The 111,836-nt window shown below is 71.3% G+C and carries 108 protein-coding genes, 2 pseudogenes and 1 riboswitch (1 of these 111 cut by a window edge); of the genes and pseudogenes, 56 read left to right on the forward strand and 54 right to left on the reverse strand.

Annotated elements, in window-relative coordinates; all coding sequences use genetic code 11:
• Positions 1-46: the 5' end (the start) of a SigE family RNA polymerase sigma factor gene (locus tag ACZ39I_RS05860; protein ID WP_467243101.1), read on the reverse strand. The gene continues 521 nt to the left of window position 1, outside the view; only the first 46 of its 567 coding nucleotides appear in the window; it begins with the start codon at positions 44-46; its stop codon lies beyond the left edge, outside the window.
• A 234-nt stretch (positions 47-280) separates the two neighbouring features.
• Here ACZ39I_RS05860 and ACZ39I_RS05865 point away from each other — a divergent pair, with 234 nt between their 5' ends.
• Complete coding sequence (locus ACZ39I_RS05865) at positions 281-1,684, forward strand: NCS2 family permease (RefSeq protein ID WP_467243104.1); 1,404 nt, start codon at positions 281-283, stop codon at positions 1,682-1,684.
• A gap of 13 nt (positions 1,685-1,697) precedes the next feature.
• Here the strand turns inward: ACZ39I_RS05865 and ACZ39I_RS05870 are convergent, their stop codons facing one another.
• From ACZ39I_RS05870 to ACZ39I_RS05880, 3 genes are all read right to left on the reverse strand, one after another.
• Entirely contained in the window at positions 1,698-3,149 is a 1,452-nt protein-coding gene (locus ACZ39I_RS05870) for a peptidoglycan D,D-transpeptidase FtsI family protein (RefSeq protein ID WP_467243106.1), read from the reverse strand.
• Positions 3,150-3,230: 81 nt separating this feature from the next.
• On the reverse strand, positions 3,231-3,701 hold the full coding sequence (locus tag ACZ39I_RS05875; protein ID WP_467243107.1) for a GNAT family N-acetyltransferase: 471 nt from the start codon (positions 3,699-3,701) through the stop codon (positions 3,231-3,233).
• A 3-nt stretch (positions 3,702-3,704) separates the two neighbouring features.
• Positions 3,705-4,478 (reverse strand): IclR family transcriptional regulator, encoded by a 774-nt coding sequence (locus ACZ39I_RS05880; RefSeq protein WP_007381154.1) that lies wholly within the window; start codon positions 4,476-4,478, stop codon positions 3,705-3,707.
• Between the two features lie 130 nt (positions 4,479-4,608).
• Between ACZ39I_RS05880 and ACZ39I_RS05885 the strand changes: the two genes are divergently transcribed.
• From ACZ39I_RS05885 to ACZ39I_RS05910, 6 genes are all read left to right on the forward strand, one after another.
• Positions 4,609-6,138 carry an aldehyde dehydrogenase (NADP(+)) gene (locus tag ACZ39I_RS05885; RefSeq protein ID WP_467243110.1) on the forward strand — a complete coding sequence of 510 codons (1,530 nt, stop codon included), beginning with the start codon at positions 4,609-4,611 and terminating at the stop codon, positions 6,136-6,138.
• A 45-nt stretch (positions 6,139-6,183) separates the two neighbouring features.
• The gene (locus ACZ39I_RS05890; RefSeq protein ID WP_467243113.1) at positions 6,184-6,792 is read left to right on the forward strand and encodes a DUF1349 domain-containing protein; all 609 of its coding nucleotides are present in this window, start codon (positions 6,184-6,186) and stop codon (positions 6,790-6,792) included.
• Positions 6,793-6,894: 102 nt separating this feature from the next.
• Positions 6,895-7,620 carry a DsbA family oxidoreductase gene (locus ACZ39I_RS05895; protein ID WP_467243115.1) on the forward strand — a complete coding sequence of 242 codons (726 nt, stop codon included), beginning with the start codon at positions 6,895-6,897 and terminating at the stop codon, positions 7,618-7,620.
• 97 nt (positions 7,621-7,717) lie between these two features.
• Positions 7,718-8,770 carry an aminotransferase class V-fold PLP-dependent enzyme gene (locus ACZ39I_RS05900; RefSeq protein WP_467243118.1) on the forward strand — a complete coding sequence of 351 codons (1,053 nt, stop codon included), beginning with the start codon at positions 7,718-7,720 and terminating at the stop codon, positions 8,768-8,770.
• Positions 8,771-8,828: 58 nt separating this feature from the next.
• Complete coding sequence (locus tag ACZ39I_RS05905; RefSeq protein ID WP_467243119.1) at positions 8,829-9,437, forward strand: RNA polymerase sigma factor; 609 nt, start codon at positions 8,829-8,831, stop codon at positions 9,435-9,437.
• A gap of 34 nt (positions 9,438-9,471) precedes the next feature.
• Positions 9,472-10,470: a maleylpyruvate isomerase family mycothiol-dependent enzyme gene (locus ACZ39I_RS05910; protein WP_467243120.1), complete on the forward strand. Its 999-nt coding sequence runs from the start codon at positions 9,472-9,474 to the stop codon at positions 10,468-10,470.
• Between the two features lie 27 nt (positions 10,471-10,497).
• Here the strand turns inward: ACZ39I_RS05910 and thpD are convergent, their stop codons facing one another.
• The 5 genes from thpD to ACZ39I_RS05935 form a co-directional block, all read right to left on the reverse strand.
• Entirely contained in the window at positions 10,498-11,391 is an 894-nt protein-coding gene (thpD, locus tag ACZ39I_RS05915) for an ectoine hydroxylase (protein WP_467243123.1), read from the reverse strand.
• A gap of 4 nt (positions 11,392-11,395) precedes the next feature.
• Positions 11,396-11,800, reverse strand: coding sequence for an ectoine synthase (locus ACZ39I_RS05920; protein ID WP_007381148.1), 405 nt, complete (start codon positions 11,798-11,800; stop codon positions 11,396-11,398).
• A gap of 44 nt (positions 11,801-11,844) precedes the next feature.
• Positions 11,845-13,116 carry a diaminobutyrate--2-oxoglutarate transaminase gene (gene ectB, locus ACZ39I_RS05925; protein WP_467243125.1) on the reverse strand — a complete coding sequence of 424 codons (1,272 nt, stop codon included), beginning with the start codon at positions 13,114-13,116 and terminating at the stop codon, positions 11,845-11,847.
• A 57-nt stretch (positions 13,117-13,173) separates the two neighbouring features.
• Positions 13,174-13,683, reverse strand: a complete 510-nt coding sequence (gene ectA / locus ACZ39I_RS05930; RefSeq protein ID WP_467243126.1) for a diaminobutyrate acetyltransferase — start codon at positions 13,681-13,683, stop codon at positions 13,174-13,176.
• Between the two features lie 331 nt (positions 13,684-14,014).
• Positions 14,015-15,115: a pyridoxal-phosphate-dependent aminotransferase family protein gene (locus ACZ39I_RS05935; RefSeq protein WP_467243327.1), complete on the reverse strand. Its 1,101-nt coding sequence runs from the start codon at positions 15,113-15,115 to the stop codon at positions 14,015-14,017.
• Positions 15,116-15,290: 175 nt separating this feature from the next.
• On the opposite strand from ACZ39I_RS05935, the gene ACZ39I_RS05940 reads away from it, so the two are divergent.
• The 10 genes from ACZ39I_RS05940 (at position 15,291) to ACZ39I_RS05985 (ending at position 26,368) form a co-directional block, all read left to right on the forward strand.
• Positions 15,291-16,142 carry a transporter substrate-binding domain-containing protein gene (locus ACZ39I_RS05940; RefSeq protein WP_352390473.1) on the forward strand — a complete coding sequence of 284 codons (852 nt, stop codon included), beginning with the start codon at positions 15,291-15,293 and terminating at the stop codon, positions 16,140-16,142.
• Positions 16,139-16,972 (forward strand): amino acid ABC transporter permease, encoded by an 834-nt coding sequence (locus tag ACZ39I_RS05945; protein ID WP_467243128.1) that lies wholly within the window; start codon positions 16,139-16,141, stop codon positions 16,970-16,972. The genes ACZ39I_RS05940 and ACZ39I_RS05945 overlap by 4 nt, the downstream gene beginning before the upstream one ends.
• Positions 16,969-17,763 (forward strand): amino acid ABC transporter ATP-binding protein, encoded by a 795-nt coding sequence (locus ACZ39I_RS05950; protein WP_467243130.1) that lies wholly within the window; start codon positions 16,969-16,971, stop codon positions 17,761-17,763. The genes ACZ39I_RS05945 and ACZ39I_RS05950 overlap by 4 nt, the downstream gene beginning before the upstream one ends.
• 54 nt (positions 17,764-17,817) lie before the next feature.
• Positions 17,818-18,504, forward strand: coding sequence for a PIG-L deacetylase family protein (locus ACZ39I_RS05955; RefSeq protein ID WP_467243133.1), 687 nt, complete (start codon positions 17,818-17,820; stop codon positions 18,502-18,504).
• 128 nt (positions 18,505-18,632) lie between these two features.
• Positions 18,633-19,724 carry an amidohydrolase family protein gene (locus ACZ39I_RS05960; RefSeq protein ID WP_467243135.1) on the forward strand — a complete coding sequence of 364 codons (1,092 nt, stop codon included), beginning with the start codon at positions 18,633-18,635 and terminating at the stop codon, positions 19,722-19,724.
• A 203-nt stretch (positions 19,725-19,927) separates the two neighbouring features.
• Positions 19,928-20,794: an ABC transporter permease gene (locus ACZ39I_RS05965; RefSeq protein WP_467243137.1), complete on the forward strand. Its 867-nt coding sequence runs from the start codon at positions 19,928-19,930 to the stop codon at positions 20,792-20,794.
• Positions 20,791-21,678, forward strand: a complete 888-nt coding sequence (locus tag ACZ39I_RS05970) for a carbohydrate ABC transporter permease (protein WP_393604598.1) — start codon at positions 20,791-20,793, stop codon at positions 21,676-21,678. The genes ACZ39I_RS05965 and ACZ39I_RS05970 overlap by 4 nt, the downstream gene beginning before the upstream one ends.
• A 31-nt stretch (positions 21,679-21,709) precedes the next feature.
• Positions 21,710-23,347 carry an extracellular solute-binding protein gene (locus ACZ39I_RS05975; protein WP_467243138.1) on the forward strand — a complete coding sequence of 546 codons (1,638 nt, stop codon included), beginning with the start codon at positions 21,710-21,712 and terminating at the stop codon, positions 23,345-23,347.
• Between the two features lie 43 nt (positions 23,348-23,390).
• Positions 23,391-24,446, forward strand: a complete 1,056-nt coding sequence (locus tag ACZ39I_RS05980) for a LacI family DNA-binding transcriptional regulator (RefSeq protein WP_467243142.1) — start codon at positions 23,391-23,393, stop codon at positions 24,444-24,446.
• Between the two features lie 14 nt (positions 24,447-24,460).
• The gene (locus tag ACZ39I_RS05985; protein ID WP_467243145.1) at positions 24,461-26,368 is read left to right on the forward strand and encodes a DUF2264 domain-containing protein; all 1,908 of its coding nucleotides are present in this window, start codon (positions 24,461-24,463) and stop codon (positions 26,366-26,368) included.
• Here ACZ39I_RS05985 and cobC read toward each other — a convergent pair.
• Genes cobC through cobM form a run of 6 tightly spaced genes read right to left on the reverse strand, consistent with a single transcriptional unit; the run spans position 26,316 to position 32,618 of the window.
• Complete coding sequence (gene cobC / locus ACZ39I_RS05990) at positions 26,316-27,386, reverse strand: Rv2231c family pyridoxal phosphate-dependent protein CobC (protein WP_467243147.1); 1,071 nt, start codon at positions 27,384-27,386, stop codon at positions 26,316-26,318. The genes ACZ39I_RS05985 and cobC overlap by 53 nt on opposite strands.
• Positions 27,376-28,305, reverse strand: a complete 930-nt coding sequence (locus ACZ39I_RS05995; protein ID WP_467243150.1) for a sirohydrochlorin chelatase — start codon at positions 28,303-28,305, stop codon at positions 27,376-27,378. Before ACZ39I_RS05995 ends, cobC begins: the two co-directional genes overlap by 11 nt.
• Entirely contained in the window at positions 28,302-28,892 is a 591-nt protein-coding gene (locus tag ACZ39I_RS06000; RefSeq protein WP_467243154.1) for a precorrin-8X methylmutase, read from the reverse strand. The genes ACZ39I_RS05995 and ACZ39I_RS06000 overlap by 4 nt, the downstream gene beginning before the upstream one ends.
• Positions 28,889-30,574, reverse strand: a complete 1,686-nt coding sequence (gene cobJ, locus ACZ39I_RS06005; RefSeq protein ID WP_467243156.1) for a precorrin-3B C(17)-methyltransferase — start codon at positions 30,572-30,574, stop codon at positions 28,889-28,891. The genes ACZ39I_RS06000 and cobJ overlap by 4 nt, the downstream gene beginning before the upstream one ends.
• Positions 30,571-31,800 carry a precorrin-6y C5,15-methyltransferase (decarboxylating) subunit CbiE gene (gene cbiE, locus ACZ39I_RS06010; protein WP_467243159.1) on the reverse strand — a complete coding sequence of 410 codons (1,230 nt, stop codon included), beginning with the start codon at positions 31,798-31,800 and terminating at the stop codon, positions 30,571-30,573. The genes cobJ and cbiE overlap by 4 nt, the downstream gene beginning before the upstream one ends.
• Entirely contained in the window at positions 31,797-32,618 is an 822-nt protein-coding gene (cobM, locus tag ACZ39I_RS06015) for a precorrin-4 C(11)-methyltransferase (protein ID WP_467243160.1), read from the reverse strand. The genes cbiE and cobM overlap by 4 nt, the downstream gene beginning before the upstream one ends.
• 95 nt (positions 32,619-32,713) lie before the next feature.
• Between cobM and ACZ39I_RS06020 the strand changes: the two genes are divergently transcribed.
• On the forward strand, positions 32,714-33,442 hold the full coding sequence (locus ACZ39I_RS06020; protein ID WP_467243163.1) for a ZIP family metal transporter: 729 nt from the start codon (positions 32,714-32,716) through the stop codon (positions 33,440-33,442).
• 44 nt (positions 33,443-33,486) lie between these two features.
• Here ACZ39I_RS06020 and cobI read toward each other — a convergent pair whose 3' ends face one another.
• The 10 genes and pseudogenes from cobI to ACZ39I_RS06070 all read right to left on the reverse strand — a co-directional run.
• Positions 33,487-34,233, reverse strand: a complete 747-nt coding sequence (gene cobI / locus ACZ39I_RS06025; RefSeq protein ID WP_352390458.1) for a precorrin-2 C(20)-methyltransferase — start codon at positions 34,231-34,233, stop codon at positions 33,487-33,489.
• A complete protein-coding gene (locus ACZ39I_RS06030; protein WP_467243164.1) occupies positions 34,218-35,684 on the reverse strand; it encodes a cobyrinate a,c-diamide synthase in 1,467 nt (488 codons plus the stop codon). Before ACZ39I_RS06030 ends, cobI begins: the two co-directional genes overlap by 16 nt.
• Complete coding sequence (cobO, locus tag ACZ39I_RS06035) at positions 35,681-36,280, reverse strand: cob(I)yrinic acid a,c-diamide adenosyltransferase (protein WP_451474137.1); 600 nt, start codon at positions 36,278-36,280, stop codon at positions 35,681-35,683. The genes ACZ39I_RS06030 and cobO overlap by 4 nt, the downstream gene beginning before the upstream one ends.
• A complete protein-coding gene (locus ACZ39I_RS06040) occupies positions 36,280-38,310 on the reverse strand; it encodes a putative cobaltochelatase (RefSeq protein WP_467243167.1) in 2,031 nt (676 codons plus the stop codon). Before ACZ39I_RS06040 ends, cobO begins: the two co-directional genes overlap by 1 nt.
• Complete coding sequence (gene cobN / locus ACZ39I_RS06045; RefSeq protein ID WP_467243170.1) at positions 38,307-41,963, reverse strand: cobaltochelatase subunit CobN; 3,657 nt, start codon at positions 41,961-41,963, stop codon at positions 38,307-38,309. Before cobN ends, ACZ39I_RS06040 begins: the two co-directional genes overlap by 4 nt.
• The gene (locus tag ACZ39I_RS06050) at positions 41,960-43,495 is read right to left on the reverse strand and encodes a cobyric acid synthase (RefSeq protein WP_467243173.1); all 1,536 of its coding nucleotides are present in this window, start codon (positions 43,493-43,495) and stop codon (positions 41,960-41,962) included. Before ACZ39I_RS06050 ends, cobN begins: the two co-directional genes overlap by 4 nt.
• Entirely contained in the window at positions 43,492-44,433 is a 942-nt protein-coding gene (locus ACZ39I_RS06055) for a cobalamin biosynthesis protein (RefSeq protein ID WP_467243175.1), read from the reverse strand. Before ACZ39I_RS06055 ends, ACZ39I_RS06050 begins: the two co-directional genes overlap by 4 nt.
• 101 nt (positions 44,434-44,534) lie before the next feature.
• Positions 44,535-44,674: riboswitch (cobalamin riboswitch) on the reverse strand.
• A 140-nt stretch (positions 44,675-44,814) separates the two neighbouring features.
• On the reverse strand, positions 44,815-45,036 hold the full coding sequence (locus tag ACZ39I_RS06060) for a hypothetical protein (RefSeq protein WP_352390451.1): 222 nt from the start codon (positions 45,034-45,036) through the stop codon (positions 44,815-44,817).
• A gap of 25 nt (positions 45,037-45,061) precedes the next feature.
• Positions 45,062-46,312: an inorganic phosphate transporter gene (locus ACZ39I_RS06065; RefSeq protein WP_467243178.1), complete on the reverse strand. Its 1,251-nt coding sequence runs from the start codon at positions 46,310-46,312 to the stop codon at positions 45,062-45,064.
• 215 nt (positions 46,313-46,527) lie between these two features.
• Positions 46,528-46,675, reverse strand: a pseudogene (locus tag ACZ39I_RS06070) (hydrolase); the annotation flags it as partial.
• 153 nt (positions 46,676-46,828) lie between these two features.
• Between ACZ39I_RS06070 and ACZ39I_RS06075 the strand changes: the two are divergent.
• From ACZ39I_RS06075 to ACZ39I_RS06085, 3 genes are all read left to right on the forward strand, one after another.
• Entirely contained in the window at positions 46,829-47,494 is a 666-nt protein-coding gene (locus ACZ39I_RS06075) for a class II aldolase/adducin family protein (protein WP_467243181.1), read from the forward strand.
• A gap of 240 nt (positions 47,495-47,734) precedes the next feature.
• Positions 47,735-48,880 carry an alpha/beta hydrolase gene (locus ACZ39I_RS06080; protein ID WP_467243182.1) on the forward strand — a complete coding sequence of 382 codons (1,146 nt, stop codon included), beginning with the start codon at positions 47,735-47,737 and terminating at the stop codon, positions 48,878-48,880.
• A 157-nt stretch (positions 48,881-49,037) separates the two neighbouring features.
• On the forward strand, positions 49,038-50,444 hold the full coding sequence (locus ACZ39I_RS06085) for a hypothetical protein (RefSeq protein ID WP_467243183.1): 1,407 nt from the start codon (positions 49,038-49,040) through the stop codon (positions 50,442-50,444).
• A gap of 1 nt (position 50,445) precedes the next feature.
• Here ACZ39I_RS06085 and ACZ39I_RS06090 read toward each other — a convergent pair whose 3' ends face one another.
• Positions 50,446-50,859, reverse strand: coding sequence for a VOC family protein (locus ACZ39I_RS06090; protein WP_403658239.1), 414 nt, complete (start codon positions 50,857-50,859; stop codon positions 50,446-50,448).
• Between the two features lie 103 nt (positions 50,860-50,962).
• Positions 50,963-51,853 carry a KPN_02809 family neutral zinc metallopeptidase gene (gene ypfJ, locus ACZ39I_RS06095; RefSeq protein WP_451477298.1) on the reverse strand — a complete coding sequence of 297 codons (891 nt, stop codon included), beginning with the start codon at positions 51,851-51,853 and terminating at the stop codon, positions 50,963-50,965.
• 217 nt (positions 51,854-52,070) lie between these two features.
• Here ypfJ and ACZ39I_RS06100 point away from each other — a divergent pair, with 217 nt between their 5' ends.
• The 3 genes from ACZ39I_RS06100 to ACZ39I_RS06110 all read left to right on the forward strand — a co-directional run bounded on the left by ACZ39I_RS06100 (position 52,071) and on the right by ACZ39I_RS06110 (position 55,196).
• A complete protein-coding gene (locus tag ACZ39I_RS06100) occupies positions 52,071-53,669 on the forward strand; it encodes an ABC-F family ATP-binding cassette domain-containing protein (protein ID WP_424881079.1) in 1,599 nt (532 codons plus the stop codon).
• 362 nt (positions 53,670-54,031) lie between these two features.
• The gene (locus tag ACZ39I_RS06105) at positions 54,032-54,253 is read left to right on the forward strand and encodes a helix-turn-helix domain-containing protein (RefSeq protein WP_280887789.1); all 222 of its coding nucleotides are present in this window, start codon (positions 54,032-54,034) and stop codon (positions 54,251-54,253) included.
• A gap of 130 nt (positions 54,254-54,383) precedes the next feature.
• Positions 54,384-55,196 (forward strand): enoyl-CoA hydratase/isomerase family protein, encoded by an 813-nt coding sequence (locus tag ACZ39I_RS06110; protein ID WP_467243186.1) that lies wholly within the window; start codon positions 54,384-54,386, stop codon positions 55,194-55,196.
• A gap of 19 nt (positions 55,197-55,215) precedes the next feature.
• Here the strand turns inward: ACZ39I_RS06110 and ACZ39I_RS06115 are convergent, their stop codons facing one another.
• Entirely contained in the window at positions 55,216-55,929 is a 714-nt protein-coding gene (locus ACZ39I_RS06115) for a nucleopolyhedrovirus P10 family protein (RefSeq protein ID WP_467243188.1), read from the reverse strand.
• Between the two features lie 86 nt (positions 55,930-56,015).
• On the opposite strand from ACZ39I_RS06115, the gene ACZ39I_RS06120 reads away from it, so the two are divergent.
• From ACZ39I_RS06120 to amaP, 5 genes are read left to right on the forward strand one after another with little or no spacing between them, the layout of a single operon-like run.
• Complete coding sequence (locus ACZ39I_RS06120; RefSeq protein WP_467243191.1) at positions 56,016-56,480, forward strand: Asp23/Gls24 family envelope stress response protein; 465 nt, start codon at positions 56,016-56,018, stop codon at positions 56,478-56,480.
• Between the two features lie 37 nt (positions 56,481-56,517).
• Complete coding sequence (locus ACZ39I_RS06125) at positions 56,518-56,712, forward strand: hypothetical protein (RefSeq protein WP_451477294.1); 195 nt, start codon at positions 56,518-56,520, stop codon at positions 56,710-56,712.
• Positions 56,709-57,101 carry an Asp23/Gls24 family envelope stress response protein gene (locus ACZ39I_RS06130; RefSeq protein ID WP_467243194.1) on the forward strand — a complete coding sequence of 131 codons (393 nt, stop codon included), beginning with the start codon at positions 56,709-56,711 and terminating at the stop codon, positions 57,099-57,101. The genes ACZ39I_RS06125 and ACZ39I_RS06130 overlap by 4 nt, the downstream gene beginning before the upstream one ends.
• On the forward strand, positions 57,098-57,772 hold the full coding sequence (locus ACZ39I_RS06135; protein WP_467243196.1) for a DUF6286 domain-containing protein: 675 nt from the start codon (positions 57,098-57,100) through the stop codon (positions 57,770-57,772). The genes ACZ39I_RS06130 and ACZ39I_RS06135 overlap by 4 nt, the downstream gene beginning before the upstream one ends.
• A 5-nt stretch (positions 57,773-57,777) precedes the next feature.
• Positions 57,778-58,356: an alkaline shock response membrane anchor protein AmaP gene (amaP, locus tag ACZ39I_RS06140; RefSeq protein WP_467243198.1), complete on the forward strand. Its 579-nt coding sequence runs from the start codon at positions 57,778-57,780 to the stop codon at positions 58,354-58,356.
• 34 nt (positions 58,357-58,390) lie between these two features.
• Here amaP and ACZ39I_RS06145 read toward each other — a convergent pair whose 3' ends face one another.
• From ACZ39I_RS06145 to ACZ39I_RS06165, 5 genes are read right to left on the reverse strand one after another with little or no spacing between them, the layout of a single operon-like run.
• On the reverse strand, positions 58,391-59,146 hold the full coding sequence (locus ACZ39I_RS06145; protein ID WP_403658261.1) for an SDR family oxidoreductase: 756 nt from the start codon (positions 59,144-59,146) through the stop codon (positions 58,391-58,393).
• A gap of 5 nt (positions 59,147-59,151) precedes the next feature.
• Positions 59,152-60,963 (reverse strand): glycoside hydrolase family 15 protein, encoded by a 1,812-nt coding sequence (locus tag ACZ39I_RS06150; RefSeq protein WP_467243202.1) that lies wholly within the window; start codon positions 60,961-60,963, stop codon positions 59,152-59,154.
• 33 nt (positions 60,964-60,996) lie between these two features.
• Complete coding sequence (locus tag ACZ39I_RS06155; RefSeq protein WP_467243204.1) at positions 60,997-61,272, reverse strand: hypothetical protein; 276 nt, start codon at positions 61,270-61,272, stop codon at positions 60,997-60,999.
• Complete coding sequence (locus ACZ39I_RS06160; RefSeq protein WP_403658267.1) at positions 61,272-61,841, reverse strand: sigma-70 family RNA polymerase sigma factor; 570 nt, start codon at positions 61,839-61,841, stop codon at positions 61,272-61,274. The genes ACZ39I_RS06155 and ACZ39I_RS06160 overlap by 1 nt, the downstream gene beginning before the upstream one ends.
• A complete protein-coding gene (locus ACZ39I_RS06165; RefSeq protein WP_467243208.1) occupies positions 61,838-63,370 on the reverse strand; it encodes a sodium:solute symporter family protein in 1,533 nt (510 codons plus the stop codon). Before ACZ39I_RS06165 ends, ACZ39I_RS06160 begins: the two co-directional genes overlap by 4 nt.
• 166 nt (positions 63,371-63,536) lie before the next feature.
• Between ACZ39I_RS06165 and ACZ39I_RS06170 the strand changes: the two genes are divergently transcribed.
• From ACZ39I_RS06170 to ACZ39I_RS06185, 4 genes are all read left to right on the forward strand, one after another.
• Positions 63,537-63,752, forward strand: coding sequence for a DUF3311 domain-containing protein (locus tag ACZ39I_RS06170; RefSeq protein WP_403658273.1), 216 nt, complete (start codon positions 63,537-63,539; stop codon positions 63,750-63,752).
• 61 nt (positions 63,753-63,813) lie between these two features.
• Positions 63,814-65,964, forward strand: coding sequence for a carbon starvation CstA family protein (locus ACZ39I_RS06175; RefSeq protein WP_467243210.1), 2,151 nt, complete (start codon positions 63,814-63,816; stop codon positions 65,962-65,964).
• Complete coding sequence (locus ACZ39I_RS06180) at positions 65,961-66,161, forward strand: YbdD/YjiX family protein (protein ID WP_352390431.1); 201 nt, start codon at positions 65,961-65,963, stop codon at positions 66,159-66,161. The genes ACZ39I_RS06175 and ACZ39I_RS06180 overlap by 4 nt, the downstream gene beginning before the upstream one ends.
• Before the next feature lie 63 nt (positions 66,162-66,224).
• Positions 66,225-67,196, forward strand: coding sequence for a hypothetical protein (locus tag ACZ39I_RS06185; protein ID WP_467243211.1), 972 nt, complete (start codon positions 66,225-66,227; stop codon positions 67,194-67,196).
• A 79-nt stretch (positions 67,197-67,275) separates the two neighbouring features.
• Here ACZ39I_RS06185 and ACZ39I_RS06190 read toward each other — a convergent pair whose 3' ends face one another.
• Positions 67,276-68,073 carry an SURF1 family cytochrome oxidase biogenesis protein gene (locus ACZ39I_RS06190; protein ID WP_467243212.1) on the reverse strand — a complete coding sequence of 266 codons (798 nt, stop codon included), beginning with the start codon at positions 68,071-68,073 and terminating at the stop codon, positions 67,276-67,278.
• Between the two features lie 127 nt (positions 68,074-68,200).
• Between ACZ39I_RS06190 and ACZ39I_RS06195 the strand changes: the two genes are divergently transcribed.
• Positions 68,201-68,449 (forward strand): hypothetical protein, encoded by a 249-nt coding sequence (locus tag ACZ39I_RS06195; protein WP_352390428.1) that lies wholly within the window; start codon positions 68,201-68,203, stop codon positions 68,447-68,449.
• A 562-nt stretch (positions 68,450-69,011) separates the two neighbouring features.
• Positions 69,012-69,227, forward strand: a complete 216-nt coding sequence (locus tag ACZ39I_RS06200; RefSeq protein WP_352390427.1) for a hypothetical protein — start codon at positions 69,012-69,014, stop codon at positions 69,225-69,227.
• A gap of 63 nt (positions 69,228-69,290) precedes the next feature.
• On the opposite strand, the gene ACZ39I_RS06205 is transcribed toward ACZ39I_RS06200, so the two are convergent.
• Positions 69,291-70,274, reverse strand: coding sequence for a DEDDh family exonuclease (locus ACZ39I_RS06205; RefSeq protein ID WP_467243217.1), 984 nt, complete (start codon positions 70,272-70,274; stop codon positions 69,291-69,293).
• A gap of 88 nt (positions 70,275-70,362) precedes the next feature.
• On the opposite strand from ACZ39I_RS06205, the gene ACZ39I_RS06210 reads away from it, so the two are divergent.
• From ACZ39I_RS06210 to ACZ39I_RS06220, 3 genes are all read left to right on the forward strand, one after another.
• On the forward strand, positions 70,363-71,091 hold the full coding sequence (locus tag ACZ39I_RS06210; RefSeq protein ID WP_467243220.1) for a VIT1/CCC1 transporter family protein: 729 nt from the start codon (positions 70,363-70,365) through the stop codon (positions 71,089-71,091).
• A 138-nt stretch (positions 71,092-71,229) separates the two neighbouring features.
• Positions 71,230-72,144, forward strand: a complete 915-nt coding sequence (locus tag ACZ39I_RS06215; protein WP_467243223.1) for a sterol desaturase family protein — start codon at positions 71,230-71,232, stop codon at positions 72,142-72,144.
• Between the two features lie 195 nt (positions 72,145-72,339).
• Complete coding sequence (locus tag ACZ39I_RS06220; RefSeq protein ID WP_467243328.1) at positions 72,340-72,993, forward strand: lysoplasmalogenase; 654 nt, start codon at positions 72,340-72,342, stop codon at positions 72,991-72,993.
• A 52-nt stretch (positions 72,994-73,045) separates the two neighbouring features.
• Here ACZ39I_RS06220 and ACZ39I_RS06225 read toward each other — a convergent pair whose 3' ends face one another.
• The 4 genes from ACZ39I_RS06225 to ACZ39I_RS06240 all read right to left on the reverse strand — a co-directional run bounded on the left by ACZ39I_RS06225 (position 73,046) and on the right by ACZ39I_RS06240 (position 78,738).
• Positions 73,046-74,053: a CopD family protein gene (locus ACZ39I_RS06225; RefSeq protein ID WP_467243225.1), complete on the reverse strand. Its 1,008-nt coding sequence runs from the start codon at positions 74,051-74,053 to the stop codon at positions 73,046-73,048.
• A gap of 111 nt (positions 74,054-74,164) precedes the next feature.
• Positions 74,165-75,496 carry a CoA transferase gene (locus ACZ39I_RS06230; protein WP_467243227.1) on the reverse strand — a complete coding sequence of 444 codons (1,332 nt, stop codon included), beginning with the start codon at positions 75,494-75,496 and terminating at the stop codon, positions 74,165-74,167.
• Positions 75,497-75,557: 61 nt separating this feature from the next.
• On the reverse strand, positions 75,558-77,108 hold the full coding sequence (locus ACZ39I_RS06235) for a S8 family peptidase (protein WP_467243230.1): 1,551 nt from the start codon (positions 77,106-77,108) through the stop codon (positions 75,558-75,560).
• 91 nt (positions 77,109-77,199) lie between these two features.
• Complete coding sequence (locus tag ACZ39I_RS06240; RefSeq protein WP_467243233.1) at positions 77,200-78,738, reverse strand: S8 family peptidase; 1,539 nt, start codon at positions 78,736-78,738, stop codon at positions 77,200-77,202.
• 253 nt (positions 78,739-78,991) lie between these two features.
• Between ACZ39I_RS06240 and ACZ39I_RS06245 the strand changes: the two genes are divergently transcribed.
• From ACZ39I_RS06245 to moaA, 3 genes are all read left to right on the forward strand, one after another.
• Positions 78,992-79,348: a DUF485 domain-containing protein gene (locus tag ACZ39I_RS06245; RefSeq protein ID WP_467243234.1), complete on the forward strand. Its 357-nt coding sequence runs from the start codon at positions 78,992-78,994 to the stop codon at positions 79,346-79,348.
• Complete coding sequence (locus tag ACZ39I_RS06250) at positions 79,345-80,964, forward strand: solute symporter family protein (protein ID WP_467243237.1); 1,620 nt, start codon at positions 79,345-79,347, stop codon at positions 80,962-80,964. Before ACZ39I_RS06245 ends, ACZ39I_RS06250 begins: the two co-directional genes overlap by 4 nt.
• A 157-nt stretch (positions 80,965-81,121) precedes the next feature.
• Positions 81,122-82,111: a GTP 3',8-cyclase MoaA gene (moaA, locus tag ACZ39I_RS06255; RefSeq protein WP_467243241.1), complete on the forward strand. Its 990-nt coding sequence runs from the start codon at positions 81,122-81,124 to the stop codon at positions 82,109-82,111.
• Here the strand turns inward: moaA and ACZ39I_RS06260 are convergent.
• On the reverse strand, positions 82,108-82,326 hold the full coding sequence (locus ACZ39I_RS06260) for a hypothetical protein (RefSeq protein WP_123759849.1): 219 nt from the start codon (positions 82,324-82,326) through the stop codon (positions 82,108-82,110). The two genes, moaA and ACZ39I_RS06260, sit on opposite strands and share 4 nt — an antisense overlap.
• 202 nt (positions 82,327-82,528) lie before the next feature.
• Positions 82,529-82,927 (reverse strand): DUF3099 domain-containing protein, encoded by a 399-nt coding sequence (locus tag ACZ39I_RS06265; protein WP_467243243.1) that lies wholly within the window; start codon positions 82,925-82,927, stop codon positions 82,529-82,531.
• A 246-nt stretch (positions 82,928-83,173) separates the two neighbouring features.
• On the opposite strand from ACZ39I_RS06265, the gene ACZ39I_RS06270 reads away from it, so the two are divergent.
• Positions 83,174-83,455, forward strand: a complete 282-nt coding sequence (locus ACZ39I_RS06270; RefSeq protein ID WP_467243245.1) for a GlsB/YeaQ/YmgE family stress response membrane protein — start codon at positions 83,174-83,176, stop codon at positions 83,453-83,455.
• A 64-nt stretch (positions 83,456-83,519) separates the two neighbouring features.
• Here the strand turns inward: ACZ39I_RS06270 and tyrS are convergent, their stop codons facing one another.
• The 3 genes from tyrS to ACZ39I_RS06285 are packed head-to-tail and all read right to left on the reverse strand — an operon-like array spanning position 83,520 to position 87,760.
• On the reverse strand, positions 83,520-84,788 hold the full coding sequence (tyrS, locus tag ACZ39I_RS06275) for a tyrosine--tRNA ligase (protein WP_467243247.1): 1,269 nt from the start codon (positions 84,786-84,788) through the stop codon (positions 83,520-83,522).
• Between the two features lie 57 nt (positions 84,789-84,845).
• A complete protein-coding gene (locus ACZ39I_RS06280; protein ID WP_467243249.1) occupies positions 84,846-86,240 on the reverse strand; it encodes a metallopeptidase TldD-related protein in 1,395 nt (464 codons plus the stop codon).
• A complete protein-coding gene (locus ACZ39I_RS06285) occupies positions 86,237-87,760 on the reverse strand; it encodes a TldD/PmbA family protein (protein ID WP_467243250.1) in 1,524 nt (507 codons plus the stop codon). Before ACZ39I_RS06285 ends, ACZ39I_RS06280 begins: the two co-directional genes overlap by 4 nt.
• Positions 87,761-88,010: 250 nt before the next feature.
• Here ACZ39I_RS06285 and fabG point away from each other — a divergent pair, with 250 nt between their 5' ends.
• The 3 genes from fabG (at position 88,011) to ACZ39I_RS06300 (ending at position 90,001) form a co-directional block, all read left to right on the forward strand.
• The gene (gene fabG / locus ACZ39I_RS06290; RefSeq protein ID WP_467243251.1) at positions 88,011-88,715 is read left to right on the forward strand and encodes a 3-oxoacyl-[acyl-carrier-protein] reductase; all 705 of its coding nucleotides are present in this window, start codon (positions 88,011-88,013) and stop codon (positions 88,713-88,715) included.
• 5 nt (positions 88,716-88,720) lie between these two features.
• Positions 88,721-89,488, forward strand: a complete 768-nt coding sequence (gene fabI / locus ACZ39I_RS06295; protein ID WP_352390410.1) for an enoyl-ACP reductase FabI — start codon at positions 88,721-88,723, stop codon at positions 89,486-89,488.
• A 159-nt stretch (positions 89,489-89,647) separates the two neighbouring features.
• On the forward strand, positions 89,648-90,001 hold the full coding sequence (locus tag ACZ39I_RS06300) for a hypothetical protein (protein WP_352390409.1): 354 nt from the start codon (positions 89,648-89,650) through the stop codon (positions 89,999-90,001).
• Here the strand turns inward: ACZ39I_RS06300 and ACZ39I_RS06305 are convergent.
• Positions 89,976-90,671, reverse strand: coding sequence for a FadR/GntR family transcriptional regulator (locus ACZ39I_RS06305; RefSeq protein ID WP_467243254.1), 696 nt, complete (start codon positions 90,669-90,671; stop codon positions 89,976-89,978). The genes ACZ39I_RS06300 and ACZ39I_RS06305 overlap by 26 nt on opposite strands.
• An 82-nt stretch (positions 90,672-90,753) precedes the next feature.
• Between ACZ39I_RS06305 and ACZ39I_RS06310 the strand changes: the two genes are divergently transcribed.
• The 4 genes from ACZ39I_RS06310 (at position 90,754) to ACZ39I_RS06325 (ending at position 93,214) form a co-directional block, all read left to right on the forward strand.
• On the forward strand, positions 90,754-92,103 hold the full coding sequence (locus ACZ39I_RS06310) for a CynX/NimT family MFS transporter (RefSeq protein ID WP_467243258.1): 1,350 nt from the start codon (positions 90,754-90,756) through the stop codon (positions 92,101-92,103).
• Between the two features lie 48 nt (positions 92,104-92,151).
• A complete protein-coding gene (locus ACZ39I_RS06315) occupies positions 92,152-92,268 on the forward strand; it encodes an SGM_5486 family transporter-associated protein (protein WP_352390406.1) in 117 nt (38 codons plus the stop codon).
• A 155-nt stretch (positions 92,269-92,423) separates the two neighbouring features.
• Positions 92,424-92,630 (forward strand): hypothetical protein, encoded by a 207-nt coding sequence (locus ACZ39I_RS06320; RefSeq protein ID WP_352390405.1) that lies wholly within the window; start codon positions 92,424-92,426, stop codon positions 92,628-92,630.
• Positions 92,631-92,695: 65 nt separating this feature from the next.
• The gene (locus ACZ39I_RS06325; protein ID WP_467243261.1) at positions 92,696-93,214 is read left to right on the forward strand and encodes a SixA phosphatase family protein; all 519 of its coding nucleotides are present in this window, start codon (positions 92,696-92,698) and stop codon (positions 93,212-93,214) included.
• A 94-nt stretch (positions 93,215-93,308) separates the two neighbouring features.
• Here the strand turns inward: ACZ39I_RS06325 and serB are convergent, their stop codons facing one another.
• Together serB and ACZ39I_RS06335 are read right to left on the reverse strand one after the other, a co-directional pair.
• Complete coding sequence (gene serB / locus ACZ39I_RS06330; protein ID WP_467243263.1) at positions 93,309-94,523, reverse strand: phosphoserine phosphatase SerB; 1,215 nt, start codon at positions 94,521-94,523, stop codon at positions 93,309-93,311.
• Positions 94,524-94,649: 126 nt separating this feature from the next.
• Positions 94,650-96,989 (reverse strand): streptophobe family protein, encoded by a 2,340-nt coding sequence (locus tag ACZ39I_RS06335; RefSeq protein WP_467243265.1) that lies wholly within the window; start codon positions 96,987-96,989, stop codon positions 94,650-94,652.
• Between the two features lie 239 nt (positions 96,990-97,228).
• On the opposite strand from ACZ39I_RS06335, the gene ACZ39I_RS06340 reads away from it, so the two are divergent.
• Positions 97,229-99,874, forward strand: a complete 2,646-nt coding sequence (locus tag ACZ39I_RS06340) for an ABC transporter ATP-binding protein/permease (RefSeq protein WP_467243266.1) — start codon at positions 97,229-97,231, stop codon at positions 99,872-99,874.
• A 75-nt stretch (positions 99,875-99,949) separates the two neighbouring features.
• Here the strand turns inward: ACZ39I_RS06340 and ACZ39I_RS06345 are convergent, their stop codons facing one another.
• From ACZ39I_RS06345 to ACZ39I_RS06355, 3 genes are all read right to left on the reverse strand, one after another.
• Positions 99,950-100,705, reverse strand: coding sequence for a transglycosylase SLT domain-containing protein (locus tag ACZ39I_RS06345; protein WP_467243268.1), 756 nt, complete (start codon positions 100,703-100,705; stop codon positions 99,950-99,952).
• A 298-nt stretch (positions 100,706-101,003) separates the two neighbouring features.
• Complete coding sequence (locus tag ACZ39I_RS06350) at positions 101,004-102,080, reverse strand: S-adenosylmethionine:tRNA ribosyltransferase-isomerase (protein ID WP_467243270.1); 1,077 nt, start codon at positions 102,078-102,080, stop codon at positions 101,004-101,006.
• A gap of 361 nt (positions 102,081-102,441) precedes the next feature.
• A complete protein-coding gene (locus tag ACZ39I_RS06355) occupies positions 102,442-103,137 on the reverse strand; it encodes an SDR family NAD(P)-dependent oxidoreductase (protein ID WP_467243272.1) in 696 nt (231 codons plus the stop codon).
• A 186-nt stretch (positions 103,138-103,323) separates the two neighbouring features.
• Here ACZ39I_RS06355 and ACZ39I_RS06360 point away from each other — a divergent pair, with 186 nt between their 5' ends.
• The 3 genes from ACZ39I_RS06360 (at position 103,324) to chpE (ending at position 105,537) form a co-directional block, all read left to right on the forward strand.
• Entirely contained in the window at positions 103,324-104,502 is a 1,179-nt protein-coding gene (locus ACZ39I_RS06360; RefSeq protein ID WP_467243274.1) for a GAF domain-containing sensor histidine kinase, read from the forward strand.
• On the forward strand, positions 104,495-105,136 hold the full coding sequence (locus ACZ39I_RS06365; protein WP_467243276.1) for a response regulator: 642 nt from the start codon (positions 104,495-104,497) through the stop codon (positions 105,134-105,136). Before ACZ39I_RS06360 ends, ACZ39I_RS06365 begins: the two co-directional genes overlap by 8 nt.
• A gap of 155 nt (positions 105,137-105,291) precedes the next feature.
• Entirely contained in the window at positions 105,292-105,537 is a 246-nt protein-coding gene (chpE, locus tag ACZ39I_RS06370; RefSeq protein WP_403658381.1) for a chaplin ChpE, read from the forward strand.
• Positions 105,538-106,210: 673 nt separating this feature from the next.
• Here chpE and ACZ39I_RS06375 read toward each other — a convergent pair.
• On the reverse strand, positions 106,211-106,999 hold the full coding sequence (locus ACZ39I_RS06375; protein ID WP_467243277.1) for a hypothetical protein: 789 nt from the start codon (positions 106,997-106,999) through the stop codon (positions 106,211-106,213).
• Between the two features lie 140 nt (positions 107,000-107,139).
• On the opposite strand from ACZ39I_RS06375, the pseudogene ACZ39I_RS06380 reads away from it, so the two are divergent.
• The 3 genes and pseudogenes from ACZ39I_RS06380 to ACZ39I_RS06390 form a co-directional block, all read left to right on the forward strand.
• A pseudogene (locus tag ACZ39I_RS06380) lies at positions 107,140-107,670 on the forward strand (ABC transporter ATP-binding protein); the annotation flags it as partial.
• 361 nt (positions 107,671-108,031) lie between these two features.
• Positions 108,032-108,463 carry an NfeD family protein gene (locus tag ACZ39I_RS06385; protein WP_467243278.1) on the forward strand — a complete coding sequence of 144 codons (432 nt, stop codon included), beginning with the start codon at positions 108,032-108,034 and terminating at the stop codon, positions 108,461-108,463.
• A gap of 130 nt (positions 108,464-108,593) precedes the next feature.
• Positions 108,594-109,532, forward strand: a complete 939-nt coding sequence (locus ACZ39I_RS06390; RefSeq protein WP_057618170.1) for an SPFH domain-containing protein — start codon at positions 108,594-108,596, stop codon at positions 109,530-109,532.
• A 158-nt stretch (positions 109,533-109,690) separates the two neighbouring features.
• On the opposite strand, the gene ACZ39I_RS06395 is transcribed toward ACZ39I_RS06390, so the two are convergent.
• The 3 genes from ACZ39I_RS06395 to ACZ39I_RS06405 all read right to left on the reverse strand — a co-directional run bounded on the left by ACZ39I_RS06395 (position 109,691) and on the right by ACZ39I_RS06405 (position 111,718).
• The gene (locus tag ACZ39I_RS06395) at positions 109,691-110,200 is read right to left on the reverse strand and encodes an HNH endonuclease (RefSeq protein WP_467243279.1); all 510 of its coding nucleotides are present in this window, start codon (positions 110,198-110,200) and stop codon (positions 109,691-109,693) included.
• A 152-nt stretch (positions 110,201-110,352) separates the two neighbouring features.
• Entirely contained in the window at positions 110,353-110,892 is a 540-nt protein-coding gene (locus tag ACZ39I_RS06400) for a YbhB/YbcL family Raf kinase inhibitor-like protein (protein WP_451477739.1), read from the reverse strand.
• 43 nt (positions 110,893-110,935) lie between these two features.
• On the reverse strand, positions 110,936-111,718 hold the full coding sequence (locus tag ACZ39I_RS06405) for a sporulation protein (RefSeq protein WP_451477740.1): 783 nt from the start codon (positions 111,716-111,718) through the stop codon (positions 110,936-110,938).
• Between the last annotated feature and the right edge of the window lie 118 nt (positions 111,719-111,836).

Raw genomic sequence — 111,836 nt, forward strand, 5'->3', positions numbered from 1 at the left:
AGGCGTGGAACTCCACGGAGGCGGCGTCGTCGACGACTGTGCCCACGGGTTCCCTCTCCTTTGTGTGTCATGTAAATGACATGTGATCATCCGGGGGTCGCCGGACGGAGATTCGGAAGCCTAGCAGCGATCGAGTACGTGTTCTCGTACGGGTCTTCGAACAAGGTATGACCAGGCGACCCCCGATTCGTAACACGGGGAAAACCTGAAGCGCGTTCAACGCAGGAACAATCCAGCCAGCATCCGCACACCGATCATTCAGGCACCAGGAGCATCGAGCATGTCCGTCGACCGGTACTTCAGGATCTCCGAACGGGGATCCACCCTCGCCCGTGAGACACGCGGCGGCTTCGCCACGTTCTTCACGATGGCCTACATCCTTGTCCTGAATCCGATCATCCTCGGCAGTGCGAAGGACAAGTTCGGGCACCAGTTGGATGCGGTCCAGCTGACCACCGCGACGGCTCTGGTGGCGGCGGTGATGACGATCGTCATGGGCGTCGGCGGAAACCTGCCGCTCGCGCTCGCCGCCGGGCTCGGGCTGAACGCGGTCGTCGCCTTCCAGATAGCCCCGCTGATGAGCTGGGACGACGCGATGGGCCTGGTCGTCCTGGAGGGGCTGCTGATCTGTGTGCTGGTGGTGACCGGTCTGCGGGAGGCCGTCATGCACGCCATCCCGCAACCGCTCAAGCAGGCGATCAGTGTCGGGATCGGGCTGTTCATCGCGTTCATCGGCTTCGTGGACGCCGGGTTCGTCAGCCGTATCCCCGACGCCGCCAACACCACCGTGCCGGTGCAGCTCGGCGGCACCGGCGCGCTCACCGGATGGCCGATCCTCGTCTTCTGTCTCGGGGTGCTGCTGACGATCGGGCTGCTCGCGCGCAAGGTCAAGGGTGCGATCCTGATCAGCATCGTGACCATGACCGTCCTCGCGATGATCATCAACTCGATCGCCGACATCAAGACCTGGGGGCTGACCACGCCGGAGTGGCCCGACAAGGTCGTCGACACCCCCGACTTCGGACTGATCGGCCACTTCAGCCTGTTCGGTTCCTTCAGCGCGCCCGGCGTCGGGATCGTCACCGTCGTTCTGCTGATCTTCACGCTGATCCTGTCCGACTTCTTCGACACGATGGGCACGGTCGTCGGGATCACCGCGGAGGCCGGGCTGCTGGACGAGGAGGGCAAGGTCCCGGGCCTCGGCCGGGTCCTGCTGATCGACGGAGCGGCGGCGGTGGCCGGTGGTGCGGCCTCCGCGTCCTCCGCCACGTCCTACATCGAGTCGGCGGCGGGCGTCGGTGAGGGCTCGCGCACCGGGTTCTCGAACCTGGTCACCGGCGGGCTCTTCGGCCTGGCCCTGTTCCTGACCCCGCTGCTGACCATCGTCCCGCTCCAGGCCGCCGCGCCCGCCCTGGTCGCCGTGGGCTTCCTGATGATGACCCAGGTCAAGCACATCGACTGGGACCGCTACGACATCGCGATCCCGGCGTTCCTGACCATCGCCGTGATGCCGTTCACCTACTCGATCACGAACGGGATCGGGGCCGGCTTCCTGGCCTACGTCGTGATCAAGACGGTGCTGGGGAAGGCCAAGGAGATCCACTGGCTGTTGTGGGTGGCCTCGGCACTGTTCCTCGTGTACTTCGCGATCGACCCGATCGAGCAGATCCTCGGCGCCAAGTAACCACCGGGAAGGCTCAGTTCTTCAGGGCCGCCTCCATCATGGCCTTGGCCACGGGGGCGGCCAGGCCGTTGCCGCTCACCTCCGAGCGGGCCGCGTTCGACTGCTCCACGACCACCGCCACGGCGACCTCCTTCCCGTCGGCCTTCCCGTAGGACGTGAACCAGGCGTACGGCGTCTTGCTGTTGTTCTCGCCGTGCTGGGCCGTGCCCGTCTTGCCGCCCACCGTGACGCCGTCGATCCGGGCGTTGGTGCCGGTGCCGTCCTGGATCACGGACTGCATCGCCGACTGGAGTTGTTCCGCCGTGTCCGAGCTGACGACCTGGGTCGTGGCCGCCTCGTCGTCGTAGTTCTTCAGGACGTCACCGCCGTGGTCGGTGATCGTCGACACCATGTGCGGTGAGACCAGCTTGCCGCCGTTGGCTATGGCCGCGGAGACCATGGCCATCTGGAGCGGGGTGGCCGTGACGTCGTACTGGCCGATACCGGTCAGGGCCGTCGAGGACTTGTCCATGCCGGACGGGTAGACGCTCTCGTAGGCCCGCACCGGGACGTCCTGCTCGGCGTCGTTGAAGCCGAACTTCTCGGCCATCGCCCGCACCTTGTCCTGGCCGAGATCGACGGCCATCTTCGCGAAGACGGTGTTGCAGGAGTACTCCAGCGCGACCCGGATCGAGGCGTTCTCGCAGGGCGCCGAGGCGTTCTCGTTGCCCAGCGGGGTCACCGTGCCCGGCAGGGTGTACGGGTCCGGGCTCACGGTCTTCTCGTCCACCGAGGAGTACAGGCCGTCCTCCAGCGCGGCCGCGGCCACCACCAGCTTGAACGTCGAACCGGGCGGCAGCGGCTGGCGCAGCGCGCGATTGGTGAGCGGCTTGTCGGAGTCCGTGGTGAGCCGCTTCCAGGCGCTGCCCGCGGTGTTGGCGTCGGTCAGCGAGGACGGGTCGTACGACGGCGTCGACACGACCGCCAGGATCCTGCCGGTCGTCGGGTCCATCGCGACGGCCGCGCCCTTCGTGTCGCCGAGCGCGTCGTACGCCGCCTTCTGCACGGCCGGGTCGATCGTCGTGATCACATCACCGGGCTCGGCCCGCTCGTTGGTGATCGTGTCCATGACGGTCTTCAGCCGGCTGTCCGTGCCCTTGAGGAGGTCGGCGTAGATGCCTTCCAGCTGGGTCGGGGCGTAGGCCTGCGAGGCGTACCCCGTCACCGCCGCGTACAGCTTGCCGTTCGTGTACGTCCGCTTGTACGCGAGGTCGCTGTCCGTCGTCCGCTCGGAACCCGTCACGGCCTTTCCGGCCACGATGATGTTCCCGAGCGGCGAGGAGTACGTCTCGATCGCGTTCCGCCGGTTGTCGTTGTCGTCCGCGAGTGCCTGGCCCTCGTAGAACTGCACCCAGGTCGCTCGGATCAGCAGAGCGAACACCAGGAGCAGCGCGAAGACCGATGCGCGCCTGATCGTCTTGTTCATCCCACTCGGAAGACGATCAGCGGCGGACGAATCGTTCCCGAACATCCGCTTTTCTCATCGGACGTTCATCCACGGTGGTGCTCACGCGTCCAGCGTGAGCACCAACTCGTCGATCTCCGCACCGCGCGCCTGGGCGTACCCGGACGCCTGGGCGGCCACCCGGAACCCGCACTTGTGGAGCACCCGCAGTGAGGCGGCGTTGTCGGCGGCCGCGCGGGCGTACAGGGGACGTTCGGGGACCTGGGCGAGCAGTTCACCCAGGGCCGCCGTGGCGATACCGCGCCCCCAGTAGGCGCGGTCGATCCAGTACGTCACCTCGCGCTCGCCCGGCTCGCCGTACACCGCCGCGCTGCCCACCACGTCACCGTCCGCCAGGATCGTGCGCTGCACGTCGTCCGAGGCGCGGATCCGTTTCCAGTGGGCGTCGAAGGTGTCCCGGTCGGCCGGGTCCTTCGGGGTGAAGGCCGCCATGTGCAGGGCCTCGGGGTCGTTCAGCTGCCGGAAGAAGACCGGCAGATCGCTGTCATGGACTTCGCGGAGAACGATCTGCATGCCTCAGAGCCTACGGGTGGCCAGGGTCAGCCGGTCCCGGGCGTCGAACAGTGCGTCCTTCACCATCTGTTCGTGCGCCGGGGTCAGTCGCGCCACCGGCACCGAGCAGCTGATCGCGTCACGCGCGGGCGTGCGGTACGGGATGGCGACGCCGAAGCAGCGCAGCCCCAGCGTGTTCTCCTCGCGGTCCACGGAGAAGCCCTGCTCCCGGATCTGGTGCAGCTCCTCGATGAGCTTCTCGCGGTCGGTGATGGTGTGCTCGGTGAGCGCCGGCAGGGTCTCCGGCAGCATCTTGCGGACCTGCTCGTCGGAGTACGTGCTCAGCAGCGCCTTGCCGAGGGAGGTGGAGTGCGCCGGGAGCCGGCGGCCCACTCTCGTGAAGGGCCGCAGGTAGTGCTGCGACTGCCGGGTGGCCAGGTAGACGACGTTCGTGCCGTCCAGACGGGCCAGGTGGATGGTCTCGGTGGTGTCGTCGGAGAGCCGGTCCAGGGTCGGCCGGGCCGCCGCGACCACCTCGTCACCGTCGATGTACGAGGTGCCGACGAGCAGCGCCCGCACCCCGATGCCGTACCGCGTGCCCGTCGCGTCGGTCTCCACCCAGCCCAGCTCGACCAGCGTGCGCAGCAGCATGTAGAGACTCGACTTGGGGTACCCGACGGCCTCCTGGACCGCCGCGAGGGAGTGCATGCCGGGACGTCCGGCGAAGTATTCGAGCAGTTCAACCGTCCGTACCGCGGACTTGACCTGTGACCCGCCGCCCGTCTCGCCAGCCGACATCGCCCTTGACCCCTTCGTTCAACGGGAACCCAGCTATATAGTCTCCAACAGCATATTCACCATCAGGGACAGCGTTCAGCATATCGAACGGTCCTGGTGGATGACCCAGATACACGTGGAGGGACCCGCGGTGGCAGCAGCACCAGTCTGGAGTGTCGACCCCCGAACCGGGAAGCAGCGCGAGCAGGTTGCGGTGGAGGCCACAGCCCAGGAGGTGGACGCCGCCGTCCGCGCCGCTTACGACGCGCGCGCGTCCCTCGCCGACCGCACCGTCCGCGCGGCCTTCCTGCGCACCGCCGCCGACAAGCTGGAGGGCTCCAAGGAGCACCTCGTCGAGGCCGCGGACGCCGAGACCGCGCTCGGCCCGGTCCGGCTGACCGGCGAGCTCGCCCGCACCTGCTACCAGCTGCGGACCTTCGCGGACATCGTCGAGGAGGGTGCCTTCCTCGACGTGGTGATCAACCACCCCGACGACACCGCGACCCCGCCGATCCCGGACCTGCGCCGCTACAAGGTGCCGCTGGGCGTCGTCGCCGTCTACTCGGCCTCCAACTTCCCCTTCGCCTTCTCGGTCGCCGGCGGCGACACCGCGAGCGCGCTGGCGGCCGGCAACCCGGTCGTCGTCAAGGCCCACCCCGACCACCCGGGCCTGTCCGAGCTGGTCGCGTCCGTGCTGCGCCGGGCCGCCGACGAGCACGGCATCCCCGCGGGCGTGCTCGGTCTCGTGCACGGCTTCGAGGCCGGCATCGAGCTGGTCAAGCACCCGCTGGTCGCCGCCGCGGGCTTCACCGGTTCCGTGAAGGGCGGCCGCGCCCTGTTCGACGCGGCGGCCGCGCGTCCGGTGCCGATCCCGTTCCACGGCGAGCTGGGCTCCCTGAACCCCGTCGTGATCACCGAGGAGGCCGCGGCCGAGCGGGCCGAGGCCATCGGTGCCGGGCTCGCGGGCTCCATGACCCTCGGCGTCGGACAGTTCTGCGTGAAGCCGGGCCTGGTCCTCGTGCCGTCCAGTGCGGCGGGCGACGGCCTGGTGAAGTCCCTGACCGACGCGGTCAGCGACACGGACGCGGGCGTTCTGCTCGACCACCGCATGCGGGACAACTTCGTCGCCGGCGTCGCCGAGCGCGCGGAGCTGCCCGAGGTCGAGACGCCGGTGACGCCCGGCTCGGGCGGCGAGCACACGGTGAGCCCGGGCTTCTTCACGGTGGCGGCGGAGAAGCTGACCATCGAAGGCGCGTACGACCTGCTCCTGGAGGAGTGCTTCGGCCCGGTGACCGTGGTGGTCCGCTACGACGACGACGAGCAGGCGCGCGCCGTGCTGTCCCGGCTGCCCGGCAACCTCACCGCGACGGTCCACCTGTCCGCCGAGGAGGCGGCCGGCCGGGGACGCGGCGCGGAGATCCTCGCGGAGCTGACCCCGCTGGCCGGGCGGGTGCTGGTGAACGGCTGGCCGACCGGTGTCGCGGTGGCCCCGGCCCAGCACCACGGCGGCCCCTACCCGGCGACGACGTCCACGTCGACGTCGGTGGGCGGCACGGCGATCGAGCGCTGGCTGCGGCCGGTGGCGTACCAGAACGCTCCGGAGGCCCTGCTGCCGCCGGAGCTGAGGGACGACAACCCGCTGGGTGTGCCCCGGCGCTTCAACAACGCTCTGGAGCGCTAGGCACCCGAGGACCACCCGCGGAGAGGGAACTGGAAAACTCTGAGGATGGACGTCGACCTTCCCCAACTCCCCTTCTCTCTCCGCACCTACGGCCCCGACGGGCACTGGAAGTACGAGGACGGCTTTCTCTCCGGCTGGGCCGGCCCCCGGCAGGACCGGTTTGTGCCGCCCACCGGGGAGTCCCTCGACCCCGCCGCCGACGCGCCGCGTCTGCTCGGTGCCCCCGAGGGGGACTTCCAGCTGATAGCCCGCGTCACCGTGGGCTTCAACGGATCCTTCGACGCGGGCGTCCTGTACGTCCATGTCGGCGAGCGGGCCTGGGCCAAACTGTGCCTGGAGAACTCGCCGGACGTGCCCACCGTCTGCACGGTCGTCACCCGGGGCCACTCCGACGACTGCAACTCCTTCACCGTGGACGGCAGTTCGGTCTGGCTGCGGGTCAGCCGCACCGGCCGCGCCTTCGCCTTCCACGCCTCCCGCGACGGCAGCCACTGGACCTTCGTCCGCCTGTTCACCCTCGGAGACGAGAAGGAGACCGACGCGGCCCTGGTCGGCTTCATGGCCCAGTCACCGATGGGGGAGGGCTGCGTGGTGACGTACGACCACATCGAGTACCGCCCCGAATGGCCGGCGGACCTGCGGGACGGCAGCTGAGCGCCGACGGGGGCCGGTGGGGAATGAGACCCGCTGCTTGAATGTTCACCAACTGAGCGGGGGGAGTCTCCGCTGCCGTCCGACCTGGAGAGAGCCGTAGACATGCGCGTCGAGATCTGGAGCGACATCGCCTGCCCCTGGTGCTACGTGGGCAAGGCCCGCTTCGAGAAGGCGCTGGAGGCCTTCCCGCACCGTGACGGGGTCGAGGTGGTGCACCGGTCGTTCGAGCTGGATCCGGGGCGGGACAAGAGCGACGTCGAGCCCGTCCTCGCCATGCTCAGCAAGAAGTACGGCATGAGCGAGGCCCAGGCGCAGGCCGGCGAGGAGAACCTCGGTGCCCAGGCAGCCGCAGAGGGGCTCGCCTACCGGACCCGTGACCGCGACCACGGCAACACCTTCGACCTGCACCGCCTCCTGCACCTGGCCAAGGAGCACGGCAGGCAGGACGAGCTCGTCCAGATCTTCTACCGGGCCAACTTCGCCGAGGAGAGGTCCCTGTTCACCGAGGGCGACGAGCGGCTCGTCGAGCTCGCCGTCGAGGCCGGGCTCGACGCCGACGAGGTCCGCAAGGTTCTCGCCGACCCCACCGCCTACGCCGACGAGGTCCGCGCCGACGAGCGCGAGGCCGCCGAGCTCGGCGCGAACGGCGTCCCCTTCTTCGTCCTGGACCGCACGTACGGCGTCTCCGGCGCCCAGCCCGCCGAGGTCTTCACCCAGGCCCTCACCCAGGCCTGGGGCAACCGCTCCCCGCTGCAGCTGATCGACCAGGGCGACGCCGGCGCGGAGGCCTGCGGCCCCGACGGGTGCGCCGTACCCCAGCACGGCTGACAACGCGCAGGTCGGCGCGGACGTATAAGCGTTCCTTGGCGAAACCCCGTAGAAAATCGCAATGGACCGAGAGGTCTTCCGGCCCCACAGTGGAGCCATGGAGACCTTCGAGAGCCTCGTCCGCGCCGAGTTCACCCCGAAGAACACCTTCCTCAACACCGCGAGCAGCGGCCTGCTCCCCGCCCGCACCGTGACCGCCCTCCAGCAGGCCGCGCTGATCCGCGCCGAGGGCAGGCCGCTGGATCCGCTGTTCGAGGACGTGGAGCAGTCCCGCGCCGCGTTCGCCAGGCTCGCCGGCGTCCCGGTCACCCGGATCGCGGCGGGACCGTCCGTGTCCACCCACTCGGGCCTGGTCGCCGCCTCGCTGCCGCCGGGCGCCGAGGTCCTCACCGCCGAGGACGACTTCACCTCCGTCGTGAACCCCTTCCACACCCGCGGCGACCTCAAGGTCCGCGCCGTGCCGCTGGAACGGCTCGCCGACTCCGTCCGTCCCGGCACCGCCCTCGTCGCCGTCAGCGCCGCCCAGTCCGCCGACGGCCGGATCGCCGACCTGCCCGCCCTGCGAGAGGCGGCCGGGGCCCACGGAGCCCGCACCTACGTCGACTTCTCGCAGGCCGCGGGCTGGCTCCCGGTGGACGCGCGGTCGTACGACTACACCGTCTCCACCACCTTCAAGTGGCTGCTCGGCCCGCACGGCGCGGCCTTCCTCGCCGTCCCGGAGGACTTCGGCGATCTGAGGCCGGTGCTGGCCGGCTGGGTCGCGGGGGAGATCCCGTGGGACAGCTGCTACGGCCCCGTCGCCGAACTGGCCCACTCCGCCCGGCGGTTCGACGTCAGCCCCGCCCTGTTCACCTACACGGGCACCCGCCGCTCCCTCGAACTCCTGGAGGAACTCGGCGTGGACGCCGTGCGCGCCCACGACCTCGCCCTCGCCGACCGCTTCCGCGCAGGACTCGCCACCCTCGGCCACGCACCCCTGCCGGCCCCCGGCTCGCCGATCGTGTCCGTGCCCGGACTCGGCGTGCAGCAGCCAGAGTTGAGCGCGGCGGGCATCGAGGTGTCCAACCGCGCCGGCAACCTACGCGCCTCCTTCCATCTGTACAACACGACCGCGGACGTCGACCGGCTCCTGGACGCCCTGTCTCCCTGAACCGCTGGCGCCGCGCCGCGCGGGACGCTAGGAAGGGGCACCAAGGGGTGGTGGTGCCGTGGAGTCCACGGACGGGACGACGTCCGTACAGCGACCCGCAGACGCGGAGCTGCACCGGCGGCTGGTGTACGGCGACGAGTCCGCGCTGGCCGAGGCGTACCGGGCGTACGGCGGGCTGGTGCGGGCGGTCGCGTTGCGCGTGACCCGCAGCCCGGCCGCGGCCGAGGACGTCGCGCAGGAGGTCTTCGCGCAGCTGTGGAGCAGGCCGTACGCCTTCGACGCGCGCCGGGGCAGCCTGCGCACCTGGCTGTCGCTGCTGGCCCACCGGCGGGCCGTCGACTGGGTGCGCGCCGAGGCCCGGCACCGCAAGGACGCCCGCGCCGACGACCTCGCCCTGCACGGCATCCCGGACGCCTCTCCCGGCCCCGCCGAGGCGGTCGTCGACCGGGAGCGCGCCCTCCTGCTGCACAGCGCCCTCGCTGAACTCCCGCAGCCACAGCGGGAGGTGGTGCACCTCGCCTACTTCGCGGGCCGCACCTACCGGCAGGCCGCCGTCGAGCTCGGCATCCCCGAGGGCACCGCGAAGACCCGGCTGCGCACCGCGCTGCGCGCCCTCGCGGAGACCTTGGCCGACCCACCCGACCCGGTGTGGGAAGAGGGCGCATGATGGCGGCAGGGGAACACAGGGAAGGGGGCGAGCGGTGACCGACCACGACGACGTACGCGACCTGCTGGCCGCCTGGGCCTTCGGAGCCCTGGACCCGGCCGAGGCGCGCCTGGTCCCACCGCACCTGGCCGAGTGCGAGAGCTGCGCCGCCGAGGCGGAACGGCTGCGCGCGACCGTACGACTGCTGGACGGCCCGCCGCTCGACGAGCCGCCGTCCCCCCTCGACACCCTTCTCACCGGCGCCCTCCGCGCCCGCCCCGCGCCACCCCGCGTGGCCCGGCACGCCGCCCCCTACGCGGCAGCCGTTGCCGGGCTCGAGGCACTGCTGCCCGAGATGGCGGGACGCTGGTCCACCCCCGTCGTGCACGACTGGGACGTGCACGCCACCGTCGCCCATCTGCTCGCCGCCGACGAACACCTGGCCCTGCGGCTCGGCATCGACGCCCGGGTGCCGGGAGCGCGCATCGACGAGGACGCGGACTGGGCGGACGCCTGGGAGAGGCGTACCGCCGAGGTGATCGCCCACGAGTACGGCCGTACGCCCGAGGAGACCGTCGCCGACTGGTCCGCGCAGGCGGCCGCGCTGCTCGGCAGCCCGCACGCCCGAGACCTCGAACTCGCCGCAGGCACAACCCTGTTGATGGGCCTCAGGCTGCCCGTCACCGAGCACTTCCTGGCCCGGGCCTTCGAGGCGTGGATCCACACCGACGACATCGGCCGCGCCCTGGGGCTGGCCGTACCGCCGCCGCCCGAGGAGCACCTGGGGCGGCTGGTCGGGCTGGCCGTCCGCATCCTGGGCGGGATCCTCGGGGCCGGTGCGCCGCCCGTGCTGTTCGCGGTCCGGGGCGGCGAGCAGTGGGTCCTGGGCTCGCAGAGCGATCCCGTGGCCGCCGAACTCACCCTGGATGCCGTGGACTTCTGCCTGCTCGTCGGCGGCCGGTACGCGCCGGACACTGTCCCCCGGGAAACGACGGGCGACGCGGCCGCCGTACGGAACGTACTGGAGCGGGCCGCGTCGCTGTCGTGGCTGTGAGGGTCGCCCCCTGGGGTCACCGCAGGGTCACTTCACCGGAGTGAAGTCCCTCGCGCCGATGAACTCCGGCCGCCGGATGGGCGCCGCGAACGGCTCCACGGCCTGGTTCTCCACGCTGTTGAACACGATGAACACGTTGCTGCGCGGGAACGGCGTGATGTTGTCGCCGGAGCCGTGCATGCAGTTGCAGTCGAACCAGGTCGCGGAACCGGCCTTGCCGGTGAACAGCTTGATGCCGTACTCCGAGGCCATCGCCGTCAGCGCCTCGTCCGACGGCGTGCCCGCGTCCTGCATCTGCAGCGACTGCTTGTAGTTGTCCTTCGGGGTGGCACCCGCGCACCCGAGGAAGGTGCGGTGCGACCCCGGCATGATCATGAGGCCGCCGTTGGTGTCGTAGTTCTCGGTCAGCGCGATCGAGACGGACACCGTGCGCATGTTGGGCAGGCCGTCCTCGGCGTGCCAGGTCTCGAAGTCGGAGTGCCAGTAGAAGCCGCTGGCCCCGAAACCGGGCTTGACGTTGATCCGCGACTGGTGGACGTAGACGTCCGAGCCGAGGATCTGCCGGGCCCGGCCGACGACCCGCTCGTCGCGCACCAGGTTCGCGAACACCTCGCTGATCTTGTGCACCTCGAAGACCGAGCGGATCTCCTTGGACTTCGGCTCGATGATCGAGCGTTCGTCCGCGCGGATGTCCGGGTCGGTGACGAGGCGCTCCAACTCGCGTCGGTAAAGCGGCACTTCGTCCGGGCCGATGAGCTGGTCGACGGCGAGGAAGCCGTCGCGCTCGAACGTCTCCAGCTCGGCCGTGGCGATCGGTCCCGGCGCGCCGGGCGCCGACCAGACGACCGGGTCCTTGCGGGGGAGCGACACCTCGGTGGCGCCGCGGCTGGGGTAGAGATCGGTGACGGTGGCGGTGGTCATGCGGTCACACCTCCTCGGGCTCGGTGAGCAGCGGGTAGACGCCGTTCTCGTCGTGGTCCTCCCGGCCGGTCACGGGCGGGTTGAACACACAGATGCAGCGGAAGTCCTCCTTGACCCGCAGCGTGTGCCGCTCGTGGCCGTCCAGGAGGTACATGGTCCCCGGCGTGATGGAGTGCGTCTGCCCGCTCTCGTGGTCGGTCAGCTCGGCCTCGCCCTCGACGCAGACGACGGCCTCGATGTGGTTCGCGTACCACATCGACGTCTCCGTACCCGCGTACAGGATCGTCTCGTGCAGCGAGAAGCCGACCCGCTCCTTGGCGAGCACGATGCGTTTGCTCTCCCAGGTGCCGGACGCGGCCTTCACATGGCGGTCGGTGCCTTCGATGTCCTTGAACGAACGGACGATCACGGTGCTGCGATGCCTCCTACGTAGACGGTGGTTCAGACAGTGGTTCAGGCGGTTTCGCGTACGGCGCGGGCGAGGATGCTGAGCCCCTCGTCCAGTTCCTCGGGGGTGATCGTGAGCGCCGGGAGCAGCTTCACGACCTCGCTCTCGGGGCCCGACGTCTCGATGAGCAGCCCGAGTTCGAAGGCCCGGTGCGCCACCCGGCCCGCGCGGGCCTTGTCGTGGAACTCCAGGCCCCACACCAGGCCGCGACCGCGGTACTCCTTGATGTCGGCCAGGTTCTCCTCGGTGATGGAGATGAGGCCCTGCTCGACCTGCTCGCCGCGCTGGCGGGTCTGCTTCTCCATCGCGGAACCGTCCGCCCAGTACTGCTCCAGGGTGGCGGTGGCCGTGACGAAGGCGGGGTTGTTGCCGCGGAAGGTGCCGTTGTGCTCGCCCGGCTCCCAGATGTCCAGCTCCGGCTTGAACAGGCACAGGGACATCGGAAGGCCGTAGCCGCTGATGGACTTGGACACGGTGACGATGTCCGGGGTGATGCCCGCCTCCTCGAAGGAGAAGAAGGCACCGGTCCGTCCGCAGCCCATCTGGATGTCGTCGACGATGAGCAGCATGTCCTGCCGCTCGCACAGCGCGGCCAGGGCCTGGAGCCACTCCTTGCGGGCGACGTTGATGCCGCCCTCGCCCTGCACGGTCTCCACGATCACGGCGGCCGGCTTGTTGAGTCCGGAGCCCTGGTCCTCCAGCAGCCGCTCGAACCACAGGAAGTCCTCGACCGTGCCGTCGAAGTAGTTGTCGAACGGCATGGGGGTGCCGTGCACGAGCGGGATGCCGGCGCCGGCCCGCTTGAAGGCGTTGCCGGTGACGGCCAGCGACCCCAGGGACATCCCGTGGAAGGCGTTGGTGAAGGACACGATGGCCTCGCGCCCCTTCACCTTCCGCGCCAGCTTCAGCGCGGCCTCCACGGCGTTGGTGCCCGTCGGGCCCGGGAACATGACCTTGTACGGCAGGTCGCGCGGCCGCAGCACCAGGTCCTGGAAGGTCTGCAGGAAGGCGCGCTTGGCGGTGGTCGACATGTCGAGCCCGTGCGTGACGCCGTCGCGCTCCAGGTAGTCGATCAACGCGCGTTTCAGCACGGGGTTGTTGTGGCCGTAGTTCAGTGAACCGGCGCCGGCGAAGAAGTCGAGGTACGCGTGGCCGTCCTCGTCGTACATGCGGCTGCCCTGCGCGCGGTCGAAGACGGTGGGCCAGCCGCGGCAGTAGCTGCGCACCTCGGACTCGACGGTCTCGAAGACGCTGAGGTCGGGCTGGGTGATGGTCACGACGAATCGCTCCTCGGGTGCGTGGGGGTGCGTGGGGGGTCGGGCGGAGGGGGTGGCTTAAGCGGGGGAGAGGGGCCCGATGCGGTAGAGGACCTCGGGGTCGTGCGGCCCGTCGGGGAACAGGCCCGCGTCGAACAGCACCTCACGCTCCAGGCGGGCGCCATGGCGTTCGGCGAACGCCGTGAACAGCCGCTCGGAGGCGGTGTTGCCCGGCGTGATGGTGGTCTCGACGGTGGTCAGCGGGCGCTCGGCGGAGAGCCGCGCGGTGAGGGCGTCGAGCAGGGCGGCGGCGAGTCCGCGGCCGCGGTACGCCGAGTCCACCGCCACCTGCCAGACGAGCAGGGTGCCGGGGCGGTCCGGGCGGACGTACCCGGTGACGAAGCCGATCGGCTCCCCGCGGTCGTTGCGTGCCACCGCCGACGTGGCGGCGAAGTCACGGCACCACAGCAGATAGCTGTACGACGAGTTCAGGTCGAGGACCTCTGAGTCGCGGGCGATCCGCCACAGCGCGGCTCCGTCCGCGACCGTCGGCCGGTCGATTTGCAGGTCTGCTTGTGCGGCAGTCATGCGAATTGAATTTACCGAGGGAAATTTAAAATTGCATCGCCGGGCGGGGTTACGTGCGGGTGCTTCATGTGTTATCACGCGCGCACGCGCCGACGCGCAAAAAGTGACCGTTATGCACCAGTATGCCCAGCAAATAAGGGGCAAATTGATCAAGGTGTGTAACGCGTCACAAGCATGTAACCACCACGAGATCTCCCCGAATTCAGCCTCTTCGCGTTCGCAGAATCTTTGCGTTTAGGTCGAGAGAAAGCGGGCAGAAGAAAACGGGAAGCTAATCTCTGATAAACCTCGGAATTACCTCGGAGATTATGCGCCGTTAACCTTCCAGGTCCTAGCGCCACGCCTCTTCCGATGCCCGCAGCGCGCCCTCCACGTCCACCGCGAGGCCCCTCTCGTGCAGTGCCGCGCCCAGTGCCGCCAGGCTCGCCCGTACGGCTCCCTGTGTCGCGTCCGGGCCGTAGTGGTTGACCCGGATCATCTCCTTGGCCAGCGCGCCCCCGCCCGCGGCCAGGGGCAGCGCGGGGTCGGAGGCCAGGGCGCGGGCGACGAGCTCCGATGCCACCAGGCCGGAGGGGGAGCGCAGCGTCGTGGCGACGGGAGCGGCCTCCCGGTCCTCGTGCACATAGGGCTCCAGACCGCCGCCCAGCGCCCGCGCCCCCGCCCGGGTCGCCGCCGCGGCCGCCCGGTGCCGGGCCATCACCGCGTCCAGCCCGTCCGCCTCGATCCGCTCGACGCACGCCTCCAGCGCCAGCATCTCCAGCTGCGCCGGAGCATGCAGCAAGGCCTTGCGGCCGCCGTCGATCCAGCGCTCCTTCCAGTCGAGGAGGGAGAGGTACGACCGCCGCGGCGCCGCCGGATTCGCCGCCATCCGGACCCACGCCCGCTCGCTCACCGACACCGCAGACACCCCGGCAGGACCGCCCATCGCCTTCTGCGCCCCGATCACGCACAGGTCCACACCCCACGCGTCCGGCAGCACCGGCTCGGCCCCCACGGAGGCCACCGCGTCCAGATAGAAGAGGGCACCCTGCCGCCGTACGACGTCCCCGATCTCCGCGACCGGGTTCGTGTTGCCGGTCGCCGCCTCCGCGTGCGCCAGCGACACGAAGTCGATCGCCGGGTGCTCCTCGAAGGCCGCGGAGATCTGCTCCGCGGTCACCGCCGTGTGGAACGGCACCGTGAGGTCGATCACCGTCGCGCCGCAGTCCCGCAGCCAGTCCCCGAAGGTCTGCCCGTACGGACCGGTGATGACGTTCAGCGCGGTCGTACCCGGACCGGCGGCGGAGCGGATCGCCCCCTCCAGCGGCAGCAGCGCCTCGCCCTGCATGATCACGACGTCCTGCTCGGTGCGCAGCAGCCGCGCCACACGGTCCTCGATCGAGGCGAACTGCGCCGCGCCGAGCGGGGCCAGGTCCAGGAAGGGGTGCGTCACGACGGTGCTCTCTTCGCTCACTGGGGTAGACGTGAACGAGCGTAACCGTTCCCCACCACCCCCCACCGACCGGCGACTTCCCAGGCTGAACGGCCTCGCGACCATCGGTTTGGTTTGAGAGACTCAAACCTTTCCTTATAATCGGAACCCACAGTTCCCCCACAGGAGGCCTTCCGTGAACACCCTCTCCGGGCGCCGGACCCGCGTCCTGGCCGCCACCACCGCGACGGCCGGGCTCCTGCTCGTCGCTGCCTGTACCTCCAGCGACGACGGCGGCAGCGGTTCGAAGACCGCCGCGGGCGGGGTCGAACTGGTCAAGGGCGGACAGCTCACCACCTGCACCCACCTGCCGTACCCGCCCTTCCAGTCGGAGATCGACGGCAAGGTCCAGGGCTTCGACGTCTCCCTCATCGACCTGGTCGCCAAGGACCTCGGCGTGAAGCAGGAGATCCTCGACACCCCCTTCGAGAACTTCAAGACCGGTGCCTTCCTCAACTCCGGCTCGTGCGACTTGGCCGCGGCCGGCATGACCATCACCGAGGAACGCAAGAAGAACGTCGACTTCTCGGACCCCTACTTCGACGCCACCCAGGCCCTCCTGGTCACCAAGGGCAGCGGGATCTCCTCGCTCGCCGCCGCCAAGGCGAAAAAGGTGCAGCTCGGCGCCCAGGCGCAGACCACCGGCGAGGACTACGTCAAGGGCCAGGGCTTCGACCCGGTCTCCTTCGAGTCCTCCGACGCCGTCCTCAACGGCCTGCGCTCCGGCCAGGTCAAGGCCGTCGTCATCGACTACCCGGTCGTCCAGGGCTGGCTGAAGAACAAGGCCAACGCCGACGCCTTCCAGGTCGCCGACAACATCAACACCGGTGAGCAGTACGGCTTCACGGTCAAGAAGGGCAACACCAAGCTGCTGGCCGCCGTCAACAAGGCGCTCTCGGACGCCAAGGCCGACGGCACGTACAAGAAGCTCTACGAGAAGTGGATCGGCCCGTACGACGAGTCGGTCGCGTCTCCCTCCGCCTCATGACCGCGGCGGACGCGCAACTCCAGCCTCGCAAAAAGGGCCTGACCCGGCGTCAGAAGCGCAGTCTGTCGCGCGGCATCCAGTACGCCGTCTTCGTGGCCGCCGTGATCGCCTTCGCGGTCTCGGCGGACTGGGGGCGGCTGAAGAACCAGTTCGCGCAGGCGGACATCGCCGACCAGATGTTCCCCGACGTCATCACGCTGGCGCTGAAGAACACCGTGCTCTACACGCTGTCCGGCTTCGTCGTCGGACTCGTCCTCGGCATGGTCATCGCGCTGATGCGGCTGTCGTCGGTGGGCCCCTACCGCTGGTTCGCCGGTGTCTACATCGAGATCTTCCGCGGACTGCCCGCACTGCTGATCTTCATCTTCATCGGCGTGGCCGTACCGCTCGCGTTTCCCGGTACGGAGATCATCGGCGGCACCTACGGCAAGGTCGCCCTCGCGCTCGGCCTGGTGGCGGCGGCCTACATGGCGGAGACGATCCGCGCGGGCATCCAGGCGGTGCCCAAGGGGCAGCTGGAGGCGGCCCGTTCACTGGGCTTCTCCCCGGCCCGCGCGATGGTCTCGATCGTCATCCCGCAGGCGTTCCGGATCATCCTCCCGCCGCTGACCAACGAACTCGTCCTGCTCTTCAAGGACTCCTCCCTGGTGCTGTTCCTCGGTGTCACCCTGGAGGAGCGCGAACTGTCCAAGTACGGCCGTGACCTGGCCAGTACGACCGCCAACTCCACGCCGATCCTCGTCGCGGGGCTGTGCTACCTGCTGGTGACGATCCCGCTCGGGTTCGTGGTCCGCCGTATGGAGGCCAAGGCCCAGGAGGCCGTGAAATGAGCCGACCGGAGATCCAGGTCAAGGGCCTGCACAAGTCCTTCGGCGACAACGAGGTGCTCAAGGGTATCGACCTCGAGATCGGCCAGGGCGAGGTCGTCTGTGTGATCGGCCCCTCGGGCTCGGGCAAGTCCACGCTGCTGCGGTGCGTGAACCTCCTGGAGGAGCCGACGAAGGGCCAGGTCTTCGTCGGCGGCACCGAACTCACCGACCCCGACGTGGACATCGACGCCGTACGCCGCCGTATCGGCATGGTCTTCCAGCAGTTCAACCTGTTCCCGCACCTCACGGTGACCGAGAACCTCACGCTGCCGCAGCGCAGGGTCCTCAGGCGGGGCAAGGCGCAGGCGGCGAAGGTGGCCGCCGAGAACCTGGAGCGCGTGGGCCTGGCGGAGAAGGCGGACGCCTACCCGGCCTCCCTGTCCGGCGGACAGCAGCAGCGCGTCGCGATCGCCCGGTCCCTGTCCATGGGCCCCGAGGTGATGCTCTTCGACGAGCCGACCTCGGCCCTCGACCCGGAGCTGGTGGGCGACGTGCTCGCGGTCATGCGGATGCTGGCCCGGGAGGGCATGACGATGATGGTCGTCACCCACGAGATGACCTTCGCCCGCGAGGTCGCCGACCGGGTGGTCTTCATGGACGACGGAGTGATCGTCGAGGACGGCACCCCGGACCGGGTCATCGGCGCCCCGAGCCATGAGCGCACCCGCCACTTCCTCTCCCGGCTCCTGGACCCGGCGATGGCCGACGTGGAGGAGAACGACACCGGAAAGAGCATCCGAACGGACACCTGAGAGGGACGTGTGTTCCCCTGTCGCAGGGAGTCCGACAAGCGTCATCATTCGGGCATGACGACTCCTGACGACACGGGCGGCTTCGGAGCGGGCGGCACCCTGCTCCCGCTGCCGGAGGACTGGGAGCGCTGCCTCGCCGTGGCGGCGCACCCGGACGACATCGAGTACGGGACGGCGTCCGCGGTGGCCCGCTGGACGACACAGGGCAAGCGGGTCACGTATCTGCTGGTCACCCGCGGCGAGGCGGGCATCGACGGACTGCACCCGGATCGGGCGGGCCCGCTGCGCGAGGCCGAGGAACGGGCGGGCGCGCGGGAAGTGGGCGTGGACACGGTGGAGTTCCTCGACCACCGCGACGGGATGATCGAGGAGGGGCCTGCCCTGCGCCGCGACATCGTGCGGGCGATCCGGCGGCACCGGCCCGAGGTCGTGGTGACGGGGGCGTACACCGTGCGGATGGTCGCCGGGGTGGTCAACCAGGCCGACCACCGAGTGGTCGGCCTGGCCGCGCTCGACGCGGCCCGCGACGCCGGCAACCGCTGGATCTTCCCCGAACTCGCCGACGAGGGCCTCGAACCCTGGGGCGGCGTCCGCTTCGTGGCCGTAGCCGGCACCGAGCGCCCCACCCACGGCGTGGACGTCACCGGCGAATCCCTGGAGCGGGGCATCGCCTCCCTGACCGCGCACGCCGAGTACACCAAGGGCCTCGGTGCGGGAGCCTTCGCACCGCGCCCTTCCTGACCTGGGCGGCCCGACTGGGCGGCCCCGCCCTCGGTGTCGAGGCGGCGGTCCTCTTCGACGTCCACCGGCTCGCCTTCGAGGGACCACCGCCCTGGGAGCGGTGACCTCGGGCTGGCTAGGGTGCGGTCATGAGCGATCGCACGGTGCTGCACGTGAAGGGGCGGATCCTGGCCGGCCCCGAGGACGTCCGGGACGAGCTGTGGGTGGTCGACGGGCGGATCTCCTACGACCGCCCCGTCGCCGCCCGTGACATCCGCACGGTGTCGGGCTGGGCGCTGCCCGGCCTGGTGGACGCGCACTGCCATGTGGGTCTCGGCGCGCACGGCCCGGTCGACCAGGACGTGGCCGAGAAGCAGGCACTGGCCGACCGGGAGGCCGGCACCCTGCTGATCCGCGACGCCGGATCGCCCTCCGACACCCGCTGGGTGGACGACCGCGAGGACCTGCCGAAGATCATCAGGGCCGGCCGGCACATCGCCCGCACCCGCCGCTACATCAGGAACTTCGCCTGGGAGATCGAGCCCGAGGACCTCGTCGCGTACGTCGCCCAGGAAGCCCGGCGCGGCGACGGCTGGGTGAAGCTCGTGGGGGACTGGATCGACCGCGAGGTGGGCGACCTGGCTCCCAGTTGGCCGCGCGAAGCGGCCGAGGCGGCCATCGCGGAGGCGCACCGCCTCGGCGCCCGCGTCACCGCGCACTGCTTCGCCGAGAACTCGCTGAAGGACCTGGTCGAGGCGGGCATCGACTGCGTCGAACACGCCACCGGGCTCACGGACGACCTGATCCCCCTCTTCGCCGAACGCGGCGTCGCGATCGTCCCGACCCTGGTCAACATCGCGACCTTCCCGAAGCTCGCGGACGGCGGCGAGTCCAGGTTCCCCCGCTGGTCGGCCCACATGCGACGGCTCCACGAACGCCGCTACGACACCGTCCGCAGCGCCTACGACGCCGGCATCCCGGTCTACGTCGGCACGGACGCGGGCGGCACCCTCCCGCACGGCCTGGTCGCGGCGGAGGTCGCGGAACTGGTGACGGCCGGGATCCCCCCGCTGGACGCCCTGTCGGCGACCACATGGGGTGCTCGGAGATGGCTGGGACGCCCAGGACTGGAGGAGGGCGCCGCCGCGGACCTGGTGGTCTACGAACAGGACCCGCGCACGGACGTACGCGTCCTGGCGGCACCGCGGCAGATCGTACTGAATGGCCGGGCGGTGGAGTAGGCCCCGGCCGACATCAGCTGACTGAGAGCGTTTTCACTCGCGTTCACGCTTCGGCGCCCCACGCTGACCTGCGCCAACTCCCCACCTTTGTCAGAACTGTTGACCCGTGCATGAAAGCGCTTTAACTTCCTCTTCGATCTGCCCCACCAGGAAGAGGGAGAGCCTTGGCAGTCGTTCGACGAAAACGCTTTCAGAGCAGGGCCATGCTCCTGCTGATGCTGCCCGGCCTCGCCTACTTCCTGCTCTTCCACTACGGGGCACTGGTCGGCAACGTCATCGCGTTCAAGGAGTACGTGCCCTTCGACGGGCTGTGGGGCAGCCCCTGGACCGGACTCGGCAACTTCCAGCGGATGTTCGAGGACACCGCGTTCTGGGACGCGGTGCTCAACACCGTCTGGATCGCCGTCCTCCAGCTCGTGTTCTACTTCCCGGTCCCGCTCGGCCTCGCCCTGCTGCTGCACAGCCTCACCTGGACCAGCGTCCGCCGGTTCGTGCAGTCCGTCGCCTATCTCCCGCACTTCATCTCGTGGGTGATCGTCGTCGCCCTCTTCCAGCAACTGCTCGGCGACACCGGACTGCTCAACTCCGGCCTGGACGGCATGGGGCTGCACAGCGTCGACATCATCGGCAACCCCGACGCCTTCAAACCGCTCGTCGTCGCCCAGGTCATCTGGAAGGACGCCGGCTGGGGCACGATCATCTTCCTCGCCGCCCTCGCCCAGGTCGACGAGCAGCAGTACGAGGCCGCCGCGATCGACGGGGCGGGCCCCTGGCGGCGCTTCTGGCACGTCACCCTGCCCGCCGTACGCCCGGTGATCGTGCTGCTGCTGATCATGCGGCTCGGCGACATCCTCTCGGTCGGCTTCGAGCAGATGCTGCTCCAGCGCGACGCGGTCGGCCCCGAGGCCTCCGAGATCATCGACACCTTCGTCTACTACCAGGGCATCGTCGGCGGCGACTACGGATTCGCCGCCGCGGCAGGGCTGTTCAAGGGCGTGGTCGGCGCGCTGCTCGTCTACGCCGCCAACAAGGTCGCGCACCGCCTCGGCGAACAGGGGGTCTACAAGTGAGTGCCCAGGCCCGTCCGGGATGGATGGAGAAACCGAAGCCGGTGACGCAGGCCGCGAAGGCGCTCGCCCTCGCCGTGGTCGTCCTGCTGGTCTGTGTCCCGTTCCTCGTCATCGTGTCGACCTCGCTCGCCTCCACCGAGGAGGTCGTCGACAACGGGGGCTGGGTGCTGTGGCCCACCCACCCCTCGCTCAAGGCCTACCGCGACATCCTCGACGGCGGCATCGTCACCCACGCCCTCGGTGTCAGCGTCGGCGTCACCGTCGTGGGAACCTCGCTGAGCCTCCTGTGCACGGTCACCCTCGCCTACGCCCTGTCCCGCCCCGGTGTCCTCGGCGGCAGGCCCGTCCTGCTCCTCGTCCTGTTCACGTTCCTCTTCCCGCCCGGCATGATCCCGAGCTTCCTGCTGGTCAAGGAGCTCGGCCTGCTGGACAGTTACGCCTCGCTGGTCCTGCCCGTGCTGGTCAACGTCTTCAACCTGGTCGTCCTGCGCGGCTTCTTCCAGGGCATCCCCGACGAGCTCTACGAGGCCGCGCGTCTCGACGGGGCGGGGGACTGGCGGGTGCTCGTCTCCGTCGTACTGCCGCTGTCCAAGGCCGCGTTGGCCGTCGTGGGACTCTTCTACGCGGTGGCCTACTGGAACTCCTGGTTCTACGCCTCCCTCTACCTGGAGAGCGACCACTGGCCCCTCCAACAGGTGCTGCGCACCTACGTGGTGGCCGGTTCCGGGCTCACCGACGCCACCACCGGCGAGGGCACCGTCACCGCCCCGCAGACCGTGCAGATGGCGGTCCTCGTGATCGCCACCGTGCCGATCCTGCTGATCTATCCCTTCCTCCAGAAGTACTTCACCAAGGGCGTGCTCACCGGCGCCATCAAGAGCTGACCGACCCAAGCCGACACGAGGTGATTCACCCATGCCCAGCATGTCCCGACGCACCCTTCTGCTGTCCGCGGCGGCGGCCTCCGTCTCCGGTGCGCTGACCGCCTGCTCCACCGGCTCCGGCGACAGCGACGTCTCCAACGCGGGCAAGAAGCTGGCCCCCTGGCCCGCGTACAAGGCCGCGAGCGGCCCCAAGCCGGATCTCGCCCCCACCGAGGCGGGCGTCCAGGCCGGATACACCGCCTACCCCGCCGACCTCGTCAAGTCCGTCTCCCGCACCCCCGGCGACGGCTCGACCGTCAGGGTCATGTCGGTGTCCTTCGGCACCCCGCCCAAGCCGGCCTCGGCGAACCGGTTCTGGGCGGCCGTCGAGAAGGCACTCGGGGTGAAGATCGAGTACACGATCGTCTCCCAGGCCGACTACCAGAAGAAGATGGCCACCGTCATGGCGGGCGACCCCGACACCCTGCCCGACATCATCAACCTCTTCTCCGGCTTCGTCCTGCCCCGCGAGGCGGAGTTCGTGCAGCGCCGGGCCGAGGACCTCACGCCGTACCTCTCCGGCGAGGCGATCAGCGAATACCCGAACCTCGCCGGGATCCCCACCCACGCCTGGCAGGACATGGGACGCATCGGCGGCCGCATCTACGGCATCCCGCTGGAACGCCCGCTGCCCGGCTCCACCCTCTGGCTCAACCAGGGCCTTTTCGCCGACGCCGGCATGAAGGAGGGCTGGACCTCCGAGGACTTCGCCGCCGTCGCCCGGCGGGCCACCAGCGGCCGCACCTACGCGCTCGGGGCCGCCAACGGCTCCCTGTTCGGCAACGCCGTGCACGCAGCCGCCCACCACGCGCCCAACGAGTGGGCCGTCACCAAGGACGGCACCTTCCAGCACTGTGCGACCGACGAACGCTACAAGGCGGCCATCGCCTACCAGGCCCGGCTCCGCAAGGGCGGCTCCTACTACCCGGACTCGACGTCCGTGTCCCAGATCGACCTGACCACGCTCTACTACAACGGCACCGTCGGCTCCATGCAGGACGGCTTCGGCGCCTACCTCCCCAAGTACCGTGAGTCGCAGGGAAAGTTGACCCCGGCCGCGGCTCTCCCGTACAACGTGGACGGCGAGCCCGGCGGGATCGTCGCCGCCCGCCGCTCCTTCGGCTACACCGTCCTGAAGAAGGCGAAGAAGGAGCGCGTCGAACTCCTCCTGCGTATCCTCGACTACCTCGCCGCTCCCTTCGGCAGCCAGGAGTGGGAGCTCGTCCACTACGGCGTCGAGGGCACCCACTTCACCCGCGGCAAGGACGGCTCGCCCGAGCCCACCGAGCTCGGCGAGGTCGAGAACAACACCAACCTGCCGCTGAAGTACCTCGCCGAAGGCCCGCAGGTGCTGTTCGTGCCGGGCATGCCGGACGCCGTACGGGCCCTGCACTCCTGGCAGCGAAAGGTAGTGCCGCACGCCATCCGCAACGCCTCCAACGGCCTGCAGTCCCGCACCAAGAACGCCCAGGGCACCACGCTCAAGGCGCTGCTCGACGACGCCGTCACCGGGATCGTCGCCGGACGGCTGCCGCTGTCGGAGTGGGAAGCGGTGGTCAAGAAGTGGCGGGCTCAGGGCGGCGACAGAATGGCCGGGGAGTTCGCGAAGGACTACGCGGCCAACACATGAGGCGCCGCCGGTGGAACAGGAGACGCGGGGGATGGAGAACGACATGACGGACACGGGGTCCAGGCGACGGGTCACCATCCGCGACGTCGCCGAGCGCGCGGGGGTCTCGATGGCGACGGCCTCGCGCGCGCTCAGCGGCAACCATCCGGTGCCGGCCGCGACCCGGGCCCGTGTCCTGCGTGCCGCCCGCGATCTCGACTACGTCGCCAACGCGCACGCCCGGGCGCTGGTCGGCGGGGGCCGCAAGATGGCCGCCGTCGTCGTCCGGCAGGTCACCAGCCCCTTCTACGCCCAGGTCGCCGAGGGAGTGGAGGCCGAGGCCGCCGACCGCGGGTGGCTGTGCGTGGTCGGGGCGACCGGCGGGGATCCGCAGCGGGAGATGGAGTTCGTGCAGCTGATGCGGGAGGAGGGGGCCCGGCTGGTGATCCTCGTCGGCGGGGTCGTCGAGGACGACGCGTACCGCTCCCGCGTGGCCCACTACGCGCAGGCCCTCGACTCCACCGGGGCCCGGCTGGTGCTGTGCGGCCGCCCCGCCCCGGATCCCGAGATCCCGGCGCTGGTCGTGGAGTTCGACAACGAGGCCGGGGCCCGGGCGATCACCGGGCATCTGCTGTCCGCCGGGCACCGGCGGATCGTCTTCCTCGGCGGGCTGCCCGGGAACACCGCCCTGGACGCGCGCGTCGCCGGGTACCGGGCCGCGCTCGCCGAGCACGGGCTGCCCCCGGCGGCCGCACGGGTCGTCGACTGCGGCCTCGGACGGGCGGCGGGGCTCCGGGCGATGGCCGAACTGCTCAAGGAGACCAGGGAGTTCACGGCGGTGGTCGCCGGTGACGACATGGTCGCGGCGGGAGCACTGCGAGCCATCGCCGACGCCGGGCTCGGCGTGCCCGCGGACATCTCCGTCGTCGGCTACAACGACATCCCGCTCGCCGAGGACTTCAACCCCCCGCTGACGACGGTCCGTACGCCCGCCGAGGAGCTCGGCCGCGCCGCCGTACGCATCGCCCTGCGCGACCCCGAACACGCCGCCGGAAGCCACCATCTGCTGGGCACGCACATCGTCGTACGCAAAAGCGTCGCCCCACCACCGACCGACTAAGGACTCACCCCCGTATGACCGCGCCGCATCTGTCGCTCCCCGACGACCCGACGCACCACCCCGACCTCCCGCCCACCGACCCCCTCCTCTCCCCCCTCACCGGCTGGACCCGCGCCCACTGGGAAGCCGTCGCCGACCGGCTGCTCGACGGACTGCTGCCCTACGCCACCCCCGGCTTCGCCCAGTACCGGCTCCCCGGACCGCCCAGCCACTCCGGGGCCTGGTCCGACGGCCTGGAGGGATTCGCGCGGTCCTTCCTGCTCGCCGCCTTCCGGATCGCCGGGTCGGCGGGGCGGGTCGGCCCCGCGCTCGTCGAGCGGTACGCCGAAGGGCTTGCCGCCGGTACCGACCCGCACCACCCCGAGCACTGGCCGCCGATCACCGACCGCGCCCAGCCGATGGTGGAGGCGGCCTCGATCGCCTTTGCGCTGCACGAGTCCCGGCCCTGGCTGTGGGACCGGCTCGACGACGACGTGCGGGACCGGGTCGTCGCGTGGCTCGGCCGGTTCGTCGGCGCCACGGCCAACGACTCCAACTGGCGGCTCTTCCAGGTGATCACGGAGGAGTTCCTGGCCTCCGTCGGGGCCCCGCACATCCGGGCGGAGATCGACGCGGGCCTCGCCCGGCTGGACGACTGGTACCGGGGCGGCGGCTGGTACACCGACGGGGACGGGAAGAAGTTCGACTACTACAACGCCTGGGCGCTGCACCTGTACCCGGTGCTGTGGGCCCGGATCGCGGGGCCGCGCGCCGACCCGGGGACGGTGGCCCGCCACCGCGACCGGCTGCGCGAATTCCTCGGCGTCCACCAGCACTTCTTCGGCTCCGACGGCGCCCCCGTCCACCAGGGCCGCTCCCTCACCTACCGGTACGCCGCCGCCGCCCCGCTGTGGGCGGGTGCCCTCGCCGAAGCCACTCCACTGCCGCCCGGCCTCACCCGCCGCCTGGCCTCCGGCGCCCTGAAGCACTTCACCGAGCGGGGCGTCCCCGATGAGCGCGGCCTGCTCACCCTCGGCTGGTACCGGCCGTTCGGGGGAGTGCTCCAGCGCTACTCGGGCCCCGCCTCCCCGTACTGGGCGAGCAAGGCGTTCCTCGGCCTGCTGCTGCCCGCCGACCACCCGGTGTGGACGGCTCCCGAGGAGCCCGGCCCCGTCGACACCGCCGACACGGTCCTCGCGCTCCCCGCCCCCGGCTGGCTGCTCCACTCGACCGCTTCCGACGGGATCGTCCGCCTCGTCAACCACGGCACCGACCGCCTCCCGCCCCCACCCGCGACCGACGACGACAGCCCGCACTACGCCAAGCTCGCCTACTCCACCGCCACCGCGCCCGAGACCCCCCTCGGCCCCGACAACCACCTCGCCCTGCTCGCCCCCGACGGCACGCCGTCCCCCCGCGGCCGTATCCACCCGCTCCACTGCGAGGGCCGCACGGCCGCCTCCTGGCACCGCGCACTCGGGCACCGCGTCGAGACGGTGAGCGTGGTGCACGGGCCGTGGGAGGTGCGCGTGCACCGCATCGATCCGGCATCCGACACCCCGGTGCGGGAAGGGGGCTGGGCGCTCGCCGACGACTCCGGGCCGCCGGTCGCCGAGCGCGGGCCGGGCTGGGCGCGGGTCCGCCGGGCGGCGGGCGGACTGACGAGCGCCGTCGTCGGCCTGTACGGCTGGGGCGAGGGTGCCGGGACGGTCGCGGCGGCCGAAGACACCAACGCGTACGGGCGGTACTCCGCGACCCCCGTTCTCGAAGGCACCGGCCCGCTCCTGGTCACCCTCGTGGCCCTCGGCGCCGACGTGCCCCTCACGGGCGCGGACGCCACGCCCACCCCCGACGGCACCGTCGAGATCCGTTTCCCCGACGGCACCCGCCTCAGTGCCGGGCCAGCGTCACCGCCTGATCCAGCGCCTGCAGAAAGGAGTTGACCGTCGCCCGGTTCCGCACCGCGAGCCGCAGCCACTCCTCGCCGAGCCCCGGGAACGTGTCCCCGCGCCGCACCGCGAACCCCAGGTCGCGCAGATGCCGTCGTACGTCAGCGGCCTCCGGCAGGCGTACGAGGACGAAGGGGCCCTCGGCCGGCTCGACCACCCTCAGGCCGTCCGGGGCGAACTCCCGCAGCCCGGCGACCAGATGGGCCCGGTCGGTGGCGACGCGATGGGCCGCGTGGGCGGCCTCCGCCAGGGCCCGCGGCTCCATGCACGCCACGGCCGCCGCGAGGGCCGGGGTGGAGACCGGCCACAGGGGCTGGGCGCGCTCCAGTTCGGCGATCGTCTCCGGGGCGGCGAGGACGTAACCGATCCGGAGCCCGGCCAGGCCCCACGTCTTCGTCAGGCTGCGCAGGACGACGAGTCCGGGCACGTCCGTCCGCCCGGCCAGGGCCTCGCGCTCGCCCGGCACCGCGTCCAGGAACGCCTCGTCCACCACCAAGGTCCGCCCGGGACGGGCCAGTTCGGCGATCGTGGCGGCCGGATGCAGCACCGAGGTGGGGTTGGTCGGGTTGCCCACGACCACCAGATCGGCGTCCTCGGGGACGGCCGCCGGATCGAGCCGGAAACCGTCCTCCTCCCGCAGCAGCACCCGGTCGACCGGGTGCCCGGCGTCCCGCAGCGCCGCCTCGGGCTCGGTGAACTGCGGGTGCACCACCACGGCATGACGGGCCGTCAGGGCGCGGGCGAGCAGCACGAACGCCTCGGCGGCCCCCGCCGTCAGCAGCACCCGCTCCACCGGCACCTCGTGCCGTGCGGCCACCGCCGCCCGCGCCGCCCGCCCGTCGGGATACGCGGCGAGCCCGGCCAGCGACCCCGCGATCCGCTCCCGCAGCCATGCCGGGGGAGTGTCCGCGCGGACGTTCACTGCGAGGTCGGTGAGCCGGGCCCCGTCGTCCCGTACCTCGGCGTCGCCGTGGTGTCGCAGGTCGTGGCCGCCGGCCCGGTCAGTGCGCATGGGTGTGGGCGTCGTGGTGGTGGCCGTGGTGGTGATGGTGGCCGTCGTCGTCCGGGTGGAAGTGCGGCTGCTGCGGCAGGCCCACCTTGTCCTCGAAGCCCGGCAGCGCGATGCGGTACACGCACGAGTCGCAGTTCATCCGCAGATCGCCCTTGACGGCCTCCTCGTACCGCTCCATCACCAGGTCCAGCAGCTCCGGCTCCGGACCGATGACGTCCGCGGAGCGCACCTCGACCTCCGGGTGCGCGGCCGCCCAGCCCTCGGTCTGCTGCCTCACCCGGTCCGGCAGGATCCCGGTGAACAGGAAGTAGGGCAGTACGACGATCCTGCGCGACCCCAGCGCCACACACCGGTCCAGGCCGCTCGGCACGTCCGGCGCCGCCAGCGACACGAACGCCGTCTCCACGCCCGCGTATCCGCGCCCCTCCCACAGCAGCCGGGCCGCCTTGTACACCTCGGCGTTGGCGTCGGGGTCGGTGGAGCCCCGGCCGACGAGCAGCACGGTCACGTCCGCCCGGTCCAGCGGGGCACGCCCCCCGGTGGCGCCCAGCGCCTCGTCGAGACGCCGCTCCAGGACGTTCAGCAGCGCCGGGTGCGGGCCCAGCGGGCGCCCGTAGGTGTACGAGATCCCCGGGTGCCGTTCCTTCTCACGGGACAGCGCGGCCGGGATGTCGCCCTTGGCGTGTCCGGCGGACACCAGCATCAGCGGCACGGCGGCGAACCGGCGGACACCGCGCTGAACCAGCTCGGCCACCGCGTCGGTGAGCGGCGGCGGGGACAGCTCGATGAAGCCGCCCGCGACGGGCAGGTCGGGGTGGCGGGCCCCCAGCTCCCGGACGAAGTCGCGGAACGCCTCGGCTCCGGCATCGTCCCGGGTGCCATGACCGGCGATGAGCAGGGCGGGCGGCGGGGTGGTCACGAGGTCTCCTCAGAGGGGTGAGTGGGGTGGTACAGCAGGGCGTTGAGCGCGGCGGAGGCCACCGCGGAACCGCCCTTCTCGGACACGTTGCTCACGGCGGGCAGCCCGCTCTCGCGCAACGCGGCCTTGGACTCGACCGCGCCGACGAAGCCGACGGGCAGTCCGATGACCAGCGCCGGGGCCGCGTCCAGGGTCAGCAACTCCTCCAGCGCGGTGGGGGCGTTGCCGATCACCCAGATCGCCCCCGGGCCGACCTGCTCGTGGGCGAGCCGGATCGCGTGGGCCGAACGGGTCAGTCCCGGACCCGACTTGGCGTCCCGCAGCCGGCAGACGGTCTCCCGCCGGGTGATCCCGGCCGCGACCATCTCCACGTCCGTGACGACAGGTGCGCCGGAGTGCAGCGCGATGTGCGCCTTCTCCAAGTCGCCTTCGTCCATGACGAGATCGGTGGCGTACTCCAGATCGGCGGCGGAGTGGATGACCCTCTCCACCACCGCCCGGGTCAGCGGCGGGAAGTGCGAGGTGTCCAGGCGGGCGCGCAGCCGCCGGTAGGACTCCACCTCGATCGGGTGGACGACACGGTTCACTCGGCGCCCTCCTGCCAGCGGTAGCCGCGCGGCGTCACCATGCGCCCCGCGATGTCACGGGTCGCCGTGTTGCCCACGGTCACGACCGTCATCATGTCGACCGTCGCCGGGTCGAGCGCGGCCAGGGTCGTCAGCCGAGCGGACTCGTCCGGCCGGGACGCGTTGCGTACGACCCCGACCGGCGTGGCCGGCTCGCGGTGCTCGGCGAGGATCGCGAGCGCCTTGGGCAGCTGCCAGTCCCGGCCCCGGGAACGGGGGTTGTAGAAGGTGACCACGATGTCCGCCTCGGCCGCCGCGCGCACCCGCCGCTCGATGACCTCCCACGGGGTATGCAGGTCGGACAGGCTGATGGACACGTGGTCGTGTCCCAGCGGGGCACCGAGGATCGCTGCCGCCGCGAGCGCCGCGGTGACCCCGGGGACGCCGATCACGTCGATGTCGTCGGAGGCCTCGGCGAGCGCGGGGGAGGCCATGGCGTACACGCCGGCGTCCCCGCTGCCGATGAGCGCGACCGCCTGACCCTTGGCAGCCTCGGCCACGGCGGTCCGGGCTCGCTCCTCCTCGGCCCCGAGCCCCGACTCCAGGATCCGGGTACCGGGCCGCAGCAGGTCACGGATCTGGTCGACGTACTGGTCGAGCCCGACCAGCACCGAAGCGCGCTGGAGCTCCGCCTTCGCGCGGGGCGTGAGCAGGTCCCGGGCGCCAGGACCCAGTCCGACGACCGCGAGCCGGCCGCGCGCGGGACGCCGTACGACAGCGCAGGTCGCCATGGCGGGCTGCGCGGCCGATTTCCGCTTGGGGACGAGGAGTTCGCCGCCGTGGACGAGCGCGGCGGCCTCGGCGACGGAGGGGGTGCCCACGGCGGCCAGGGGCGCGTCCGAGGGGTTGGGCACCTCGACGGCGGCCAACTCCTCGGCGGAGTGGGTGACCAGGGGCACGCCGAGCCGCTCGGCCGCCGCCACGATCCCGGGCTCCTGCGCCTTGGCGTCCACGGTGGCGAGGTGGGCGATCGACTTCGGGGACAGCCCGGCCTCGCGCAACGAGCCCTCGATCAGCTCCAGCACCTCCTCGACGGGCGCGCCCTTGGAAGCGCCGACGCCGACGACGAGTGTGGGGGGACGCAGGACGGCCTCCTGCTCGGGCAGCGGCTCGACCAGCCGGTCCGTGACCCGGATGCCGTACGCCCCCTGCCCGGCGACCGGGAGCGGAGGCAGCGGCCAGCGCGACTCGTTGTGCAGGGCGACGGGCTCCCCGTCCAGGAGCGCCCGCGACACGGCGGCCACCGCGCCCTCCACCGGCAGCCCGAGCGTGTCGAGCCCCGGCACCCCCACCGCGTCGGTCGCCGTCGTCACCACGGGCTCGGCACCCAGCAACTCCCCGACCTCCCGGGCGAGTTCATTGGCACCGCCGCCGTGCCCGCCGACCAGGGACACGGCGAACCGCCCGCTCTCGTCGACACACACCACGCCCGGGTCGGACGCCTTGCCGCCGAGCAGCGGCGCGATCAGGCGGACCACCGCGCCCGTGGCCAGGAAACACACGAGCTGCTCGCACTCCGCGAACGCCCGCCGCACGGCGTCCCCCACGGGTCCGTCGTACACGCGCGTGCGGTCCGGCCATGCCGCGGCCAGCCGGTCGCGTGCCGCCGCCCCCGCCGCAGTGGCGGAAATAAGGCCGATCACAGAGCAACTCCCTCTCGGTACACGGGGTTTCTGACGCCCCACAGCAGGAAAACCGGATTGGTCGCGGCGAGCCGGGTCACGTCCCCGGGCAGCGGCGCGAGCCGGGACGACTGGAGCAGTACGCCGTCGCAGTCGAACCCGGCACCGGTGAGGGCCGCGCGTACGGCCGGCACCCGGTCCAGCGCGGCCATGGCGACGACGACGCTCCGCCGGGCCCGCCGCGCACACGCGCCGACGATGTCGGGCAGCTCCCGCCCCCCACCGCCGACGAACACGGCGTCGGGGTCGTCGAGTTCGGCCAGCGCGTCCGGCGCGGACCCGTGCACGACCCGTACGTCGACCCCGTGCGCGGCCGCGTTGGCGCGGATCCGCTCGACACCGTCGGGGGCCTTCTCGACCGCGACGACGGCGGCACCGAGTCGCGCGCACTCCACGGCCACGGACCCGGAGCCCGCGCCGACGTCCCACACCAGCTCCCCGAGCCGCGGCCCGAGCCGGGCCAGCGCCAGCGCCCGCACCTCGAACTTGGTGATCATCGAGTCGCGGTGAGCGAACTCGGTCTCTTCCAGGGCCCATTGGGCGGGCGCGGCGGTGGGTCCGGCGACCGTGCGCACGGTACCGAGCGCCCGGGACTCGTCGAGACACAGCACGACACTCACCGCCGTACCCCAGTCCCGGGCGGCGGCCTCGGCGGGGGTGACCCGCTCCACGCGCTCGTCCTCGGTACCGAGGGCGGAGGCGACGACGAGGACCCGTGTCCCGGCCGTGAGCGCGGCTCCCAGCTCGGCGGGACCGGCCCCCGGCCCCGTCAGCACCGCCACCTTGGGCCGCGCACGACACACGTTGACGGCCGTACGCAGAGCCCGCCCATGCGCGCTCACCACCACCGCGTCCTCCCACGGCAGACCCACCCGCGCGAACGCGGTGGCGACGGAGGAGACCCCGGGCCGCACATCCAGCGCACCGGGCCCGAACCGCTCGGCCAGCACCCGCACGATCCCGAAGAACCCGGGGTCGCCGGAGGCCAGCACGACCACCCGCCGTTCCTTCTCCAGGTACTCCGCCATGGTGTCGAGGGCGGGAGCCAGCGGCCCGAGCACGATCCGTTCCGCCGCCTCCGGCAGCCGTACGGCATCCAAATGCCGCCGCCCGCCCACGACCAGCTCGGCACCGGCCAGGCACTCCTGGGGCGGTGCCCCCGTCCCCGTGCCCACCACCGTGATCATGTGCCGGCACCCCGCGACGCGCGCAGGGCCCGCCGGGCCTCCGGCTCGGCCTTGCGGTACCCGTGGAAGTGACCGGGGTGGTAGAGGTGCGACCGCGTGCCCTCGGAGTCGAGCGCCGGGCCGACCAGGAACAGAGTGTGCTTCCACAGCTTGTGTTCCTTGACGGTCTCCTCCAGCGTCTCGATCGTGCAGCGCACGATCAGCTCCTCCGGCCAGGTCGCCTGGTAGGCGACCACGACCGGCGTGGCGGTCGGATAGCCGCCCTCCAGCAGCTCCCGCACCAACTGCCCACTGCGCGCGGCGGACAGGAAGATCGCCATGGTGGTGCCGTGCTTGGCGAACTCCCGCACCTCCTCGCCGGGCGGCATCGGCGTCTTGCCGCCGCCGAGCCGGGTCAGCACGACGGACTGCGCGACCTCGGGGATGGTCAGCTCGCGCTGCGCGAGCGCGGCGACCGCCGAGAAGGCGGAGACTCCGGGCACGACCTCGGTGGCGATGCCGATCCGCGCGCACCGGTCGAGCTGCTCCTGCGTACCACCCCACAGGGCCGGGTCGCCGGAGTGGATCCGGGCCACCTTGAGGCCCTCCTCGCGCGCCCGCTCGTACACCGCGACCACGTCCTCCAGCGACATGGTCGCCGAGTCGAGGATCTCCGCGTCCTGGCGCGCGTGATCGAGGACCTCCGCCTGCACCAGGCTCGCGGCCCAGATCACGACGTCGGCCTCGGCGATGGCGCGCGCGGCCCGGAACGTCAGCAGATCGGCGGCGCCGGGGCCGGCACCGACGAAGGTCACCTTGCCGGTGGGGGCATCGGCCATGGAAATCGGTCCTCTCATCACAAAAGGTCTTGGGGATGCGGTCGGCGCGGTGGCCGGATGTGCGCGAACGGGGGTTGATCGGATACGAAGGCCCTATGGCGGTCTTCGTCGCGCTCGGCGCGTTCCTGATGACGCTGGCCGGCGGTTGGACGGCACAGCGGGTGACCGACCGCCGTCATCTGGTCCTCGGCCTGGCCGGCGGACTGATGCTCGGCGTGGTCGGCCTGGATCTGCTGCCGGAGGCGCTGCACGCGGCCGGCGACGAGGTCTTCGGCGTCCCCGCGGCCCTGCTCCTGTTCGTGGCCGGCTTCCTCCTGGCCCATCTGGTGGAACGCCTGCTGGCCGCCCGCCAGGCCGCACACGGCGGTGCGGAGAGGGACGGCCGGGCGCCCGAGGTGGGCCTGACGGCCGCGGCCGCGATGGTCGGCCACAGCGCCATGGACGGCGTGGCGATCGGCGCGGCCTTCCAGGTGGGCGGCGGCATGGGCACGGCGGTCGCGCTCGCCGTCGTGGCCCACGACTTCGCGGACGGCTTCAACACGTACACGATCACGAGCCTCTACGGGAACGACCGCCGCAGGGCACTGGCCATGCTCGTCGCGGACGCGATGGCCCCGGTGGCGGGCGCCGCCTCGACGTCGTTCGTGACCATCCCGGAGGGCCTGCTCGGCGGCTATCTCGGCCTCTTCGGCGGCGCGCTCCTCTACCTCGCTGCGGCCGAGATCCTCCCCGAGGCCCACCACGAACACCCCGCCCGCTCGACCCTGCTGTGCACGGTCGCGGGCGTGGGATTCATCTGGCTGGTGGTGGGCCTGGCGGGCTGATCCGGCGGCTCTGGAGGGGCTTGCGGAGAGGTCTGCGGAGGGCGTCACAACTTGCCGCCCCGGGTGCCGTCCCGCCGCGCGGGCGCGATGAGGGTGGAGAGATACGGCAGGGGAGCCCCGTCGAGCTCGGCGGCGGGCCGAATGGACTCGGCGTCCAGCCCCAGCGCCGATCCCCATACGGCGTCCTCGATCCGCCCGGTTTCCCTGAGCACCTCGGCCACCTCGGCGGCCTGCCGCCCGAACTTGTAGGCGACGACGGTCCCGGGCCCGTTGAGCGCGTCCTTGAGCACGGCGGAACCGGCGGTGACGGGCACGAGCGTGAGCGGCTCGGTGCCCTCGGTCAGTACGGCCCCCGACCGCGCCGCGAGATCCTGCATGGCGGTGATCCCGGGCACGGTCTCGACGACGACGCCGGGCAGGAGCTCGCCGATGGTGTGGGCGAGGTAGGTGAAGGTGGAGTAGACGTTGGGGTCGCCGATGGTCGCGAAGGCGACGGAGCCGTTGGCACGCAACAACTGCGCGACCCGCTCACCGGCGGCGTCCCACGCGGCCTCGCGGCGGCCGTGATCCGTGCGCTCGTTGAGGGCGAAGACGACCCGTACGACCTTCTCCTGCGGCACGTAGTGCAGCACGGTCGCCTCGGCCCGCCCCCGCTCACCCGTGTCCATGACCGGCACGACGACCACGTCGGCGGCGCGCAGGGCGTTCACGCCCTTGACGGTCACCAGCTCGGGATCCCCGGGCCCGACCCCGACCCCGATCAACCTGCTGCTGCTCATGACGTCCGGCACCTCTCCACGAACCGACGGGCGACACCGGGCTGCGAGGCCCAGTGCGTGTGCAGATAACTCGCGTGCACACCACGCTGTACAAACCCTTCGAGCCGCCGCCGGGGCACCCGCACACCCCACGCGGCCGCGTCCCCGGCCCCCGGCTCCACCACGGTCCGGTGGAACTCGTGCCCCCGCATCCGCGTCCCGGCGACGGCGAGCGAACTGTCGCTCACGGCGACGGCGTCGCGATACCCGAGGGTGAGCTTCTGCTCCATCCGCGCCGAGGCGTCGAGCACCCCGCACATCGGCTGCCCGTCGAGCTCACGGCACAGATACAGCAGCCCGGCACACTCGGCGGCGACGGGAGCGCCGGTCTCTACGAGGGCGGCGACGGCTTTCCGCAGCGGTTCGTTGGCGGACAGCTCGGCGGCGTAGACCTCGGGAAAACCGCCCCCGATGACCAGGCCGACGGTCCCGTCGGGCAGCTGCTCGTCCCGCAGCGGGTCGAAGGTGACGACCTCGGCTCCTGCGGCGGCGAGCAGTTCGGAGTGCTCGGCGTAGGAGAAGGTGAAGGCAGGACCACCGGCGACTGCGACTACCAGCCCGTCCGGCGTTTGAGGACGAGGCCCCTCAAGGGCCGACGGGGGTCTGGGGGCGGAGCCCCCAGGCGGGGTCGAAGGGGTGGCAGCCCCTGGGGACGGGAAGGGTAGGGGCGGCGGGGGCGAGGAACTCAACACCTCAGCCGCATCCCAAGCCGCACACGACAACGCCCCCGCACCCCGCGCCAGCGAAACCAGCCCATCGAGATCACACCCGGCACGGACCTGTTCCGCCATCGCCGCAACGGCGTCCACCGCCTCCCCCCGCCGCTCCGCAACCGGCACCAACCCCAGATGCCGAGAAGGCGTATCCACCTGAGCCACCCGCCGCAGCACCCCGAACACCGGCACCCCGGCCGACTCCAGCGCCTCCCGCAGCAACGCCTCATGACGGTCGGAGGCGACCTTGTTGAGGATCACGCCCCCCACCCGCACCTCGGGATCCCACGACGCGAACCCGTGCACCAGCGCGGCGACGGACCGGGACTGCGACGAGGCGTCGACGACCAGCACCACCGGCGCCCGCAACAGCTTCGCCACATGCGCCGTGGACGCCAGCTCCCCTTCCCCCGCGGCCCCGTCGAACATCCCCATCACCCCCTCCACGACGGCGATGTCACACCCGCGCGCCCCGTGCAGGAACAGCGGAGCCACCAGCTCAGCACCGCACAGATACGCGTCGAGATTCCGCCCCACCCGCCCGCTCGCGAGCGCGTGATACCCGGGATCGATGTAGTCCGGCCCCACCTTGTGCGGAGACACGGCGAGCCCCCGCGCGGCGAACGCGGCCATCAACCCCGTGGCGACGGTGGTCTTCCCGCTGCCGGACGACGGCGCGGCGATGACCAGCCGAGGGACGGAAGACGTCACCACTCGATGCCCCTCTGCCCCTTCTGCCCGGTGTCCATGGGGTGCTTCACCTTGGACATGTCGGTCACGAGATCGGCGAAGTCGACGAGCTTCTCGGGCGCGTTCCGTCCGGTGATGACCACGTGCTGGGTCCCGGGCCGATTCCCGAGCACGTCGAGCACCTCGTCCGTGTCCACCCATCCCCAGTGCATCGGGTAGGCGAACTCGTCGAGCACATACAGCTTGTACGTCTCGGCGGCGAGGTCCCGCTTGACCTGCTCCCAGCCCTCCCGGGCCTTCTCCTCGTTGTCCATCTGGGCATCGCGCTGCACCCAGGACCAGCCCTCACCCATCTTGTGCCAGTCGACGGTCCCGCCCTCGCCGGACGCCCCCAGCACCCGCAGCGCGTTCTCCTCGCCGACCTTCCACTTCGCCGACTTGACGAACTGGAACACCCCGATGGGCCACCCCTGGTTCCAGGCCCGCAGGGCGAGCCCGAAGGCGGCGGTCGACTTGCCCTTGCCCACCCCCGTGTGCACGACCACCAACGGCCGATTACGACGCTGACGAGTCGTCAGCCCGTCGTCCGGCACCACACTCGGCTGTCCCTGCGGCATTACGCGGCCCTCCTCTGTACGTCCTTCACCAGTCCGGCGATCGAGTCGGCCCGCAACTCGTCCAACGTCACCGCGGTACCGCCCAGTTCACCGGCGAGCTGCCCGGCCAGCCCCAGCCGCACGGGCCCGGACTCACAGTCCACGACGACCGAGGCCACGCCCTCCGCCGCGAACAGCCGGGCCGCCCGCCCCGCCAGGGCGACCGGCTCGGGCCCTCCGGTGGCCCGCCCGTCCGTCACCACGACGACCAGCGCCCGCCGCGCGGGATCCCGCAGCCGCTCCACCCGCAGCACCTCATGGGCCCGCAGCAGCCCGGCCGCGAGCGGGGTACGCCCACCGGTCGGCAGCGTCTCCAGCCGGGCCGCCGCCGCGTCCACGGACGACGTCGGCGGCAACGCGACCTCCGCCGCCGAACCCCGGAACGTCACCAGGCCCACCTTGTCCCGCCGCTGATACGCGTCGAGGAGGAGCGACAGCACCGCCCCCTTCACCGCGCTCATCCGCTGCCGGGCCGCCATCGACCCCGAGGCGTCGACGACGAACAGCACGAGATTGCCCTCGCGCCCCTCACGCGTCGCCTGCCGCAGATCGTCCCGCCGGACCACGAGCCCGCGCCCCGACCGCCCCCGCGCCCGCTGATGGGGCGCGGCCGCCTGCACGGTGGCCGCCAGGTGCAGCTTGGTCAAAGCCCCTTGGGGCCGCCGCGCACCGGTGGTGCGCCCGTGCTCGGTCCGCGCCCGCGACCGCCGCCCGGCAGCGCCGTCGCCGAGCCCGGGCACGCTGAGCATCTTGGTGCGGAACGGCTCGGCAGCCCGTGCGGCGGCCTGTTCCCCGGAACCGGCCCCGGACGCCTGCGGCTCGCCGGCGTCCCCTGCCTCCGGCTGCGCGCCGGAATCCCCGTCGGCCTGCGGCCCGTCGGACGACGGCGGCTGGCCACCACCCCCACCCGGCCCATCCGGGTCCGGCTCGTCATCCTCCCCGGAGTCCCCGGAGTCCCCGGAGTCCCCCGAGTCCCCGGACCCGCTGAACTCCTCCAGCGTCTCGTCGAGCTTGTCCTCGTCGAGACCCGGCGCGTCAAAGGGGTTACGGCGCCTGCGGTGCGGCAGCGCGAGCAGCGCGGCCTGCCGCACGTCCTCGGCGAGCACCTCGGTCCGCCCGGCCCACGCGGCCAGCGCGGTCGCCGTCCTCGCCATCACGATGTCGGCCCGCATGCCGTCCACCTCGAACGCGGCACAGGTCGCCGCGATCTGCCGGAGCGCCCCGTCGCCCAGCCGCACCGACGGCAACAACTCCCGTGCGGCGACGATCCGTTGCCGTACGGAGGACTCCTCGTCCGCCCAACGGGCCGCGAACCCGGCCGGGTCGTCGTCGTAGGCGAGCCGCCGCCGTACGACCTCCACCCGCTGGTCCGGCTCCCGCGAGGCCGCGACCTCGACGGTCAGCCCGAACCGGTCGAGCAACTGCGGCCGCAGCTCGCCCTCTTCGGGGTTCATGGTGCCGACCAGCAGGAACTTCGAGGCGTGGCGCACGGAGACGCCCTCGCGCTCGACGTACGACGCCCCCATCGCGGCCGCGTCGAGGAGCAGGTCGACCAGGTGGTCGTGGAGGAGGTTGACCTCGTCGACGTAGAGGATCCCGCGGTGCGCGTCGGCGAGCAGGCCCGGCTCGAAGGCCTTCACGCCCTCCGCGAGCGCCCGCTCGATGTCCAGGGCGCCGACGAGCCGGTCCTCGGAGGCACCGACGGGCAGTTCGACCATGCGGGAGGGGCGCATGCCGCCGTTGCCCACCTCGTGCGGGCCGTCCGGGCAGGACGGGTCCGGCGCGGCGGGGTCACAGGAGAAACGGCAGCCGGGGACGACCGCGACCTCCGGCAGCAGCACCGAGAGCGCGCGCACCGCCGTCGACTTCGCGGTGCCCTTCTCGCCGCGCACCAGCACACCGCCGACCGCCGGTGAGACGGCGTTCAGCAGCAGCGCGAGCCGCAGGTCCTCCTGGCCGACGACGGCCGTGAACGGAAACGGGGTACTCACTTCTCGTCACCCTCCAAGTCGCCCTCGAGCTCCAGGTACGTGGCCCGCAGCCGCTCCAGCGTCTCCGCGTCCGGCTCGGCCCACAGCCCGCGGTCGGCGGCCTCCAGGAGCCGTTCCGTGATGCCCCGCAGCGCCCAGGGGTTGGACTTCTTCATGAAGTCCCGGTTCTCCGCGTCGAAGACGTACTCCGCGCTGAGCTTCTCGTACATCCAGTCGTCGACCACGCCCGCCGTGGCGTCGTAGCCGAAGAGGTAGTCGACGGTCGCCGCCATCTCGAAGGCGCCCTTGTAGCCGTGCCGTCGCATCGCCGCCATCCAGCGCGGGTTGACCACCCGGGCCCGGAAGACCCGGTGGGTCTCCTCACCCAGCGTCCGCGTCTTCACCTGGTCGGGCGTGGCGGAATCGCCCACGTACGCCTCGGGGTTGGTGCCCGTCAGGTGGCGCACCATCGCGACCATGCCGCCGTGGTACTGGAAGTAGTCGTCCGCGTCGACCAGGTCGTGCTCGCGGGTGTCGACGTTCTTCGCGGCGACGTTGATCCGCTTGAACGCCGTCTCCATGTCCCCGCGCGCCGCCCGCCCGTCGAGCCCGCGCCCGTAGGCGTAGCCGCCCCACACCGCGTACACCTCGGCGAGGTCGGCGTCCGAGCGCCAGTTGCGGGCGTCGATCAGCGGCAGCAGACCGGCACCGTACGCCCCCGGCTTGGACCCGAAGATCCGGGCGGTCGCGCGCCGCCGGTCACCGTGCTCGACGGTGTCCTCGTCGGCGTGCGCCTTCACGAAGTTCCGGTCGGCCGGCTCGTCCAGCTCCGCCACCGTGCGGACGGCGTCGTCGATCAGCCCGACGACGTGCGGGAAGGCGTCCCGGAAGAACCCGGAGATCCGGACGGTCACGTCGATGCGGGGCCGCCCGAGCTCCGCCAGGCCGATCACCTCGAAGCCGGTGACCCGCCGCGAGGCGTCGTCCCACACCGGACGGCAGCCGAGGAGCGACAGGATCTCGGCGATGTCGTCGCCCTGCGTGCGCATGGCCGACGTGCCCCAGACGGTCAGCCCCACCGACTTCGGGTACTCACCGGTGTCGGCCAGGTACCGCTGCACCAGCGAGTCGGCGAGCGCCTGTCCGACCTCCCAACTCAGCCTGGACGGGATGGCCTTGGGGTCGACGGAGTAGAAGTTCCGGCCGGTCGGCAGGACGTTGACGAGACCACGGGTCGGGGAGCCGGAAGGCCCCGCCGGGACGTAACCGCCGTCCAGGGCCTTGAGGATGTGCCCGATCTCGTCGGTCGTACGGGCCAGTCTGGGCACGACCTCCGTGCAGGCGAACTCCAACACCGCGACGGCCTCCGGGAGTTCGGTGCCGAGGACGTCACGGACAAGACCGGGCACGGCCGCCGCGTCCCAGGAGACTGCCTCCATGCCCTCCGCGACCCGCCGGCACAGCTGCTCCAGCAGGTCGATCGCGTCGGCGGCCGTCCGCGCGGGACCCTCGACGAGGTCGGACAGCTCCACCGGAACCTTCAGCGGCGCCCCCGGCTCGGCGAGCAACTCCTTCTCCACCAGCCCGAAATGAGCCGCGAAGGAGGCGCGCAGCCCTGGCAGGGCGTTCGCCTGGCCGCCCCACACCTGCGAGGCGCGCAGCACGGCCAGCACGAGGTTGACGCGGGCCTCGTCGACCGGACCGCCCCCGAGGATGTGCAGCCCGTCCCGGATCTGCACGTCCTTGATCTCGCACAGATAGCCGTCGATGTGCATGACGAACTCGTCGAACGCCGTGTCGTCCGGCTGCTCGTCGACATGCAGGTCGTGGTGGAGCTCGGCCGCCTTGACCAGCGTCCAGATCTGCGCGCGGACGGCCGGCGCCTTGGTCGGGTCGAGGTCGGAGACGAGCGCGTACTCGTCGAGCAGTTGCTCCAGCTTGGCGAGGTCGCCGTAGGTGTCGGCCCGCGCCATCGGCGGCACCAGGTGGTCGACGACGGTGGCGTGGCCGCGCCGCTTGGCCTGGGTGCCCTCGCCGGGGTCGTTGACGATGAAGGGGTAGATCAGCGGCAGCTCACCGAGCACCGCGTCCGGAGCACAACCCCCGCTCAGGCCGAGGCCCTTGCCCGGCAGCCACTCCATCGTGCCGTGCTTGCCCATGTGGACGACCGCGTCGGCGCCGAAGGAGTGGTCCAGCCACCGGTACGCGGCCATGTAGTGGTGCGACGGCGGCATGTCCGGGTCGTGGTAGATCGCGATCGGGTTCTCCCCGAAGCCGCGCGGCGGCTGGATCATCACGACGACGTTCCCGAACTGCAGGGAGGCCAGCACGATGTCGTCCCCGTCGACGTAGAGGGAGCCGGGCGGCTCGCCCCACGCGTCCAGCATGGCCTGACGCAGCTGCGGGTCCAGCCGGCCGAACCAGGCCCGGTAGTCGGCGAGCGGCACCCGCGCGGGCGCGGAGGCCAACTGGTCCTCGGTGAGCCACTCGACATCGTGACCGCCGGCCTCGATGAGCCGGTGGATGAGCTCGTCGCCGTTGTCGGGGTACCCCTCGACGACGTACCCGGCATCCCGCAGCGCGTCCAGCACCCGCACCGCCGAGGCGGGCGTGTCCAGGCCCACCGCGTTGCCGACCCGGGAGTGCTTGGTCGGATACGCGGTGAAGACCAGCACGAGCTTCTTCTCGGCGTTCGGCTTGTGCCGCAACTCCGCGTGCCGTACGGCGATCCCGGCGACCCGCGCCGCCCGCTCCGGGTCGGCCACGTACACCGGGACGTCGTCGGGGCCCTGCTCCTTGAAGGAGAACGGCACGGTGATCAGCCGTCCGTCGAACTCCGGGATCGCGACCTGCATGGCCGCGTCCATGGGGGACAGGGCCGCGTCGGACTCGTCCCAGACCGCCCTGGACGTTGTCAGGCAGAGCCCTTGCAGCACGGGCACGTCGAGGTCGGCCAGCGCCCCGATGTCCCAGGCCTCCTCGTCACCGCCGGCCGAGGCCTGCGAGGCGTGGGTACCGCCGGCGGCGAGGACGGTGGCGACGAGTGCGTCGGCCCGGGCGAGGATCTCGTAGAGCGCGGGGTCCGCCCCGCGCAGTGAACCGCAGTACACGGGAAGGGCGTTGGCGCCCTTCGCCTCGATTGCCTCGCACAGGGTGTCCACGAAGCCGGTGTTGCCGCTCAGCTCGTGGGCCCGGTAGAAGAGCACGCCGACGGTGGGGCGGCCTTCCACGAGAGCGGGGTCACCGTGGACGCCGTACTCCGGCATCTTCTGCGGCTCGACGAACCCCTCGCCGGTCAGCAGCACGGTGTCGGACAGGAACCGGGCGAGTTCCTCCAGGTTGGCGGGCCCGCCCTCGACGAGGTACTTGAGCGCCTCGGCCACCACACCGGCCGGTACGGACGACTCGGCCATCAACTCGGCGTCGGGAACGGCCTCTCCGCCCAGCAGCACGGTCGGGATGCCCGAAGTCTTCAGCGCGGCGAGCCCGTCCTCCCAGGCCCGCTTGCCGCCGAGCAGCCGTACGACGGCGATGTCCGCGCCCTCGATCAGCGCCGGCAGCTCCTGCGCGACATCGACCCGGGTCGGGTTCCCGATCCGGTACGAGGCGCCGGAAGCGGCCCGGGCCGCCAACAGGTCCGTGTCGGCGGTGGACAACAACAACACTGTGCTCATGCGGGCGCTCCCGGTGGAATGAAAGGCAGTCCTTGCGGCGCGCCGGACTCGATGAGCCGCCACAGCGCGTCCGTGTCCGCGTGCTGTTCGATCAGGTCGCCGAGCCGGTCGAGTTGCTCCTCGCGCAGCGCGGCGAACGACGTGTCGTGGGCCGGCACGAACCGGCGGCCCGCGGCGGCCGCCACCTCCCGCAGGAAGGCCCGCCGGAAACCGTCCGACTCCAGAGAGCCGTGCCAGTGGGTCCCCCAGGTCTGGCCGACCCGGCAGCCGTCCAGACTGTGTCCTTTGTCATCAGAGATGAACGCTTGGCCCCCGTGGATGTCGGCGACCCCGTGATGGATCTCGTACCCCGCGACGGGCTCGCCGAGGGCTTCGCCCTCCGGCCGGGTCAGGGTCTTCTCCCGCGCGAACCGCACCCTGACGGGCAGGGCCCCGAGCCCCTCGACGTGCCCCTGGCGGCTCTCGACCTCGTCCTCGATGTGCTCGCCGAGGATCTGGAAGCCGCCGCAGATGCCGAGGACGGGCCGCTGCTCGGCGACCCTGCGCCCGATGGCCTCCGCGAGCCCCCGCTCCCGCAGCCACTGAAGTGCCCGTACCGTCCCACGGGTTCCCGGAATCACGACGAGGTCGGCGTCGGCCAGTTCCTCGGGCCGGTCCACGAACCGCACCACGACACCGGGTTCGGCGGCCAGGGCGTCGACGTCCGTGAAGTTGGACATCAGCGGGATCGCGCACACGGCGACCCGCAGCACATCCTCCCCGAGGGGAGGAGCCGTGTTCGACTCCCGGACCGTCCCCCGCAGGGACACCCGCAGCCCGTCCTCCTCGTCGATCCCGAGGCCGTGCCGGAAGGGCAGCACGCCGTAGGTGTGCCGCCCGGTGAGTCCGTGGAGCATGTCGAGCCCGGGTTCCAGGAGGCTGACATCCCCCCGGAACTTGTTCACCAGGAACCCGGCGACGAGCTTCTGGTCCTCTTCCGAGAGCAGCGCGACGGTCCCGAAGAAGGAGGCGAAGACGCCCCCGCGGTCGATGTCGCCCACGACCAGCACGGGCAGCCCGGCGTTGCGGGCGATCCCCATGTTGACGATGTCGGTCCGCCGCAGGTTGATCTCGGCCGGGCTCCCCGCCCCCTCACAGATCACCGCGTCATACGTGCCCCGCAACTCGGCGAGACAGTCGAGCACGGTCCCGAGGAGCTGCTGCTGCCGCCCCCCGTGATAGCCCCGGGCGCTCAGTTCACCGACCGGCTTGCCGAGCAGCACGACCTGACTGCTCTGCTCGCCACCGGGCTTGAGCAGCACGGGATTCATCAGCGCGGTCGGCTCGATGCGGCAGGCCTGCGCCTGCATGGCCTGGGCCCGCCCGATCTCCGCGCCCTCCCTCGTCACGAACGAGTTGAGGGACATGTTCTGCGCCTTGAACGGCGCGACCTTCACCCCCTGCCGCACCAGCCACCGGCAGATCCCCGCGGTGACGACACTCTTGCCGGCGTCCGAGGTGGTACCGGCGACGAGAAGCCCTCCGCCACTCATGCGCTGCGCCCCTTCACGAAGGCCCGCGCGGCGACACCGACGCCGAGCGCGAGCAGCCCGACGCGCCGCGACAGCCGCGCGGCACGCTCGATGTCGTACATGGCGACGGCGCGCCCCTCCTGATGCAGCACCGGCCGGTGCTCGACCCGCCCCGCGTACGAGAGGGTCCCCCCGAGCCGGACACCCAGTGCCCCCGCGAACGAGGCTTCGACGGGCCCGGCGTTGGGGCTCGGATGCCTGTGCGCATCCTCCCGCCAGGCCCGCACGGCACCCCGGGGATCGTCTCCGGCCGCGGCGGCGAGTACGGCGGTGAGCCGCGCCCCCGGCCACCCGGCGAGGTCGTCGAGCCGGGCGGAAGCCCACCCGAAACGCCGGTACCGGGGCGACTTGTGCCCCACCATGGCGTCCAGCGTGTTCACGGCCCGGAATGCGAGCAGCCCCGGCACCCCGCCGACGGCACCCCACACCAGCGCCCCCACGACGGCGTCGGACGTGTTCTCGGCCACGGACTCCACGACCGCCCGGGCGATCCCGTCGGCATCGAGGGCCTGCGGATCCCGCCCGCACAGATGGGGCAGCCGCTCCCGGGCCGCCTCGACGTCCCCCGCCTCAAGCGCCCGCCCGATGACCCGGGCCTCCCGTACGAGGGAAGTCCCGCCCACGACGGCCCAGGTGGCGGCGCCGGTGAGCACGACGGAGGCAGCACGGGAGGGACGTACGACATGCTCCGCGACAGCGCCGAGCGCCACCGCACCGCCCACGCACACGGCGGTGTGCAGCGCGCCCCACCCCCGGTGGTCCCGCCACAGCACCCGCTCCACGGCTCCGGCGGCCCGCCCGAACGCGGCGACCGGATGCCCACGACGGGGGTCACCGAGCAGAAGGTCACCGATCAGACCGGCGGCGGCGCCGTACGCGAAAACGCGATCGGCACGCATCGGGTCAGCCGATCACAAGGTCGTTCACGTACCGGGTACCGCTGGTGGATCGGCAGGCGAGCATCGCGTCATGTCCTCACTCAGGGTGTCCACGCCCTGGTTCGACGAGTCCGGCGGCGAGAGTTCCTGGCTCCCGGGGTTGTCTACCCCGGTGACAGTGGCGGGACCGCGCCGGATTCGCACCGGCTTCCTCTTCTGCCGCCGTAAATGGCTCCGGCAGTCCACCACGGGCCTTCGAGACCCGTCAACTTGTTGTTGACCTGCGGCGGGAGAGTGTGCAGAACCCCACATCGCCGGTCATGAAAGACGGCCGGGCGGGCGCGGAACTGGAAGTTCCGCGCCCGCCCGGCCGTCGAGTGACGGGGTTCCGTCAGGCCATGATCAGGCCACGATCAGAGAGATCCCGTACGCCACCGCCGCCGCGCACGCCGCGAAGCAGGCGTAGGCGCCGGTGACCGCGAGCGTGGCCGAGCCGCCCTGGGCCGTGGCCCGCTCCTGGCGGGACAGGCCCATGATGCCGAGGGTGAACAGGGCCACGAGGCCCACGGTGACGACGAGGCTGACGCCGAAGACGGAGCCGAGTGCTTCCCAGTCGATCTTCATGGTGAGGCTTCCTTAGGAGGGGGGCTCAGACGGCGGCCGGCGGGGCGGCCGGTTCCGTCGCGGCGGCCGGGGCGGGGGCCGGAGCCGGGATCGTGGCGGTGAGGCCCTCGGTCACGGTGCCCGTGGGCGGCGGGGTCACGGCGGCGATCGCCGTGGTCACCACGCCGGCCGGCTCGTCGGTGTGGTTGACGTTGGACGCGTCCACGACCTCGCGCCGGGAGATCTTCCAGATCGCCGCGCTGGAGGCGACGAGGAAGACCGCCACGAGCGCCGTACCCCAGTCGCCGAGGTTCGTGACCGACTCGGCCAGGGCGCCCACCAGGGCCGCCGCCGGGAGCGTCAGGCCCCAGGCCACGAACATCCGCGTGGCCGTCGACCAGCGGACGACCCCGCCCTTGCGGCCGAGGCCCGCGCCCATCACCGAACCGGAGACGGAGTGCGTGGTGGAGAGGGAGAAGCCGAGGTGGGAGGAGGCCAGGATGACGGTGGCCGCGCTGGTCTGGGCGGCGAAGCCCTGCTGCGGCTGGAGGTCGGTCAGGCCCTTGCCCATGGTGCGGATGATGCGCCAGCCGCCGAGGTAGGTGCCGAGCGCGATGGCGAGACCCGCGGAGAGGATGACCCAGGTGGGCGGGTCGGAGTCGGGGGCGACGACGCCGCCGGCGACCAGGGCGAGGGTGATGATGCCCATCGTCTTCTGCGCGTCGTTGGTGCCGTGGGCCAGCGAGACCAGGCCGGCCGAGGCGATCTGTCCGGTGCGGTAGCCCTTCGCGGCGGCCTTGCCGTCGGCCTTCTTGCCCAGCGTGTAGGAGAGCCGGGTGGCCAGCATGGCGGCGACACCCGCGACGATCGGGGCGGCGACGGCGGGGATGAGGACCTTGGTGACGAGCGCGTCGCCGTGCACCGCGCCCATGCCCGCCGAGGCGATGGTGGCGCCGATCAGACCGCCCATCAGGGCGTGCGAGGAACTGGAGGGCAGACCCACCAGCCAGGTCAGCAGGTTCCAGAGGATCGCGCCGACCAGGGCGGCGAAGATGACCTCGGGACGGATGCCGGTCTCGTCGACGAGACCCTTGGAGATCGTGTTGGCGACCTCCACCGAGAGAAAGGCGCCCACAAGGTTCAGCACGGCGGACATGGCCACCGCGACCTTGGGCTTGAGCGCACCGGTCGAGATGGTGGTGGCCATCGCGTTGGCGGTGTCGTGAAAACCGTTCGTGAAATCGAACGCGAGTGCGGTGACGACCACAATCGCGAGGATCAGCGAGAAGTTTTCCATTTACCCAGGCAATCGTTCGAGGTCATTGGCAGATTGAAGGTAGGTAACCTGGATGAACGGAAGGTGAACTGGGGCGGGCGGCACGGTGACCGGAATCTTCTGCTATCCCCGCGTCGAACCCCGCGGCCCCCGCGCGACCCGTACGCCCCATGGCTACGCCCCGACGGCGAACCTCTTGAGCTGTCGTGCCGACCCGTTGAAGAGATTTTGGTCACCGTGTAGCTCACCGGCCGGCGCCCGGTGAGCCGCTTCACCTCGTCACTGAACGACCTGATCGGTCATGCCGTGGCACTTCTGCTTCTTGCCGTACGGGTTGTATGCGATGTCCAGTGCCGGCGGCAGGGTCCGGCCGTCCGCGGACCAGGCTGTCCGGCAGTGCGAAGTGGTACGCCCCGAGCAGGATGCCGACTCGGTCGCCTTGACGTAGACGAACCTGGCGCCCTTGGCTCTGGCCTGCTGCCAGGTGTGCACGCCCGGAAACGCGCCCCCTGGCGCCCCGCCTGGCAGGATCACGGCATGGCTGAGGAACGGCAGAAATCATCGGGCGAGGCGGACGCGTGGGGCGAGTTGGTCGACACGGCCCGCCGGACGGTCGCCGAAGGACTGGTCGTCGGCACCTCCGGCAACGTCTCGGTGCGCGTCGGGAACACGGTCCTGGTCACCCCGTCCGGCGTCCCCTACGACCGTCTCACCCCGGACGACGTGACCGGCGTCGACCTGGAGGGCCGTCAGGTCCTGGGCACCCTGGTCCCCACGAGCGAACTCCCCATGCACCTGGCGGTCTACCGCAACACCGACGCCCGCGCGATCGTCCACACCCACGCGGTGCACGCCACGGCCGTCTCCACGCTCGTGCCCGAACTCCCCCCGATCCACTACATGACCGGCGCCCTCGGCGGCCCCGTCCGGGTCGCCCCCTACGCCACCTACGGAACCGACGAGTTGGCCGAGAACATGCTCCACGCCCTCGCCGACCGCTCCGCCTGCCTCCTCCAGAACCACGGCACGATCACCTACGGCTCCACCCTCACCCAGGCCTACGACCGCACGGCCCAGCTGGAATGGATGTGCCACCTGTGGCTCACGGCCCGATCGGTACCGGGCCTGACCCCGAACCTCCTGACGGAGCGACAGGTCGAGGAGGCGGGGGAGCGGTTGCGGGGGTACGGGCAGCGTGGTTAGGGGGTGCCGGGTCGGGTTGTCGGGCGGCTGCGGGCCGGTGGGGGCTGGTCGCGCAGTTCCCCGCGCCGCTAAGGGGTTGCAGTCACCTGCGCCAGGACGCCCACCCGGGGCCGCCGCAGGCGTTCAGGGGCGCGGGGAACTGCGCAGAACGCCCGCCCCCACCGAACCCGCACCCGCAACCGAACCCGCACAGGCACCCGCCCACTGGCCCCACCCCGCCTCCCCCGCGACACTGAAGACGTGCGCACTGTCAAAGCGACGGCCGCTGCCGTCACCGCAGCCCTGGCCGCCGGCGCCGCCGGAATCGTCGTCGGGAGGATCGCCAGCGACGCCGGACTGAAGGCGCCCGCGGGCCGCCCGCTGCCCGGCGAACCCCGGCTCACCGTCCACTCCACCGCAGCGGGCCGCATCGCCCTCACACGGGACCTCGCCGCCCTCCGCCCCGGCACCTACGGCCTCGCCGGCGACGACTCCCACGCCGTCGTGGGCCCCGTCCTCGCCACGGAACCGCACTCCGCCGACACCGTCGTCCGCCGCCTGGAACGCGTCACCCACGGCACCCTGAAACCCGGCGACAAGGTCTGGCTCACCCCGACCACGCACGTCGGCGACCCGAAGTCCGCCCTCGGCCTCGACCACACCGACATCGACATCCCGGGCGAACTCGGCTCCCTGCCCGCCTGGTTCGTGCCCGGCGCGAGGGACACCTGGGTCATCGCGGTGCACGGCCTCGGTGCGACCCGCGAACACGCCCTGAACATCATGGAGTTCCTGCACCGCCACCGCTTCCCGGTCCTCACCCCCGCCCACCGCGGCGACACCGGCGCCCCCCGCCCGCCGGACGGCCTGAACCACTTCGGCGAGACCGAGTGGCGCGACCTGGACGCGGCGATGCGCTACGCCGTCGCCAACGGCGCCCGCCAACTCGTGCTCCACGGCTGGTCCACCGGCGCCACCATGGCCCTGCGCGCCGCCGCCCGCTCGGGCCTGCGCGACCACGTCAAGGGGCTCGTCCTGGACTCCCCGGTCCTCAGCTGGGAGCGGACCCTGCGCGCCCTCGCAACGGCCCGTCACACCCCCGGTGTCCTCCTGCCCCTCGCGGTGCGCGCGGCACAGGGCCGCACCGGCCTGTACGCGAACCAGGAGAACAGGGCCGAGCACCGGACCGAAGACAGCGGCCCCGACCGGCCCCCGCCGCCCACCCTGATATTCCACGGCCCTGACGACACGCTCGCCCCCTGGGACCTCTCCCGCCGTCTCGCCGCCACCCACCCCGACCGGATCACCCTCCACACGGTCCGCCAGGCCCCCCACGCGGCGATGTGGAACGCCGACCCGAGCGCCTACGAAGAGACACTGCGCCGTTTCCTCACCCCCCTGATGTGACCTTCGGGCGCCCCCGCCCCACAGGTTCCGTTTAAGCCCGTACCACTGGCCTGATCTCGGTGTATGCCCCTCCGCGTGGCGCCGGCACCGGCCCTCCCCGGCGCCCGCGGTGACATTCCGTTTGGGTTTTCGGACCGTCAACCGGAAGACTGCACCCGTGACGTCCCGTATCCCGCGCGACTCCAGGCTCCGACTCGTCCGCCCGCGACCCCTGGCCGCCGCCCCCACAGCAGTGAACCAACGGCGCCCACGGCGCCCCGCGCCGCGGCCCCCGGAGGGCACACCGGCCCCGGCGGTACTGGCCAGAATGGCGCGCTCCGGTCTTGCCGACGCGGCCCGCGTGGCGCACTGGGCCGACGGCGCCCTGGGCCCCGGCAGGGACGGCGCGGGCTCCGACGGCAACGGCACCCTCTCCGACGAATCCGCCGCTCGCGCGGCCGCGGCCCTGGGTCTGACCGTCGCTCAGGTCCGCGCCGACTGGGACACCGCCCGCCTCGCCGGCCTCGTCGAGGTGCACGGGGACAGCGCCCGCCCTGGCTGGCGGCTGCGCGCCTGGGACCGCGACGACAGTGCCGTACTGCGCGGCTGGGTCGCCCTCTTCGACGCCTGGTCGCTCGCCTTCCCGGAACCCGGCGACCGCGAGCCCGCCGCCGTCGCCGAGGTCGTCTCGGCCATGCCCCAGGTGCTGTCCTTCCTGCAGCTGTCCGCCGGCCCCGTGCCCGTCGAACAGCTCCTGGACCTCCTGGAGCAGCGCGTCACCGAACTGCGCACCGAGCGCTGCGAGATCCCCTACGGCCCGCAGCCGGAGCCCGTGGAGGAGCCCGAGGCGGCGAACACTCAGGACGCCCCCCTCGCCCCCCTTCTCGACTGGGCCCTGCGCGCCCTCGCCTCCGTCGGCGCCCTGACCTACGGCGACGGCCAGGCCACCCTCACCCCGCTCGGCAACTGGGCGGTGTGGGTCAAGCTGGAGCAGATCTGCGTCGCCGCGCAGAGCCCGGCGGGCAACATCGAGGTCGCCGCCGAGGAGATGCTGCGCGGCTGCGCCCAGCTGCGGCCCAACGCGGCCCGCGCCGAGTACCGCGCCTGGCTCGCCGCCCGCCCCGTCGGCAGCGCCGTCACCGAGCTGCTCGACGCCGCCCGCGGCGACGACGCCCTGCTGCGCGGCCTCGCCTTCGAGGCCCTGCGGGTGGTCGGCGCCCCCGCCGAGCCCGACGTGCGCTCCGTGGCCGACGAGCCCACCCTGCGGCCGTACGCCCTGCTGTGGCTGGCCGAGCACGACGGGATCGACCCGGAGGACGCCCACGAGGTCCTCACCCGGCAGGAGGCCACCTGGCTGTGGGTCGACACCGCGGCCGCCGTCGCCGACCACGGCGAGGCCCCGATGCTGGTGCGGCACCTGGAATCCGCCCTCCAGCCGACCGTCCCTCAACTGCTCGACGAGGTACGGGCGGTGGGCCACCCGCGCACCGTGCAGGTCCTGGTCGCCCTCGCCGCCGCGCACCCCGACCCGTCCCTCGCCAAGGCCGTACGCCGCGCCGCCTTCCAGGTGCACACCGGAGGGTGAGTCAGGCGCGTATCTCCGGTGCGTACGTCCCGAAGCTCCACACATTGCCCTCGGCGTCCCGGGCCATGTAGTCCCGGGAGCCGTAGTCCTGGTCCGTCGGGGGCATCAGGATCTCCGCGCCGTGCTCCACGGCGCGGCGGTGGTGCGCGTCGACGTCGTCCACGACGATGTACACCCCCACCGGGCCCGCGTCCTTCATCAGCTTGTCGTAGGCGCTGCCGGTGCCCTTCGAACCGAGCATCACCGCGCCGTTGCCCTGCACCAGCTCCGCGTGGGTCACCAGGCCGTCCTCGCCCTCGTACACCGCCAGCTCGGTGAAGCCGAAGGCCTCCGTCAGCTGCTCGATCGCCGCCTTCGCGTCCGCGTACAGCAGTGCCGGGTAGATGCTCGGACGCCCACCGCTCGTGCCTGCCATGCCGATCACTCCCTTGTGACGAGACTGGCCAGAAGCCGCGAATCCCCTGTGCCGTCCAGTCTCGCAGCGGCCACTGACAACGGCCTCCCAGCAGGCAGAAGCCTCAGCGGAAGGTGTCGCAGCGTGCCATGTCGCCGGACTCGTAGCCCTGCCGGAACCAGCTCTGCCGCTGCTGCGCCGAGCCGTGGGTCCACGACTCCGGTGTCACCCGCCCCTGGAACCGCTCCTGGATCCGGTCGTCGCCCACGGCCGCCGCCGCGTCCAGACCGTCGGCGATGTCCGCGTCCGTGAGACGCGTGATGAGCGGCCGCCCCGTCGACTCGTCCTTCGTCGTGGTCGCGTGACGGGCCCACACCCCGGCGTAGCAGTCCGCCTGGAGCTCCACCCGCACCCCGTTGCTGTCCGCGCCGGTCTGACCGTCCTGCGACCGGCTCAGCGTGCCCATCAGGTCCTGCACGTGATGTCCGTACTCGTGCGCCACCACGTACGCCTGCGCGAACGGCCCGCCACTGGCCCCGAACTTCGACCGCAGCTCGTCGAAGAACCCCAGATCGAGATAGACCTTCCGGTCGCCCGGGCAGTAGAACGGCCCGACCGCCGACGTCGCCGACCCGCACGCGGTGCCGACCTGCTCACCGAAGAAGTACGTGGGGGAGCGGGTGTACGTGGCGCCGCGCCGCTCGAACTCCTGGTCCCAGTAGTCCTGCACGCTGTTGACCACCGCCACGATCCGGCAGTCGTCGCGCGTGTTCGCGTCCTGCCCGGTCCGGCAGCTCCGCTCGACCTCGGAGAGGCCGGAGGCCGTGGCCGCGGGCTGCCCCCCGCTGTCGGTGAGCCCGAGCTGGTCGGGACCGACGCCGAGGAAGAGCCCGAGGAGCAGGACGACCAGCCCGCCGATGCCACCACCGATCGTCGCCCTGCCGCCCGGGATGCGGCTGCCGCGCACGTCCTGCACCTCGGAGGTGTCCAAACTGGCGTCGTCGTCGAACTGCATGCGGACACCGCCCTCTGCGCTCACCGGCCCCCCGCGGGGCATCCTCGACGGGACCGACCGGATACCCGGAGCGAGACCAACCGAACACCCGAACCCAGAAAAAGTGCTTGCACGCCCCCGTTAGACTTGGCCCATGGCCATTCTCCTCGCGCATTAGACGGCGGGAACGTCCTCAGCCGCCCACCCGTCAATCCCGAATCCGCCCTGGAGTCTGTCCGTGATCTCCGCCTCCGGTATCGAGCTGCGCGCCGGCGCCCGAGTCCTCATCGAGTCCGCCACCTTCCGAGTCGCCAAGGGCGACCGCATCGGCCTGGTCGGCCGCAACGGCGCGGGGAAGACCACCCTCACCAAGTGCCTGGCCGGCGAGGGCATCCCCGCCGCCGGCCAGATCACCCGCTCCGGCGAGGTCGGCTACCTCCCGCAGGACCCCCGCACCGGTGACCTCGACGTACTCGCCCGCGACCGCATCCTCTCCGCGCGCGGCCTCGACATCCTGCTGAAGAAGATGCGCGACAACGAACAGCGCATCGCCAACGGCCAGGGCGCCACCCGCGAGAAGGCGCTCCGGCAGTACGAGCGCCAGGAGACGGAGTTCCTCACCAAGGGCGGGTACTCCGCCGAGGCCGAGGCCGCCACCATCGCCGCCGCGCTGAACCTCCCCGACCGGGTCCTCGGCCAGCCGCTGCACACCCTCTCCGGTGGTCAGCGCCGCCGTATCGAACTGGCCCGGATCCTGTTCTCCGACGCCGACACCCTGCTCCTCGACGAGCCGACCAACCACCTCGACGCCGACTCGATCATCTGGCTGCGCGACTACCTCAAGACCTACCGCGGCGGCTTCATCGTGATCTCCCACGACGTCGACCTCGTCGAGACGGTCGTCAACAAGGTGTTCTACCTGGACGCCAACCGCGCCCAGATCGACGTCTACAACATGGGCTGGAAGCTCTACCAGCAGCAGCGCGAGGCCGACGAGAAGCGCCGCAAGCGCGAGCGGCAGAACGCCGAGAAGAAGGCCGCCGCCCTGCACTCGCAGGCCGACAAGATGCGCGCCAAGGCCACCAAGACGGTCGCCGCGCAGAACATGGCCAAGCGCGCCGACCGGCTGCTCGCCGGCCTCGACGCGGTGCGCCAGCAGGACAAGGTCGCCAAGCTGCGCTTCCCCGAGCCCGCGCCCTGCGGCAAGACCCCGCTGATGGCGGAGGGCCTGTCGAAGTCGTACGGCTCGCTGGAGATCTTCACCGACGTCGACCTGGCCATCGACAAGGGCTCACGCGTGGTCATCCTGGGCCTCAACGGCGCGGGCAAGACCACCCTGCTGCGCCTGCTCGCCGGGACCGAGCAGCCGGACACCGGCGCGGTCGTGCCGGGCCACGGCCTCAAGCTCGGCTACTACGCCCAGGAGCACGAGACCCTCGACCCGGAGCGCACGGTCCTGGAGAACATGCGCTCGGCGGCCCCGGACCTCGACCTGGTCGAGGTGCGCAAGACGCTCGGCTCGTTCCTGTTCTCCGGCGACGACGTCGACAAGCCGGCCGGCGTCCTGTCCGGCGGCGAGAAGACCCGGCTCGCGCTCGCCACCCTGGTCGTCTCCTCGGCGAACGTCCTGCTCCTCGACGAGCCCACCAACAACCTCGACCCGGCCAGCCGCGAGGAGATCCTCGGCGCGCTGCGCACCTACAAGGGTGCTGTCGTCCTGGTCACCCACGACGAGGGCGCCGTCGAGGCGCTCCAGCCGGAGCGGATCATCCTGCTGCCGGACGGCGTCGAGGACCTGTGGGGCGCCGACTACGCGGATCTGGTCGCCCTCGCCTGAGTGAGCGCCGCTTGATCGAAAGCGTGATCCACGACGTGATCAACGGCGTATGGATCATTCGGCCCACCGGTGATCCACCATCTGTGTGAGATCTCCTCGTACCGAGGTGTGTCCTACATCGATTTCACGGCCGAGTCCTTTATCGACAAGGGCTCGGCCGTCGCACGTCTCTGACCTGGCACTTCACGAAGGAACCCGTTCGGCGGTACGAACGCGCCCGGGTGGAATCACAGATTCCGCATGTGGGGACCCGCTCCTGTCGTCAAAACCATGTCTTACGGACCTTGCCGAATGGGTGGCCATGAACGCTCGGAGGGGTGATCATGAGAGGACCAGAGCGCACTTCCCATGAGGAGGACCGGGTGGCCGAGACTCTGAAGAAGGGCAGCCGGGTAACCGGCGTCGCGCGCGACAAGCTCGCGGCAGACCTGAAGAAGAAGTACGACTCCGGTGCGAGCATTCGGGCACTGGCCGAGGAAACCGGCCGCTCGTATGGCTTCGTACACCGGATGCTCAGCGAATCGGGCGTCACGCTCCGTGGGCGTGGCGGGGCGACGCGGGGCAAGAAGGCCGCGTCGTCCTGAGCCGGGCGGCCCATCGGCTTCGATGGTGGCCACCCGGTCGGTCGGTTGACCGACCGGGTGGTTACTGTGCAGTCACTTAGCTGTGCCGTCCTGCGGCACGGAGGATGACCGCACTCATCGGAGGCGCCCCATGGCGACGTCCAGCCAGGACAGCCAGGAACTCGTTCCCCTGCTCGACAAGGACGGCGTACGGCTCACCGTCGAGGACACCCTCGCCACGGTGACGCTGACCAACCCCGCCAAGCGCAACGCGCAGAGCCCTGCTCTGTGGCGGGCGCTCGCCGAGGCCGGCCGGCTGCTGCCGGGCTCCGTCCGGGTCGTGGTGCTGCGTGGCGAAGGCAAGTCCTTCTCCGCGGGGCTCGACCGGCAGATGTTCACGCCCGAGGGGATCGAGGGCGAGCCGTCGTTCATCGACCTCGCCCGCAGTGGTGACGCCGAACTCGACGCCGCCATCGCCGAGTTCCAGGAGGGCTTCACCTGGTGGCGGCGCAGTGACGTCGTGTCCATCGCCGCCGTGCAGGGGCATGCCATCGGGGCGGGCTTCCAGCTGGCCCTCGCCTGTGACCTGCGCGTCGTCGCCGACGACGTGCAGTTCGCCATGCGCGAGACCAGCCTCGGCCTGGTCCCCGACCTCACCGGCACCCACCCCCTGGTGGGCCTCGTCGGATACGCCCGGGCGCTGGAGATCTGCGCCACCGGGCGCTTCGTGACGGCCGAGGAGGCCGTGAGCACCGGCCTCGCCAACCTCGCCGTACCCGTCGACCAGCTCGAGGGCGCCGTGAAGGACCTGGCGGCCGCACTTCTGTCCGCCCCCCGCGACGCGGTCATCGAGACCAAGGCGCTGCTGCGCGGCGCCCAGGACCGCACCTACGACGAGCAGCGCGGCGCCGAGCGCGCGGCCCAGACCCGACGCCTGCGTGACCTCGCCGGAGTCGGCGAGTAGATCCGGTCGTCGAGTAGATCTAGACGAGGGCCGTCACCAGGACGGCCACCGTCGGAGCGTCCGACAGCGCCGCTCCCACGGCGGCGCGGACCTCCCGGGCCACGTCCAGGGCCCGGCGGTCCGCGCCCACCGCCAGTTCGACGCGGACGTGGCGGCGTGGCAGCGAGCCGCCCCCGGTCTCCCGGTCCTCGATGTGCACGGGCCGCCCCAGCAGACCGGTCAGCCCGACCACACCGGGCACCGCCAGCGCGGCGACCCCGGCCAGGGTCTCGTCGCCCGGCCCCGTCTCGGCGGGACGCGGCGGCTCGGGCGCCCGTACGGGGGAGCGTTCCGCGCCCTCGTCCAGCAGGGCCGTCACCCGCAGGTCCACCTCGCCGATCTCCAGCCCCAGCAGCCCCGTGGCCGCCCCGGCGAGTGCCGTACGCAGCAGCTCCGCCGTCACCGGCAGCGGCTGTGCGGGCGTGGCCTCGAACTCGGCCGTGAGCCGCAGCGGGCCGGGCGGCAGCGCGCTCGGCGGCGCCGGGACGGCGGGCTCGTGCGTGTCCTCCGGACGGGCGAGCCCGATGCGCACCTGGCCCAGCCGTACCCCCGGAAGGTCTTCGGCGGCGGCCCGCAGCACCGTCCGGGCCGCCTCCTCGGAGATCCACGCGCCGTCGCGCGGTCCGCCCAGGGGCAGCAGCCTGCCCAGCCCCAGCTGATGCCGCACCGTCCGTGCCCACTGCTCCGCCGTCATTCCTCCAGCCTGCCGCATCTCCGGCGCGCGATCGCGCCAGCGCGCTTACGGTGGTCGAAGGAGGACGACCGAAAGGGGTGACGGCGATGAGCGACATGACGCAGAGCACCGAGGTGGAGCCGCAGGCGCAGCTTCACAAGACCACCAGGCGCGGCGGCGGCGACCCGGCGACCCGTGGGCGGACCACCATCGCCGACGGGGTCGTGGAGAAGATCGCCGGACTCGCGGCACGGGACGTCCTGGGCGTCCACGCCATGGGCAGCGGGCTGAGCCGCACCTTCGGGGCGGTACGGGACCGGGTGCCCGGCGGTTCGAAGTCCGCCACCCGCGGGGTCAAGGTCGAGGTCGGCGAGGTGCAGACCGCGCTCGACCTGGAGATCGTCGTCGACTACGGCGTCTCGATCGCGGACGTGGCCAAGGCGGTGCGGGAGAACGTCATCGCCGCGGTGGAGCGGATGACCGGTCTGGAGGTCGTCGAGGTCAATGTCGCGGTGAGCGATGTGAAGCTGCCCGACGAGGAGGACGAGGAGCCGGAGTCCCGGCTCCAGTAGCCCGCCCACAGCTTGATGGACCTGTAGGGAGCGCACGATGAGCATGGCCGTGGTCGGCATGATCGCCGGCATGGCGCTGGGCTTCGCGGGGTATTTCGGCGGGTTCGGCGCCTTCCTGCTGGTGGCGGCGCTGGGCGCCATCGGCTTCGTCGTCGGCCGGTTCCTGGAGGGGGACCTGGAGGTCGGCGATCTCTTCCGCACCCGTGACGAGCGTCGCGACCGGCGGCGATGACGTCCGTGAGCACCCAGGCCGGCGCGCCGGACGCGCTCAGCGGACCCCTGACCACGACCGCCGTTCCACCCGGTGACCGAGGGGCGACGAGGATCGCCGACCGGGTGGTCGCGAAGGTCGCGGGACAGGCGGCCCGTGAGGCGGTCGGAGAACTCCCCGCCGCGGCGGAACCCCCGTACGCCACCGTCGTGGTCCACCACGAGAACGCCCGGATCCGCATGCACCTCGAACTCGACTACCCCTGCGACATCGGCGCGCGATGCCGTCAGGTGCGTCAGCACGTGGTCGAGCGGGTAGCCGCGTTGGTGGGTATGGAGGTGTCGGAGGTCGCCGTCCAGGTGGAGCGGCTGTATCCGACACACGGCGCGGCACAGGGGAGGACGCGATGAGCGAGCCCCAGGGCTCGGAAGGCACCACACGGCGACTGCCGGTCATCGAGCGGGTGGCGGAACCGGACCGGCGCGACCCGGCCGGGTACGGACCACCGCCCGTCCCGGACGCCGGGACGGGCGGCGGCGAACGCCGATTCTGGTCGGCGCGCAGGGTTCCGGCCGCCCTCGTCGCCCTGCTGCTCCTGCTCGGCGCGGGCATCTTCCTGTACGACATCGCGGCCGTCCGGGCTCACCGGCCGGCCATGCACTGGCGCCGCGAACTCTCCCGGCAACTCGCCGCACGCCCCCTGGACGACACCTGGGTCCTGATCGGCGCCGGCGTGGCCGCGGCCCTGGGCCTGTGGCTGATCGTCCTGGCCGCCACACCGGGTCTGCGCCGCGTCCTCCCGATGCGCCGCACCCACCCCGACGTCCGCGCCGGCCTCCACCGGGACGCGGCCGCCATGGTCCTGCGCGACCGGGCCATGGAGGTGGCCGGCGTCCAGTCCGCACGCGTACGGGTGAAGCGGAAGAAGGCCGACGTCCGCGCGGTCTCCCACTTCCGTGAACTGGACGACGTACGCGACGACCTGGACGTGACCCTCACCGAGGCGATCAGGGGACTGGGTCTGGCCCGGCCCCCCGCCCTGTCGGTGCACGTGACGCGGACGACCCGGAAGAAGGGCTGAGGCCGATGCTCAGGACCGTCAACCGCGTACTGCTCGCCCTGGTGGGCCTGGTCCTGCTCGTCGTCGGCGGCTCGGTGCTCGCCGTGGGCCTCGGCCTCGACCCGCCCTCCTGGTGGATCCACGACGGCAGGAAGGACGTCCTGCTGAGCGACGCGGAGCGCACCCGCTGGGACGGCGAGGGCTGGTGGTGGCCGACGGTCATCGCCGCACTGGCGCTCGTGGTGCTGCTGACCCTGTGGTGGCTGACGGCGGTACTGCGCAGGCGCCGGCTCACGGAGGTCCGGGTCAACACGGGCGACGGCGAGGGCGCGCTGCTGAGGGGGCGGGCCCTGGAGGCCGTACTCGAAGGCGACGCAGCCGAGTTGGACGGGGTCCACCGGGCCCACGCCCACCTGACCGGCCGCCCGGACGCTCCCGGGACCCGCGTGCGACTCCTGCTGGAACCCCACGTGGACCCGGGAACGGCCCTGCATCACCTGACGGCCGGGGCCCTGGACCACGCCCGCACTTCGGCAGGCCTCGCGTCACTGCCGGCCGAGGTCCGAATGACCGGCGTCAGGCACAAGGCGGAAAGAGTCAGTTGAGGGCCCGCAGCCCGCAACTAGAAGCCGCCCGCAACTAGAAGCCGTGCCGCATGCCCCCGTCGACGGGCAGCATGACCCCGGTCAGATAGGAAGCGGCCGGCGACAGGAGGAAGGCCGCCACCCGCCCGAACTCCTCGGGCGTCCCGTACCGCCGCAACGGAATCCGGGACTCGTTCGCGGCCCGAGTGGCCTCCGGGTCCGCCGACATCCCGTCCAGCTCGCGCACCCGATCCGTGTCGATACGCGACGGCAGCAGCCCCACCACCCGGATCCCGCGCGGCCCCAGCTCGTCGGCGAGTGACTTCGCGAACCCGGCGAGGCCGGGCCGCAGCCCGTTCGAAATGGTCAGCCCCGGAATCGGCTCGTGCACGGACGCGGAGAGCACGAACCCGATGACACCCCCGGCTTCCAGCTCCGCCGCGGCCGCCCGAGCCAGCCGGACCGCTCCCAGGAACACGGACTCGAACGCGGACTGCCACTGCTCGTCCGTGTTGTCGGCGACGAAACCGGGCGGGGGCCCGCCCACGCTGATCAGCACCCCGTGGAAGCCCCCGAAGTGCTCCCGCGCGGTGGCGATCAACCGCTCCGGCGCCGAGGGGTCGGCGTTGTCGACCGCCACCCCCACCGCGTCCGGTCCCAACTCCGCCGCCGCGGCGAGCGCGCCCTTCTCGTCCCGCCCGGTCACCACGACCTTCGCCCCGTCCGCGACCAGCGAACGCGCGGCCGCGTTGCCGAGCCCACGGGTCGCTCCGGTGACGACGTACACACGGTCCTTCAGTCCAAGATCCATGGTCCCTATCCTGCCTCCTCGCCCCCGAACAGAGTGAGGGCGGTGTTGACCAGCCCGATGTGGCTGAACGCCTGCGGGAAGTTGCCCAGCTGGGCGCCGGCCACGGGGTCGTACTCCTCGGACAGCAGCCCCACGTCGTTGGCCAGCCCCAGCAGCCGTTCGAAGAGGTCCCGCGCCTCCTTCGTACGGCCCGTCATGTGCAGGGCGTCGGCGAGCCAGAACGAGCACACCAGGAACGTGCCCTCGCCGCCGGGCAGCCCGTCGACGGGGGTCTCCGCGGCGCTGTACCGCCGTACCAGTCCGTTGTGCTCCAGCTCCGCGCGGATCGCGTCGATGGTGCCGACGACACGGGGATCGTCGGCGGGCAGGAAGCCGGCGCGGGGGATCAGCAGCAGGGACGCGTCGAGTTCGCGTGAGCCGTAGTACTGGGTGAAGGTGTTGCGTTCGGGGTCGTAGCCCTTCTCGCACACCTCGTGGTGCACCTCGTCGCGCAGCGCGCGCCAGCCGTCCAGATCGCCCCGCAGCTCCGGGAAGGCCTCCAGGGCGCGCACGGCGCGGTCGGCGGCGACCCACACCATGACCTTCGAGTGGACGAAGTCGCGGCGGTCGCCGCGCACCTCCCACAGCCCCTCGTCCGGCTGCCGCCAGGAGGACCGGAGGAAGTCCAGCAGGACGCTCTGCAGGGACCACATGTGCGGTTTGGCGGGCAGGCCCGCCCGCCGGGCCAGCGACAGCGAGTCCATGACCTCGCCGTACACGTCCAGCTGGAGCTGTTTCACGGCCTCGTTGCCGATGCGTACCGGCCGGGAGCCGCCGAAACCGGACAGCCACGGCAACTCGAACTCGGGCAGCCGCCGTTCGCCCGCGACGCCGTACATGATCTGGAGGTCCGCCGGGTCGCCGGCGACCGCGCGCAGCAGCCAGTCCCGCCAGGCCTCGGCCTCCTCCAGGTAGCCGCACTGCACGAGGGCGCCCAGGGTGAGCGTGGAGTCCCGCAGCCAGCAGTAGCGGTAGTCCCAGTTGCGCACGCCGCCCATCTCCTCCGGCAGCGAGGTCGTGGCCGCGGCGACGATGCCGCCGGTCGGCCGGTAGGTGAGCGCCTTCAGGGTGATCAGGGAACGGACCACGGCATCCCGGTGCGGACCGTCGTAGCGGCAGCGCGCCGACCACGCCTGCCAGTCGGCCACGCTGCTCTCCAGCGTCTCGAAGGGGTCGGTCAGCGGGGGGCGCGGCTCGTGCGAGGGGTGCCAGGTGAGGACGAAGGCGACCTTCTCGCCGGCCTCGACGGTGAACTCCGAGTGCGTCGCGTAGTGCTCGCCCCAGGTGCGGACCGGGGGTTCGCTGCGCAGCCAGGTGGCGTCGGGTCCCGCGACGGCCACCCGCTGCCCGTCGGACCTGCGCACCCACGGCACGATCGAGCCGTACTCGAAGCGCAGCCGCAGCGTGCTGCGCACGGTGACCCGGCCGGTGAGTCCCTCCACGACGCGTACGACGTCGGGGGCGATGTCGCGCTGCGGCATCAGGTCGGTGACGCGCACCGCGCCCTCGTCGGTCTCCCACTCGGTGTCCAGGACGAGGGTGCCGGGGCGGTACGCGCGTCTCGTGCACCGGTCCGCGTTCTTCGGGGCGATCCGCCAGTGGCCGTTCTCCTCGTCCCCGAGCAGTCTGGCGAAGCAGGCCCCCGAGTCGAAGCGGGGCAGGCACAGCCAGTCCACGGAGCCGTCCGTGCCGACCAGGGCGGCGGTCTGTTCGTCGCCGATGAGGGCGTAGTCCTCGATACGGGGGATCCGGGTGACCGGTGGGGTTCGGGGGTGCACGCAGTGGCGCTTCCCGGCCGGTCGCGGGGGCAATCAGGGGTGCGGCCGGGGGAGTGACACCGTCGTGCCGGAGAAGATCACTCCCGGGTGCGCGGGAGTCTGGTTCAGCACCCACAGTCCGATCAGCGTGGCCAGCGCGAACACGACCGCGATGAGGACGGTGAGGACGAGCCGGCGGCGGCGTTCCCGGCGCAGCCACTCGCCGCGTGCCGTGCGGTAGGCGTCGGGTGCCGCGTGCACCTTGCCCGCCAGCGCGGCGAGGGCCTCCTGGAGTTCCCGCTCGGTGCGGTCCGGACTCGCGTCGTTCATCATCGCCGGGCCTCCATCGCCTGGGTCAGGGCGGCGAGACCGCGCGCCGTGTGGGTCTTGACGGAACCGCAGGAGATGCCCATCGCCGAGGCGATCTCGCTCTCCTTCAGCCCGAGCCAGTGCCGCAGCACCAGCGCCTCGCGCTGCCGGGCGGGCAGCTGCTGCAGCGCGTCGATGAGGACGCGCTGGTCGTCGTGGAGGAGCGCGGTGCTCTCGGCGGAGGCGACGAGCTCGTCCGTTCTCGTCGGGGGGTTCTCCACGTGCTTGCGGGCCACCTGGAGGTGGCGTATCCGCATCCGCGTCAGATTGCAGACGGTGGAGCGCAGATAGGCCTCCGCGGCCTCGGTGTCCCTGAGGCGCCGCCACTTCCGGTAGATCTGGTAGTAGGCCTCGGCGACCACGTTCTCCGGGTCGTCGGCGCCGAGCAGCACGGCGAGGCGGAGCATGGAGGCGTAGTGCAGCTCGAAAAGGTGGGCCACACCGGCCTCGCGCTCCAGTTCGGCCGGGTCGGCCGCCGCGGGGGCGAGCGGGGCGGGCACGGGGGTGCCGGCTCTCAGGTGCTGTCTCACGGGTTGTTCGCTCCCGTCTCGGGGCGCCGCCTGACGGTCAGGCGCGACGGTAGGTCGGTCGAGTCGGCGCCGCGCGGGACGCCGAGCCGTTCGAGGGCCGCGGTTCCGGCCAGGGCGACGGTCAGATTGAGCAGGAGGGCGACGAGACCGGCGTAGACCTGGAAGGGCCCGCTGCCGAGCGAGGAGAAGCCCTCGCGGACGACGAGGAAGGTGCCGGCCAGCATGCCCGCGCCCCACCCGGCGAGCAGCGCCCGCGGATGCAGCCGCCCGGTGAACAGGCCCACGGCGACGGCCGGGAAGATCTGCAGGATCCAGACCCCGCCGAGAAGCTGGAGGTTGACGGCGTCCTGGTCGCGCAGCCCGAACACGAACGCCACAGCGCCCACCTTCGCCGTCAGCGACACCGCCTTGGCGATCCGCACCTGCCGCTTGGGCGTGGCCGTGGGGTGCACGTACTCGACGTATACGTTGCGCACGAAGCTGGTGGCCGCCGCGATCGACATCACCGCGGCCGGCACCAGCGCCCCCACGGTGATCGCGCCGAACACCAGCCCGGCCAGCGGCCCCGGCATCAGCCGGTCCACCAGCATCGGTACGGCGGTCTCGGCACCGCCCTCCGGTGCCCGCACGCCCGCCGCGAGCGCCGCGATGCCGAGGAACCCGAAGAGGGCGAGCAGCCCGGTCCAGGCGGGCAGGGCCACGGCGACCTTGCGCAGGGTGCGCGGGCCGTCGGCGGCGAAGGCGGCGGTCAGGACGTGCGGGTACATCAGCAGGGCGAGGGCGGAGCCGAGGGCGAGGGTGGCGTAGGCGGGCTGCTGCTCGGGGGAGAGGAGCAGGGCCGGTCCGCCCAGGCGCTCGGCGGCCCCGTCGAACACCGCGCCAGGACCGCCGAGCCGTTCCAGGACCAGCCAGGTGACGGCGGTGAGCGAGACGAAGACGGCGACCGCCTTGAGCGCCGAGATCACGGTGGGCGCCCGCAGCCCGTGCCGGTAGGTGGCCACCGCGAGCCCCGCGAACAGCGCCACCATCACCAGGTCACCGGTCGCGCCCCGCGGATACACGCCCCCCGCGGTCAGCACCGCTCTTATCCCGAGCAGTTGCAGCGCCAGGTATGGCATCGTCGCGAGGATCCCGGTCAGTGCGACCACCAGCGCCAGCGGCGGCGAACCGTAGCGGCCGCGCACGAAGTCGGCGGCGGTGATGTAGCCGTGCCGCCGGGCCACCTCGCCCAGGCGGCTGAGCAGCACGAAGGCGATGGGGCAGACGATCACCGTGTACGGCACCGCGAAGAACGCGGCCCCGCCGTTGCCGTACGCAAGTCCCGGCACCGCGGTGAAGGTGTACGCGGTGAAGATCGTGCCGCCCAGCAGCAGCCACGTCCACACCGGGCCGAGGCTGCGGTCGGCCAGCGCCCAGCCCTCCAGGGACGGCAGCCGGTCGCTGGGGCGCAGTCGGCGCGCGGTCACGGCGAGCAGCGACGCTCCGCCGATCACGGCGAGGAACGTCGCGGTCATGGCGCTGTCGGCCATGGTCACCGTCCTTGGTGTGTCTGTGCCCTCGCGCTTAAGTTGCGCGGGCCGCCGGTTCGGATGACGGACACCGGCGGGAAATCTCCCCGGCATTCGCTGTCAACCGTCCGCGGGAGGTGGGCAACTCTTGCACAGACCGACAGCGATGGGGAGAGGAGCGCAGGTCATGGCACGGACCGGTCATCACCGGCTACGGCGCGTCGCGATCGCCGTACTGCTTCTCGCCCCCGCCGCGGGACTGCTGTGGGTCCCGATGTACGCCGGTGCGGAGCCGCGCCTGGCGGGCACGCCGTTCTTCTACTGGTACCAGCTCGCCTGGGTGCCGGGGTGCGGCCTGTGCCTGCTCGCCGCGTATGCGCTGTCGGAGCGACATCGCCGCTGAGCCTTCTGTCGTTTGCCCTGTGCCACCGTTTCCGTTCCACCGTTTCCGGTGAGGAGCCGCCATGCCCGAGACCGTCCTTCAGCCTGCCCTCAAGGCGCCTGAAAAATCCCGTATGTCACCTCGGTCGATCCTTCTGTGGGCCGTCGTCGCGCTGGTCGGCGCGGTCGCCTGGGGCGTGCTCGCGCTGGCCCGGGGCGAGAAGATCTCCGCGGTCTGGCTGGTCGTCGCCGCGCTCGGGTCGTACGCGATCGCCTACCGCTTCTACTCCCGCTTCATCTCCCGCCGGGTCCTCGAACCCGACGACCGCCGTGCCACCCCGGCCGAACGCCTCGAAGACGGCGTCGACTTCCACCCCACCGACAAGCGGGTTCTGCTCGGCCACCACTTCGCGGCGATCGCGGGCGCCGGACCGCTGGTCGGCCCGGTGCTGGCGGCCCAGATGGGCTACCTGCCCGGCACCCTGTGGATCGTCGCCGGAGTGATCTTCGCGGGGGCTGTGCAGGACATGGTGGTCCTCTTCCTGTCCATGCGCCGGGACGGCACGTCGCTCGGGCAGCTGGCCCGGGACGAGATCGGCCGGCTGGGCGGGGCGGCCGCGCTGGTCGCGGTCTTCGCCATCATGATCATTCTGCTGGGCGTGCTGGCCCTGGTCGTGGTCAACGCCCTCGCACACTCCCCGTGGGGCACCTTCTCCGTCGCCATGACCATCCCGATCGCCCTGTTCATGGGCTTCTGGATGCACCGCATCCGCCCCGGCCGGGTCGTGGAGACCAGCTTCATCGGTGTCGCGCTGCTGCTGCTCGCGATCGTCGGCGGCAGCTGGGTCCAGAACTCCTCGCTGGCCTCCACCTTCACCCTCAGCCCGACGACCCTGGTCTTCTGCCTGGTCGGCTACGGCTTCGTGGCCTCCGTCCTCCCGGTCTGGATGCTCCTGGCCCCCCGCGACTACCTCTCCACCTTCATGAAGATCGGCACGATCGCGCTGCTGGCCGTCGGTGTCGTGGTCGCCGCCCCGGTGCTGCGCGCGGACGCGGTGAGCGACTTCGCGACCTCGGGCGCCGGGCCGGTGTTCGCGGGTTCCCTGTTCCCCTTCCTGTTCATCACCATCGCCTGCGGCGCACTGTCCGGCTTCCACGCGCTGGTCTCCTCCGGTACGACGCCGAAGCTGATCCGTAAGGAGTCGCAGGTCCGCCTCATCGGGTACGGCGCCATGCTGATGGAGTCGTTCGTCGCGATCATGGCGCTCATCGCGGCGGCGACCCTGGAGCCCGGCCTGTACTACGCGATGAACGCCCCGGCGGGACTGCTGGGCGCGACGGCCCAGTCGGCGTCGCACGCCGTGGCCGGCCTCGGCTTCACCATCACGCCGGACCAGCTGACGCAGGCCGCAAAGGCCGTCGAGGAACAGTCGCTGATCGCCCGCTCCGGAGGCGCCCCGACCCTCGCGGTCGGCATGTCGGAGATCTTCTCCGGGGTGTTCGGGGGCACCGCCATGAAGGCCTTCTGGTACCACTTCGCGATCATGTTCGAGGCGCTGTTCATCCTGACAACAGTGGACGCGGGCACGCGTGTCGGCCGCTTCATGCTGCAGGACATGCTCGGCAACGTGTGGAAGCCGGTCGGCAGGGTCAACTGGAAGCCGGGCATCTGGCTGTGCAGCGCCCTGGTGGTGGCGGCCTGGGGCTACTTCCTCTACACCGGTGCCACTGACCCTCTGGGCGGGATCAACCAGCTCTTCCCGCTCTTCGGCATCGCGAACCAGCTGCTGGCCGCGATCGCGCTGGCCGTGTGCACCACGGTCCTCGTCAAGTCCGGGAAGCTGAGGTGGGCGTGGGTCACCGGGGTCCCGCTGGCCTGGGTGGTCGCGATCACCTTCACCGCGGGCTGGCAGAAGATCTTCTCCGACGATCCGCGGGTCGGGTTCTTCGCCCAGCGGGCCAAGTACGCGGACGGCATCGACGCGGGCCAGGTGCTCGCGCCCGCCAAGACACTCGACGACATGCACACGGTGGTCACCAACTCCACGGTCGACGGGGTGCTGATCGCCCTGTTCCTGCTGCTGGTCGCGGTCGTCATCGTCAACGCGGGGGTGGTGTGCGTGCGGGCGGTCCGGGCGCCGGGGACTCTGGCGACCACCGAGGCGCCGTACGTCGAGTCGCGGATCGACGTGCCCGAGCGGGCCGGTGAGGAGCTGGTGGGGGTGCGCTCGTGACGGTGACGGTGACGGCGCGGCGGTGGGCGGGGGCCGTCCGGTGGTACCTGCGGGAGCTGACCGGGGAGGCGGAGTACGACCGCTACCGCGAGCGGCATCTGCGCCACCATCCGCTCGCGCCGGTTCCCACCAGACGGGAGTACGAGGTGCTGCGCACCCGGCACCGGGAGGCTCACCCGCAGGGGCGGTGCTGCTGACGTTCTCTGTCGTGGACCACGGGGCGGGCACCCCGCCCGCCCCTCTCACCTTTCGGGACCGAGATGTTCAGACGCCGCACCGCCCTGCTGGTCCACCCCGCCCTCGACGACGACACACTGCACGCGACGCTGACCGAGCTGCGGCCCGCCCTTCAGCTGCACGGCCTCGGGGCCGGTTCCAGTCGTCCGCTCTGGCAGCCGGTCGCCGACCTCCTGCGGGACACGGGGAGGGACTGGGACCGCCGGTGGCACCGGATGTCCGTACTGGCGGACCACTTGCCGGTCCCGGTGTGCCGGCGGTGGATCGGCGAACGCCCCGGCGACGGGGACGCGCTGGTGCTGTGGGCCTGTGTCCGGTGCGCGCGGCGGGCCTCGGTCGACGGGCGGGCCGACGGATGGGGCGACGGATGGGCCGACGGAGGGGCCGCCGTCCAGGACGCGGAGCGGGCCTGTCTGCGCGCCGCCGAGGTCTGCCCCGACGATCCGACGCCCTGGCTGGCCCTGCTCGGGCTGATGCACTCCCTCGCCGTGCCGGCCCGGGACACCGTGCCCGTGTGGACGGAGGCCGTCACGCGGGCCCCGTGGCACCGGGGTGCCTACCACCTGCTGCTGAGATGTCTGTCCCCGCGCGGACAGGGCTCGGTCGCCGACATGATGGACTTCGCGGGTCAGGCCGCCGCCCGCGCCCCGTACGGCTCACCGCTCGCCCTGCTCCCCGTGGCGGCCCGCGTCGAACTCGTCGCCCACCGGCAGCGGCAGATGCCCCTCGGGGCCGACAGCCACTGGAACGAACCCCGGGCCCGCGCGGAGATCGAGTGGGCCCTGACCGACTGGTTCCACACCGCGGCCCCACCGCACGCCGAGGCCGTCGCCGACCTCAACATCCTGGCCTTCGCACTGGCCCGCACGCACCGCCCGACCGACGCGGCCCCCGTGTTCCGGCGCATCGGCCGCCACATGACCCCACACCCGTGGGAGCTGCTGCCCGAGCCGGAGCGGACGTTTCTGTATTGGCGCGACCGCGAGGGCGCGTGAGGCGGTGGGTCATGCCGCGGTGGGGCGGAGGCTGATGCCGTGATGGGTGCTGTCAGGGGCGGGTCGGCGGGCCGGGGTGTCACACCGCGGCCGGCTCCGCGTCCGTCGCGTCTTCCCGCTCCGCCTTGTCCCGGCGGTCGCGGAGTTCGCGCCGCACCAGGACGACCCACCCGATCGGAACGCCCACGGAGAACAGCCACCACTGGATGGCGTAGGCGTAGTTCAGCGCGGCGTCCTCCTTGCCGGGATTGGCGCCGATCAGTTCCGGGCTGTCACCCTTCGGCTCGGGTGCCGTCTGGGCGATGTAGCCGCCGAGCACCGTGGCGCCCAGCCGCTTGGCCTCCTGCTCGCTGTTGATCAGCATGATCTGCCGGTCGGGCAGCCCCTTGAGGTTCTTGATACCGCTCGCCGCGGTCGTCTCGTCGGGCATCAGCCGCCCGGTGACGGTGATCTCGCCCTTCGGGGGAGCGGGGATCTTCGGGAACACGGTCTGGCTGGGACCGTTCGCGGGGATCCAGCCCCGGTTGACCAGCAGCACCTTGCCGTCGTCGAGGACGAAGGGGGTCAGGACGTGGTAGCCGACCTCGTCGTCGGAGTTGGTGCGACGCCGGACCACGACCTCGTCGTCGGCGTCGAAGTGACCCTTCGCGGTCACGCTGCGGTACCGGTCGTGCGTCGTGACCGTGTGTCCGGGCGAGGTCATCCGCTCCACGGGCACCGGCTTCGCGGACAGCGCCTCGGAGACCAGCTGGTTGCGGGCGGTGCGCAACTCGTAGCGGTGCATCTGCCAGATGCCCAGCCTGATCATCGTGGGGATGAGGAGGAGGGCGACCAGCGTGAGGATCACCCACTGCCGGGACAACAGGAAGCGGTACACCCCACGACCGTACAACTCGGACGACGGGGGGCTCGCACAGGGGTGTGGTCGGGCCCGGTCGACGATGCCCACCCGATGGAGCGCTGTCGGCTTGCGAGTGCCGGGCCCGCCCCTGACGATTCGGCTTATGACACGTTGCGAAGTGTGTGGGAACGACTACGACCTGGCATTCACCGTCGAGACCCGGGACGGGGCACGCCACGTCTTCGACTCGTTCGCCTGCGCGATCCACCGCATGGCACCCATCTGCGAGCACTGCCGGGTGCAGATCATCGGCCAGGGCGTCGAGGTGGACGGTCACTGGTTCTGTGGCGCGCACTGTGCCCGCGCGGAGGGCAAGGTCGGCATCGTGGACAAGGTCGGCTCCGCCGTGTGATCGACACCGAGGGGTGACGAACTCGCCGGGCCCCCTCGTTTTCGTCGTACGCCCGTCGCGTCGGCAGGCGGGAACGGGGACGGGGGCGGGGACGGGGCCTGCGGTGAGGAGACGCCGGGAATGACGGGTCTGCGGCCGCCACCCGGCAGGAGCGCGAGCGGCTCCTCGGCACCGCGGTGCTCGCCCTTCCCGTCCGGACGGCCCTGCCACGAGCGTGCGGTACGAGGGCAGCGGCACTCCACGGCCGGCATGGACACCGTTGCCCCGCTGGGCGTCCTGGCCCCCGGCCTGCCTCGCCGGCCTCCGCCTGGCGGACGCCGGTCCGTGTGCGGAGGCTGGGGCCCCTCAAGTGGTCGTAATTCTGGATGAGTTGGTTCCCACGGCTCCGGAGCGAGAGGAAGCATCGGGTGCGCATCGGCGCACGGCCGCCCGGACCGCGCTCCCGCCGGCCCGCACGCGAGCGCGTCGCGTCCTGCACGCGGGGTATGCCTTGGCCACGCCCGCACATCTGGCGGGCGGCACCCATCCGACCGTCCGGTCTCCCCGTGAAAGGCAGTTCACGATGAGTGACACCAACGCACTGGAACCGCTGGCGACCTTCTGTGGCGAGTGCGACTGCGGCTGCCCGCAGTTGTTCGTCGACCCGAGTGCCCCCGCGGACCGCCGCGTCCTGCTCACCGACGACTTCGGCCAGCGCGTCCAGATGAGCGCCGACCAGTTCGCCTCGCTGGTGGAGGAGGCCAAGGCCGGAAAGCTGGACGGCATCGCCATCGCCTGACCGACCCGGCGCACCGGCCCCCACCGCCGATACCGCGGCCCCGGCCCGTACAGGTCCGTACGGTCATCCTCCCGACGCCGGCTCCACGTCCCGGAGGAGCTGCCCGAAGGCCGCCTCGTCGACGACCGGTGTGCCGAACTGCCGGGCCTTGACCACCTTGGACGTGTTCGAGTCCGGGTCGTTGGTGACGAGCAGACTGGTCAGCCGGGACATGCTGGTGGCGACATGCAGCCCGGCCTCGATCGCCCGGTCCTCCAGGAGGTCGCGCTCGGTCGAGGTGTCGCCGGAGAAGGCGATCCGCATGCCCTGTTTGAGCGGTTTGCCGTCCTCGTACCGCCCCGGGTTGGGGTAGGGGCACGCGGGCCGCTTGCGCGCGGGCCGCCAACTGGTCGGACGGTAACTGCTGTAGCCCGCCGACTGCCGCGGCACCGCCCGGTCCGTCCACTCGGTCAGCGGCCGGCACTCGTGCAGCGGCAGCCGCACGCTTCGCGCGGCGGCGGCCCGCAGGCTCGGCCGGAACGCCTCCGCGAGCACACGCGCGTCGTCGAGGGCATGGTGCGCCCGCTGCTGTACGACGCCGAAGTGGGCGGCCAGCGACTCCAGTTTGTGGTTGGGCAGCGGCAGGCCGAGTTCCTTCGACAGGACGATGGTGCACAGCCGCTGACTCACCGGCGCCACCCGGCCCGCGCGCGCGTACTCGCGGGCGATCATCTGCCAGTCGAAGACGGCGTTGTGCGCGACGAGCACGCGACCGTCGAGACGGGCCGAGAACTCGTCGGCGATGTCCGGGAAGAGCGGGGCGCCTTCGAGTGTCTCGCTCGTCAGCCCGTGGATCCACACGGGGCCCGGGTCGCGCTCCGGATTGACCAGCGTGTACCAGTGGTCCTCGACCTCGCCGCGCGCGTCCAGTCGGTAGACGGCCGCGGAGATTATCCGGTCGTCGCGGGCCAGGCCGGTGGTCTCCACGTCGACGACCGCGTATCCCTGTGGATACGCGGCCGGCCACGCTGTGGGGGAGGACGCTGCGGTCGTCTGGTCTTCGAGCATGGTTCACGAGGATACGGGCCACGACTGACAGTCCCTCACCGCGGCGTCGGTACCGGGCTCGCGACGACCGGGGTGCGATCCTCCGGGGATGACCGAAGAGGGTGCGAGCGCACCGGCGCACGACGAGGCACACGGCGGTGGGCTCGGCGTCCGCCTCAACTGGCTGCGCGCGGCCGTTCTCGGCGCGAACGACGGCATCGTCTCCACGGCGGGCCTCGTCGTCGGTGTGGCCGGCGCGACGAGCGACCGCGCGGCCTTGCTGACGGCGGGTCTGGCGGGCCTGCTGGCCGGTTCGATGTCCATGGCGGCCGGGGAGTACGTGTCCGTGTCGACCCAGCGCGACTCCGAGATGGCCGCGCTGGCCGTGGAGAGGCGGGAACTTCGCGAACGGCCGGAGGCGGAGCTGGAGGAGTTGACGGAGCTTCTGGAGGAACGGGGGCTGTCCCGTGACGTGGCCCATGAGGCGGCGGAACAACTGACGGAACGTGATGCGCTGCGGGCTCACGCACGCGTGGAGCTCGGCATCGACCCGGACGAACTGACCAACCCCTGGCATGCGGCCTGGGCGAGCTTCCTGGCGTTCACCGCGGGGGCGTTGCTGCCGCTGCTGGCCATCGTGCTGCCGTCGGCGGGGTGGCGGGTGCCGGTGACCGTGGTGTCGGTGGTGGCGGCGTTGGTGCTGACCGGGTGGAGCAGCGCGCGGTTGGGTGCGGCGCATGCGGGGCGCGCGGTGGTGCGGAACGTGGCGGGCGGGTTGTTGGCGATGGGGGTCACGTACGGGGTGGGGGTGTTGTTGGGGGCGGCGGGGGTCGGTTGACGCCCCGGCGCGGCAACTGGCGTGACCGCCCGTCGGCATCCCTTGGCGGAGATCGCCAAGAAGCAAGCGCGTACCACCGGTAATACTTGTGGGTAACAACGTCTAGCCCCGCCCGACCGGCGGTTCTACGGTGCACGCATGCCGAACCTCCCCGATGTCGTGGTCTGGTCCATACCCGCCTTCGTGCTGCTCACCGTCATCGAGATGATCAGCGTCCGCGTCCATCCCGACGAGGACGCGGCCGGCTACGAGACGAAGGACGCCGCCACCAGCATCGGCATGGGACTCGGCAGCCTCTTCTTCGACTTCCTCTGGAAGATCCCGATCGTCGCCGTCTACACCGCCCTGTACGAGTTCACCCCGCTGCGCATACCCGTCCTGTGGTGGACGGTCCCCCTGATGCTGCTCGGGCAGGACTTCTTCTACTACTGGTCCCACCGCGGCCACCACGTCATCCGCATCCTGTGGGCCTGTCACGTCGTCCACCACTCCAGCCGGAAGTTCAACCTCACCACCGCGCTGCGCCAGCCCTGGACGACCCTGACCGTCTGGCCGTTCTACGTCCCCCTCGTCGCCGCCGGAGTCCACCCGGCCGCGCTCGCCTTCTGCTCCTCCGCGAACCTCGTCTACCAGTTCTGGATCCACACCGAACGCATCGACAAGATGCCCCGCTGGTTCGAGTTCGTCTTCAACACCCCGTCCCACCACCGCGTCCACCACGCCTCCCAGGGCGGCTACCTGGACCGCAACTTCGGCGGCATCCTCATCGTCTGGGACCGGCTCTTCGGCTCGTTCGTCGCCGAGACCGAACGGCCCGTCTACGGGTTGACCAAGAACATCAACACGTTCAACCCGGTCAAGGTGGCCACCCATGAGTACGTGGCGATCATCAAGGACGTCAGGAAGGCCCGGAGTTGGCGTGAGCGGGCCGGGCGGGTGTTCGGCGGGCCGGGCTGGCAGCCGTCGCGATCGGCGGAATCGGCCCCGGCGTCGGAACAGGGCCAGGGACTGGAACCGGAACCGGCTTCGGCCGGAGGGAGCGCGGCCGCGTGAGAGCCCGGACCCGGCTATGGGCGCGCGGGCGTGGCCTCGTGGGGCGGCAGGAGCGCGGGCGAGACGACGTCGGACGGCAGGGGCGCAGGCGCGTGCACACCGGGCGGGAGGGGCGTGACAGGGGTCGTCCCGGGTGGCGGGCGTCCGCGCGCGCCTTCCGCGCGGGGTCCGCGCGCACGTTCCCTCGCTGCTCTTCTGCTCGCCTGCCTCGCCGCCGTCACCCTCATCGACCTCGTCTCCCTGGCCGTCGGCTTCGGTGGCGGCCATGTCGTCGCCAAGCCCCTGCTCATGCCGCTCCTCGCGACCTGGGCGGCCGTCCGAGGCGCACCGCGCCTCCTAGTCATCGCGCTCCTGTGCGGCTGGGGAGGTGACGTCCTCCTGCTGTCCGACACCGGGCCGGCCTTCCTCGCAGGCATGGCCTGTTTCGCCGCGGGCCACGTCTGCTACATCGCGCTCTTTCGGCGTCACGGCACGCCACGCACGCGTGCCCTCCTCCCGGCCCCCGTCTACGCCCTCTCCCTCGTCACCACGGTCGCCCTCCTGTGGCCGGACCTGCCGACGCACCTCCGCATCCCCGTCGCCGGCTACAGCGCCCTGCTCGTGACCATGGCGTACACCGCCGCCCGGCTCGGCCTCCTCACCGGACTCGGCGGAGTGCTCTTCCTGCTCTCGGACACCCTCATCGCGACCGGCGTCGCCGACTGGCCTCAGCTCCCACGACCCGACTTCTGGATCATGCTCACGTATGTTGCCGCGCAGTTCCTGCTGGCCAGTGGCGTACGACGAGCTCTCGAAGCGCGTCCGGGACCGATGGCGACGTACGGTGAGATCCGCTCGACCACTCCCTGAGCGCAGGTGGTCCGACAGCGTCCGCATCACCCGCGACGGCGGCGCGCAGCCCTCACCAGCGGATCGGCAACGGCAGCGCCGTCAGCAGCCCCGACACCACAACCACCAGCCCCAGGGCCACGACCTCCACGCGCGCGGGGGCACAGGCGGTCAGCGGGTCGGGGGCGCGGCGCAGTCGGGTGCGGGCCCACAGGGCGAGCACGGAGACGACCGCCACGAGGAGCACCTTGGCGAGCAGCGTGCGCCCGTAGGCCGTGTCCGTCAGCTGTGCCGGGATGGTGCCGGGAGGCATCCGGCGCAGCGAACTCCACACCCCGGTCGCGGAGACGGCGGCGAGCAATACGGCCGCCACGCGCGCGTAGAGCCCGAGCAGCGCCGCGCCCGGCTCCGCGGGTCCCCAGTGGCGCAGGGTCCGCAGCACGTGCAGCAGTCCACCCGTCCACAGCGCCGCGCACGTGAGGTGAAGCAGCGTCAGCCCGGAGCCGACCAATGGGCTGTGCTCGGTCAGGGGATGCGCGCGCAGGGCCTCCGCCGCCAGCACGGCGGACAGGGGCCACACCTGGACGGTCGGGCGGCCCGAGCGGGCGCACAGACCGGCCAGCAGGAACGCGTTGACCTCCAGCAGGGCCAACTTGCCGTCCCGCGACGCGTGCAGGCCGCCGACATCGATCGCGGAGAGGCTGTGGGGCACCAGATTGCCGGTCGCCACGACCGACGCCAGGCCCAGCGCGGCGAGGAACCCGGCGGCGGCCGCCCAGGGAGTCCAGGAGCGCGGAACGTCCGGGGGAGTGCCGGGCACCGAGCGCACCAACCGGCCCCCGAACAGCTCGCCCAGCGGTACGCACAACGCCACGAACAGCACCGCCCGCAGCAGGGCCACTCCGCCGGCTCCGGGCGCGGCGGCCTCCCCGGTGCCGTGCAGCGCGGCGGACGGCCCGAGCAGCGGTGTCGCAACGGCCACCATCGCCAGGGCGAGGACGGCGACCGCCCGGCCGGTGCCGGGGCGCCGTGCGGGGCCACTCGCGTCGGTCACCGCGGAGGGAGGTCTGGTCAACGTCACCGTACGATCTTGACCACAACGGACAGAACCGGGCAACTGCAAGGAAACAAGTGGTGGTACGGCATTCCACCCATACACACGCTTCCGGTGCCGCTGTCGGTTCCGGCCGGGTCAACGCCAGCCCGGAGAGTCCGTCCCCCACGGCACCGGCGGTCGGTCCCAGTCCGTCGGGCCGCCCTCGAAGGAGACCGGCGACAGCGCGTACCGCAGCCGCCCGAGCGCGCTGTCCGTCTCCGACAACCAGGGTCCGGGACCGTCGTAGGAACCGCTCCCGGCGTCTCCCACGGCCGCGTCGCCCATGTCGCCCACGCCGTCCGTCAGCCACCGGGCCGTTCGCGCGAGCGCCAGCCGCACGAACCGGCTCCCGCCCTCGTACGACTGCTCGGTCAGCGCCCGCAACACGGCTGCCGCCAGCAGGTAGCCCGTGCCGTGGTCGAGGGCCTGCGCGGGCAGCGCGCCCGGCTGCTCCGCCGAACCCTCCAGCGCCGCGATCCCGGTGGCGGCCTGTACGAGGCTGTCGAAGCCCCGCCGTTCACGCCAGGGCCCGTACGCGCCCCACGCCGACAACTGCGCGACGACCACCCCGGGCCGCCGCTCCGCCAGCGACTCGGCGGACAGCCCGAACCGGTCCAGCGCGCCCGGCCGGTACCCGGTGACGACCACGTCCGCCGCCTGGAGCAGGTCCTCGAAGGTCTGCCGGTCGGTGGCCAGGTCGAGCGTCGCCGACCGCTTCCCGAGACCGGTGTCGGCGTGCTGGTCCGGCAGTTCGGGCAGGTGGGGTCCGTCCAGGCGCAGGACGTCCGCGCCGAGCAGGGCGAGCGTGCGGGTGGCGACCGGGCCCGCGAGGACCCGTGTCAGATCCAGGACCCGCAGGCCGGCGGCCGGCAGCAGGGGGGAGGTGCCGACCGGAGTGAAGGCACGCGCGCGTGCCGTGTCCAGCCGTCCTCGTTCGATCAGCGGCCGTTTCGCCACCTCGGCCGCCTGCGGGTGTGCGGCCCATTCCTCGGGCGAGCGCAGGGCGACGGCCAGACCCCCGGCCGCGTACACGGCTTCCTCGACGTCCAGGGCGGACCGCTCGGCGAGGGCCGCTTCGACGGCCGCCGCGTCCTCCGGTACCCCCAGCGCGTCGAGCAGCCGTGCCCGGTGGTGCGGGTAGTTCGCGTGCGTCCGCACCCACCCGTCCGCCGTCCGCCAGAACCGGGACAGCGGTGCGAAGGTGACCGGCGCGCGCCCCTTGATCGACAGGTGACGCTCGCTCAGGAAGGCGGTGGCGACCGCACCGTCGTCCACCAGCACGGCCGGTACCTCGGTGAGGCCGGCCCGCCGCGCCCCGAGTCCGGCGGCGGCCGTCGCGCACTCACCCACACAGGCCCGCGCCAGGTCCTGCACGGGAAGGCGCCCCTGGAGAGCGCCCTCCCGTACCACGAACTTGATTGAAGTCATGACTGCACTATGCAGTATTGACTCAATCAATATATGGACGGACCTTGATCGTCCTGTACCGCTACTTCGTCACCGCGTCCAGTGCGTCCACCGTGCCCCAGCCGTAGAAGCCGTTGCGGTTCTTGGACCCCTCGCACACCGCGTCGACCTTGCCGTCGCCGTTGATGTCGTACGGGTCCGTGCACGGCGTGGCGTCGGCCTCGGCGTACAGCAGCGCCTTCACCAGGGCCGGCGGGGCGTACGGGTGCGTCGACTTGATCAGGGCGGCCACGGCCGCGGCGTGCGGCGAGGCCATCGACGTACCGGCCATGTAGCCCCACTTGCCGCCGGGCAGCGTGCCCAGGATCAGACCGCTGGTCGCGGGCGGCGCGGGCGTCTGGTACGCCGTCGAGTCACCGCCGGGCGCGGCGACGTCGATGATGCCCAGGCCGTAGTTGGAGAAGGACGACTTGATGCCCTTGGCGCCGGTCGACGCGACCGTCACGACCCCCGGAAGCTGGGTCGGTATGTCGAAGCACTCCGACGGGTCGATCACCCGGTCCGACGGCGTGCCGTCGTTCGGCGAGGCCGGGTCGGTGATCTCGTCGGCCGCGAAGTCGTAGTTCTCGTTGCCGGCCGCGGCCACGTTGACCACGCCCCGCTTCTCCGCGTACCGCGAGGCCCGGGTGACCGCGTCGACGAGGGCCTTCTGGTCCGGGTCGTCGGCGCAGTTGAAGTACCACGGGTCGGTGTAATAGCTGTTGTTGGTGACGTCCACGCCGTGCGTGGCCGCCCACATGAAGCCGCAGACCACGGCCTCCGTGTAGAAGTAGCCGTCGGTGGTCGACACCTTGATGCCCGCCACCTTCACACCGGGCGCCACGCCCGTCATGCCGACGCCGTTCTTGGCGGCCGCGATCTCACCGGCCACGTGCGTACCGTGCGGGCTCTCCGCCGCGCTCGGCCGCCACGCCCCGTCGGTCGTGTCCGGCTTGCCCGTCACGCAGTTGACCGACGCGGCCCGGTCGAAGTTCGGCGCGAGGTCCGGGTGGGTGTCGTCCACACCGGTGTCGATCACGCCGACGGTCACCTTGCTGCTGCCGAGCGACTTCTCGTGCGCCTTGTCCGCCTTGATCGCGGGCAGGTCCCACTGCAACGACTCCAGCGGGTCCTGGCCGGCGTCGGCGGCGGCCTGCGCGGCGGTCATCTGCGCGGAGCTGAGCGCCTTCGGCGTCCCCTCGTCGGTCGTCGACTGCGCGGGCAGCGGCGCGTTGCGCGTGTTGCCCGCCGACTCGACCCCGCGCACCTTGCGGATGGTCTTCGCGAAGTCGGGGTTCGACGAGTGGACGACGATCACGCCGATCTCGTCGTACGACGTCACGATCGTGCCGCCGGCCTTGGCGACGGCCTTCTTCACCTGGGCGGAAGGACCGTGCCCGGGGCGGACGTTGACGACGTAGCTGAGTGCCGTCCCGTCCGTGCCGGCGGCGGCGAGGACGTCACTGACGGCGCCGGAGCCGGGCAGCCCGGTCGCGGACGCGGTGGCGCCCGGCAGGAAGGCCATGGCCGTCGCGATGGCCATACCGAGCGGGACCGCGAGCGTGCGCCGATAGCGCGGGTGGGGCCCTGTCATGGTGTGCAACTCTCCAGTTCGTCTCGGTGCGAGCGGTGTGAACGGTCCGTGCGGGTGCCGCCGGGTCGGGCGAAGTCGCGGGACAGGCGCGTCACTTGACCGCGCGCAGCGCGTTGACGATGCCGAAGCCGTAGAACCCGTTGACCCGGGTGCCGCCCTCGCACACCGCGTCCTGCGTGCCGTTGCCGTCCTGGTCGTAGGAGGCCGGGCAGCTCGTGGCGGTCGCCTCCGCCTTCAGCAGCGCCTGCAGCTGGGCCGGGCTCGCCTTGGGGTGCGTCGACTTCAGCAGCGCGGCGACGCCCGCGGCGTGCGGGGAGGCCATCGAAGTGCCCTGCAGGAAGCCGTACTCGCCGTTCGGCAGGGTCGACAGGATGCGGCCGTTCTGCGACGGCGTGTCCGGGATCTGGTAGAGCCGGTCGCCGCCGGGCGCCGCGACGTCGATGACGCCCTTGCCGTACGAGGAGTAGTAGGACTTGAGGTTCTTGACGCCCGTCGCGCTGACCGTGACGACACCCGGAAGCTGCGTCGGCACGTCGAAGCACTCGTGCGGGTCGACGGTCCGCTCCACCGGAGTCGAGTCGTCGGGGCTCGTGGTGTCGACGATCGCGTCGGAGTCCAGGTCGTGGTTGGAGTTGCCGGCCGAGGCCAGGCTCAGCGTGCCCTTCCTCTGGGCGTACTGCTGCGCCCTGTTGACCGCATCGACAATGGCCCGCTGATCGGGGTCGTCCATGCAGTTGTACATCCATGGATCAACGTAGTAGCTGTTGTTGGTGATCTCGACGCCGTGGTCGGCCGCGAACACGAAGGCGCACACGACGCTCTCCGGGTAGAAGAGGCCGTCGCTCGGGTCGGTCACATTGATGGCCGACACCTTCACGCCGGGAGCGACCCCGGCCACGCCTATGCCATTGCGGGCCGCGGCGATCTCACCGGCCACATGCGTACCGTGGTAGTCGTCCGCGGTGTACGGCCGCCAGGCGCCCGGGCTGGTGTTCGGCACACCGCCGTCGCAGTTGGCGGACTGGGCGGCGGAGAAGTTCGGCGCGATGTCGGGGTGGGTGTCGTCGACGCCGGTGTCGATCACGGCGACGGTCACCTTGCGGCTGCCGGGGTTGATCCTGGCCGCCTTGTCGGCGCCTATCGCGCGCAGGTCCCACTGGTCGGCCTCGAGGGGCTCGCTGTCCGGCGCGGCGGCCGAGGCCTTGGCGAGCTTCGCGGCCTGTGCGTCCGACAGGACCTGGACCGCGCCCTCGTCCGTCGTCCCCGCCGGGGTCAGCGGCGAGGTGCGGGTGGCGCCGGCCGACTGCACCCCGTGCACCTTGCGGATCTTCTGGGCGAAGTCCGGGGCGGCGGAGTGGACGACGATCACGCCGATCTTCTCGTACGCGATCACGACGGTGCCGCCGGCTATCGGTATCGCCTTCTTCACCGACGCGATCGTGCGGTGGTCCACCTTGGTGTTGACGACGTACGACAGGTCCGTCGCGTCCGCGGCCCGAGCCGTGGCCTGCGCGGCGGGCGCGGCCGAGGCTGCCGAGGGCAGGAAGCCGAGCGAGGCCGTGAGGGACAGCACGACGGGCACAGCGAGTGCGAGACGGTGTCGCGAACGTCTGGAACGCGGCTGGGACATGGGGTCTCCACATCATCCGGAAACGAAACCGGCCCGAGACACAGGTGTCGCTCGGGCAGGTACATGACGGGCGGTGCAGGCCGAAGCTATCTCTCGAAGCCGCTGGCCAGCAATGACTTCCCCAAGGTGAGTTCGGAAAGAAGCAAAGTGAGTTGAACCGGTCCAGGCGCGGCGCCGTGACCTTGAACAGGGAACGCGAGGACACTCGCCCCCGATCCCCGTCACAACCGCAGCCGCTACGCGAGGAGACCCCGTGTCCACCGACGCACCGCCACCCGCGAAAGAGACCCACGAACTCCCCACCACCGAGGAGTTCACCGAGGTGCAGGAGAGCGCGGAGTTCGGTGAACTGCGCCGCTCCTACCGCTCCTTCGCCTTTCCGCTGACCGTCGGCTTCATCGCCTGGTACCTGCTGTACGTCCTGCTGTCCAACTACGCGGGCGACTTCATGGGCACCAAAGTCTTCGGCAACATCAACGTCGCGTTGATCCTGGGCCTCGCCCAGTTCCTCACCACGTTCCTCATCGCCTGGTGGTACGCGCGGACCGCTGCCGCCCGCTTCGACCCCAAGGCCGAGGCCATCAAGTCCCGGATGGAGGGCGGCGCATGAGCCCCGCGATCACCCTGGCGGCCGGCGAGGCCAGCGAGCACCGAGGGCTGATCATCAGCCTCTTCGCGGTCTTCGTCGTCGCGACCCTCGTCATCACGGTCTGGGCCGGACGCCAGACCAAGGACGCCGCCGACTTCTACGCGGGCGGCCGCCAGTTCACCGGTTTCCAGAACGGCCTCGCCGTCTCCGGCGACTACATGTCCGCCGCGTCCTTCCTCGGCATCGCGGGCGCCATCGCCCTCTTCGGCTACGACGGCTTCCTCTACTCCGTCGGCTTCCTGGTCGCCTGGCTCGTCGCCCTGCTCCTGGTCGCCGAACCGCTGCGCAACTCCGGCCGCTACACGATGGGTGACGTCCTCGCGTACCGGATGCGCCAGCGCCCGGTCCGTACGGCGGCCGGCACCTCCACCATCGTCGTCTCGATCTTCTACCTGCTGGCCCAGATGGCCGGCGCGGGCGTCCTGGTCTCCCTGCTCCTCGGCATCACCAGCGACGCCGGCAAGATCGGCGTGGTCGCCCTCGTCGGCGTCCTGATGATCGTGTACGTCACCATCGGCGGCATGAAGGGCACCACCTGGGTCCAGATGGTCAAGGCCGTCCTGCTCATCGCGGGCGCCCTGCTGCTGACCTTCCTGGTGCTGCTGAAGTTCGACTTCAACGTCTCCGACCTGCTCGGCTCCGCCGCCGACAACAGCGGCAAGGGCGCGGCCTTCCTGGAGCCGGGTCTGAAGTACGGCGCCACGGGCACCACCAAGCTGGACTTCATCTCCCTCGGTATCGCCCTGGTCCTCGGCACCGCCGGTCTGCCGCACATCCTGATCCGCTTCTACACCGTGCCCACCGCCAAGGCCGCCCGTAAGTCGGTCATCTGGGCCATCGGCCTCATCGGCGCCTTCTACCTGATGACCCTCGCCCTCGGCTTCGGCGCCGCGGCCCTCATCAAGCCGGACGAGATCATCGCCTCCAACAAGGCGGGCAACACGGCCGCGCCACTGCTGGCACTGCATCTGGGCGGCGTCGACTCCAACTGGGGCGCGGTCCTGCTGGCCACCATCTCGGCGGTCGCCTTCGCCACGATCCTCGCGGTCGTCGCTGGCCTCACCCTGGCCTCGTCGTCCTCCTTCGCCCACGACATCTACGCGAACGTCATCAAGCGCGGCCAGGCCACCGAGAAGCAGGAGATGAGCGCGGCCCGCTGGGCGACCGTCGGCATCGGCGCCGTCTCCATTTTGCTGGGCGCCCTCGCCCGCGACCTGAACGTCGCCGGCCTGGTGGCGCTCGCCTTCGCGGTCGCCGCCTCCGCAAACCTCCCGACGATCCTCTACAGCCTCTTCTGGAAGCGGTTCACCACCAGCGGGGCCCTGTGGTCGATCTACGGCGGCCTCGTCACGGCGGTCGGCCTGGTGCTGTTCTCGCCGGTCGTCTCCGGCAAGCCGACCTCGATGTTCCCGGACGTCGACTTCCACTGGTTCCCGCTGGAGAACCCGGGCATCATCTCGATCCCGGTGGGCTTCCTGCTCGGCATCATCGGCACCTACCTCTCCAAGGAGGAGCCGGACAAGGGCAAGTACGCGGAGCTGGAGGTCCGGTCCCTGACCGGCACCGGCGCCCACTGACACACCCGGTGAAGCGGCCGTGTCGTAGGTCTCTACGACACGGCCGCTTCGTACGTCGTGGGATCGGGCACTGTCGTTGTCAGTGCGGTCACGTAGGCTCGCAAGTGACGGAAAACGATGGTGCAGGTACTGATCCGCTACGAGGGAGGGGGCCCACGTGCTCATCGACACCTATGGCCGGCAGGCCACCGACCTGCGGGTCTCGCTGACCGACCGGTGCAATCTGCGGTGCACCTACTGCATGCCCGAGGAGGGCCTGCAGTGGCTGGCGAAGCCGGATCTGCTCACCGACGACGAGATCGTGCGCCTGATCGACATCGCCGTCACCTCCCTGGGCATCGAGGAGGTCCGCTTCACCGGCGGTGAACCCCTGCTGCGCCCCGGCCTGGTGGGCATCGTCGAGCGCGTCGCGGCTCTCGCCCCGCGCCCCCAGATGTCCCTGACCACCAACGGCATCGGCCTCAAGCGCACCGCGCACGCCCTCAAGGCGGCGGGCCTGGACCGGGTCAACGTCTCCCTGGACACCCTGCGCCCGGACGTCTTCAAGACCCTCACCCGCCGCGACCGCCACAAGGACGTCCTGGAGGGTCTGGACGCCGCCCGCGAGGCCGGCCTGACCCCGGTCAAGGTCAACTCCGTCCTGATGCCCGGACTGAACGACGACGAGGCCCCCGACCTGCTGGCCTGGGCCGTGGAGCACGACTACGAACTGCGCTTCATCGAGCAGATGCCCCTGGACGCCCAGCACGGCTGGAAACGCGACGGCATGATCACCGCCGGGGACATCCTGACCTCCCTGCGTACCCGCTTCACCCTCACCGAGGAGGGAGCGGACAAGCGCGGATCGGCCCCCGCGGAGCGCTGGATCGTCGACGGCGGCCCGCATGTGGTCGGCGTCATCGCCTCGGTCACCCGCCCCTTCTGCGCCGCCTGCGACCGCACCCGCCTCACCGCCGACGGCCAGATACGCACCTGCCTGTTCGCCCGCGAGGAGACCGACCTGCGCGCAGCCCTGCGCTCCGACGCCGGTGACGAGGAGATCGCCCGGATCTGGCGCGAGGCGATGTGGGGCAAGAAGGCCGGCGCGGGCCTGGACGACCCGACCTTCGTCCAGCCGGACCGGCCCATGTCCGCGATCGGCGGCTAGGCCCCTTCGGGCGCCTGCCAGTCCTCGAACTTCACGACATCCTTGAGGAAACCCCGCACCCCGAGGAACTGCGACAGGTGCTCCCGGTGCTCCTCGCAGGCCAGCCACGTCTTGCGCCGCTCCGGCGTGTGGATCTTCGGGTTGTTCCACGCGAGCACCCACACGGCGTCGACGCGGCAGCCCTTCGCGGAGCAGATCGGGGTCTCGTCACTCACGGAATTCGTCTCACAAGCGGGGAGAACAAGAGGGGAAAAAGGCGACGCCGAGCAGCCACGGGGGGAGCTGCCCGGCGTCGGTCTGTCGCTCCGACGGGGGATGCGGAGCGCGTACGAAGTATGTCACGGGTAACCCTTGGCCCGGCACCGGAACAACATGATTGATCTGAGCTTTTCTTGAGCTTGGTGCTCAGAACACCCGTCACGTCCGCTCGCGCGGTTCACCCCGGGCGCCCGGCGCCGATCCGCCCGTACCGCCTTCCGGCACAGGTTCCGCGAAGTCGTCGTCGGCCCGCGGCGGCAAGATCATCGTCCGGACCGGAGCGGTCACGAAGGTCGACGGCAGCGAGGGCGCGTTCTCCCGCCCCGCGTTGGCGATGACGACGGCGATATAGGGCAGAACCGCCCCCAGCACCAGCGCGACGATCGCCACGTGCCGCTCGACGTTCCAGAGCGTGGCCGCCAGCACCACGGAAATCGTACGGACCGTCATCGAGATGACGTATCGACGCTGACGTCCGCGCACGTCCTCCTGAAGGCTCGTCCGGGCTCCGGTGATCCGGAACACCTGGGCGCTGCCGCCGCCATGCTGCTTCCGCATCACATTCCACCATCCGCCCGCATCGGACCGCTCCCGGCTCCACATCCGCTCCGTACCCGGTGGAGGTACCGGGCCCGGCCGCCTTCCACGGTACGCCGCGCCTGCGCCGCCTACGAGACCGGGGCAGCTCCAGCCTGGGCCGACGGCCTCACTCCCGGCACGTACGGCCGTACCCGACATGCGGCGTAGTGCGAACGGACCGACACTGGCCGAAATGCTCACGTAGAGCCGTACGAGGAGGCAGCCATGGGCTGGTTGTGGGCGATCATCGTGGGATTCGTGCTGGGCCTGATCGCGAAGGCGATCATTCCCGGCAAGCAGCACAGTCCCCTCTGGCTGACCACTATCTTCGGCATGCTCGGCGCCATCGCCGGCAACGCCATGGCACGCGGGTTCGGAGTGGACGAGACCTCCGGCATCGACTGGAGCCGCCACGCCTTCCAGCTCATCGCCGCGATCATCATCGTCGCCGTCGGCGACATGCTCTACATGGCGACGCTGGGCAAGAGAAAACACCACCGGACCTGAGAGCCGTACGACGAAGGGGGCGCCCTCCATCGGGAGGGACGCCCCCTTCTGCCGTGCTCGGGACCTAGGCCGACGTGACCTCGACCGCGGCCAGATTCTTCTTGCCCCGGCGCAGCACCAGCCAGCGACCGTGCAGCAAATCCTCCTCGGCGGGAACGGCGTCCTCGGCCGCGACCTTGACGTTGTTCACGTAGGCCCCGCCCTCCTTCACCGTCCGCCGCGCGGCCGACTTGCTGGCCACGAGCCCGACCTGGGCGAACAGGTCGACGACGGCACCGAGCTCGGTGACCTGGATGTGCGGCACCTCGGAGAGCGCCGCGGTCAGCGTCCGCTCGTCGAGCTCCGCCAGCTCACCCTGCCCGAAGAGGGCACGGCTCGCGGCGATCACGGCGGCCGTCTGGTCGGCGCCGTGCACCAGTGTCGTCAGCTCCTCCGCCAGCGCCCTCTGCGCGGCCCGGGCCTGGGGCCGCTCCTCGGTCTGCTTCTCCAGCTCCTCCAGCTCCTCGCGGGACCTGAAGGACAGGATGCGCATGTACGTCGAGACGTCCCGGTCGTCGACGTTCAGCCAGAACTGGTAGAACGCGTACGGCGTCGTCATCTCCGGGTCGAGCCAGACGGCGCCGCCCTCGGTCTTGCCGAACTTGGTGCCGTCCGCCTTGACCATCAGCGGCGTGGCCAGGCAGTGCACCTCGGCCCCGGGCTCCAGCCGGTGGATCAGGTCGAGCCCCGCGGTGAGGTTGCCCCACTGGTCGCTGCCGCCCTGCTGGAGCGTGCAGCCGTACCGCCGGTACAGCTCGAGGAAGTCCATGCCCTGGAGCAATTGGTAGCTGAACTCCGTGTAGCTGATGCCCTCCTGGGACTCCAGCCGGCGCGCGACCGAGTCCTTGGTGAGCATCTTGTTGACGCGGAAGTGCTTGCCGATGTCCCGCAGGAACTCGATGGCCGACAGCCCGGCCGTCCAGTCCAGGTTGTTCACCATCACCGCGGCGTTCTCGCCCTCGAAGGACAGGAACGGCTCGATCTGCCCGCGCAGCCGGGTCACCCAGTTCGCGACCGTCTCCGGGTCGTTGAGCGTGCGCTCGGCCGTGGGGCGCGGGTCGCCGATCTGGCCGGTCGCCCCGCCCACCAGCGCCAGCGGGCGAAGGCCCGCCTGCTGGAGCCGGCGCATGGTGAGGACCTGGACCAGGTGACCGACGTGGAGACTGGCCGCGGTGGGGTCGAAACCGCAATAGAACGTGACGGGACCGTCCGCGAGCGCCTTGCGCAAAGCGTCCTCGTCAGTGGACAGGGACCACAGCCCCCGCCACTTCAGCTCGTCGACGATGTCCGTCACGGTTCTCGTATCTCCTCGAAAGGTCCTCGGGCAGTCGAGTGACTACCGGCTACGAGGTTATACGCCCTGACTGACAGAACTCATATTGAAATCCGGCACCCGCAGCGCCGGCATCGCGGCCCTGGTGAAGTAGTCGCTCCACTCCCTGGGCAGCGTCTTCTCCGTCCGTCCCGCCTCCGTCGCCCGCCCCAGCAGGCCGACCGGCGACTCGTTGAACCGGAAGTTGTTGACCTCACCGGTCACCTCGCCGTTCTCGACGAGGTACACGCCGTCCCGGGTCAGCCCGGTGAGCAGCAGCGTGGCCGGGTCGACCTCGCGGATGTACCAGAGGCAGGTCAGCAGCAGCCCGCGCGTGGTGTTCGCGACCATCTCCTCCAGCGACAGCTCCGAGCCTCCGTCGAGGACGAGGCTGCCGGCCGCCGGGGCGACGGGCAGCCCGGTCAGGCCCGCGCTGTGCCGGGTCGTCATCAGATGCGCCAGCTCGCCCTGTCGGATCCAGTCGGTGGCGGCGACCGGCAGACCGTTGTCGAACACCGACTGATCGCCCCCGGAGGAGTGCGCGACCACGAAGGGCGCGGATTCCAGGCCCGGCTCGTTCGGGTCGCTGCGCAGGGTCAGCGGCAGCTCCGTCAGCCTCTCGCCGACCCGGGTGCCGCCGCCCGGCTTGGAGAACACCGTCCGCCCCTCGGCCGCGTCCCGGCCCGACGCCGACCACAGCTGGTAGATCAGCAGGTCCGCGACCGCGGTCGGCGGCAGCAGCGTCTCGTACCGTCCTGCGGGCAGCTGGTGGCGCCGCTCGGCCCATCCCAGGCGTACGGCGAGCTCGGCGTCCAGCGCGGCCGGGTCGACGTCCTTGAAGTCCCGCGTGGAGCGCCCCGCCCAGGCCGAGCGGGTACGGTCCGGCGACTTGGCGTTCAGCTCCAGCGTGCCGTTGGGCTGGTCGTGGCGCAGCCGCAGCCCCGTGGAGGTGCCCAGGTACGTCGAGACGAGCTCGTGGTTGGCGAAGCCGTACAGCTCACGGCCGCCCGCACGCGCGCGTGCGAAGGACTCGCCGAGCGCCGGCGCGAAGTCGGCGAAGACGGCCGAGGAGGTCTCGGCGGGCGCGTCCGTGAAGTCCGGGGACTCCGATACGCCCGTGACCAGCGGCTGGGCGTCCTCGGCGGGCTCGGCACCGCGCGCGGCGGCCTCGGCGGCCCGCACCAGCGGCTCCAGGTCGTCCTCGGTCACCGCGGACCGGGAGACCACCCCGGAGGCGGTGCCCTCCTTGCCGTCGACGGTCGCGACGACCGTGAGCGTGCGCCCGCGCGTGACGCCGTTCGTCGTGAGCGCGTTGCCCGCCCAGCGCAGGTTGGCGGTCGACTGCTCGTCGGCGATCACGACACAGCCGTCCGCCCGCGACAGCGCGAGGGCCCGCTCGACGATCTCGTACGGCTTGTTGGTGCGCGGGCTCATCGACCGGCCTCCTGCGTGGTGTTCAGAATGTTGACGCCCTTGAAGAGGGCCGACGGGCACCCGTGCGACACGGCGGCGACCTGGCCCGGCTGGGCCTTGCCGCAGTTGAAGGCGCCGCCGAGGACATAGGTCTGCGGGCCGCCCACCGCGGCCATCGAGCCCCAGAAGTCGGTGGTGGTCGCCTGGTAGGCGACGTCCCGCAGCTGCCCGGTGATCCGCCCGTTCTCGATCCTGAAGAACCGCTGGCCGGTGAACTGGAAGTTGTAGCGCTGCATGTCGATCGACCAGGACCGGTCCCCGACGACATAGATGCCGCGGTCCACGCTCCCGATGAGATCCTCCGTCGACATGCCCGCCGGGTCCGGCTGGAGCGACACGTTGGCCATGCGCTGCACCGGGACGTGCCCGGGGGAGTCGGCGTAGGCGCACCCGTTGGAACGCTCGAACCCGGTGAGCTTCGCGATCCGCCGGTCCAGCTGGTAGCCGACGAGGGTGCCGTCCTTCACCAGGTCCCAGGACTGGCCCGCGACGCCCTCGTCGTCGTAGCCGATAGTCGCGAGGCCGTGTTCGGCGGTGCGGTCACCGGTGACGTTCATCAGCTCCGAGCCGTACCTGAGCTTGCCGAGCTGGTCGAAGGTGGCGAAGGAGGTGCCGGCGTAGGCGGCCTCGTAGCCGAGGGCGCGGTCCAGCTCGGTGGCGTGGCCGATGGACTCGTGGATGGTCAGCCAGAGGTTGGACGGGTCGACGACGAGGTCGTACAGGCCCCCCTCGACACTGGGCGCCCGCATCTTCTCCGCGAGCAGCTCGGGGATCTGCTCGAGCTCGCTATCCCAGTCCCAGCCCGTGCCCGTGAGGTACTCCCAGCCGCGTCCGACCGGCGGCGCGATGGTCCGCATGGAGTCGAACTCACCGCTGGACTCGTCGACCGACACGGCGGTCAGCTGCGGGTGCAGCCGGACCCGCTGCTGCGTGGTCACCGTGCCCGCGGTGTCGGCGTAGAACTTGTTCTCGTGCACGGTGAGCAGCGAGGCGTCGACATGGTTGACGCCGCTCGCCCCCAGCAGCCGCGCGCTCCAGTCCGCCAGCAGCGCCGCCTTCTCCTCGTCGGGCACGGAGAACGGATCGATCTCGTACGACGAGATCCACGTACGGTCGGCGTGCACGGGCTCGTCGGCGAGCTCCACCCGCTCGTCGGACCCGGCCGCGCGGATCACCTGGGCGGAGAGCTTCGCCATGGCCACGGCCTGCGAGGCGACCTTGGCGGCGGCGTCCAGCGTCAGGTCCACGCCCGACGCGAAGCCCCAGGTACCGCCGTGCACGACCCGCACCGCGTACCCGAGGTCGGTGGTGTCCGAGGACCCGGACGGCTTGGCGTCCCTGAGCCGCCAGGACGCGCTGCGCACCCGCTCGAACCGGAAGTCCGCGTGCTCGGCACCGAGCGCACGCGCGCGTGCCAGCGCGGCGTCGGCGAGGGCACGTAGGGGAAGCGCTGTGAAGGCTTCGTCGATGGTATGAGGCACCTGGGTCTCTTCCTGTCGGCATGAGGGTGGGCGACGGCTGCTCCGATCATGTCGCGACGACCGGTGCCCGGACCACACGTTTGGGACCCTGCCGGCATCTTTCTGTAGGGACCCGACAGCGAGTCCCGTAAGCCACTGTCGGTGCCCGAATGTCCGTGACAGCGACTGGCCCGATAGGTTTTCGGGGAAGCCGCCTGCCATCCAGGGTGTTCGGGCGGGTGTGTCAGACCCCAAGGGAAAGGGTGATCCGTTGAGCCGCTCGGTTCTCGTCACCGGAGGCAACCGGGGCATCGGCCTCGCCATCGCCCGCGCGTTCGCCGAGGCCGGCGACAAGGTCGCCATCACATACCGCTCGGGGGAGCCGCCGGCCGGCTTCCTGGCCGTCAAGTGCGACATCACCGACACCGAGCAGGTGGAGCAGGCCTACAAGGAGATCGAGGCCGAGCACGGCCCGGTCGAGGTGCTGATCGCCAACGCCGGCATCACCAAGGACCAGCTGCTGATGCGGATGTCCGAGGAGGACTTCACCTCGGTCGTCGACACCAACCTCACCGGCACCTTCCGCGTGGTCAAGCGCGCCAACCGCGGCATGCTGCGCGCCAAGAAGGGCCGGGTCGTCCTGATCTCCTCGGTCGTGGGCCTCTACGGCGGCCCCGGCCAGGCCAACTACGCCGCCTCCAAGGCCGCCTTGGTCGGCTTCGCGCGTTCGCTCGCCCGTGAGCTGGGCTCGCGCAACATCACCTTCAACGTCGTCGCGCCCGGCTTCGTCGACACGGACATGACCAAGGCGCTCACCGACGAGCAGCGTGAGGGCATCGTGAAGCAGGTGCCGCTCGGTCGTTACGCGCAGCCCGAGGAGGTCGCCGCGACGGTGCGGTTCCTCGCCTCGGACGACGCCTCGTACATCACTGGAGCCGTCATCCCCGTTGACGGCGGACTGGGAATGGGTCACTGAACACCATGAGCGGAATTCTCGAGGGCAAGCGCGTCCTGATCACCGGTGTGCTGATGGAGTCCTCCATCGCCTTCCACGCCGCGAAGCTGGCCCAGGAGCAGGGCGCCGAGATCATCCTGACCGCGTTCCCGCGGCCCACGCTGACCGAGCGCATCGCCAGGAAGCTGCCCAAGCCCACCAAGGTCATCGAGCTCGACGTGACCAACGACGAGCACCTCGGCCGGCTGGCCGACCTCGTCGGCGAGGAGCTCGGTGGCCTCGACGGTGTCGTGCACTCCATCGGCTTCGCGCCGCAGGACGCGCTCGGTGGCAACTTCCTGAACACGCCGTTCGAGTCCGTGGCCACGGCCATGCACGTCTCGGCGTACTCCCTGAAGTCGCTCACCATGGCCTGCCTGCCGCTGATGCAGAACGGCGGCTCGGTCGTCGGCCTCACCTTCGACGCCCAGTACGCCTGGCCGCAGTACGACTGGATGGGCCCGGCGAAGGCCGCCCTGGAGGCCACCAGCCGCTACGTCGCACGTGACCTGGGCAAGCAGAACATCCGCTGCAACCTCATCTCCGCCGGCCCGCTCGCCTCGATGGCCGCCAAGTCCATCCCCGGCTTCAGCGACCTGGCCGCCGTGTGGGACAACCGCTCCCCCCTGGAGTGGGACCTCAAGGACCCGGAGCCGGCCGGCAAGGGCATCGTCGCCCTGCTGAGCGACTGGTTCCCGAAGACCACGGGCGAGATCATCCACGTGGACGGCGGCCTGCACGCCATCGGCGCCTGACACCGCACCTCTCGCGAAGTGCCGGGGCCCGTGTCCTTCGGGACGCGGGCCCTCACCCGTTCGGCCCACCAGGCCGGGCGCGCACCTGCCACAACTGGGCACGCTGGATTACGCGTTCACCCGCGATTCCCTCCCCAGCACGGCCGAGGAGGTCCCCTTGTGCGCCTGTCCCGCAGTCTGGCCTCAGTGACCGCAGCCGTCTGCCTCGTGATGTACCTGCCGTACGAAGCGATGTCCCACGCACGCGCGGCGGAGCCCGGCGCCGCCGCGTCGGAGCTGTTCGGCGCCTCCTGCCGCAGCAAGGTCGCCGGCTCCCGTGTGACCACCTACTGCCACAACCCCTATCCGCGCAGCGACGGCGTCCGTCTGCACATCGAGTGCGAGCGCTGGTGGGACCTCGACACCGACAGCGCCGAGGTCGCGGCCGGGCCCGCGCAGACCGTGCGGCTGACCGGCCGGTGCTGGAAAGAGGTCCGCTCGGCGTGGGTCAGCCACCGGAAGCTGGCGCGCTGAACCGTCCCGGACGGCACTGCAGGGGGTAGCCGGCCGCCTCGGCGGCGGCCGCCGCCGCGTCGCCCGCGCGGATCGCGTCGACGAGCCGGGTGTGGTCCATGTACGTCTCCGGCGTCAGCTCCTTGCCGACGTCCTCGCGCAGCCAGTCCCGCAGCACCTCGCCGAGGTCGGCGTACATCTCGGTCATCACGTCGTTGTGCGAGGCGGCCACCACGGCCAGGTGGAAGGTGGTGTCCGCCGTCACGAAGGCCTCCGCGTCGCCCGACTCCCAGGCCTCCTCGCGCCGCACCAGGAGCGCGTCGAGCTGCTTGAGGTCCTTCTCAGTACGCCGCTCTGCGGCCAGCCGCGCCGCGGAGGACTCCAGGGTGGAGCGCAGCTCGGCGATGTGCCGGGGATCCGCGTCGGCGAACCTGCGGTGCATCACGCCCGCCAGCTCACTGGTCGCCACGACGTACGTCCCCGAGCCCTGGCGGATGTCCAGCAGCCCGTTGTGCGCGAGCGCGCGGACGGCCTCGCGGACGGTGTTGCGTGCGACCCCCAGCTGCTCGACCAGCTCGGGCTCCGTCGGGATCCGGGAGCCGACCGGCCACTCGCCCGAGGTGATCTGGTTGCGCAGCGCGGCGATGACCTGCTCGGACAGCGCCGAGCGGCGGGGATGGCTCAGGGGCATGGCACACCTTCGCACGGGCGGGACGACCGCGGACGACCCGGGGATGGACAACCAATCATCCCATGATTCTATGATGGTGGGCATGGCAAGCGAGGAAACCCGGACAGCGAAGTCCCCGACCGTACGCAGTTCCGCCGCACGCAGTTCCGCGACCCCGCCCGACGGGGAACCCCTGGTGCCCGCCACGCGCGCGTGGGCGGTGCGCCTGGTCGTCGTCGGCATCGTGCTGTCCGCCCTCAACCTCCGCCCCGCCATCACCAGCCTCGGCGCCCTCCTCGAAGAGGTGCGCGACGGACTCGGCATGAGCGGCAGCGTGGCCGGCCTGCTCACCTCGGTGCCCCCGCTGTGCTTCGCCGTCTTCGGCGTCATGGCCCCGCGGCTGGCCCGCCGCTTCGGCGCGGGAGCGGTGGTGTGCGCGGGCATGGTCGCCATCACGGCCGGCCTGCTGATACGGCCGTACACGGGCTCCACGGCGGGCTTCCTGGCCGCCAGCGCCCTCACCCTCATGGGCATCGCCGTCAGCAACGTCCTGATGCCGGTCATCGTCAAGCGCTGGTTCCCCGACCGGGTCGGCTCCATGACCGGCCTGTACTCGATGGCCCTCGCCCTCGGCACCTCGGCGGCGGCCGCCGTGACCGTTCCGATGACCGAGGCGCTGGGCGGGAGCTGGCAGTCGGGGCTCGCGGTGTGGGCGGGCCTGGCCGCGGCGGCCGTACTGCCGTGGATCCCGCTCGTGCGGGACCGGGGGCCGGCGTCGACGGAGCCGAAGGCGGCCCGGAGCGTGCACACGCGTGTGGAGGGCGCCGGACCCGTCCGGCACGTACACGCACGCGTGGAGCCGCCCGCGCTGCGCATCACCCGGAGCCGGACCGCCTGGGCGCTCGCCGTCTTCTTCGGGCTCCAGGCCACCGCCGCCTACATCACCATGGGCTGGATGGCACAGATCTTCCGGGACGCGGGCGTATCCGCGGGCACCGCCGGGCTGCTGCTCGCGGTCACGATGGTGATGGGCGTCCCGCTCGCCTTCGTCATCCCGCGCGTGGCCACCCGGCTGCCGCACCAGGGTCCGATCGTGATCGCCCTCGGCGTCTGCGGTCTCGCCGGCTACGCGGGCCTGTACCTTGCCCCCGCCGCCGGCGCCTGGGCCTGGGCCGTCCTGCTCGGTGTCTCCAACTGTGCCTTCCCGCTGGCCCTCACCATGGTCGGGATGCGTGCCAGGACCGGCGCGGGCGTCGCCCAGCTGTCCGCGTTCGCACAGAGCACCGGCTATCTGATCTCCATCCCGGGACCGCTTTTGGTGGGTGTGCTCTACCAGCACAGCGGCGGCTGGGGACTGCCCATCGCGCTCATGATCGGTCTGATGGTCCCGCAGATGGCGGTCGGCGTGCTGGCGGGCCGCGACCGTACGGTGGAGGACGAGGCGGCCCGCTGAGGTCACCCTGGCGGCTTCGGTAAGAGACCGGGGTGCGAGACTGGCCGTATGCCAGTGCTCGATCCGAATCCCCAGAACGGCCAGAAGAAGATGCTGCTGGTCTTCGGCTCGTTCTTCGCCATCTTCATCATCATCGCGATCATCGCGACGATCGCCTCACCCTGACCGACGGTGGGGTTAACCCCCCAGTCCCCTAGGGGGCGAGTGTCAGGGTCAACTGGGTGGATCACCGGATGGGTTGAGGGGCCCCGGTTCCGTAGCTTCGAGATGTGACCGCGAGAAGCGGATCACGAAGGACTCGAAGACCAGCGGAGGCACTCATGTCGGCCCCTACGCACACCCCGCCCCACCCGGCGTCCCGGGGCGGCGTCGACATCCGGCTGCCCTGGTGGGCGCTCGCCCTGCCGACGCTCGCCTTCGTGGTGCTGCTGGCCCTCATTCTCAATCCCACCGACGCGCACGCGGCCTCCGGCGACCCCGTCGTCACCCAGTTCCTGGAGCGCGTACAGCAGCTCATGGCGCGCTGAGCACCCGCCAAGCCGCCCGTCAACTCCCTGCGCCTCATGGCCTGTTTCATGCGAAGCTGGATCCCATGAGCGTCGCAGATCCCCGCAGGATTGTCCTTTTCCGGCATGCGAAAGCCGACTGGCCCGAGGTGACCGACCACGAGCGGCCGCTCGCCGACCGGGGCCGAAAAGATGCAGCGGAGGCCGGACGACGGCTGGTCGACTCCGGTATCCCCCTCGACCTTGCCCTCTGCTCCACCGCGACCCGGACCCGTGAGACCTGGAAGCTCGCCGTGCAGGAGTTCCCGCACCGGCCGAAAACGGTCTACGAGGAGCGGATCTACGAGGCCTCTCCCGGCGAGCTGATCGCCGTGCTGAACGAGACCCCGGACGACGTGCGCAACCTCGTACTGATCGGCCACAACCCGGGTGTGCAAGGCCTCGCCGACGTCCTCGCGGGCACCGCCGAGGGGGAGGCCCGCCGGCGGATGAGCGACCGCGGCTTCCCCGCCGCAGCCTTCGCCGTCCTGTCGTTCAGCGGCCCCTGGAAGGCCCTGGAGCCCGGCGTGGCCACCCTCGTCGACTACTGGGCACCGACCGACTGACGACACCCCACTCGCGCGAGAAACGGCACGCGAGAAACGGCAGGGGCCCGGCACACCATCACGGTGCCGGGCCCCTGCCGATCCGTCGTCGAGGTCAGTCCTCCTCGTGCGCGTCCGCCGCCTCGACCTCTTCGCGGGTGACGCCCAGCAGATACAGCACCGTGTCGAGGAAGGGCACGTTCACCGCGGTGTGCGCGGCCTCCCGCACCACCGGCTTGGCATTGAAGGCGACCCCGAGCCCGGCCGCGTTGAGCATGTCCAGGTCGTTGGCGCCGTCGCCGATCGCCACCGTCTGGGACAGCGGCACCCCCGCCTCGGCGGCGAACCGGCGCAGCAGCCGCGCCTTGCCCGCACGGTCCACGATCTCCCCGGTGACCCGGCCGGTCAGCTTCCCGTCGACGATCTCCAGGGTGTTCGCCTGGGCGAAGTCCAGCCCCAGTCGGTCCTGCAGATCCTCGGTGACCTGGGTGAAGCCGCCCGAGACGACACCGACTTGGAAGCCGAGCCGCTTCAGCGTACGGATGAGGGTGCGCGCGCCCGGCGTCAGCCGTACCTCGGAACGCACCTTGTCGACGACCGAGGCGTCGAGGCCCTCCAACAGCGCCACGCGTGCGTGCAGCGACTGCTCGAAGTCCAGCTCGCCGCGCATCGCGGCCGCGGTCACCTCGGCGACCTCGGCCTCGCAGCCGGCGTGCGCGGCGAAGAGCTCGATCACCTCGTCCTGGATCAGTGTGGAGTCCACGTCCATGACGACGAGCCGCTGGGCCCGGCGATGCAGACCGGCGGCGACGACGGCCACGTCCACGCCGAGCTTGCCGGCCTCCGTCACCAGGGCGGTGCGCAGCGGCTCGGTCTCCACACCGGACACCGCGAACTCGACGGCCGTGACCGGATACTTGGCCAGCCGGAAGATACGGTCGATGTTGCCGCCCGCCTTGGCGATCTTGGCGGCGATCGCGGCGGTGGCCTCCGCGGTGAGCGGGTGACCGAGCACGGTGACCAGGGAACGTCCCAGCCCGCGCGGCCGGTTGTCGCCGAGACCGGAGATGATCTCCGCCTGCATCTTGATCGACTCGGCCCAGCTGTGGACGGTCGCCCGCAGATCGCCCTCCAGCGGACGGGGCGGCGCGGTCACGAGCGCGCACAGCACCATCCGGCCACGCGTGACGACCTGCTCGATGTCGACCACGTCGACGGAGTAGGCGGCGAGGGTGTCGAAGAGGCCGGCCGTGATGCCCGGCCTGTCCTTCCCGAAGATCTTGACGAGAAGGGTGGGGACGTCGGAGGACGAGGTCTGCGAAGCACTCATGGTGTTCCCACCGTATCCGGCACCCAGTGCCTGCCGCTCCCGCGGTCCGTCTGACGGACACGGAACAGTGGGTGTCGAGCGGGTGGCGAGATCCTTACGGGCAGGCCACAGGCGGACTGCGGTAGGTCAGCGCGGCCCCTTCGGCCGCCTGGGCGGCGGCGGTGGCGGCGGTGGCGGAGGTGGGGGAGGAGGCGGTGGCGGCGACTGCCGGCCCTCGTCCCCCGAGGACGGTCGCCGGTCGCCGGGCCGCTGCCTGGGAGGTGGTTGCGGTGCACGAGGGGGCTGGTCGATCGGGCGGGCCACCGTCGGGGCGCCGTAGACGGTGTCGGGCGGCGGGGCTGATCCGCCCGGCCGGCCCGGTCCGCTCGACTCGTCCGACGGCTGCGAACGGTCCTCGTGGGGCCGTACGACCTCCTGCGGCGGACCGCTGCCCTCGGACGAGCCCGAGCCCTGACGGTGTCCATCGGACGACCGCGGTCCCCGGGCGGGCGGCACCTCACCCGAGGCCCCCCGATGATCCCGGGGGCGCGACTCCTGTCCGCCACCCTCACGGCCCGTCGCCCGCGGACCGGCTCGCCGCGGCTCACCACCAGGCCGCGCATCCTCAGGTCCCCGCAGCTCGTCCGGCACCCGCAGATAGGGGTTCGTAGCCGGATTGGGCGCCCGATAAGGCGTACCGGGTACGTACGGCCCGGCTTCACCGCCGCCCGTCCCTGCCGCACCCTCCTCGTACGACCGCCCTCCGCCTTCGTGCGGCTGCCCTCCGCCTTCGTGTGACCGCCCTCCGCTTTCGTACGACCGCGACGCGTCGTCGTACGAACCACCCGCCCCCTCGTACCCTCCTGGCCCGCCCCCGGAAGCCCCGGCACCCCTCTCGTAAACCCTGGCCTCACCCCCGCGCGCGCCGGCGTCACCTCCATAAGGAGCGCTCTCACTCCAGTAAGCCCCGCCCCCACCTGCATACGGCCCGCCCCCGCCCTCACCCGCATACCGCGGAACCCCAACTGCCCCAGCCCCCGGCACCCCCACCGCCTCGACACCGGAACCACCCGCCACGTCACTCCGTGCCAACCTCGCGGCCCGAGACCCCGCCGCCCCCGTCGCCCGCGCCAGCAAGGCCCCCGCCGCCCCCGCCCCCGCCCCCCACAGCGCCCCTAGGAGTACCGCGATCCCGAGTTGCCCCCGCAGTCGCACCCCCGCGCCGAACGCGTCGAACCCCAGCACCGACAGCGAGGCGTCCACCGACACCTCCGTCAGCCAGGCGAGCAACGGCAGCGCCAACGCGGTCGCTACCCCCAGCCGCAGCGCACACCGCCCCGCGAACCCAAGGGCCCCCGGATTCCCCGTCCCAGGAGCCGTCACCGGCGTCCGCACGGCGGTCAGCACCCCGGCCAGCAGCATCATCAGCGCCGCCCCCGCCCCCAGCAGCCACACCCGCCCGTCCAGCTCCGCCAGGCGCCCCAGCGTCACCGACTGATCGGAGTCGGAGGTGAGCAGTCGGTCCAGGGGGTCCGGGAGGAAGTTCGTCAGAACGCCCGTCGCGCGGCCGTCGAAGGGGACGAACAGGCCGACCGGGATGCCCAGCCACACCCCGTTCGGCGCCCCGAGCAGCGCCGCTCCCGCGATCCGCTTGGGGTGGTCGTCGCCGATCGCCGCGTACGCCGCCGCCGAGAGCCCCGCGGCCACCGCGACCAGCAGCACCGTCGCGAGGGCGGACACGGCCGGCCGTACGACCCGGTGGAGGGCCTCCCAGCCGCGCGGCAGCGGTGTACGACGGGACGCCAGCAGGGCGACCAGCAGGATGCCGGCCGACCAGCCGAGCCCGCCGAGCAGTGTCGGCGCGGTGTCCACCGTGAAGCCGACCGCCGCCTTCGCGTCGATCAGGTCGCCGACCTGGTCGGGCAGCAGCCCGCCGATGTCCCCGACGTCGCCCAGGCCCGGGATGTCGAGACCGCCGCCCCCGCCCGCGCCGGGCAGCTTGTCGAGCCCCAGCGCGCTCCCGTCGAGCGTGATGACGTCGTGCCCCGCCCAGGCCAGCCCGCCCATCATCGCCGTGAACAGCGCGACCACCGAGCCCGCGCGCGCGAGGAGTTCCGAGGGCGCGATCACCGTGCCGGCGCCCCGGAGGGACCGCAGGAAGAACCATGACAAAAGCACCGCACCGACCAGGCTGACGCCCAATGGCGTGATCTCGATGGCGGTCGCCGCCTGCGCCCCCGTCAGCCCGAACGCGGACACATCACCGGACGGCGTCACCGAACCACCCGCCGCAAGGGCCACAACGGCCGCGGTCATCGGACCCAGTGAGGCCACGGAATCGGCCTCCAGGAGATGCAGACCGAGCGCGGCGGCGCCCGCCATCCCGATCAACGCCCAGCTCACGGCCGTAATCGCGGACAGCAGGATGTCCCCCCACGGCAGTCGCACGCCCTGCTTCGTGGCCTTCGTGCTCATGGACGCACTCATGGCAGACCCCCCGATCCGCGGCGCGGCCGAGACCGCGCTTGTCCCCCTCGCGTGGATTACCCACTCTCCGGGTCGGTTTCAACCCCGTCAACGGAACCGGCCGAAGCGCGCGAACGTGGTGTTCTCGGGGCTCGACTTTCGGTCAGGAGGGGGATCCTGAAATAGTTCCCGACGATGTTCGACATCCCTACACTCCCTGTGACGGGGGCAATTCGGGGGACTACTCAGTGGGGCTTGGAGTGCCGGAACTCGTACTGGAAGCGAATGGACGTACCTGGACGCTCGATCCGGCCAGGTCGTACGGCCTTGGACGCGATCCGCAGGGGGACATCGTGTTCGACGACGCCAGGGTCTCCTGGCGTCATGCCACGATCCGCTGGGACGGGCGCGGTTGGGTCATCGAGGACCACAGCAGCACCAACGGCACGTTCGTGCACGGTCAGCGGATCCACCAGACGGAGATCGGCCCCGGCGCGGCCGTCCACCTCGGCAACGCGAGCGACGGCCCGCTGCTGAACCTCTCCGGCACCGCGGCCCCGGTCGCGCAGCCCCGGCCCGGGCAGCAGCCGTACGCCGCGCAGAGCGCGAACCCCGGCTGGGCCCAGCAGACACCACAGCAGGCCCCGCAACAGACATCACAGACATCACCCCACCAGGCCCCTCGGCAGGCCGCACCCCAGGCCTTGCCACATGCCTCGCCCCAGGCCTCGCCGTCCGGCTGGCCACAGCCACAGCCACAGCCTCAGCAACAGCCGCAGGCGCAGCCGTACTCGCACGCGCACCAGCCGCCGCAGAAGATCCCGCACCAGCAGGGCCCAGGCGTGGGCAGCGCGGACGCGGGCGCGCCGCCGGTCTACGGCGATCGCAGCCCGACCACGTTCCACCAGTTCACCATCGGCCGCATCATGCGCATCGGCCGTGCCCTGGAGAACGACCTGGTCGTCTCCGACCTGCAGGTCTCCCGCAACCACGCCGAGTTCCACTCGATGCCCGACGGGCGCATGGAGATCCGCGACCTGGGCTCCCACAACGGCACGTACGTCAACGGCCAGCCCATCCCCAAGGGCGGCTCCACGCTGCTCGGCCCGAGCGACATCGTCGGCGTCGGTCACTCCACGTTCCGGATCGTCGGCGACCGCCTCGAGGAGTTCGTCGACACCGGTGAGGTGTCGTTCTCCGCCCGGCACCTGACTGTCACGGTCGACGGCGGCAAGCAGATCCTCAAGGACGTCTCCTTCGGCGTCCCCGAGAAGTCCCTGATCGCAGTCATCGGACCGTCCGGTTCCGGCAAGTCGACCCTGCTCAAGGCGCTGACCGGCTACCGGCCCGCCAACCAGGGCGACGTCCTCTACGACAACCGCAACCTCTACAAGCAGTTCGCGGAGCTGCGCCAGCGCATCGGTCTGGTCCCGCAGGACGACATCCTGCACAAGGAGCTGACCGTCAAGAAGGCCCTCAAGTACGCGGCGAAACTCCGCTTCCCGGCCGACACCACCGGCGCCGAGCGCGAGTCGCGCATAGACGAGGTGCTGCGCGAGCTGAAGCTCGACATCCACAAGGAGAAGAAGGTCACCTCCCTCTCCGGCGGTCAGCGCAAGCGCGTCTCGGTGGCCCTGGAACTGCTCACCAAGCCGTCCCTGATCTTCCTCGACGAGCCGACCTCCGGCCTCGACCCGGGCATGGACCGCGATGTCATGCAACTGCTGCGCGGCCTCGCCGACGACGGCCGTACGGTCCTCGTGGTCACCCATTCCGTGGCCGAGCTGGCCCTGTGCGACAAGCTCCTGGTGATGGCCCCGGGCGGCGCGGTCGCCTACTTCGGGCCGCCCGAGGAGGCACTGAACTTCTTCGGCTACGACACCTGGGCCGACGTCTTCTCCTCCTTCGAGAACTACCGCGACTACGACTGGGCCGGCCGCTGGAAGGGCTCGCAGCACTACCAGATGTACGCCGCGGACATAGACGCCGTTGCGCCGCAGTCCGTACAGACGCCTCCGATGCAGGGCATGAAGCCGCCGAAGCCACAGCGCTGGACGGGACAGTTCGCCACTCTCGTGCGCCGCTATGTGTCGGTGATCGCGTCCGACAAGGGCTTCCTGGCGCTGACGGTGATCCTGCCGCTCGTCCTCGGCTCGGTCAGCCTGCTCATCGACTTCGGCGACAACCTGCTGCCCAAGCCGGTCGACCCGAGGACCAGGCTTCCCGAGCCGAACAGCACGGCCACCACCGTTCTGCTGATCCTCGCGGTCGGCGCGTGTTTCGCCGGCGCGGCGAACTCCGTCCGTGAGCTGATCAAGGAACGGGTGATCTACGAGCGGGAGCGCGCCACCGGCCTGTCCCGCTCGGCGTACCTGATGTCCAAGGTGGTCGTACTGGGCGCGATCACCATCCTGCAGGGGCTGATGGTCGGCGTCATCGGCTTCGCCACCCGCGGGCTGCCGAAGGAAGGGCTCGTCCTCGGCAGCGCCACCCTCGCGGAGCTGACGCTGCCGATCATGGGCCTCGGGTTCACCTCGATGATGTTCGGGCTGATCATCTCCGCACTGGTGAAGACGTCCGAGAAGACCATGCCGCTGCTGGTCATGTTCGCGATCGTCCAGGTCGTCTTCACCGGCTGCCTGTTCACCCTGCACGGCGCGCTCGGCGTCAACGAACTCTCGTATCTGATGCCGTCGCGCTGGGCGGTCGCCGCCGCGGGCGCCACGCTGGACTTCAACCAGGTCAACCCGCCCGTCAAACCGGGCGACACGGCCGACCCGCTGTGGGACCACACGCTCACCACCTGGGGCCTGAACATGGTCGCCCTGATCGCCATCGGCATCGTCTGCGGTTTCCTCGTCTCCCGCTTCCTGCGCCGCCACGAGCCCGAGGTCATGCGCAAGTGACCACCGTCGTACGACAGTGAAGGGCGGCACCCCGACCGGGTGCCGCCCTTGTGCGTAGAAGAGGTCCGCGCGACCTCAGTACGCGCTGTTGACGTTGTCCATCGAGCCGTACCTGTGGGCCGCGTAGTTGGCGGCGGCGGTGATGTTGGCGACCGGGTCGTAGATGTTCCAGGACGTGCCGGCGACGTGGTACGCCTGGAACGTCGGCGGGATGACCTGGAGCAGCCCCTTCGACGGGATGCCGTTGATGGCGTTGATGTCCCAGTTGTTGATCGCGTTCGGGTTGCCCGAGGACTCGCGGATGATGTTGCGGTGCAGGCCGTTGTAGCTGCCCGGGATGCCCTTGGCCTTCATGATGTCCAGGGACTCCTTGATCCAGCCGTCAAGGTTGTTGGCGTAGCTCTTGTGCACCGCGGCCTTGAGCTTGGCGCGATGCGCGGCCCGGCTCGCGGCCTTGGCCTTGCGCGCCTGCGCGGCCTTCTTCGCGGCGGCGGCGTGCGCGGCCTTCTTCTTCGCGGCGGCCGCGGCCTTGGCCTTGGCCTTCGCCTCCGCTTGCGCCTTCGCTGCCTTCGCCTCGGTGGCGGCCTTGCTCTGCAGGGCCTTGGCGGCGAGCTGCTCGCTGACGTCCGCCTGGAGGCCCTTGAGCTGCTCGGAGGTGTACTTCACGGGGGCGGAGGAGACGGCGACCTCGGAGGTGGTGGTCTCGGCGTTGCCCGGAACCGCGCTGAAGGCGACGGCGGCGGCGCCGAGCGTGGCGACTCCGGCAACGGCGATCTTGTGGCGCTTGGTGAGCGCGCGACTGTGAGGACGGGTGAAAGGGTTCTTGGGCATGCGGAATGGACCTCTTCGAATAGCGCGGAGGTCGCTCGCTGTCCGGGTGTCGGACGGGTGCTTCCGGCACAAACGCCGCGGGCGGAACCCACGGCGCTGAGCGACGTTGGCAATTCTTAGCTGCCGCAAAACCCGCAGGCAAAGGTGTGACGTACGACCCTGGGTAGTGGACCCGGGGAGGGCAAAACGGGACAGACCAACACGTCTGCCCCGTTCATGCCGGGAGGCTTTGTCTCCTATTTCACCTAGTACGTGATCTGCGCCCTATGTGCGGGCTCACATCGACCGCACAGCGTTCTCACCAACAGTTGCGCTCGCAATGCTCTGCGTGAGGAGGCTCCTCGGGGAGAAGCAGATGCACGTCCCCGAACTCGTGCCACAGGTAGTGCCGGCGCAGCGCCTCCTCGTAGCCGCGGTCGATCGCCGCCCGCCCCGCGACCGCCTCCAGCATCAGCAGATGCGAGGCCTGCGGCTCGTGCAGCCCGGTCAGCAGCCCGTCCACCACCCGCACCCCGCGCTCCGGGGTCACGACGAGGTCCGTCCACCCCTCACGCGCGCGTACGACCCCGTCCGCCCCGGCAGCCGACTCCACGGCCCGCACGGCCGTCGTCCCCACGGCCACGACCCTGCCGTCCCCGGCCCGCACCGCGTTGATCAGCCGCGCGGAGGTCTCCGGCACCGAGAACCGCTCGGGGTACGGCGGCTCGTGCGCCTCCGCCGAGGCCACCCCCGTGTGCAGCGTGACCGGCGCGAACTGCACACCACGGCTCACCAGCTCCACCACCAGCCGCGCGGTGAAGGGCCGCGCCGCACTGGGCATCTCCGCACTGCCCGACCCGTCGGGCGACGGCAGCGCGAACACCGTCTGGTACACGGACAGCGGCTGGTCCCGCTCCGTGTAGGAGTACCGAATGGGCCGCCCGTGCTCCCGCAGCAGCCCGGGAACCTCCCCGCCGCACACCCGCGCCCACCACAGCCGCCCGCTCACCGCGTCCTCCAGCACCAGCCGCAGGCCCCCGGGCAGCCGCACCTCCGTCCCCGCGGGCCCGCCCGCACGCGCACGCGTGGTGCCCTTCCCGTCGGGCTCCCGCAGCTCCACCGCCCACCGGCCGTCGTCCCCGCGCGTGGAGAAGTGGACCACCACACGCGCGTGCCCGATCCGACCGTCGACGGCCGCGGCCAGCGTGGGGGAGGTGTTGACGACGAGCAGGTCCCCGGCCCGCAGCAGCCGCGGAAGCTCTACGAACGAGTGGTGCGACACCGCGGTACCCCGCGACACCAGCAGCCGTACGGCATCCCGGTCGAGCCCGGTCCCACGCTGCTCGGCCGGCACCCGTGCCGACAGCTCCTCCGGTACGCGCACGGCGAGTGTCATCGGTCCTCCCGCAGCGAGGGGGCGTCGGACGATGCCCTCGGTCGCCTCGCCGGCGCGGACTGTGGGCCGGGGGCGGCTGCGGCGGTTTGTGTCCGGTCGAGCCGGGGCCCGCGCTGTTCGGCCGGTACCCGCGCCGACAGTTCCTCCGGTATGCGCACGGCGAGTGTCATCGGCCCTCCTGCTGCGAGGAGCCTGCGTACCGCCCGCTCGGCGGCCGCTCGGAGGATGGCCCTCGGTCGCCTCGCCGCCGCGGGCTGTGAGCCGACGGCGGCTGCGGCGGCCTGTGTCCGGTCGAGCCCGGTCCCGCGCTGTTCGGCCGGCACCCGTGTCGACAGTTCCTTCGGTACCCCGACCGCGAGTGTCATCGCTCCTCCTTCAGCGAGGAGGCTGCGTACCGCCCGCTCGGCGGCCGCTCGTCCAGCAGCCGCAGAAAGCCCGGCACCACACTCGCCGGTTCCGGCCGCGGGTCCTTGTCGTCCGGTACGGCCGCCGCGTACAGGTCGGTCGCCATGTCCCCGGGATCCACGGCCCACACCCGCAGCTGCGGCTCCTCCTCGCCGAGCACCGCCGCGAGGTGATCCAGGGCGGCCTTCGACGCCCCGTAGCCGCCCCAGGTCTCGTACGCCTCGGCGGCGGCATCCGAGCTGATCGCGATCACCGTGCCGGCCCCCGACGCCCGCAACAGCGGCAGCGCCTCCTGGACCAGGCCCAGCGCGGCCACCACGTTCACCTCCAGCGCGCGACGCAGCCCCTCCAGCGGCAGCTCCTCAAGACGCGCCAGCGGCTCGACGCCCAGCGCGCTCGCGTTGTTCACCAGCAGATCGACGCCACCGAGCTTCCAGGCCGCCGCCACCAGCTCCCCGCGGTGCGCCGGATCCGTGACGTCCCCGGGCAGCGCCGTCACCCGGGTTCCGTGCCCGGCGACCGCGGCCCGCGTCTCCTTCAGGACCTCGGCCGTCCTCGCGTCCAGCACCAGGTCCCAGCCCCGCGCGGCCAACGCCTCGGCGAGCGCCCGACCCAGCCCCTTCGAGGCCCCCGTGATGATCGCTACCGGCATGACACACGTCCCCTCGTCGTCCACGCCTCCTGATCGGCGTGCCCCCAACGTAGGAACGGCCTCCGCCCCGCCGCCTCGGACGCGGGCCGCAGAACGGTGAGGCCCTTCGCCCTAGGTCCCCCGCCCTAGCCGGAAGCCGTCACAGGTCCGATCCGTGCTGTCACACCCCGCCCGTACGCTGAGGGCATGAGTCAAGGCCCCCGGTCCGGCCTCGCCGCGGTGAGTTCCGCGCTGCTGGCCATGAGCAGGCACCTCGAGGTGCGAGACGTCCTCAAGACGATCGTCGCCTCGGCCCGCGAGCTGCTCGACGCGCAGTACGCCGCCCTCGGCGTCCCGGACGACCACGGCGGCTTCGCCCAGTTCGTGGTCGACGGTGTCAGCGACGCCCAGTGGAAGGCCATCGGCCCCCTCCCGCGCCAGCACGGCATCCTCGCCGCGATGCTGCACGAGGCCACCCCGGAGCGCCTCGCCGACGTCCGCAAGGACCCCCGCTTCGAGGGCTGGCCCGCCGCCCACCCCGACATGGTCGACTTCCTGGGCCTGCCGATCCGCGACGGCGACGAGGTCATCGGCGCCTTGTTCCTCGCCAACAAGCTGCGGCCTGCGGGGGGACACCCCCCACACCCCCCGTGCCCGAAGCCCGAGGGCAGCTGCGGCTTCACCGAGGAGGACGAGGAACTGCTCTCGATCCTCGCGCAGCACGCCGCGATCGCCCTGACCAACGCCCGCCTGTACGAACGCAGCCGGGAACTCACGATCGCCGAGGAGCGCTCCCGCCTCGCCCACGAACTGCACGACGCGGTCAGCCAGAAACTCTTCTCGCTGCGCCTGACCGCCCAGGCCGCCGCCGCCCTGGTCGACCGGGACCCCTCCCGCGCCAAGGACGAGATGCAGCAGGTGGCCACGCTCGCCGCCGAGGCCACCGACGAACTACGCGCCGCCGTCGTCGAGTTGCGCCCCGCCGCCCTGGACGAGGACGGCCTGACCGCCACCCTGCGCACCCACATCCAGGTCCTGGACCGTGCCCACACCGCGCGCGTGACCTTCACCGCCCGCCACTTCCGCGCACTGCCCCCAGCCCAGGAGGAGGCCATGCTCCGCGTCGCCCAGGAGGCCCTGCACAACGCGCTGCGGCACTCCGGAGCCGCACATGTCGACGTGACCCTGGACCGGCGCGGCAGCGGAGCCGTCCTGCGCGTCACGGACGACGGCAGCGGCTTCGAACCGAAGGCGGTCCGCCGCGCGGGACGCCACCTCGGCCTGGTCTCGATGCGGGACCGCACCAGCGGGGTCGGCGGCACGCTGACCGTGGAATCGGCGCCCGGCAAGGGCACCACGATCGAGATGGAGGTCCCCGGTGGCTGACGCGATCAGGGTCCTGCTCGTCGACGACCACCAGGTCGTCCGCCGGGGGCTGCGCACCTTCCTCGAAGTGCAGGACGACATAGAGGTCGTGGCCGAGGCCGCCGACGGCGCCGAAGGCGTCGCGCGCGCGGAGGAACTGAGGCCCGACATCGTCCTCATGGACGTCAAGATGCCGGGCATGGACGGCATCGAGGCCCTGCGCAAGCTCCGCGAGCTGGACAACCCCGCGCGCGTGCTGATCGTCACCAGCTTCACCGAACAGCGCACCGTGGTCCCGGCCCTGCGCGCGGGCGCCGCCGGTTACGTGTACAAGGACGTCGACCCCGACGCCCTCGCCGGCGCCATCCGTTCCGTCCATGCCGGGCACATCCTGCTCCAACCCGAGGTCGCAGGCGCCCTGTTGTCCCAGGAGGAGAACAACTCCGGCCAGGGAAGAGGCGGTTCGCTCACCGAACGGGAGCGCGAGGTGCTCGGACTGATCGCGGACGGCCGCTCCAACCGGGAGATCGCCCGTGCGCTGGTCCTCTCCGAGAAGACCGTCAAGACACACGTCTCGAACATCCTGATGAAACTCGACCTGGCGGACCGGACCCAGGCGGCACTGTGGGCGGTACGTCACGGAGTGGCCGGTTGATCCCGAGGCGCACGGCAATACGGAGGGTTCCGCTCCGGAGTGAGATTCATACCGTCGTGGGAATGTCCCCCGAATGGCGCATCCTTCGGGGAGGCCCGCCGTTCTTCAGTGCGTGCTGCGGCGACTGCCGCGGCAATCGCTAGGAGGGCTTAGAAGTGAAGAACCTGAAGAAGGTAGCGGCCGTGACGATGGTGGCCGGCGGGCTGGTCGCCGCCGGTGCCGGTATGGCCTCCGCCACCGACGGGTCGCACGCCGACGGCAAGGCCGTGGGCTCGCCCGGCGTCGTCTCGGGCAACCTCGTCCAGGCCCCGGTGCACATCCCGGTGAACGCGGTCGGCAACAGCGTGAACGTCATCGGCGTGCTGAACCCCGCCTTCGGCAACCTCGGTCTCAACCACTGACTTCCCTCGCCGAACGGGGAGTGACTTCGGCCTCCCGGGTGCACCACGCACCCGGGAGGCCGGTTCGTTTCCCACGCGCACGATCCGCCCGCGAAGTCACCGGACCATCGGCCCGGGACGTACGCGTCCCTCAAGCAGCGGAGCGGCACCCCGTAGTGGGCGAGCAGCGGCCCCTGGCGGAGAGGGCCGGCCCGCCCGCGAATGGAACCACGCGCGCCCACTGCCCCGCCCGACGCCGTTCACCGCACCCGCCGCGGTCCAGTCCCGCGCCTGGTGGGGTCACGCCTCCCGCCGTCTAGCCCCGCGCCGGCCGGGCCACGCATCCCCCGTCGCCCGGCCTTACGCCGTTCACCGCACCCGCCGCCGTCCAGCCCACGCCTGGTGGGGTCACGCCCGCTGCCGTTCAGCCCCGCGCCCGGTGGGGTCACGCCCGCTGCCGTTCAGCCCCGCGCCCGGCAGGGCCACACGCCCCCGCCGCCGGGCCGACGCCGGTCACCGCACCCGCCGCCGTCAAGCCCCACGCCGGGCAGGGTCATGCACCCCCGCCGTCCATCCCCCCACCGGGCCGGGCCACCCACCCCCCACCCAGCCCCACGCCGGGCAGGGTCATGCACCCCCGCCGTCCATCCCCCCACCTGGCCGGGCCACCCACCCCCACCCAGCCCCACGCCGCTCACCGCACCCCCCGCTCCAACTCCTCCACATACGCGTTGTACGCAGCGACCTGCGCCCGCCGCCCCGTCCGCTCCACCGGGCGCAGCGCCTCCCCCCGAGCCCGCATCTCGGCGGAGCTCACCGCACCCCCGGGCCCGTTCTCGTAGGCCAGCGACACCAGCAACCCCACCCGCTGGGCAAGCTCCAACACCCGTACCGCCCGAGGCGGATACCCCGGCGCCAGTACCTCCCGCCCCCGCTCGGCCCGAGCCCGGTACGCCCCGATCGCCGCCTCCGCCACCGGCCCCGACCCGGCCACGTCCAGCCGCGACAGCACCTCGGTCGCGTCCCGCAAGGCCTCCGCGAGCTCACGCTCGGCCTCGCCCAGCGAGGGAACGTCCGCCGGCGGCGCCTCCCGCACCGGCAGCACATGCCACACCACCTCGACATGCACATCGCCCGCGGGCCCGGCCTCGTACACCTCCGGCACCAGGCCCAGCGCGGCGCCGTGGCAGACCACCGCCTCCTCCGCCTCCAACGCGCGCGTGTTGAACTCCGGCGGCCCGCTCAGCCCCAGCGGATGCCCGGGCGCGGGCAGCGCGACCCGCAGACCGGTGACCCCGAGCGACCGCAGCCGCCCGAGCGCCAGGGTGAGACCGACGGCCGCCGTCTCACCCGGCAGCCCCTCCACCCGGTGCACGGCATCGTCACCGACGATCGCCAGTACGGCGTCGTCCGGCGAGACAAGTCCGGCCAAAAGGCCGTTTCCCCAAGCGGCAAGGCGTCCAGAGCGCGGTTCCGAGAGCATGCCCCCAGCCTAAGGACCGGACCACTGAACGGGAGCAGCCGACCGGTGGCGTAGATTTCATCGAGGGCTGCGCCCAAAAGCGCGCACGCGCCAGCCGAGACGTCGACACCGGTCACACTGCAAGGGGAGACAACGCGCTCATGAGCGATGTTCTGGAGCTTCAGGACGTATCCGTGGTCCGTGAGGACCGGGCTCTGGTGGACCAGGTCAACTGGTCGGTCAAGGAGGGCGAGCGCTGGGTCATCCTCGGCCCCAACGGCGCCGGCAAGACCACGCTCCTGAACCTCGCCTCCAGCTACCTCTACCCCAGCAAGGGCACCGCGACCATCCTCGGCGAGACCCTCGGCAAGCCCGGCACCGACGTCTTCGAACTGCGCCCCCGCATCGGCATGGCCGGCATCGCCATGGCCGACAAGCTCCCCAAGCGCCAGACCGTCCTGGAGACCGTGCTGACGGCGGCGTACGGCATGACCGCGGGCTGGCAGGAGGAGTACGAGGACATCGACGAGCAGCGCGCCCGCGCCTTCCTCGACCGCCTCGGTATGACGGACTACCTGGACCGGAAGTTCGGCACCCTCTCCGAGGGCGAGCGCAAGCGCACCCTCATCGCCCGCGCCCTGATGACCGACCCCGAGCTCCTCCTCCTCGACGAGCCCGCCGCCGGTCTCGACCTCGGCGGCCGCGAGGACCTGGTCCGCCGCCTCGGCCGGCTCGCGCGCGACCCGATCGCTCCCTCGATGCTCATGGTGACCCACCACGTCGAGGAGATCGCCCCCGGCTTCACCCACGTCCTCATGATCCGCCAGGGCAAGGTCCTCGCCGCGGGCCCCCTGGAGCTCGAACTCACCTCCCGCAACCTCTCCATGTGCTTCGGCCTCCCCCTCGTCGTCGAGCAGGTCGGCGAGCGCTGGACCGCGCAGGGCCTGCCACTGTCGTGATCACGTGAAGTACCCGCAAAAACAAGGGTAAGAAGCCCGTTCCCGCTCCATTGCGCCCTGTCCGCGGAGGTACCCGCGGACCTACCATGACCACGTGAACGACATCGACGCATGGGTGTGGTGGCTCGTCGGCGCGGCTGCGCTCGGAATCCCGCTCGTGGTGACCGCGATGCCGGAGTTCGGCATGCTCGCGGTGGGCGCCGTCGCCGCCTCCGTCGCTGCCGGACTCGGCGGTGACATCGTCGTCCAGGTGCTCGTCTTCGTCGTCGTCTCGGTGGCCCTCATCGCCGTCGTACGGCCCATCGCGACCCGGCACCGCTCCCAGCGACCCCAACTCGCCACGGGTATCGACGCGTTGAAGGGCAAGCAGGCTGTTGTCCTGGAGCGCGTCGACAGCGCGGGTGGCCGGATCAAGCTCGCCGGAGAGGTCTGGTCGGCCCGTTCTCTCGACACCGGCCGGGCCTTCGAAGTAGGCCAGGAAGTGGATGTCGTCGACATCGAGGGAGCCACGGCGATCGTCATGTGACCTCGCAGGATGCAACTGAACCGAACGCACCACGAGTTGTACGACGGTCTGACACACTCGACCAGCAAGATCTTCAACAACCATAAGATCTTCCGAGAACGCCGAGGCAGAGAAGGGCACGGGGAGCACGATGGAACCGGTCATCATCGTCTTGATCATCCTGGTGGTGTTGGTCTTCATCGCCCTGATCAAGACGATCCAGGTCATCCCGCAGGCGAGTGCCGCGATCGTGGAGCGGTTCGGCCGCTACACGCGGACACTCAACGCGGGACTCAACATCGTCGTCCCGTTCATCGACACCATCCGCAACCGCATCGACCTGCGCGAACAGGTCGTACCCTTCCCGCCGCAGCCGGTGATCACCCAGGACAACCTGGTCGTCAACATCGACACGGTCATCTACTACCAGGTGACCGACGCCCGGGCCGCGACCTACGAGGTCGCCAGCTACATCCAGGCGATCGAGCAGCTCACCGTCACCACGCTCCGCAACATCATCGGCGGCATGGACCTGGAGCGGACCCTGACCTCCCGCGAGGAGATCAACGCGGCCCTGCGAGGAGTCCTCGACGAGGCCACCGGCAAGTGGGGCATCCGGGTAAACCGCGTCGAACTCAAGGCAATTGAGCCGCCGACCTCCATCCAGGACTCGATGGAGAAGCAGATGCGCGCCGACCGTGACAAGCGCGCCGCGATCCTCACCGCCGAAGGCACGCGCCAGGCCGCCATCCTCACCGCCGAGGGTGAGAAGCAGTCCCAGATCCTGCGCGCCGAGGGTGAGGCCAAGGCGGCCGCCCTGCGCGCGGAAGGCGAAGCCCAGGCGGTCCGCACGGTCTTCGAGGCGATCCACGCCGGAGACCCGGACCAGAAGCTCCTTTCCTACCAGTACCTCCAGATGCTCCCGAAGATCGCCGAAGGCGACGCGAACAAGCTCTGGATCGTCCCCAGCGAAATCGGCGACGCCCTCAAGGGCCTGTCCGGAGCCATGGGCAACTTCGGCAACTTCGGCGGCGGTTCGAGCGGAGGCAACGGCGGCTCGGAACGCCGGGAGACCCCGAAGATCGACTGACCCGGGGATTCCAGTACGACAAAGGGGCCCGCCTTCCCAACGAAGGCGGGCCCCAACGCACTTAGGGGCGCGGGGCTGCATCGACATGCGGCTCCGCCGCGGGGCGCGACAAGCCGCAACACACCCGCATCCGCATCACCACCGAACCCGGCAGATGACTAGGCGGCGGCCTCTCCAGCCAACCACTCCGGCAGAGCGGAGAAGTCCTCGTGCCCCAGCGACAGCAGCATCGCGTCAGCCGGAGTCGGCTCGAACGGCTCCCGCAGCAGCGGCATCCCGGCCTCCGCCGGAGTCCGGTTCGCCTTGCGGTGGTTGTCCTCCGCACAGGAGGCCACCGTGTTCAGCCAGGTGTCCTGACCACCCTGGGACCGCGGCACCACGTGGTCCACGGTCGTCGCCCGCCGTCCGCAGTACGCGCACCTGTGCCGGTCACGCACCAGAACACCCCGCCGGGACCAGGGTGCTTGTCTTCGGAAGGGCACCCGCACATACCTGCACAGCCTGATCACCCGGGGCGCCGGTATGTCGACCGCGGCTCCGCGCATGCGCAGTTCGGGGTGGGACTGCTCGACGACGGCCTTGTCCTGCAGCACCAGAACGACGGCTCGGTTCAACGTCACCGTCGACAGCGGCTCGAAGCTCGCGTTCAGTACCAGCGTGTCCCGCATGTCAGCCCACCTCCCATGTGCACCGTCCCACCCCCTGGCGGGCTTGGGCTTGGATCAACTCTGGCCGGGCACGCCGAGATGGACAACGCAATAAAAAAGTGCCCGCCTCTGATCAATTCCAAGACCAGAGGCGGGCAAACGCACGATGAAGGTCAGTCTTCGGCGGGCACCTCGTACTCGCCGATCAGCTGAGCACGCGCGATCGTGTGAAAACGCAGGTTGAAGCCCACAAAGGCGGGAGAGGCAGCGGAATCCGGCCCGAGCTTCTCCTGGTCCACGGCATACACGGTGAAGACGTACCGGTGCGGCCCGTCCCCGGCCGGCGGAGCGGCCCCACCGAAGTCCTTCGACCCGTAGTCGTTCCGCGCCTGTACGGCACCCTCCGGCAGCCCCTCGAACGTGCCGCTGCCCGCACCGACCGGCAGCTCGGTCACCGAGGCCGGAATGTCGAACACGACCCAGTGCCAGAACCCGCTGCCCGTAGGGGCGTCGGGGTCGTAGCAGGTCACGGCGAAGCTCTTGGTCTCCGGCGGGAAGCCCTCCCAGCGCAGCTGCGGAGAGGTGTTGCCGGCCGCGTAGACCTGAGCGTCCTTGAGCGTGCCGCCCTCCTGCACGTCCTCGCTCGTCACCGTGAACGACGGTACGGGCGGATGGAAGTCATGGGGGAGCGGCCGCCGCTTGAGCTCGGTCACCTCGGTACCTCCTGATCGATTACCGGAATCAGCAGTTCCGAGCCTAGAACCAGTTGCGCTTGCTGCCGACCTCGGACAGCCACTGGTTGAGGTACGCGGCCCAGTCGGTGCTCTGGTAGTCGTGCAGTCCCACCTGGAAGGACCGGAACGTGTCGCTGCCCTCGCTGAACAGCCCCGGCTTCTTGTCCATCTCCAGCACGACGTCCATCGCGTTGCCGTCCGCGACGAAGCTCAACTCGACCTGGTTGAGCCCGCGGTACTGCTGCGGCGGGAAGAACTCGATCTCCTGGTAGAACGGCAGCCGCTGCCGCGTCCCCCGGATGTGGCCGCGCTCCAGGTCCGCGTTCTTGAAGCGGAAGCCCAACTGCATGAAGGCGTCCAGGATCGCCTTCTGCGCCGGCAGCGGGTGCACGCTGATCGGGTCCAGGTCACCGGAGTCGACGGCACGCGCAATCGCCAGCTCGGTGGTCACACCGACGTTCATACCGCGCAGCGGCTGCCCGTCGATCACCGTGATCGGCGTCTCCCACGGGATCTCCAGACCGAACGGGACCGTGTGCACCGCGTTCGGCTGAAGCGTGAAGGCCCCGCCGAGCGAGACCTTCGTGAACTCGATGTCCTGCTTGTACTCCTGGTCGCCGCTCTCGACCTCGACCTTGGCCTGGAGCCCGACCGACAGCCCTTCGATCTCCTGGTCGACGGACCCACCCTGGATCCGCACCTCGCCCTGGACGACACCACCGGGGACGACGTTGACCTCGGTCAGCACCGTCTCCACCGAAGCCCCACCGGCCCCCAGGCTCGCGAGCAGCTTCTTGAACGCCATGTCTCTCCTCTTAGAACGCGCGGATTCCTGATCCCTACAAACGCGATCCGGCCGTGGTCGGTTCCGCGCCCTCACCCTGGCAAGCGGACGAACCCTTGACCACCCCTTGGCACACAGC

Source organism: Streptomyces sp. NPDC024687 (genome assembly GCF_055559055.1).

What these genes read in the sequence shown, in the direction of transcription:
- ACZ39I_RS05865 (WP_467243104.1), top strand. Translation starts at nt 281, where the DNA reads ATGTCCGTCGACCGGTACTTCAGGATCTCCGAACGGGGATCCACCCTC.
- ACZ39I_RS05870 (WP_467243106.1), bottom strand. Translation starts at nt 3,149, where the DNA reads ATGAACAAGACGATCAGGCGCGCATCGGTCTTCGCGCTGCTCCTGGTG.
- ACZ39I_RS05875 (WP_467243107.1), bottom strand. Translation starts at nt 3,701, where the DNA reads ATGCAGATCGTTCTCCGCGAAGTCCATGACAGCGATCTGCCGGTCTTC.
- ACZ39I_RS05880 (WP_007381154.1), bottom strand. Translation starts at nt 4,478, where the DNA reads ATGTCGGCTGGCGAGACGGGCGGCGGGTCACAGGTCAAGTCCGCGGTA.
- ACZ39I_RS05890 (WP_467243113.1), top strand. Translation starts at nt 6,184, where the DNA reads ATGGACGTCGACCTTCCCCAACTCCCCTTCTCTCTCCGCACCTACGGC.
- ACZ39I_RS05895 (WP_467243115.1), top strand. Translation starts at nt 6,895, where the DNA reads ATGCGCGTCGAGATCTGGAGCGACATCGCCTGCCCCTGGTGCTACGTG.
- ACZ39I_RS05900 (WP_467243118.1), top strand. Translation starts at nt 7,718, where the DNA reads ATGGAGACCTTCGAGAGCCTCGTCCGCGCCGAGTTCACCCCGAAGAAC.
- thpD (WP_467243123.1), bottom strand. Translation starts at nt 11,391, where the DNA reads ATGACCACCGCCACCGTCACCGATCTCTACCCCAGCCGCGGCGCCACC.
- ectA (WP_467243126.1), bottom strand. Translation starts at nt 13,683, where the DNA reads ATGACTGCCGCACAAGCAGACCTGCAAATCGACCGGCCGACGGTCGCG.
- ACZ39I_RS05945 (WP_467243128.1), top strand. Translation starts at nt 16,139, where the DNA reads ATGACCGCGGCGGACGCGCAACTCCAGCCTCGCAAAAAGGGCCTGACC.
- ACZ39I_RS05950 (WP_467243130.1), top strand. Translation starts at nt 16,969, where the DNA reads ATGAGCCGACCGGAGATCCAGGTCAAGGGCCTGCACAAGTCCTTCGGC.
- ACZ39I_RS05955 (WP_467243133.1), top strand. Translation starts at nt 17,818, where the DNA reads ATGACGACTCCTGACGACACGGGCGGCTTCGGAGCGGGCGGCACCCTG.
- ACZ39I_RS05960 (WP_467243135.1), top strand. Translation starts at nt 18,633, where the DNA reads ATGAGCGATCGCACGGTGCTGCACGTGAAGGGGCGGATCCTGGCCGGC.
- ACZ39I_RS05965 (WP_467243137.1), top strand. Translation starts at nt 19,928, where the DNA reads ATGCTCCTGCTGATGCTGCCCGGCCTCGCCTACTTCCTGCTCTTCCAC.
- ACZ39I_RS05975 (WP_467243138.1), top strand. Translation starts at nt 21,710, where the DNA reads ATGCCCAGCATGTCCCGACGCACCCTTCTGCTGTCCGCGGCGGCGGCC.
- ACZ39I_RS05980 (WP_467243142.1), top strand. Translation starts at nt 23,391, where the DNA reads ATGACGGACACGGGGTCCAGGCGACGGGTCACCATCCGCGACGTCGCC.
- ACZ39I_RS05985 (WP_467243145.1), top strand. Translation starts at nt 24,461, where the DNA reads ATGACCGCGCCGCATCTGTCGCTCCCCGACGACCCGACGCACCACCCC.
- cobC (WP_467243147.1), bottom strand. Translation starts at nt 27,386, where the DNA reads ATGCGCACTGACCGGGCCGGCGGCCACGACCTGCGACACCACGGCGAC.
- cbiE (WP_467243159.1), bottom strand. Translation starts at nt 31,800, where the DNA reads ATGATCACGGTGGTGGGCACGGGGACGGGGGCACCGCCCCAGGAGTGC.
- cobM (WP_467243160.1), bottom strand. Translation starts at nt 32,618, where the DNA reads ATGGCCGATGCCCCCACCGGCAAGGTGACCTTCGTCGGTGCCGGCCCC.
- ACZ39I_RS06020 (WP_467243163.1), top strand. Translation starts at nt 32,714, where the DNA reads ATGGCGGTCTTCGTCGCGCTCGGCGCGTTCCTGATGACGCTGGCCGGC.
- cobO (WP_451474137.1), bottom strand. Translation starts at nt 36,280, where the DNA reads ATGCCGCAGGGACAGCCGAGTGTGGTGCCGGACGACGGGCTGACGACT.
- cobN (WP_467243170.1), bottom strand. Translation starts at nt 41,963, where the DNA reads ATGAGCACAGTGTTGTTGTTGTCCACCGCCGACACGGACCTGTTGGCG.
- ACZ39I_RS06050 (WP_467243173.1), bottom strand. Translation starts at nt 43,495, where the DNA reads ATGAGTGGCGGAGGGCTTCTCGTCGCCGGTACCACCTCGGACGCCGGC.
- ACZ39I_RS06055 (WP_467243175.1), bottom strand. Translation starts at nt 44,433, where the DNA reads ATGCGTGCCGATCGCGTTTTCGCGTACGGCGCCGCCGCCGGTCTGATC.
- ACZ39I_RS06060 (WP_352390451.1), bottom strand. Translation starts at nt 45,036, where the DNA reads ATGAAGATCGACTGGGAAGCACTCGGCTCCGTCTTCGGCGTCAGCCTC.
- ACZ39I_RS06065 (WP_467243178.1), bottom strand. Translation starts at nt 46,312, where the DNA reads ATGGAAAACTTCTCGCTGATCCTCGCGATTGTGGTCGTCACCGCACTC.
- ACZ39I_RS06075 (WP_467243181.1), top strand. Translation starts at nt 46,829, where the DNA reads ATGGCTGAGGAACGGCAGAAATCATCGGGCGAGGCGGACGCGTGGGGC.
- ACZ39I_RS06090 (WP_403658239.1), bottom strand. Translation starts at nt 50,859, where the DNA reads ATGGCAGGCACGAGCGGTGGGCGTCCGAGCATCTACCCGGCACTGCTG.
- ypfJ (WP_451477298.1), bottom strand. Translation starts at nt 51,853, where the DNA reads ATGCAGTTCGACGACGACGCCAGTTTGGACACCTCCGAGGTGCAGGAC.
- ACZ39I_RS06110 (WP_467243186.1), top strand. Translation starts at nt 54,384, where the DNA reads ATGGCGACGTCCAGCCAGGACAGCCAGGAACTCGTTCCCCTGCTCGAC.
- ACZ39I_RS06115 (WP_467243188.1), bottom strand. Translation starts at nt 55,929, where the DNA reads ATGACGGCGGAGCAGTGGGCACGGACGGTGCGGCATCAGCTGGGGCTG.
- ACZ39I_RS06120 (WP_467243191.1), top strand. Translation starts at nt 56,016, where the DNA reads ATGAGCGACATGACGCAGAGCACCGAGGTGGAGCCGCAGGCGCAGCTT.
- ACZ39I_RS06125 (WP_451477294.1), top strand. Translation starts at nt 56,518, where the DNA reads ATGAGCATGGCCGTGGTCGGCATGATCGCCGGCATGGCGCTGGGCTTC.
- ACZ39I_RS06130 (WP_467243194.1), top strand. Translation starts at nt 56,709, where the DNA reads ATGACGTCCGTGAGCACCCAGGCCGGCGCGCCGGACGCGCTCAGCGGA.
- ACZ39I_RS06135 (WP_467243196.1), top strand. Translation starts at nt 57,098, where the DNA reads ATGAGCGAGCCCCAGGGCTCGGAAGGCACCACACGGCGACTGCCGGTC.
- amaP (WP_467243198.1), top strand. Translation starts at nt 57,778, where the DNA reads ATGCTCAGGACCGTCAACCGCGTACTGCTCGCCCTGGTGGGCCTGGTC.
- ACZ39I_RS06145 (WP_403658261.1), bottom strand. Translation starts at nt 59,146, where the DNA reads ATGGATCTTGGACTGAAGGACCGTGTGTACGTCGTCACCGGAGCGACC.
- ACZ39I_RS06155 (WP_467243204.1), bottom strand. Translation starts at nt 61,272, where the DNA reads ATGAACGACGCGAGTCCGGACCGCACCGAGCGGGAACTCCAGGAGGCC.
- ACZ39I_RS06165 (WP_467243208.1), bottom strand. Translation starts at nt 63,370, where the DNA reads ATGGCCGACAGCGCCATGACCGCGACGTTCCTCGCCGTGATCGGCGGA.
- ACZ39I_RS06170 (WP_403658273.1), top strand. Translation starts at nt 63,537, where the DNA reads ATGGCACGGACCGGTCATCACCGGCTACGGCGCGTCGCGATCGCCGTA.
- ACZ39I_RS06175 (WP_467243210.1), top strand. Translation starts at nt 63,814, where the DNA reads ATGCCCGAGACCGTCCTTCAGCCTGCCCTCAAGGCGCCTGAAAAATCC.
- ACZ39I_RS06185 (WP_467243211.1), top strand. Translation starts at nt 66,225, where the DNA reads ATGTTCAGACGCCGCACCGCCCTGCTGGTCCACCCCGCCCTCGACGAC.
- ACZ39I_RS06195 (WP_352390428.1), top strand. Translation starts at nt 68,201, where the DNA reads ATGACACGTTGCGAAGTGTGTGGGAACGACTACGACCTGGCATTCACC.
- ACZ39I_RS06200 (WP_352390427.1), top strand. Translation starts at nt 69,012, where the DNA reads ATGAGTGACACCAACGCACTGGAACCGCTGGCGACCTTCTGTGGCGAG.
- ACZ39I_RS06205 (WP_467243217.1), bottom strand. Translation starts at nt 70,274, where the DNA reads ATGCTCGAAGACCAGACGACCGCAGCGTCCTCCCCCACAGCGTGGCCG.
- ACZ39I_RS06210 (WP_467243220.1), top strand. Translation starts at nt 70,363, where the DNA reads ATGACCGAAGAGGGTGCGAGCGCACCGGCGCACGACGAGGCACACGGC.
- ACZ39I_RS06215 (WP_467243223.1), top strand. Translation starts at nt 71,230, where the DNA reads ATGCCGAACCTCCCCGATGTCGTGGTCTGGTCCATACCCGCCTTCGTG.
- ACZ39I_RS06230 (WP_467243227.1), bottom strand. Translation starts at nt 75,496, where the DNA reads ATGACTTCAATCAAGTTCGTGGTACGGGAGGGCGCTCTCCAGGGGCGC.
- ACZ39I_RS06235 (WP_467243230.1), bottom strand. Translation starts at nt 77,108, where the DNA reads ATGACAGGGCCCCACCCGCGCTATCGGCGCACGCTCGCGGTCCCGCTC.
- ACZ39I_RS06240 (WP_467243233.1), bottom strand. Translation starts at nt 78,738, where the DNA reads ATGTCCCAGCCGCGTTCCAGACGTTCGCGACACCGTCTCGCACTCGCT.
- ACZ39I_RS06250 (WP_467243237.1), top strand. Translation starts at nt 79,345, where the DNA reads ATGAGCCCCGCGATCACCCTGGCGGCCGGCGAGGCCAGCGAGCACCGA.
- ACZ39I_RS06265 (WP_467243243.1), bottom strand. Translation starts at nt 82,927, where the DNA reads ATGCGGAAGCAGCATGGCGGCGGCAGCGCCCAGGTGTTCCGGATCACC.
- ACZ39I_RS06270 (WP_467243245.1), top strand. Translation starts at nt 83,174, where the DNA reads ATGGGCTGGTTGTGGGCGATCATCGTGGGATTCGTGCTGGGCCTGATC.
- ACZ39I_RS06280 (WP_467243249.1), bottom strand. Translation starts at nt 86,240, where the DNA reads ATGAGCCCGCGCACCAACAAGCCGTACGAGATCGTCGAGCGGGCCCTC.
- fabI (WP_352390410.1), top strand. Translation starts at nt 88,721, where the DNA reads ATGAGCGGAATTCTCGAGGGCAAGCGCGTCCTGATCACCGGTGTGCTG.
- ACZ39I_RS06305 (WP_467243254.1), bottom strand. Translation starts at nt 90,671, where the DNA reads ATGCCCCTGAGCCATCCCCGCCGCTCGGCGCTGTCCGAGCAGGTCATC.
- ACZ39I_RS06310 (WP_467243258.1), top strand. Translation starts at nt 90,754, where the DNA reads ATGGCAAGCGAGGAAACCCGGACAGCGAAGTCCCCGACCGTACGCAGT.
- ACZ39I_RS06315 (WP_352390406.1), top strand. Translation starts at nt 92,152, where the DNA reads ATGCCAGTGCTCGATCCGAATCCCCAGAACGGCCAGAAGAAGATGCTG.
- ACZ39I_RS06320 (WP_352390405.1), top strand. Translation starts at nt 92,424, where the DNA reads ATGTCGGCCCCTACGCACACCCCGCCCCACCCGGCGTCCCGGGGCGGC.
- ACZ39I_RS06325 (WP_467243261.1), top strand. Translation starts at nt 92,696, where the DNA reads ATGAGCGTCGCAGATCCCCGCAGGATTGTCCTTTTCCGGCATGCGAAA.
- serB (WP_467243263.1), bottom strand. Translation starts at nt 94,523, where the DNA reads ATGAGTGCTTCGCAGACCTCGTCCTCCGACGTCCCCACCCTTCTCGTC.
- ACZ39I_RS06335 (WP_467243265.1), bottom strand. Translation starts at nt 96,989, where the DNA reads ATGAGTGCGTCCATGAGCACGAAGGCCACGAAGCAGGGCGTGCGACTG.
- ACZ39I_RS06345 (WP_467243268.1), bottom strand. Translation starts at nt 100,705, where the DNA reads ATGCCCAAGAACCCTTTCACCCGTCCTCACAGTCGCGCGCTCACCAAG.
- ACZ39I_RS06350 (WP_467243270.1), bottom strand. Translation starts at nt 102,080, where the DNA reads ATGACACTCGCCGTGCGCGTACCGGAGGAGCTGTCGGCACGGGTGCCG.
- ACZ39I_RS06355 (WP_467243272.1), bottom strand. Translation starts at nt 103,137, where the DNA reads ATGCCGGTAGCGATCATCACGGGGGCCTCGAAGGGGCTGGGTCGGGCG.
- ACZ39I_RS06360 (WP_467243274.1), top strand. Translation starts at nt 103,324, where the DNA reads ATGAGTCAAGGCCCCCGGTCCGGCCTCGCCGCGGTGAGTTCCGCGCTG.
- ACZ39I_RS06375 (WP_467243277.1), bottom strand. Translation starts at nt 106,999, where the DNA reads ATGCTCTCGGAACCGCGCTCTGGACGCCTTGCCGCTTGGGGAAACGGC.
- ACZ39I_RS06390 (WP_057618170.1), top strand. Translation starts at nt 108,594, where the DNA reads ATGGAACCGGTCATCATCGTCTTGATCATCCTGGTGGTGTTGGTCTTC.
- ACZ39I_RS06395 (WP_467243279.1), bottom strand. Translation starts at nt 110,200, where the DNA reads ATGCGGGACACGCTGGTACTGAACGCGAGCTTCGAGCCGCTGTCGACG.
- ACZ39I_RS06405 (WP_451477740.1), bottom strand. Translation starts at nt 111,718, where the DNA reads ATGGCGTTCAAGAAGCTGCTCGCGAGCCTGGGGGCCGGTGGGGCTTCG.